The sequence below is a fragment of the Rossellomorea sp. QJM3NY_18 genome (genome assembly GCF_056173145.1).
In genome coordinates this window covers 2,969,473-3,084,815 of sequence record NZ_CM149659.1, presented here as the reverse complement: position 1 = coordinate 3,084,815, position 115,343 = coordinate 2,969,473, and the positions used below count along the sequence as shown (strand labels likewise).

Genomic DNA, 115,343 nt, shown 5'->3' with positions numbered 1-115,343 from the left:
CGACGGGAAAAGCTGGACAGATGAGACCCCGCAGGCGAAGCCGAGGAGGCTCATCGCCAGCCCCGCGGAAAGCGAGCAACCTGGAGCGGAACTCAACCAGCATATGCTCCGGGAGAATGTATGAATAAAACCTTCAAATCAAGTATGATTCCAAACCACAAAAATATACATACAATAAGCCTATTTGTCAGAATAATAAAACATTTAAAATCCGCAAAATACTTATTAACTAATTCTCCAAATATGTTATACTATTTTTAGCAAATAAACATATAAGTATAACATTAATATAGAGGGGAGCCGGATTTATGAAGGCGAAAATTGCAATCAATGGTTTTGGACGTATTGGAAGAATGGTTTTCAGAAAAGCAATATTAGAGGAAAACTTAGAGGTTGTAGCCATTAACGCAAGCTACCCGGCTGAAACATTAGCCCATTTAATAAAGTATGACACAAATCATGGTACATTCCAGGCAGATGTAGTGGTGGAAGATCATGCACTCATCGTCAACGGAAAACGTGTCCTACTATTAAGCAATCGTGATCCTAAAGCGTTACCTTGGAATGAACTGAACATCGATATCGTCATCGAAGCGACGGGGAAATTCAATTCAAAAGATAAAGCGAGCCTTCACTTGGAAGCGGGAGCGAAAAAAGTCATCCTGACGGCCCCTGGTAAAAATGAAGACGTTACCATTGTGATGGGCGTAAATGAAAGCGCATTAAATATAGAAGAACACAGCGTTATCTCGAATGCTTCCTGCACGACGAACTGTCTGGCTCCTGTAGCGAAAGTGCTGGATGAGCAGTTCGGAATTGAAAACGGTCTCATGACGACCGTGCATGCTTACACGAATGATCAGAAAAATATCGACAATCCACATAAAGATCTAAGAAGAGCAAGAGCATGCGGACAATCGATCATCCCGACGACAACGGGTGCTGCGAAAGCATTATCATTAGTACTTCCTCAATTAAACGGGAAGCTTCATGGCATGGCGCTGCGCGTACCGACTCCGAACGTTTCATTAGTGGATCTGGTCGTGGATGTGAAAAGGGACGTAACCGTTGAAGAAATCAACGAAGCATTCGTCACGGCATCCCTTGGTTCCCTGCAAGGAGTCCTGGAATATACGACAGAACCACTGGTCTCAATCGATTTTAATACGAACCCTCATTCTGCCATCATCGACGGCTTGTCCACCATGGTCATGGGCAACCGAAAAGTGAAAGTCCTTGCCTGGTACGACAACGAATGGGGCTACTCATGCCGCGTCGTCGACCTGGCCAAATTCGTCGCCAGCAAAATGAACGCCAAACAAAAAGTCAACGTTTGAAAGAACCAACATAAATCATAAAGCAAAACCCTAGAACGTACCCTTTTCAGGTGCGTTCTTTTCTTTTATTACTCTTTCTATATATGGGTAAACGAAAGTTCCCTAAAAGTGTATGGATTTAGTTGCTGGCGTGAAAAGTCTTTTTAGACAAATTGTTCTTTCAAAAAACTATGTGTTTAAACGTTTAACTAGTGTAGGATAACAGAGTGGATTGCAGCGGAAGGCACTTGACTCCTGTGGGAACTGCGGGACAGGTGAGACCCCGCAGGCGAAGCCGAGGAGGCTCACCGCCCGCCCCACGGAAAGCAAGTGCCTGGAGCGGAAAGGAACGGTCTTCGAACAAAACGAGATCTCTCTATTATGCTCTTTACTTAAAAAGGTGAAAACGATATTCCTTTTTCTATGGTTAAAAAACTTATAAATATTTATTGCAAAAGAGTTTTAAACAAAGTATACTATTTTTCGTGAACTTCTTATTAGCAAATGAATACTGATTTAACTACTTAAAGGGTTAGGACCTCTTCGGACTAACTTTCCCCCGTGGTAGTTAAGATTTTGCCAAAGGATACGTTCATTTTGACGAAAAAAATTATGTCAAAGGGGGAAATACGAAAATGGAAACAATGGGTCGTCATGTAATCTCAGAATTATGGGGTTGCGATTTTGAAAAATTAAACGATGTAGTAGGAATTGAGAAAACATTCGTAGATGCTGCGCTTAAGTCAGGTGCAGAAGTGCGTGAGGTAGCTTTTCATAAGTTTGCGCCTCAAGGTGTTAGTGGAGTAGTGATTATCTCAGAATCACACTTAACGATCCACAGTTTTCCTGAACATGGTTATGCCAGTATTGATGTATATACTTGCGGTGATTTAGATCCTAATATCGCAGCTGAATATATTGCAGATGCTCTTGGTGCTGACACACGCGAAACAATTGAATTGCCGCGTGGAATGGGTCCTGTACAAGTGAAGAAGTCCCAGGCTCAAGCCCTTTAATCGATAATAACTCAGAAGAGATGCGTGATTCATGCATCTCTTCTTTTTTTTCGCGCGTTCCGACGTGCACTTATGGGTTTTTCAATCGTGCCTTTTCGTGTAAAATAAGGGTAACTAAAGGGAGGAACTTGATATGAGTGGAATACGTACCCTGTTAAAGCGATTTCAATCGGAGTGTGAAACGTCCGATCAGCATGAAGATAAGGAACTGCAATCACGCTATTATAAATCCATGCATCAAGGTGCATTTAATGCAGTACTGGGGTTATTCTCATCGTCAGAATATGACGTGATCTCCCAGTCCAAGGACAGAGGGGAAATCACGGTCCGGAAAAACGGCACGCCTCAATTATTTATCGTTGCCACGGTCATTACCGTGCGGCCGCTTGAAACGGCAGTCGATTTCAAGGTCAGTGCGGATAAAGGGAAGATCTTTGGTACATATACCGTTTTAAAAGCGCAAATCAACCATTATTATCACCAGCTTGATAGCGAATTGAAAAAAGTGAAATAACGCTAAATCCTATAGAAGCTTGTGTAAGTGACAGCTTTTTTATATGATGAAGGTAATAGTATGTAATAACGGAGCTGATATTATGAAATGCCCGTCTTGCCAGCATAATGGTACACGAGTGGTGGACTCACGACCTGCTGATGAAGGACGTTCCATCAGGAGAAGAAGAGAATGTGAAGAATGTACGTTTCGCTTCACGACCTTTGAGAAGGTTGAAGAGCTTCCTTTAATTGTGGTGAAAAAAGAAGGGGTAAGAGAAGAGTTTAGTCGAGAAAAGATTTTGAGGGGACTGATCAAGGCTTGTGAGAAGCGGCCGGTACCTCTTGAGAGATTAGAAAAGATCTCAACAGATATTGAAAAAGACCTGCGGAATCAAGGGGCTTCTGAAGTAGAATCTGTGAAGATCGGTGAGATGGTCATGGATCACCTTGCGAAAGTTGATGAAGTGGCATATGTCCGTTTTGCATCCGTATATCGACAATTTAAGGATATTAATGTATTTATAGACGAATTAAAAGAATTAATAAAAAAAGAGTAGAAGAATGAGCTGAAGATGGAATTCTTTGGCTCTTTTCTCTTTATTTATTGAAAGGTAGAATCCAACTATGATGAAGAAGCATTGGAATGAAATACAGCCGATCGATCACTACACGGTAGGGACACATGGAATGCTTCAGGAATATGACCGGAAAATCATTACGTTTCTATACCAGCCTTTAATCGGTTCCATTTGCTACAGCCTCTATATGAGTTTATGGGGGGAAGTGGAGGAAAATCGGCTCTGGTCGACGGATTCGACCCATTATCATTTGATGAACGTCCTGTCCGTCAATCTTCAGGACGTCTACGAAGCAAGGATGAAGCTTGAAGGGATCGGATTGTTGAAGGTTTATGAAAAAAGGGATGATGAAGACCGCCGTTTTCTTTATGAACTGCAGCCCCCCCTCTCCCCTCAGGAATTCTTTCATGATGGTATGCTGAATGTGTATTTGTACCGTAAGATCGGCCGGACCCATTATTTGCGTTTGAAGAAATTTTTTACGGATGTGTCAGCTGATAAAAGTCAGTACACAGCCATTACCCGATCATTCCAAGATGTTTTCACGTCTGAACCGATTAATTTTCTCCACCATGATGCGAATGTGGATTCGGAAACCGGGTCAGGTGAACAATATATGAAATACGGTAAGAATGATGGACTTGCACTGGACGAAATCGATTTTGATTTTTCGCTGCTGCTAGCCGGGTTATCGGAATCCATGGTCCCGCGCAAAGCCTTTACGCCGAAAGTGAAGGAAACGGTATTGAAGCTGAGCTATCTGTATGGAATCGATCCTCTTCAAATGAAGAATATCGTCTTAAGCTCATTGGATGCGGATGATACGATCGATATCGAATTGCTGCGTAAAACGGCCCGTGACTGGTATGGTATGCAAACAGGTGATCAACTGCCTGATTTGACGACCAGAGTGGAAACGAAGAAGCCTGTAGAACGGGATAAACCACTTTCCCAGGAGGAAGAGCTCATCGACTACCTGGAAACGACCTCACCAAAGGACGTATTATCGGATATATCCAATGGCGGATCCCCCTCAAAAGCTGATCTGCAAGCTGTAGAGGAAGTCCTCATGTCGCAGAAGCTGCCGATTGGCGTCATGAATGTACTGATCCAATATGTGTTGTTAAAAACAGACATGAAGCTCACGAAGGGTTATATGGAGAAAATTGCATCACACTGGTCCAGGAAAAAAGTGACGTCGGCAAGTGAAGCGATAGATCTCGCGAAAAAGGAACACAAGCAGTATCTTGAGTGGGCTGAAGGCAAGAAGGATACCAAAACGAACAGGCGGAGAAAACCGATCCGTACCGAGAAGCTTCCGGAATGGTTCAAGGAAGACGAATCATCGGGAGAATCCGATACCACTGTGGAAGGATACGACTTCGAAGCAGAAAAGAAAAAACTCGAAGAAGAGCTTAAAAATTTTCGGAAGTAGGTGAACAAAACGATGGAGAGAATCAATAATACCTTAAAGAGGCTTGCGACTTCCGGGTCGTTTCAACAGCGATATGAACAAATGAAAAAAGAGATTTTAGAAAATAATGATGTAAAAGATTTTATCCGCAGGAATGAAGGACGGGTAACTGGTGAAATGGTCAATGAAAGCCTGATGAAGCTGTATGAGTACATCTCTCAAAGCAAGGAATGCAGGTACTGTCCTTCTTTGCAGGAATGCAAGAATATGATGGAAGGGTATGATCCTCATTTGGTGATCAGGGGGAATACGATCGACATCGATTATCATCGCTGCCCACGAAAAGTCATCCATGATGAAAGAACGAGTGCCCAGCGTCTGATCAAAAGTCTTTACGTACCAAAGGATATTTTACAGGCCTCCTTCCAGACCCTCGATCTTGATTCGAAGAGCCGTCTGGAAGCAGTGCGCCTTGCGAAGAATTTCGTGGAGACGTATACAGAAGGGACCAAAATGAAAGGTCTTTATTTTTACGGGAAGTTCGGAGTGGGCAAGTCCTATCTGTTAGGTGCCATGGCCAATGAACTCGCTGAGAAAAGAATCGGATCCCTTATCGTATACGTTCCCGAGTTTTTCAGGGAGATCAAACAATCACTCGGTGATAATACGGTGAATGAAAAGCTTGAGATGGTCAAGTCAGCACCGATCCTCATGCTTGATGACATCGGAGCGGAAACCATGTCGAGCTGGGGAAGGGATGAAATTCTTGGCACCATCCTCCAGTACCGGATGCTTGAAAACCTGCCGACATTCTTCACCTCCAACTTCAACTTCAACGAGCTGACCCACCATTTGACGTATAGCCAGCGCGGGGAAGAAGAGAAATTGAAGGCTGCGCGGATCATGGAGCGGATTAAGTATTTGTCTAAGCCTGTGTTGATCGACGGCAGGAATCGAAGAGAATAGTTTGAGGGAGAGGGAATCGCACGCGTGCGATTCCCTCTCTTTTTATGGAGAAGGTGGGTGTGTGTATGTGAGCATGAATTATTTACATATATTGTTAAAAGGCTGGATTATGTGGGGTTTTGGCTGGATTATTACAGGAAACGGCCGGATTATGTGCCATTTCGGCTGGATTTTCACGCTGAACGGCCGGATTATCGGTGAAATCGGCTGGATTTGTCCTAACCAACGGTCGCAACCAAGCCAATCCAAGCGAAATTGCGGCATCAAACGGTCGCAACCAAGCCAATCCATGCGAAAATGCGGCCCCAAACGACCGCAACCAACCCAACCCATGCAAAATTCCCCCGAAACCACAGCATCCCACGACTAGGTGGCCGAAACCGAAACCCTAACCCCTGCATCCAACTCAATCCTGGTTCGCGAAAAGAATTTCCCTCATCAACTTCTAATTTATACAAGCCCCCCATATATATAAATCAGGGAATTGGGTTTAAGGAGGCGAGAAAGTTTGATTGAATTTATTTTCAAGCAAAAAAATGATGCGGTTAAGCTTCAAGAATACCTTAATAAAGAGTTCATCCAATCATGGTTTCATGAAACGCTCTTTCAACATACAACTCACTATAATCTGACGATAGAGGTTTCCCCCTTCTTCAAGGAGCGGGAAAAGCTTTTCAACGGGGTTTCCAAATTCGTCATGAATGATAAATGCATGGACTGGTCCGAATCAGCCCTGAGAGAAAATTACCTGTATGAAGATAGTGATGAGATCAATCAAATATTAGAAATCGTATCAGAGATGAGGATGGGGGAGCGGCCTGAGCTGATGGAGCTGGTGGGTGAATGGGACGAGGCTGCATATGTACATGCGGGCCTTGAGCTGCTGATGGAAGGGAAGGCCCCCATATCATTCGACTCCTTCAGCAAGTTCAGACTGAAGAAGCTTCAGGAGAGGCTCTTGCTGATGCTGGATCTGGCCATAGACGAATATAAGATGGAGCAGGAATATCAGATGTTCGTGCATATGCTGAGGGAATATCTCTCATCAAGGGAACAGAAAATGCGCACGGTCCATCTTTATTCGACGGGCTATGGCTTTCGTTTCTTTGATGAAGACATGAAAGAAGTGACCCGGCAGGAGCTGACGAAAGCAATCGATAAACGGCTGCTCACCAATCACCCTTTGTACGTTGATTCATTCACGATTGCCCCGTTATTGTCCCTTGCCCCTGAGAAAATACTTGTCTATGGAAATAGTGATCATCAATTGATCAGGACACTTCAGAATATTTTTGAAGAACGGATCGATCTCCTGCCGCTGAGTTATTTCCCCGATACACTTCTTTATCCTTCGTGGGATATAGCGAATGAATAGACTTGCTTTTCAAAACATAACCGATTATAATACCTACATAATAAGTCAATAAATAAAGGTTATGATGAGGACAACAATATTTCTATTCATTCACAGAGAGGGAAGTCACAAGGCTGCAAGCTTCCTAATTCGGTAGTGATATTTACCACCTCGGAACTTCAATCATGAACGGGACCTTATTCGGTTCATAGTAATGATTGACGGCTAAATGTCGTTATTCGTTTTCAATGAAGTCATTGTCTTTAAACTAAGACAATGAGAAGTTGGGTGGAACCACGAGTTTACTTATTAACCTCGTCCCTTCAAACGTGAAGGGGCGGGGTTTTTTTATGTTTCATAAAGATATTTTAAGGAGTGAAATCACATGTCAGAAGTAGTGAAAATGCAGTTCCCGGATGGAAATGTCAAGGAGTTTCCTAAAGGAACGACGACAGAAGAGATTGCTGCGTCCATCAGTCCGGGACTGAAGAAGAAGGCGCTCGCTGGAAAAATAAATGGTGGAATGATTGACCTTCGTACAGGGATTCAGGAAGATGGGGCGATTGAAATTGTGACGGCTCCTTCAGCAGATGCCCTTGAAGTCCTTCGTCACAGTACTGCCCATTTAATGGCACAGGCCATCAAACGTTTATACCCTGAAACGAAGCTTGGGATCGGTCCGGTCATTGAAGGCGGTTTCTATTACGATATCGATTCAGAGCATACCTTCACTCCGGAAGATCTTCCTGAGATCGAGAAGGAAATGAAGAAGATCACAGGTGAAAATCTTGAAGTGGTCCGTAAAGAAGTAAGCCGCGATGAAGCGCAGAAAATGTATGAGAAAATCGGGGATGAGTACAAGCTTGAACTGCTTGAAGCCATTCCTGAAGGGGAACAGGTTTCCATTTACGAGCAAGGTGAATTCTTCGACCTTTGCCGTGGGGTCCACATCCCGTCAACAAATAAAATCAAGGAATTCAAGCTGTTAAGCATTGCCGGCGCATACTGGCGTGGAAACAGTGATAATAAAATGCTTCAACGGATTTACGGTACGGCTTTCTTCAAGAAGGAAGACCTTGCAGAGCACCTTCGTCTTTTAGAAGAAGCGAAAGAGCGTGATCACCGTAAAATCGGTAAAGAATTGAATTTATTCATGAACTCACAAAAAGTGGGACAAGGCTTGCCGATGTGGCTGCCTAAAGGTGCAACGATCCGCCGCATCATCGAGCGTTATATCGTCGATAAAGAAGAGCGTCTCGGTTACGACCACGTCTATACACCTATCATGGGGAGCGTGGAATTGTACAAAACAAGCGGTCACTGGGATCACTATCAGGAAAACATGTTCCCGGTCATGGAAATGGATAATGAAGATCTTGTTCTCCGCCCGATGAACTGTCCTCATCATATGATGATTTACAAAAACGGTATCCACAGCTACCGTGAGCTTCCGATCCGTATCGCCGAGCTTGGTACGATGCACCGTTATGAATTATCAGGTGCCCTGTCAGGACTTCAGCGTGTACGCGGGATGACTCTGAATGATGCCCATATCTTCGTGCGCCCGGATCAAATCAAGGAAGAATTCAAGCGCGTCGTACGCCTTGTTCAGGAAGTGTACAAAGACTTTGATCTGAATGATTATTCTTTCCGCCTTTCTTATCGTGATCCTGAAGATACGGAGAAGTACTTTGATGATGATGAGATGTGGAACCGTGCTCAAGGCATGATCAAGGAAGCGATGGATGAACTGGATGTCGAGTACTTCGAAGCAGAAGGGGAAGCGGCATTCTACGGCCCTAAACTGGATGTTCAAGTGAAAACGGCCCTTGGTAAGGAAGAAACGTTATCCACTGTTCAATTGGACTTCTTACTTCCAGAGCGTTTTGACTTAACATACGTAGGGGAAGACGGGAAGCAGCACCGTCCTGTCGTTATCCACCGCGGAGTCGTATCCACTATGGAACGCTTTGTGGCCTTCCTGATCGAGGAATATAAAGGAGCTTTCCCGACATGGCTTGCTCCAACGCAGGTTCAAGTGATCCCGGTTTCTCCGGATGTCCACTTCGACTACGCGAAAGAAGTGAAAGAAAAGCTTCAGGCTGAAGGGCTTCGTGTCGATATCGATGACCGTAATGAAAAAATCGGCTATAAGATCCGTGAAGCACAGATGAGCAAAGTCCCTTACATGCTTGTAGTGGGAGACAATGAAATCAAGGAAACGGCCGTCAACGTCCGTAAATACGGAGAGCAGAAATCCGAAACCATTTCCCTTGACGAATTCATCGCCCACATCACAAAAGAAGCGAATCGCTAATAGGGGAAGAGGGACGGACCTCCAAATGGTCATTATGGTTTACAATAATGTTTCCGTTGGAGGTCCGTCCCTCCCGCTTTAATTTCAAAAAAACTGTTGCACTCTCCTTAGATGTCTGATATTATGAAATACGTTGTGATATTAAATGATTATTTGACAGCGGTATTGTCATGTGATATATTATCTAAGGTGAATTGAATACAGTTTGGTACAAGTAGGAGCTACCCGCTTCTCACCTGAATAACGCGTTAAAGCTGTTACCAGGTATGTGATTGACTATTAAAGCCATTTATATATGCTTAATAATCAGGTGCGGGTGTTTCGACACTCGCATCTTTTTTTGTGTCCTGGACATGGAAAAGGGAAGCGGGTGCGTCGGCCAAAGCCGTGTATTCTTTTAATAAACCTTGGAGGTGGCTAATTATTAGCAAAGACATGATTTTAAACGAAACGATTCGTGCCCGTGAAGTACGTCTTATCGATCAAAACGGTGAGCAACTTGGGATTAAAACCAAGAATGAAGCTCTTGAAATCGCTGAACGTGTAAATCTTGATCTTGTTCTGGTTGCTCCAAATGCAAAACCACCCGTTGCTCGTATCATGGACTACGGTAAGTTTAAGTTTGAACAACAGAAGAAAGACAAAGAAGCACGTAAGAATCAGAAGATCATCAATCTTAAAGAGGTGCGTTTAAGCCCGACGATTGATGAGCATGATTTCAACACCAAGCTTCGTAACGCTCGTAAGTTCCTTGAAAAAGGAGACAAAGTAAAAGCGTCAATCCGATTTAAAGGTCGTGCGATTACGCACAAAGAAATTGGTCAACGCGTTCTGGATCGCTTCAGTGATGAGTGTAAAGATGTAGCAACCGTTGAATCAAAACCGAAAATGGATGGTCGCAGTATGTTCTTGGTGCTTGCACCAGTTAACGAAAAATAAGAGGACCCGAGGAGGAAAAGCATCATGCCAAAAATGAAAACTCACCGCGGCTCAGCTAAGCGTTTCAAGAAAACAGGTTCTGGTAAACTTAAACGTTCACACGCTTACACAAGCCACTTATTCGCAAACAAATCTACTAAAGCAAAGCGTAAGCTACGTAAAGCGGCTGTTGTCTCTAAAGGAGATTTCAAACGCATTCGTCATATGCTTGACAACCTAAAATAAGAAGTAATAGAAACAGGAGGGAATTATTATGCCACGCGTAAAAGGCGGAACAGTAACACGCAGACGTCGTAAAAAAGTTCTTAAATTAGCCAAAGGTTATTTCGGTTCAAAACATACTTTATATAAAGTAGCCAATCAACAAGTCATGAAATCATACATGTATGCTTATCGTGACCGTCGCCAAAAGAAACGTGATTTCCGTAAACTATGGATCACACGTATCAATGCGGCTGCACGTATGAACGGTCTTTCTTACAGCCGTTTAATGCACGGATTAAAGCTTGCTGGTATCGAAGTAAACCGCAAAATGCTTGCTGAGCTTGCGATTTCTGACGAAAAAGCATTCAACCAATTAGCTGACGCTGCTAAAGCTCAACTAAACAAATAAGTTACTACTGACTCAGTCAGTAGATAAAAAAGGACTGGCCCCTGGCCGGTCCTTTCTTCTATCATTCACATTAGAAAGCAGGTAGAAATCATGGATGCATTAACAGGGATCTTATATCTATATGTCGTCATCATCAATATCATCGGCTTTACGGTCATGGGGAGAGATAAACGGAAGGCTGAGCGGCATGAATACCGTATCAGCGAGCGGGTGCTGTGGCAGGTGGCCATTGTGGGAGGCAGTGTCGGGGCGTATATGGGTATGAAGGTGTTCAGGCATAAAACGAAGCACAAAGCGTTTGCCATCGGCTTCCCATTGCTTGTCATTATTCATTGTGTGTTGTTCATCTGGCTGAATGCGAATCTGTGACCTCAAGTTTTCATTCTTTAACCCGTCTCTATCACATACTATATAAAGAGGGTTTGTAGAAACAGCTTAGAATAGCAGAAGGAGGTCGCATAAGTCATGGACGAACGGTTGGTTGCTGCATTCGCCCTGATGGAAGCAAGTGGATATATGGCTCCTGTTCTGTTTATCTTATTTCACATCCTGAGGCAGTTTCTGTTCATTCCCGTCGCCCTTGTCTGTATGGCGGGAGGGGTTCTGTTCGGGAGTATCTTCGGCACTCTGTATTCGTTGATCGGATTAACGCTCTTATCTGTCACTTTTTATTTTGTCATTAAAAGTTTCAAATCGTTTTATGAAAAGCTCCTGAGGCTGAAAGAAAAGTGGTTCGGCCGGAATGCCACCCTCACCACGGGTCAGATTGCGGTTCTCAGGCTGATTCCCTTTGTCCATTACCAGCTCTTGAATCTTTGCCTGCTCGAGCGGAAGAAGGAGCTCAAGCCCTTCATACGTGCATCCGTCCTTTCCAACATTCCCCTGGCGTTTTTCTACACGGTATTCGGCCAATATATCAAGCAATTTTCCCCGCCCATTCTCGTCATGATCTTCATCGCGCTCATCGTCCTATTTTACCTCCTGAGGGAAAAAGTCAGAGTCATTCAATGGAGAGAATTTTTTCCGGGTAAATAAAAATGAAAAACGACCAGCTCTGCTAGTCGTTTTTTTGTTGGGATTTTTGAAGGAATTCGTGAATCGGACTTTTCCAGTCGAGTTTGGCATTCGGGTATCTTTCTTTGATTTCGTTCTGGAGGTATTCAAAATCCTCCCGGGTAAGCCCTTTTAATGAGGAAACATGTTTGGTCCATACGAATATGGAAACCACGTCGAATGACTTCTCAGTTGCACCAAGATATTTTTCTCCTTCAAATCGTACACCCTTGTACGTCATGTGAAAATTCTTCCGGACATTTTCCTGATCATCGAGAAAATAGAAACGTTTCTGCTCCTGGGCAAGCTCCAGTTTTCGCTTTGGGTTGATAATGTATTTCACGCTGCTGTATAAAAGATAAAGAATAAGGATGAAAAGCACTAACCGAATTAGCCAAAGCATAACCATTACCTCCATAGGCATATTTCTTCCACTACTATTTACGGTCAAAACAGAAAAAGGTTTCATATTATTATAAATTTGTTTAAAAATTTGTCATACTAAGAGGGTGTGCAAGAAATAAAGGCATCAAAGGAGAGATATCACATGAATATTGAAAAATTACTGGACATGCAGAAGAAACTTGATCAGCATATCGAAGAGGAACACGGTCTGGAACAAGAAGATCTGATCGACAAAAAAATCCTTGCCCTCCTGGTTGAGGTAGGGGAACTGGCCAATGAAACGAGAAACTTTAAGTTCTGGAGTACGAAACCTTCTTCATCAAAGGAAGTGATCCTTGAAGAGTTTGTGGACGGGGTCCATTTCATCCTGTCACTGGGAATCGAAATCGGCATTCAACAATTCGATATAGGGGAGACGAATTATACGAATGAAGATGTGACAAAGCAATTCATGGAAGTATTCAAATATGCCAACCACTTTGCGGTAGAGCGTTCAGTTGAACATTTCCAGGAATTATTCAGGCACTACGTGTACCTTGGCGAACTGCTCGGATTCACTCATGAAGAAGTGTTCGATGCGTATGTGAAGAAAAATGAAGTGAATTATGATCGTCAAAAGGAAGGATATTAATCCAAGAATCTTCATTACGATAATAAAGAAGATTCAGGAAATTTTGATGAATCACACAGGTTTTAGTATAATGAAAAGGTAAAACAATATTTAGGGGGTCGAAACAATGGCGAAATTAGATGAAACATTGACAATGCTCAAAGACTTAACCGATGCCAAAGGTGTACCGGGTAATGAGAGAGAAGTACGTGAAGTCATGAAAAAATACATAGAGCCATTTGCAGACGAAGTGACGACAGATAATCTGGGGAGCCTGATCGCGAAAAAGGTGGGCGATGAAAACGGTCCTAAGATCATGGTGGCGGGACATCTTGATGAAGTTGGATTCATGATCACCCAGATCGACAGCAAAGGATTCCTTCGCTTTCAAACTGTAGGAGGCTGGTGGTCTCAAGTTATGCTCGCACAGCGGGTGACGATCGTGACGAGCCAAGGGGAAGTGACAGGTGTGATCGGTTCCAAGCCGCCGCATATTCTGCCTCCGGAATCACGTAAAAAACCGGTCGATATTAAAGATATGTTCATTGATATCGGTGCGTCAAGCCGTGAAGAAGTACAGGAATGGGGTGTTAAACCGGGAGATATGGTGGTCCCTCATTTCGAATTCACGGTGATGAACAACGAGAAGATGCTCCTTGCGAAAGCATGGGATAACCGCATCGGCTGTGCGATTGCCATCGATGTACTAAGAAACCTGAAGGACGAAAGTCATCCGAACATCGTATATGGAGTCGGTACCGTACAGGAAGAGGTTGGTCTCCGTGGAGCGAGAACGGCTGCTGCCAAGATTCAGCCTGATATCGGCTTTGGTGTGGATGTTGGAATCGCCGGGGACACACCTGGTATTTCTGATAAGGAAGCTTCAAGTAAGATGGGTGAAGGTCCACAGATCATTTTATATGATGCGTCAATGGTTTCTCACAAGGGACTTCGCGATTTTGTGACGGATACAGCGGATGAGCATAACATTCCGTATCAATTCGATGCCATCGCAGGAGGTGGGACGGATTCAGGTGCGATCCATTTGACAGCCAATGGAGTTCCGGCCTTATCCATCACCATTGCCACACGCTATATCCACTCACATGCAGCGATGTTGCATCGTGATGATTACGAAAACGCCGTTAAATTGATTACAGAAGTGATCAAGAAGCTCGATAAAGATATGGTTGCGAAGATTACGTTTGATTGATTGGAGTGAAAGAGACCCTTCTGAATGAGGGTCTCTTTATATGTCTTTATTTGAATGTCATTTCTTTGGCAGAGGTCATATCGGCGTCAATCGTCTTTTTGATGATACGAATCGCGCTTTCATTATCCTCATCGGTTTCTGATGCCATGCAGTCCTGTGGTATCGATATATCATATTCCCTCATATAGGCATCATTGGCGGTGTAAAGCACGCAAATGTCACCTGCGATCCCTGTTAAGATCAGATGCTTCACATCAAGCTGATGAAGCAGGATATCAAGCTGTGTCCCGAAAAAACAGGAGTGCTTCGGCTTGATGATGAAATAATCGTCTGTATCGGGGTGGAGTTCTTCGATCACGTTTTTTCCTTTCCCTTTTTTGCACTCCTTTATGATGTCATTCATATTGTCCTGCCAAAGACCGTAGTTGTCATTCACATAAATGACCGGCATCCCGGCTTCCTTCGCTTTCTTCTTCAAATCCCGAATGTTTCCGACGATGTTCATGGTGTTTTCGTATAATTCCTCTCCACCTTGGAAATCAAACGTATTAATCATATCGATGATCAATAATGCACTTTTCTCTTGACTCATACATTCGTCTCCCCTTTCGTTTCCTTATGTAGGTTTTAATACCACTGATAGGGTTAGACTAAAACCACTCAGGTGAATATTAGTTCGGATTTTCCAATAAACAAGGGCAACCCCTATTCAGGATTGCCCATGCCTTTACTATTGCATCTGTTGCTGCTGCAATGATTCCTCTAATGTTTCAAGGACCATTTTCTGTTCCTGTGGATCTGCGTTTTGCCAGAAGACTTCAAGGAGTACACCGAGACCTGGAAGGGTTTTTTCTTCCCCTCCCTGGATGGCATCGACAATGGTGTCTCTCAATTCGTCCTGGTTGTTTCCAGATACGTTGTGTATGACCGCTTTTCGTAAGTTGAGATTCATCAAGCATTTCTCCTTTTTGCTAGGATGAGGAATTCATTGTTATCTTGTCTCAAATTGAATTTATTATGTATGAAAGTTAAGGTATAATGAGACCTTGAAATAGTAATCAAAAGGAGCGGATACGATTGAAGTATATTCAATCCTCGAAAAATCCTGTTGTGAAACAGTGGAAGAAATTATTGACGAAAAAAGAACGGGATCTCACCCTTACATATATTATTGAAGGATTCCACCTTGTGGAAGAAGCATTGATGCAGGAGGATACGGTCCTTGAGCTGATCCTGGTGGAAGGAATCGATATCCCCCAGAAATGGACGGTTGACTCGGTTCCCATCACCATGGTATCGGAAGAAGTAGGGAAAACCCTCGCTGATACCGAGACTTCTCAAGGGATTTTTGCGATTTGCAGGCAAAAGGAAGATGAGTATGACCCCGATAAGGCAGCCACATTCATGTTGATAGACGGTCTTCAGGACCCGGGCAATATCGGCACGATCATCCGCACAGCCGATGCAGCCGGAATCGACATGGTCGTGTTAGGTAAAGGGACGGTTGACCCTTATAATCCGAAAGTATTACGCTCGGCACAGGGAAGTCATTTTCATATTCCAATCGTCAGAAAAGAACTGCCTGAAACCATTTCAGCCCTGAAAGAGCGCAGCATCCCCGTTTACGGGACGGCGCTTGAAAATGGAGTGGAGTACACATCAATCAACCCGCAATCTTCTTATGCCTTAATCGTAGGGAATGAGGGGAAAGGCATGTCGAAAGACCTTTTAAAGGAAACCGACCAGAACCTCTACATCCCCATCTACGGTAAGAGTGAATCATTGAATGTGGCCATTGCGGCAGGCATTTTATTGTACTATTTTAAAAATGGGCAGTGAATTTCGTGAAAAGGTTTGAATTATGCCGTGAAATTCACTATAATAATGCACATATAACTTAAAAAACGTTGAAAGAGGAAAGTAACACATGACCTTCTTCAAGGGAGAGAATGCCCTGGACTGTAAGCATTCTTAAGAAAACATAGTGTGAACATTTCACCTCTCGAGTTGGCATCGGGACCATTCCACATGTGAATGTAAAGATGCTCCGGCATAAGCCGTTATCCGAATGAAGTGAGTATATCCACCTGTGGATATGCTTATAAGGGTGGTACCGCGATATAAACCTCGTCCCTTTTTGGGATGGGGTTTTTTTATTTGTTTAAAAACCAATCCAAAGGAACATTCGGACGATATACATTAAAGGAGGAATAAAAATGGAGGACAAATTACGATCCCTTCAACAAGAAGCCATCGAAAAAGTGAACGAAGCACAAGATTTGAAAGAACTGAACAACATCCGCGTTGCTTATTTAGGCAAAAAAGGACCTGTCACCGAAGCCTTAAAAGGAATGGGGAAACTTTCAGCAGAAGAGCGTCCTAAAATGGGGGCACTTGCCAATGAAGTACGTGGAGCGATCACAGAAACAATTGAAGCAAAGCAGGCTGTTCTTGAAAAAGAAGCGGTCGAAAAGAAACTTCAATCTGAAACGATCGACGTGACGTTACCCGGCCGTCCTGTAAAAAAAGGAAATCACCACCCCCTGACGATGATCGTGGAAGAAATCGAAGACCTCTTCATCGGTATGGGCTACACGGTTGCTGAAGGACCGGAAGTGGAGAAGGACTATTATAACTTCGAAGCCCTGAATCTCCCTAAAGGACACCCGGCACGTGATATGCAGGATTCTTTCTATATTACGGAAGAAACCCTTCTGCGTACCCACACATCACCGGTTCAGGCAAGAACGATGGAACTGGCCAAAGGAAAGGGACCCATCAAGATCATCTGTCCCGGGAAAGTGTACCGACGTGATACGGATGACGCGACACATTCACATCAATTCACCCAGATCGAGGGTCTTGTCATCGACGAAAACATCCGGATGAGTGATTTGAAAGGGACGCTGAATGTGTTTGCCAAGAAAATGTTCGGTGAAGACCGTGAAATCCGCTTGCGCCCGAGCTTCTTCCCATTCACAGAGCCCTCTGTCGAGATGGATATTTCATGTAAGATCTGTGGAGGAAAAGGCTGTCGTGTATGTAAAGGGACGGGCTGGATCGAAATCCTTGGAGCAGGGATGGTTCATCCGAATGTCCTTGAAATGGCTGGATTCGATTCGAAGAAATATACAGGTTTCGCCTTCGGTATGGGACCAGAGCGTATCGCCATGCTGAAATACGGCATCGATGATATCCGTCATTTCTACACAAACGATACTCGCTTTGTGACACAGTTCGGAACGCAAGAGTAAAGAAAAACGATAGGGAGGTACTAACACATGTTTGTTTCATATAAATGGTTAGAAAATTATGTCGACCTGTCAGGTGTCACACCTGAAGAGTTGGCAGAGAAGATTACAAGAAGCGGGATTGAAGTCGAAGGTGTCGAACGGATCGGCGAAGAAATCAAAAATGTGGTCGTCGGGCATGTCCTGCAGTGTGAGCCGCATCCCGATGCGGATAAATTAAATAAATGCCTTGTGGACACAGGGGAAGAAGAGACTGTCCAAATCATTTGTGGGGCACCGAACGTGGCAAAAGGCCAGAAAGTGGCTGTCGCGAAAGTAGGGGCGGTCCTTCCTGGTAACTTCAAAATCAAAAAAGCCAAACTTCGCGGCGAAGCCTCCCACGGGATGATCTGCTCCCTGCAAGAGCTTGGAGTCGAAGGAAAGCTCGTACCGAAAGAACATGCAGAAGGAATCTATGTATTCAGTAATGATGCCGAGGTAGGCAGAAATGCCGTTGAATTATTAAATCTGGATGATGCGATCCTCGAACTAGGATTGACACCCAATCGCTCGGATTGCTTAAGCATGCTGGGAGTGGCGTATGAAGTGGCAGCCATCCTGGACCGTGACGTAAAGCTTCCTTCAACCGGAGTGTCAGAAGGCAACGGAAAAGCATCGGATTATGTATCGGTAAAAGTGGAAGCGAAAGAAGATAACCCTCTTTACGGTGCTAAAATCATTAAAAATGTCAAAATCGGACCATCTCCACTTTGGATGCAGAATGCACTGATTTCAGCCGGGATCCGTCCACATAATAACGTAGTCGACATTACAAACTACGTGCTATTGGAATACGGTCAGCCTCTTCACGCTTTCGACTACGACCGCCTCGGTTCAAAGGAAATCCTTGTGCGCCGGGCAAACGACGGCGAAACATTCGTGACCCTAGATGATGCGGAGAGAACGTTGTCAAAGAGTCAGCTTGTGATTACGAACGGGACTGAACCCGTTGCCCTTGCCGGAGTGATGGGGGGAGCGAATTCAGAAGTCCAGAACGATACGACCACTGTCCTTCTTGAAGCAGCTTACTTCACCGGTGCCATTGTCAGAGGTGCATCGAAAGGCCACGGACTCAGAAGCGAAGCGAGCACCCGTTATGAAAAAGGCGTGGATCCGAATCGTGTCCTGAAAGCAGGAGAAAGAGCGGCTGGTCTGATGGCTGAATATGCCGGTGGAGAAGTTCTCGAAGGAACTGTTTTATTTAATGAATTGGATGTTGAACCGGTCAAGGTTGAAATCTCCCTTGAAAAAATCAATTCTTCACTTGGAACAGCCATTTCCGTTGAAACAGTGGAAGATATCTTCCGCCGACTTCAATTTGATGCAGAAGTAAATGGCGAAACGTTTGTCGTAACAGCTCCGACAAGAAGAGGGGATATCACCATCCCTGAAGATTTACTGGAAGAAGTGGCCCGCCTCTATGGGTATGACAATCTTCCAATGACACTTCCAGAAGGAGAGGCAACACCTGGTGGCCTTTCGAATCATCAGCTGAAGCGCCGTAGGGTCCGCCGTTATCTGGAAGGAGCGGGACTTCTGCAGGCGATCACGTATTCATTGACAAACGACAAGAAAGCAAGCCTTTATGCACTGGACGCAAGGGAGCCTGTCCGCTTATTGATGCCGATGAGTGAAGAACGCAGCAACCTTCGTTTAAGCATCATTCCACAGATTCTTGAAGTGGTTTCATATAACAAAGCCCGTCAAAATGATTCGCTTGCCTTTTATGAAGTAGGATCCGTATTCCTAACGGAAACAGGCGAAGAACTTCCCCGGGAAGAAGAGCATATTGCAGGAGCGCTTACTGGCCTGTGGCACCAGCACCCTTGGCAAGGCGAGAAAAAGCCTGTCGACTTCTATGTAGCCAAAGGGATCCTAGAGGGCATGTTCGAAGAAATCGGCGTATCAGAAGCCGTCTCATTCCGTCAGGCAACCGTAGATGGCATGCACCCAGGACGTACGGCCGAGATCCTGCTGGACAACGAAGTGATCGGTTTCGTCGGTGCGATCCATCCGGAAGCGGAAAAAGAATTGGATCTTAACGAAACGTATGTATTCGAACTGAAGGCATCACCTGTCTTCCATTATGAAAAGCCGGCATTGAGCTACACGCCGATCCCTCGCCATCCATCGATCACACGGGATATCGCCCTTGTAGTGAACAAGGATGTGAAAGCCGGGGACCTTGCATCCATCATCAAAGAAGCAGGAGGAAAACTTCTGAAAGAAGTGTCCGTCTTCGATCTGTATGAAGGCGAGCATATGGAAGCAGGCAAGAAATCACTTGCATTCTCCTTGAAATACTTCGATCCGGCGAAAACATTGACCGATGAAGAAGTTGTGAAAGTGCATGATGGAGTACTTGCAGCCGTAAAAGAAAAAGCAGGAGCCGAATTGAGAGGATAATTCGACTTGTGAAGAGAGGTGTCAGACATTGGTCTGGCATCTTTTTTTGTGGTGGGAGGGGGTGTGTTTGCTCGTTTGCCTGTTAAAATAACCCCAACATTCAACAGGTAAAATAACGGCAAAATTCACCTGCTGAAAAACCAAGAAAAATCAGCAGCTGATTCCCAACGAAAATTCACCTTCTGAACAAAAACCATCACACCACCCCAAAAAAACACAAACAAAAAACCCCACCGGCATAACCAGTGGGGCCTTCCTCATTTCCTCGCCAACCTCATCGCCTTCTCACTATTCGCGAAATGCCATTTCGTCATCGACTTCAATTCCTCGATCCCTTTTCGTTTGATAATCTTCGCGGCGGCCACATCCACGTGTTTTCCGGCGCCTTTCGGAATTTCCACCCCGGCTTTCGCACTCAGCTTGTCCATTTCTTTTAAGAATGCGTAGCGGGCAATGATCGATGCCGCTGCGACGGCCAGATGGATGCTTTCTCCTTTTGTACTGAAGTATACGCGTTCCCGCTGGATTTTCGTTTGGGCAGCGATGTGTTTGAAATATGTATTCTTTTCGACGAACTGATCGATCAAGATGCCCTCGGGTTGGTCAGGTGTCATCTTTTCCAGCAGGTTCAGTATGGCTTTGTTATGGAGGAGTGCTTTCATTTTCCCCTGGGTCATTCCTTTTGCCTGCATCTCATTGTATTTCGGGTTGTGCAGGATGAGCAGTGAATAGGGAATGGTGGAAATCAGATCCCTTGCAATACTGATGATCTGAGGGTCGGATAAGTTTTTGGAATCCTTGACCCCAAGCTCTTTCATGAGTGGGATCTGCTCTTTCTTTACGTAAGCGCTCACCACGGTGATCGGGCCGAAGAAGTCTCCTGTCCCTACTTCGTCAGAACCGATGACGGACCAATTCGCGAAATTTTCGGGGAGGTTGGCAGTCCCTTTGGAAGGGGATTTCGCCTTGGTTGGGGCGCTGCTTCCCCACTGGCTTGCTTCTCCTTCACCGTTTGCTCCCTGAAACATCACTTTACCGGATTTATAGGCGGTGATCGTGCATCCTGATGGCTTTGCCACAAAGACTGCCCCCGGCGGAAGTTTTTCAATCAATGCATGTTTGTAATGGCTTTTCATTTTTTCGATTGTATCTTTCGTTGTTTGTATGACGGTATTGGCCAAGTTTCTCTCTCCTTATGACAAATATCTTGAATTTAATAAAAAATGTGAGCGTATATGACAAATTCCTTCCATAATCAAAAGACTTCATGGTATGATTATGTGTAGGATTCTTATGAATGGGGGGCTTTCAGGTTGTCTGATGAACAAAAAAATCGCACCACGGTGGACATATATGGTCAACAATATACGATTGTTGGGACTGAATCAACAAGTCAAATCCGATACGTTTGTTCTAAAGTGGATGACAAAATGAGAGATATCAACTCCATGAATCCATCTCTCGACACAAGCAGGCTTGCGGTCTTGACAGCTGTTAATGCCGTGAATGATTATCTCAAACTTCAGGAAAAGTTTGAAGAGCTTGAACGGGAAATTAAACGATTAAAGGATTGAATAAAGATGTTGGACTTAGCTTTGTTGGTCATCCTGGTGATAGGGTTTTTAATAGGTTTAAAACGTGGATTCATACTGCAGGTCATCCACATTTTCGGATTTATCGTTTCTTTCATTGTAGCATACATATATTATGATCAGCTTGCACCGAAGCTGACTTTATGGATTCCTTATCCTGTATTGGACGAGCAATCCACGTTGAATATGATATTTGAATCCACCCATCTGGATCAGGCATATTACCGTGTAATCGCGTTTGCAATGATTTTCTTCGCAGTACGCATCATTCTTCAAATCATCGGATCGATGCTTGACTTTGTCGCCCATCTTCCACTATTGAAGCAGCTGAATGTTCTTGGCGGTGGGATACTCGGTTTTGTTGAATCCTATTTAATGATATTCATACTCTTGTATATTGCGGTATTATTGCCGATCGAGTCGGTTCAGACATTCATCAATAACTCATTCATTGCACAGGCGATGGTGAAACATACTCCTGTTTTCTCCGATATGGTGAAATCCTGGTGGATTGAATATGTAGCCTGAAAAAGGGCTGACTATAAGTATGCAACTCAAATTCGTTAGGGAAGCCATTAACGATTGGTTCATCTTATAAGTCAGTCTTTTTTCTTTTTCTGCCAGTTTTGCTACTATATAAATGGAGACGTTCTGGATTTCTGGATGAACGTGAATCTTGAAGGTTAATTCTATGATTGTAGGTGAATCCCTTGAATAAAAAAGATATTATAAAATTATTAGAAAACATTGCGATATATATGGAATTGAAAGGCGAGAATTCGTTTAAAACATCTGCCTACCGAAAAGCGGCAGCGGCACTTGAGAATGATGACAGGAGCCTGCAGGAAATCAGCGACTTCACGAAGCTCGCCGGGATCGGCAAAGGGACGGCCTCCGTTATTGAAGAGTACATAAATGAAGGAACATCTTCTGTACTGGAAGAGCTGAAGGAAGAAGTTCCGAAGGGGTTGATCCCTCTTTTGCAATTGCCGGGTCTTGGTGGGAAGAAAATCGCGAAGCTATACAGTGAGCTTGGGGTCGAGAGTATAGAGGACCTGGAAGAAGCGTGTAAAGAGAGCAGAGTACAGGCGCTTGCAGGCTTCGGGAAAAAGACAGAAGAAAAGATCCTTGCTTCCATTGAACAGGTCGGGAAGAGACCGGACCGACTTCCAATCGGCTTTATGATGGGTATAGCGGAAGAAATAGAAGGCTTTCTTTCTGAAATCGACAGTATTGGAACGTATTCGAGAGCCGGAAGCTTAAGAAGGATGAGAGAAACCATTAAAGATCTGGATTTCATCGTTTCGACAGAGCATCCCGACAAGGTGAAGGAAGGGCTTCTGAAGTTGCCGAATATCGTTGAAACGATTGCTGCCGGCGATACGAAGGTGTCATTGACCCTTGCGTACCATTGGGATGTGAGCATCGATTTTCGCATCGTGAAGCCTGAAGAATTCGCGACGGCCCTGCATCATTTCACGGGATCGAAGGATCATAACGTCCGTATGCGCCAGCTTGCTAAAGAACGCGGAGAGAAAATCAGTGAATATGGCGTCGAGAATAGTGAAACAGGGGAAGTGAAAACATTCGATTCTGAAGAAGCTTTTTATCATCACTTCGACCTTCCCTTGATCCCGCCTGAACTCCGCGAAGATGGAAAAGAAGTGGAGGAATTCAAGAGGGATTACCCGCTCCTTACCCTGAAAGACATAAAGGGCGACCTTCACATGCACTCCACCTGGTCCGACGGGGCCTATTCCATAGAAGAAATGGTGGAGGCTTGCCGTGCCAAGGGGTATCACTATATGGCCATCACAGACCATTCCCGGTATTTACGGGTGGCGAACGGCCTCACTCCCGAGCGGTTAGTGAAACAGATCGATGAAATAAAAGAACTGAATAAGAAGTATGATGATATAGAAATCCTTTCAGGGATCGAGATGGATATCCTTCCTGATGGTACCCTGGACTATGATGATGACCTTCTTGAGAGAGTGGATCTCGTCATTGCGTCCATTCATTCAAGCTTTTCACAGCCCCGTGAAAAAATCATGGAGAGACTGAAGACCGCATTGAAAAGTGCCCATGTGGATATCATCGCCCATCCTACAGGCAGGATCATCGGCAGGCGGGAAGGGTATGACGTTGATATGGATCTTCTTATCCAATTGGCGAAAGAAACCGGTACGGCTCTTGAACTGAATGCCAATCCGAATCGTCTGGATCTGTCTGCTGAAAACATCCGGAAAGCACAGGAGCAGGGTGTGAAAATCGTTATCAACACGGACGCTCACAGTATCGATCACCTGGAGTTTATGGAAGTGGGTGTCGGTACGGCACGTAAAGGATGGATCAAGAAAGATGCGGTCATCAATACATGGGATAAAGATGAGTTCATACAATACATTAAGCGAAACTGATAAAAGGTGGAATACATTCCGTGAATTCTAAAGTATTAAAAACGTTAGAGTTTGATAAAATCAAAGAATTATTAAAGCAATTTGCTGCGTCTGCCCTTGGTCATGCAAGGGTATCCTCCCTCATGCCGTCGGTCGATTATGAAGAGATCACTGCCCTTCATGAAGAGACGGATGAAGCCATGACGATTCTCAGGTTGAAAGGACATGCTCCACTTGGCGGGATTTTTGATATACGTCCTCACGTGAAGCGTGCCCAAATCGGCGGTATGCTTTCGCCGTCTGAATTCGTCCAGGTGGCAAGTACGATCCGGGCAAGCCGGAAGCTGACCCTTTTTGTAGAAGAGCTCTTGGAGGAAGAGGTGGAGATTCCCCTCTTACAAGGAAAGATGAGTACGGTCATCCCGCTACCCCATTTAGAGCAGGATATACGTAAAGTGGTGGATGACAACGGTGAAATATTGGACACAGCGAGTGAAACGCTCCGGACGATCCGTACGCAGCTGCGTGCCAACGAAGGGCGGATCCGGGAGAAGCTGGAGCGGATGATCCGTTCATCCAACGCTCAGAAGATGTTATCCGATGCGATCGTCACCATCCGGAATGATCGGTACGTCATCCCGGTCAAACAGGAGTACAGGGGGCAATATGGCGGGATCATCCATGATCAATCTTCTTCCGGGCAGACGTTATTCATCGAGCCTGAAGCGATTGTCCAGCTGAATAACCAGCTGCGTGAGCTCCGTTTAAAAGAGCAGACGGAAATAGAGAAGATTCTTCTGGAACTGTCTGAAAGTGTACAAGAATCGGGAGAAGAACTGCTTCTGATCGTCAACGTCCTGTCAGACGTGGATTTCATGTTTACGAAAGCAAAATTCGGACGATCCATCAAAGGGTCTAAACCGACGATCAATAATGAACGCCGGGTGAAGCTGAATAAAGCACGTCATCCCCTCTTGCCCATCGATGAGGCAGTAGCGAATGATATCGAACTAGGGAATGAATTTTCTTCCATCGTCATCACCGGTCCGAATACCGGGGGTAAAACTGTCACATTAAAAACACTGGGCTTAACAAGTTTGATGGCACAGGCCGGTCTTCCAATCCCGGCACTCGATGGTTCCGAGGTGGGTGTATTCCGGACGATTTACGCTGATATAGGGGATGAGCAATCGATTGAACAAAGTTTGAGTACCTTCTCTTCCCATATGGTGAACATAGTCGACATCTTGAAAAAAGTCGATCATGAGAGTCTGGTGCTGTTCGATGAGCTTGGTGCCGGTACAGATCCTCAGGAAGGGGCGGCATTGGCGATTTCCATCCTTGATGAAGTCCATGGAACTGGGGCGAGGGTCATAGCGACCACTCACTATCCCGAGTTGAAGGCGTATGGGTACAATCGTGAAGGAGTCGTGAATGCCAGTGTGGAATTTAATGTAGAGACATTAAGTCCTACGTATAAGCTATTGCTTGGGGTCCCGGGAAGAAGTAATGCCTTTGACATTTCCAAACGTCTTGGATTGTCAGATGGTGTCATCCAACGGGCGAAGTCCCATATCGGAACCGATAGCAAAGAAGTCGAGAATATGATCGCTTCACTTGAAGACAACAGACGTCAGGGTGAACGGGAGCTCGAGGAAGCCCATGAGCTTCTAAGACAGGCTGAGAAGATGCATAAAGACATGCAGAAGCAAATGATGGAGTATTACGAGAAGAAGGATATCCTTTACGAAAAGGCACAGCAAAAAGCCAGTGAGGTCGTTGAAAAAGCGAAGGCGGAAGCTGATCAGGTCATCAAGGATCTGCGGAAAATGCAGCATGAAAAGTCAGCCCAGATCAAAGAACATGAATTGATCCAGGCGAAAAAGCAGCTTGAAGATGCGACTCCTAAGCTGAAAACGGGTCAAAAGAAGAAAGCGACTGGATTTAAGCATGAATTGAAGGCCGGGGACGAAGTCAAAGTACTGAGCTTTGATCAAAAGGGTCATTTGATCGAGCGGGTATCGGCGAAGGAATGGCAGGTCCAGATGGGCATCATGAAGATGAAAGTGAAGGAAATGGATCTTGAATTCATTCAATCTCAACAAAAGGTCGAAACGAAACCCCTTGCTACGGTGAAAGGGAAAGACTTTCATGTCAGCCTCGAACTTGACTTGCGCGGAGAGCGTTTTGAAAATGCCTTATCGAGGGTTGAGAAGTACATTGATGACGCTCTGCTTGCAGGCTACCCACGCGTTTCCATCATCCACGGAAAAGGAACGGGAGCGCTGAGACAGGGAGTTCAGGAGTACTTGAAGAATCACCGGTCGGTCAAGAGCATCCGTTTCGGGGATGCAGGTGAAGGTGGAACGGGCGTAACGGTCGTTCAATTTAAATAACAAGGTAAAGGGAGCTTTACGATGGAGAACTTTTGGGAAAATGAATTTGTTCAAACGGCTGGGAATTACAGTGTGGTCATCCTTTGTCTGGTGTTGTTCTTAGCGATCTTTGAACTGGTGACGAAATATCGGAACTGGGAAGAAATCAAAAAAGGAAATATGGCCGTCGCCATGGCAACGGGAGGGAAAATATTCGGAATCGCGAATATTTTCCGGCATTCCATCAGTCATAACGATACCATCCTCACGACGATTGGATGGGGTGTGTTTGGCTTTTTCCTGCTGTTGATCGGGTATTTCATTTATGAATTCCTGACACCGAAATTCAGGATCGATGAGGAAATTGAAAATGATAACCGGGCGGTAGGCTTCATATCACTGGTCATTTCAGTCGGATTATCCTATGTCATAGGTGCCGGTATATCGTAAGGAGAGGGAATATGGAAACATTGGCGAAAGTTCTGCTCACCCTGTGCGGCGGCTTTATAGTCGTCGGCATCATCTATATGCTGTTCTTTACTTGATTCAGAGCACTAAGGGGAAAAACGCAATCCCAAAATAATAATATTGTACAAACAGACTGTCATATGGTTGAATAGGCAGTCTTTTTTCTTTTGAAAAAAGTTCTGTAAGATAGGTCAAGCTTCATAGATAGGAAGAAAGTATGGTCAGCGATTTTTTCAAATTGTAACTGAAGTCCCCTTATATTATAATAATGAATAGAATAAATTTTCTAACTATTCAGAAGGAGGGATTACAATGAACCAACCATGGCTTGCTGAATACCCGGCGGAAATACCAAAGGAGCTCAACCTTGTTGAAAAACCTTTGCAGTCCTATTTGACCGAAGCCGCTTCACTGTATGGAGATAAAGCAGCGATCCATTTCATGGGCAAAGAGATAGGATACAACGAACTATACGAATCGGCTCTCAAGTTCGCAGGCTACCTTAAAACACTGGGGATCAACAAAGGCGATCGGGTGGCGATCATGCTTCCCAATACCCCCCAATCCGTCATTGCCTATTACGGCATCCTTTATGCAGGCGGAGTGGTGGTGCAAACCAATCCATTATATATGGAAAGGGAAATCGAATATCAAATGAAAGACTCCGGAGCCAAGGTGATCCTTACATTGGACATTCTGTATCCAAGAGTATCGAAAGTGATGAAAAACACCGATCTTGAGCACATCATTGTAACCGCTATCAAAGACTATCTTCCATTCCCTAAGAATCTCATTTACCCATTCATCCAGAAGAAACAATATGGTATCGTCGTGAAGGTGGACCATAGAGGTCAGAATCATTTATTCACGGAAATCATGAAAACGGCGGTGGCTGAAGCGATATCCCAGGAAGGATTCGATTTTGAAAATGATCTGGCCCTGCTTCAATATACAGGCGGTACGACAGGTTTCCCTAAAGGCGTCATGCTGACCCATAAGAATCTGGTGGCCAATGCCTCCATGTGCGATGCCTGGCTGTATAAGTGTAAAAAAGGAGAAGAAAGAATGCTCGGGATCCTTCCATTCTTTCATGTGTATGGCATGACTGCCGTGCTGATTCTCTCCGTCATGCAGGGATATAAGATGATCCTGCTTCCAAAATTTGATGCAGAAACAACATTGAAGACGATACAGAAGCTGAAGCCCACCCTGTTTCCAGGAGCTCCGACGATCTATATCGGACTCTTGAATCACCCGGATTTAAAGAAATATGACTTATCATCCATCGATTCATGCCTCAGTGGAAGTGCGCCATTACCGGTTGAGGTGCAGCAGCAGTTCGAGGAAGTCACGGGTGGGAAGCTCGTCGAAGGATACGGATTGACCGAATCATCCCCCGTCACTCATTCCAATTTCCTTTGGGATAAAGCGAGGATAAAGGGAAGTATCGGTGTCCCATGGCCGGGTACGGACAGTGCCGTGTTTTCAATGGAAACGGGAGAACCCCTGCCTCCAAATGAGATGGGTGAGATCGTCGTCAAAGGTCCACAGGTGATGAAAGGATACTGGAACCGGCCTGAGGAAACGGAACAAACGTTAAAGGACGGATGGCTGTTGACGGGAGATATAGGGTATATGGATGAAAAGGGCTATTTTTACGTAGTGGATCGTAAGAAGGATATGATCATTGCCGGCGGCTTTAATATCTATCCCCGGGAAATTGAAGAAGTCCTGTACGAACATCCAGCGATTCAGGAAGTTGTCGCAGCAGGGGTTCCAGATCCGTATAGAGGGGAAACCGTCAAGGCATACGTTGTCTTGAAAGAAGGAGAGTCCCTGACTGAGGAGGAACTGAATGAATACTCCCGTAAATACCTGGCTGCCTATAAAGTGCCGAGGATTTATGAATTCAGGAAGGAACTGCCTAAAACAGCTGTAGGGAAAATCCTCAGAAGGGCCCTCGTGGATGAGGAGCGGAAAAAGATCGAGGATGAGCAGAAAACAAGTTAGATGATCACCCACTTGAGCTTTTTCTTTTTGATTGGAAGTGGGACAGGGATCCTTCTTGACAATCAATGAGAAACCTTTTATTATTGAAATATGAATGAATGGTCATTCATATTTTGTTAAGGCAGGTCAAAACTTATGAAACGAAATAAACCAAAATACATGCAAATAATCGATGCTGCTGTTATTGTGATAGCAGAAAATGGGTACCACCAGGCACAGGTGTCAAAGATTGCCAAACAGGCAGGTGTGGCTGACGGAACCATCTATCTTTATTTTAAAAACAAAGAAGATATCCTGATTTCGTTGTTTAAAGAAAAAATGGTTCTCTTTGTCGAAAAAATTGAAGAAGTTGTTGCAGGAAAACAGACAGTTTCAGAGAAATTATTAGTGATGATTGAAAATCATTGTAGGATACTGTCGGATGATCATCATCTCGCCATCGTCACACAATTGGAGCTTAGACAATCGAATAAAGATATCCGATTGAAAATCAATGATGTGTTAAAGGGCTATCTGGAATTAGTCGATAAGATCCTGATCAGCGGGATCGAAACAGGCGAGTTCTCAAGTGATCTTAATGTTCGCCTCGCCCGCCAGATGATCTTTGGTACTCTGGATGAAATGGCGACAACATGGGTGATGAACGATCAAAAATACGACTTAGTCGAACAAGTCCCTGCTATTCATAAGCTATTGCTTCATGGATGCGGAGGCAGGAACTAAACTAGTTTAGGGGGATTAGAGATGGAAAGTTTATCATGGGTCTTAGAGGGACAGGTTGCAACGGTCCTGATTCAAAGACCTCCCGCAAATGCACTCGCAAGTGGACTCATCAAGGAAATCGACGCGGTTCTTGATGAACTTGAAACCAATTCGGATGTCCGGGTGATCTTACTGAAAGGTGAAGGACGCTTCTTCTCGGCTGGTGCCGATATCAAGGAATTCACGACGATCGAAACTGGTGAGGAATTCTCCAAGCTTGCGAAAAAAGGTCAGGACGTCTTTGAACGGATGGAGAACTTCCCGAAACCGATCATTGCAGCCATTCATGGTGCCGCTTTAGGTGGCGGACTGGAACTCGCAATGGGCTGTCATATCCGATTGGTGAGTGAAAATGCCAAACTAGGCTTACCGGAACTTCAACTCGGGCTGGTTCCCGGATTTGCAGGATCCCAGCGCCTTCCGAAACTGGTTGGACGGGCGAAAGCGGCAGAAATGCTGTTGACGAGTGACCCGATCAGCGGAACAGAAGCGGTTCAGTGGGGTCTTGCCAATAAGGCGTACCCTGAGGACGAGCTTTTCGATAAGGCGAAAGAAATGGCCGATAAGATTGCGAAGAAGAGCCCGGGAGCCATGAAGGCTGCCATTGAACTATTAAGTTATACAAAAGATGACCGGTTCTATGAAGGTGTTATGAGAGAATCGGATCTGTTTGGTGAAATATTTGTGTCCGCGGATGCCAAAGAAGGTATTTCGGCGTTCGTTGAAAAGAGAGAACCACACTTTAAAGGCTAGAATACATTCTAGTAATATAGTAAACTCTAATTGAGGGGCAGTGTTGAATGTCAATGCTGCCCATTCAAAGGGGTTGAATTGTCGAAATCTTTTTAAGGGAAAGAATGTTTACATTATTAGGAGGGACTTACGAATGAACATCTATGTACTTTTGAAAAGAACGTTTGATACTGAGGAGAAAATTTCGATCCAAAACGGTCAAATTGCCGAAGACGGGGCTGAATTTATCATAAATCCTTACGATGAATATGCAGTCGAAGAAGCAATTCAAGTCCGTGATGCACATGGCGGCGAAGTGACAGTGGTGACTGTCGGCGGGGAAGAAAGCGAAAAGCAATTGAGAACCGCTTTAGCAATGGGTGCTGATAAAGCAGTCCTTATCAATACAGAGGATGATCTTGATCATGGAGATCAATTCACAACAGCCAAGATCCTTGCTCACTATTTAAAAGAGCAGGAAGTAGATTTGATCCTTGCAGGTAATGTAGCCATTGACGGTGGATCTGGACAAGTCGGCCCACGTGTGGCAGAACAGCTTGATATTCCTTATGTAACGACGATCACGAAACTGGAAATCGATGGTGAAACGGTAACGGTCACGCGTGACGTTGAAGGGGATTCAGAAGTCATCGAAACGTCCCTTCCACTCTTAGTGACAGCTCAACAAGGATTGAACGAACCTCGTTACCCATCCCTTCCTGGAATCATGAAGGCAAAGAAGAAGCCTTTGGATGAAGTGGAATTGGACGATATCGATTTAGACGAAGATGATGTAGAAGCGAAGACCAAGACAATTGAAATCTACCTTCCACCGAAGAAGGAAGCCGGTAAAGTATTAGAAGGCGAATTGGACGCTCAAGTATCAGAGCTTGTTTCCCTTCTTCGCAATGAAGCGAAAGTTATATAAGCGAGAATCACAGGAATAACTAACATTCAGGGGGTATTTTAACATGGCGAGAAAAGTATTAGTACTTGGAGAAGTTCGGGACGGATCATTACGTAATGTTTCCTTTGAAGCGATTGCAGCAGGTAAGACAGTATCTGAAGGCGGAGAAGTTGTCGGCGTTTTAATCGGCAAAAGTGTAAGCGCTTTAGGAAACGAAATGATCCAATATGGTGCCGATAAAGTAGTGGTAGTGGAAGATGATAAACTGGAACAGTACACCTCAGATGGCTATTCACAGGCGATTCTGTCAGTCATTGATGAAGAGAAGCCTGAAGGAATCATTTTCGGCCATACAGCACTTGGAAAAGACCTGTCTCCTAAAGTGGCAAGCAAACTCAGCACAGGATTGATTTCGGATGCAACGGATCTTGAGGAAGCAGGCGGTAACCTCGTCTTTACAAGACCGATTTATTCAGGAAAAGCATTTGAAAAGAAAATCGTGACTGACGGTGTAATCTTTGCGACGATCCGTCCAAATAACATCGAGCCTTTGGCGAAGGATGAGTCACGTACAGGAGAAGTTACCTCCCTTTCTGTCGATATTAAAGACTTACGTACGATCATTAAAGAAGTCGTTCGCAAAGCAAGCGAAGGGGTGGATCTTTCTGAAGCGAAAGTCATCATCGCCGGCGGACGCGGAGTGAAGAGTGAAGATGGATTCAATCCTCTTCAGGAACTTGCTGACGTGCTTGGTGGAGCTGTCGGAGCTTCCCGTGGTGCGTGTGACGCTGACTACTGCGACTACTCATTACAAATTGGTCAAACAGGTAAAGTCGTAACGCCTGATTTGTATATTGCATGTGGTATTTCAGGAGCTATCCAGCATTTAGCGGGTATGTCCAACTCCAAGGTCATCGTTGCGATCAATAAAGATCCTGAAGCGAATATCTTTAACGTAGCGGATTACGGAATCGTTGGAGACCTGTTTGAAGTGGTACCGATGTTAACGGAAGAATTCAAGAAATTAAAAGTATCTTCTTCTTAATCCGTTTAATCCGTCCATACGTTTATAGGAACGATTAAGGGGTATGAGAATAATATGAATACAAATAAGGACGTAGCTGAATCACGGGCTGCGCCTTATTTTTTCTCCCCCGAGTATATTCCATATTCAAACGGGAATATTACCTACGAGCAGAAAGATAGCATCCATAAAAAAACGGTGATATACTTACGTTACATTCAAAGATTTTAGGAGGCGCATATATATGGCTATTACACATGCAACTGATCAATCATTCACAACTGATACAAACTCTGGACTGGTACTTGCAGATTTCTGGGCTCCTTGGTGTGGACCTTGTAAAATGATCGCTCCCGTACTGGAAGAGCTTGATAGCGAAATGGGCGACAAAGTGAAAATCGTCAAAGTCGACGTTGATGAAAACCAGGAAACAGCAGGTAAATACGGGGTTATGAGTATCCCGACTTTAGTTGTCCTTAAAGACGGCGAAGTTGTAGACAAAGTAATCGGTTTCCAACCTAAGGAAGCACTTGCTGAATTATTAAACAAACACGCATAAGAAATGTCGATGGAAGACCGGGGCTGAAGTTCAGCTCCGGTTTTTTTGTTGTTTTGCCGCAACAAATCATAAAAGTGACAACCCTCCAATACACTGCAACGAACTCCCTAAAGTGTTCCCCGCCAATAAATTTTCAAAAACTCGTTGACTATGAGAATCGTTCTCGATATAATTTAAATGGAATTGAAAATCATTATCAATTAAACAGTCGGAGGTTTATACATATGAGAAAGAGAGATTTAACGAAGATTTTTGCAGCATTCTTATTAACAGGTTCCGTTTTGGCGGGTTGTGGAACAGATGAGAAGAGCAGTGAGGACAAAACGTCTGCTTCAAATGATTCAAAACAGGTTGAAAAAGAAGATGAAGCTGAACAAGCGGACATTGATTTCTCTGCCTCATTTGAAGAAGCAAAGGCTGAACTTTCAAAAGCGAAAGAAGACAAAGAAGTCGATTATGATAAAGTGACGTCCATTTATAAGGATGACTTACAGGAGCTTGTGCAAAAACGTGATCAGGAAACTGAAGGTAAAGTGGATGAACATATTTCCACAGCTCTTGAAGCAGGTAAGGATGGTTCCCTCGATCAAGTGGTGGTAGCACAGATTTTTGATAAATTAATGCAAAAAGTTTTCTATACATCGATGAAGCATGAATTTACGGAGGTAGCGGAAAACTGGGGAAATAAAGAAGAAGTGAATGAAGAAATAGCAGAAGCGAAAGAGTTCTATGACATTCTTGAGCCAACTGTTCAAAAGCGTGACCAAGCTTATGATACGAAAATGATTGATGCGATAAATGGTGGATTCAGTGAAATGGAGAAGGCGGTCGAAGAGGATGATGAGCTCGGCTTCCAACTGGGCAAACAAGTTGTGGATAAGACGCTCATGAAGACATTTTATCTTGCAGCAGGAGCCCTTCCGAACGGATATGCGATGAAAGCCTCTGAAGAAGCGAAGGAAAATGCTGAAGCTGCAAAAGCGGAGCAGGCAGAAGGCTGGGCATTCTATCAATCTCTTGATAGTTATCTATCAGGGAATGCTCCTGAAGAAGCAGAAATGATTAACAAACAATTCGATCTGCAAACCGATGTGACATCCATCGACCCTGAAGCAGTGAACCATGCATTTGTTCGCGGTTTCTCTAAAATCGCCATACACGAATATGAGGAAAGTGGAGAGAACTGGGGCGAAGATAAAGCGGCAATCACAGCCTTGGAAGGTGCACTGTTCATTGACCTTATCTCATCAGATCTAAAGAGTCTCATGGGAGAAGAAGAATATGAATCTCTATCAAGCGATGCTCAAAGCTACTTAGAAGCTGTTAAGTCACAGGATAAAGAGAAAGCAGAAACGCTCAGAACGGACATTCAGAACGTATTGAATGATGTGGTGGCGAAAGCGAATAAATAGTTTATTGGGTTGACCCTGAATAGTGTGTAAAGTCCATCCTTCAAGTTCTGCTTGGGGGATGGCGCTTTTTTGCACATTGGGGTCAACCCTTTTTCACTTTCTCCCTTAGGTGAGGTACAATATAGAAATGATTAAATCGTAATGTACGAGGTGTAAGGAATTGAAGATTATTGTTACAGGCGGTGCCGGGTTCATCGGATCCCATCTATCCAGAAAGCTCATTGAAGAGAAACACGAGCTGTTGATCATAGACAGCTTTCATCCCTATTATTCACCTGAAAGAAAAAAGAGGCAGTTGTCCTTTGTGAGGGAAATGGGTTCATTCCGCTTCGTCCAAAAAGATTTACTACTAGATGAACAGGAATTACAAGAAGTATTTCATGATTTTAAAGCCGATTGCGTCGTCCACCTGGCGGCGATTCCAGGCGTTTCCCATTCCTTGCGTGTGCCGAATGAATATGTCGATTACGACATCAAGGCGACCATCAACACGCTGCGGATGGCGGGGGAGAGCGGAATCCGTAAATTTGTCTTCGCTTCTTCTTCCTCCGTCTATGGAAATACCGATCACAAGCCATCTAAAGAAGATGACGCAACGGGTGAGGTAGTGTCTCCATATGCCGCTGCAAAGTACAGTGCCGAATCGTTCTGTAAAGCCTATGCGTCCATTTATGGAATGGACTTGACGATCCTTCGTTTCTTTACGGTTTATGGGCCATGGGGCAGACCCGACATGGCTATTTATTCGTTTATCAAAAAGCTGATGAATGGTCAGGAAATCCCGATATATGGACTGGAAAATAAGAGGGATTATACGTACATAGATGATATCGTGGATGGTACATATAAGGCGGTCAGAAGTGAAGCGTCGGGAACATTTAACCTCGGCAATGGTTCGCCGGTTTCTATGGAGGACCTGATAAGTGAACTGAGAACACACTTCCCTTCACTTCAGCTCAAAGTCACGGATAGAAGAGTAGGGGATGTGACATCTACCTACGCAGATAGTATGAAGGCAAAAGAGGTCCTCGGCTATTCTCCTTCCGTCTCCTTTGCAGAAGGAATAAAAAGAACGGTTCAATGGATGAAAGAACATGAACAAAACGTATTATAATTTCGCAAAAAATGCTGTTAGATTCGTATTATTGGGTCTGTTTTTCATCCTGGTCACCTTCTATTTTGACAAAGAGTTTATGATGGAAGCCATCGGGCAGATGGTTGAACACCCTTTTATCCTATTCAGTGTTCTGGGAATCTATTTTTTATCTTTTTTACTGAAGGGGATGGCGTGGAAAATCTACCTGAATGAACATGTGCGATTATCAAGCTGTTTAATCGGATTGTTTTACAGTTTGTTGTTCAATCATGTGTTTCCGTTGAAGGTAGGAGACGGGCTGCGGGTCATGGTGATGAATCAGCGTGAAAAGCAAATCAGTGTTGCACGCTCGTTTCATTCTGTATTTGTCTTGAGAGTGATGGACATTTTATTTCTCATGATTCTGGCAGGAATCGGGCTGCTCTTTATTCCGCTGCCACTAAAACTGCCGGGTTTATACTCGATTGGATTGGTCGTGGGTTCTGTATTGATAGGGGTACTTCTACTAAGGTACGTCGCTTCCGACTTTCTCTGCATGCAGTTCAGTATGCTGAAAGCTGCCTTATCAGGTGGCAGGGGGCTCCTGGTCATCACCCTCGTATTCATGAGCTGGATATTGGAAGGGGCCATTCTTTATGGAGTTTCCATAATCATGCTTGAACCCCTATCTATGGGTAAGGCGGTTTGGGTCAATAGTGTGACGATCATCGGCCAGTTATTTCAATTTGCCCCTGGAGGAATTGGTACGTATGAATCGGTCATGAGCTATACATTGCTTACTGCCGGTATCCCACTTGGCATTGGTCTTTCCATGGCGATCGTGAGTCATGGGTTAAAGTTTATATTCTCCTTTATAGCAGGAGGAATCGTAATTGCTGTATGCCCCGTTTCCATCAAAAATGTGAAACGGTGGAGCAGGATGAAAGGATGAATGAAATTGAAGAGCGCATCAAAATTTGAAAAAACGGCGGCCAGATGCTGGAACCTGCTGAATGAAGGGAAACCATTCACCCCTATTTTCGTCATAGGGACCATGACACTCTTTCATTTACAAGGGTTGCTGCAAGGGGAATGGTTTCCATTCCTCATAAGCTTGCTGTTTACCCTACCCCTATTTATTTTGTATTTCTATTATGATTTTCCGTTGTTCCTGAGAAACTATTTATGGATTCCGATCATCGGCTATCTGTTATTCTTTGAATCACCCAATTTAGCTCTGTGGGGCTTCGGGATTGGTCTTTATTTCTTTTTTACCGTCTTTTTCTGGGGAACATTTTATTACCATCTCCGGATCGGGACGGATTGGCTGAATTTCACCCGTTTTTGGAAACTGGTGTTGAAGAACAGTGACTCAACGAGCGGAAATGCCCAGGAACAGCTTCCGAAATTCCTGCTGCTGCTAGCGGTGTGGGATGGAATGATGACGAATCTAGCCACAGGGGAACTGCTTCCGGCCACTCATTATTTCGTATTCTGCGGTGCAGTATTCGCTTTAGCGTTCATTCTTCACCATTTCCTTTTTGACTGGAAGCCGAAGCAGTATGACTCCTTTACAACCGGTGAGGCGATTGACGAGGAGCTGATGAATGAAAAAGTGGTTGTCATCGTGATCGACGGGATGAGGAAAGAACGCTTCTATGAAGCGAATACGCCATATCTTGATTCATTGATGGAACAGGGGACCGAGTATTTGAATATGGAAACCGTCTATCCTGCAAGAACGGTTGTCTGCTTTTCGTCCATGTTCACAGGCACTTATCCGAAGGAACACGGCATGAAATCCAATATGGTCTGGAAGCTTGGGATCAAGGTGGAAAGCATCTTTGATTCTCTACGGAAAGTAGGGAAAAAAGGGAAGATGCTGGGGATTGCCCATCTGGTGGATTCCTTCGGCAAAGATGTTGAGACGGTCACTGCCGTGATGCATAAAGACAAAGCAGATCGAAATATTATCAATAAAGCGAAAGTCATCATGGAAGAACAGGACCCTGATCTATTCATTGTCCAATTGATCGGTACAGATCAAATCGGGCACAGCAGGGGCGTCCTATATGATGAATACATCGAAAAGATTGAAGAGGCGGATCGCCTGATACAAGAATACGTCAAGTGGCTCGAAACGGAAGGGAAGATGGAGAACACGACCCTTATGATATGTGCGGATCACGGACAGGCAGATGGAATCGGCGGACATGGTCATCTGGATGAAGGGGAAAGATACGTCCCATTCTTTATGGTCGGCCCGGGGATCAAACAGGGAGAGAAAGTCCAGGAGAAAAGAAGTCTTGTTTCCATGGCCCCTACCATCGCCCATTTATTAGGGGCGCCATTTCCGAGTCACAGCAGGGGACCTGTCCTCAACGAGGCGTTAAAGGAGCGTTGGAAGCAACATGAATAAACAGAAAGTCATTGTGTTTATGCCGGCCCATAATGAAGAAGAGTCGATCGGGGATGTCATTAAGCGGGTGCCCCGCTCCTTCCACCCTTCCGTAGATGTGGAAGTATTGGTCATCAATGACGGGTCAACGGATCGAACGGTTGAAGTGGCTAAAAGGTCTGGTGCCGATCACATCATAACATTTGAGAATAATCGGGGCCTGGGTGCCGCGGTGAGAGAAGGACTGCGTGCATCCTTTGACCTCCATGCTCACATCGGGGTCATGATTGATGCGGATGGAGAGTACCCGCCAGAACAAATACCCGAACTATTGCAGCCGATTTTTAAAGGGGAAGCAGATTATACCATGGGGTCTAGATTCTTGGGTACCATCAATGGGATGAAGCTTCACCGCCGGTTGGGCAACTATTGTTTTACCCTTCTTCAATGCGTCCTTCTCAGAAAGTGGATCTACGATGGGCAGTCCGGTATGAGGGCGTTCTCGAGACAGGCCATGGAACATGCTGAAATCATACATGATTACAATTATGCTCAAGTGTTAACCTTGAACCTTATCCGTAAAGGATTTCGGGTGAAGGAAATCCCGATTTTATATTATGTGAGAACGACGGGCCGGTCCTTCATTAAGTTCAAAGCCTATATGTCTTCTGTTCTTCCCGCCATTATACAAGAGATGAAAAAACCGGTGGAGAAGGTATATGTGGAAGAGCAGGCCCATTACATCCCTTCAGATGAAGGAACGAACCATTTTGCAAAATAACAACATAAAACCTCATCTTTAACAAAAAATAAGTACTCCGGCTCCTATGCTTGAGTACTTATTTTTTATTGACAATACGAATGATAATCATTATCATTGAAAATAGGAGGGAATCATACATGAAAAAATCGTTCATAACCACCGTACTACTGTTTTTATTAGGAAGTATCTTGCTGTCTTCACAGGCATCCGCCTATTCATACGGCGACCCGAGTGAGGAGAAGATAGCAGAAGCGTATAAAGAAATCATGATCAAGCTTGATGAAGACCCTCCGAATTATTCAGAGTCCAAAAAGATTTATGAAACGGTTCGAGAAGAAGTGGATCAGCATATGGGTGAAGAACCTTCGAAGATCATCCTTCAGAACCTTGATAACAAAGAAAAGAAAGAGGCAATTGAAAACCTGGATGAACTCCTTGTCCTCAATATTGCCAGAAGACTTGAAAGCATTGATAAAAACTTCTCGGAATATGATACGAGTAAGCGATTACTCGCAAAAGGATTTGCTACATATAAAACGTTATCCCCGAAAGTAGAAGGGGAAAACCCTGAATTGGATCAAAAGATCAGGACTGAATTCGATCAAGCGCTCTCATCCCTCGGGAACCCGGGGTTGTTCGGAGTCGGAACAAAGGAATCCGATCAGGACGCGTTTAAAGAAAGTAAAACATTCATAGTGGATTCGCTGCAAAAAGAATTCGACATTAAAAGTCTTGAAGTCGGACATTTTTCTGAAAGTGCCACTGAGGAATCAAGCGGGAAACAGGAGTGGACGGATATTTCCAACCTGAAGAACTGGTTACCCATCATCATTATCGTGGGGGTTCTTGCTGCAGCGATTGTGTATGCCGTCAGAAAACGTAAATAAGGTCACTATAGAAATAGTCTTTAAGCAAGTAAGGGGGAACTAATGTGGAATTACAAGCTTTACTGATCACCTTTCGTGAAGTTCTGGAAGCGTTACTGATCATCGGGATCATCACTACCTATCTGAAGAAAACGAATCATGGCCGGTTTACAAAGTTTGTCTGGCTGGGTGCAGGATTAGCGATAATAGCCAGTGTAGGCGTAGCGATGCTTTTTCAGGTCGTCTTTACGGGATTTGCCGCCATGGGAAGCGAGATGTACCTGAAGATCGGCATCATGCTGGTCTCCTCCGTCCTTCTTACCCAGATGGTCTTTTGGATGGCGAAGCACAGCCGTGATCTTAAAGGAAACATGGAAGGGAAAATGAAGCATTTTATTTCGACAGGTAATATTGTCGGGATGGTGATCCACTCGTTCCTCGTTGTGCTCCGCGAAGGTGTGGAGACCGTATTCTTTTTCGCCGCCATCACAGGTGGGGATATCGGAGCGGCCATGCAGGGCTGGGGAGCGATTACGGGAGTCGTCATCGGTTGTGTCGTAGCTTACTTCTTCTTTAAAGGCACAATGAGAATTTCATTGAAGAGCTTCTTTAAAGTGACCGGTGCATTCATTATCCTCATATCTGCAGGACTTCTTGTACAGGCGATTTCCATGATGCAGGATATAGGGTTGATCGGCAGTGTGATTCCACATCTTTACGACCTGACCTGGATACTGCCTGAGCATCCGATCGATTACGCCCATTACTTGCGTGATACGGGAACTGCCCCGTTGTTATCCGGTGATGTAGGCATTTTCCTTAAAGCGTTGTTCGGATATTCTTCCATGCCGTCCATCGAAGAAGTGATTTCGTATATCGGCTATTTCGTAGCGATTTACTTCCTGACTGCACCGAAGCGGGAGTCGGTGAAAGCAAAGGAAGAGGTCAAAGGCGGAGTGAAGGATTTGAGTCCACAAGCTAAATAAATTGTATCAGTGCCAAACCTCATTACCCTTAATGATTGAACACCCTTTTCGAAAGGTGTACACTCTTTAAAGGAATGTATGTTTGGTGCTTTTTTTAATGGTTGAGAGTCTAACAAAGTATGAGGGTGAAGTCGTTGAGAGTGAAGAGTGGGGAGTTTATGAGTTGGCCGAATGTGGCAGGGGCATTTGCTGTGATGGCTATTTTTGTTCTTCAGGTGATGTGGATCCCATCCTACGCGGCTACTTGGGATATGGTGGATTTTGCACTGGGTGTCCTGCATTTTGATATGTATCAGATGCAGCCCCATTTCCCAGGATATCCTTATTTCATCTTGGGAGGCAAGGTCCTTCATCTGATGGTGGGAGATCCCGTCCAAGCCCTGACCCTATTTAATATCATCCTATATGGAAGTGCGATCATCCCTCTTTTTCTGTTGATGAAACGAATCGTGCGACCGGCTTATGCAGGGATGGCAGCGGCGATCGTTTATACGAGCAGCTTCACAGTCCTGATGGTGAATCAGCCGATGTCCGAGGGAGCGGCAGTCGGGGTGATGTGGTGGTACATATGGAGTTTGGTTTTCGCCAATGAGAGAACTCATAACGGATTTCTCATCCTTCCCCTGTTCCTATTCAGCCTGCTTCTTGGAATCAGATTATCCTATCTGGTCTTTGGAATCGGGATCCTGATGGTCCTGTACAGAAAGTGGAAGGAAGGCATGGTAACATTCCTGGATACCTTCGTTTACCTCCTCATTGCAATCCTGTTCCAGCTCCTCTGGGTAGCGGGCATCAGCATGTCAGAAGGGGGATATGAAAGCTTCCTCCGATTGGCCCTCTCCTTCACGAACGGACATTTTCAAGAATGGGGGGAACGATCGGTGCCTCAGATCTAAGCCTCTTGGACAGAATCGTGAAACTGATCTTTGTCAACACGATTTGGGTTGGGGGTGTAGGTGAATCCCTGCTCCTTCTCATTCTAATGGTGGTCGGTTTGGCTGCAGTAAGGAAGGATTCACACGGGAATCGTTATATGACAAGCCTGATGCTGATGCTAATGGGAAGTTATTTTCTTTGGGCCCTTTTTGCCCAGAATGTGATGAAGCCCCGTCATGCTTTGCCTTTGATCGGGATCGCTTTGTTCCTTGGAGCGGGAAAGCTGCTTTCACAACGACTTTCCCGGGCAGGTTTCAAACTTGTCCTCTCATTCCTTCTGCTTCAGGTTTACCATACAAGTACGTTATTATATAAACATGCATCGGACGTTCCGGCTGTCTATCAAATGGCCGATTATTTAGAGAGTGAAGGGAAAGGAAAGCCTCTCGTCGTATATACATGGGAAGAGTCCAGGGTACTCGAGTATCTTGACGTCCCTTTTATTCATAAGAAAGTACAAACGTACGAAGTGTTTACCACTGACGCAGGGTATTACCCTGAACGAGATATTTATCTGACAGATAAAGTAGTCGAAGGGTTTAAAAAACAGGGGATCCAGGTGGATGGATTCGTTAAAGTCGAGAAGCATTTCCATTCCAGTGAGCTCATCGATCCCATCTATCACGACCTGACATTATATAAATGGGAGAAACAGAGGGAGGAGGAAGAAGGATGAATCAGAATATCACGAATAAATTAGCGCTGCTTCCCGACCAACCGGGCTGTTATTTAATGAAAGACAGGCAGGGTACGATCATCTATGTGGGAAAGGCCAAAGTATTGAAAAACCGGGTGCGTTCCTATTTCACCGGCTCCCATGATGCGAAAACCCAGCGGCTGGTAGGGGAGATCGAGGATTTCGAGTACATCATGACGTCATCTGACCTGGAAGCCCTTGTCCTCGAAATGAATTTGATCAAAAAGTATGACCCTAAATACAATGTCATGTTGAAGGATGATAAAAGCTATCCGTTCATTAAGTTAACGAATGAACGCCACCCGAGACTCATTACCACAAGAAAGGTCCAACGGGGAAAGGGAAAGTATTTCGGTCCCTATCCTAATGTCGGGGCGGCAAATGAAACGAAAAAACTTCTCGACCGCTTGTATCCTTTACGGAAATGTTCGAATCTTCCCGACCGTGCCTGCCTTTACTATCATATCGGCCAATGCCTTGCTCCCTGTATTAAAGAAGTGAGCAAAGACACATACCGTGACATGACAGATGAAATAACCCGATTCTTGAACGGCGGATACAAGGAAATCAAGAACCAGCTGACGGTGAAAATGAATGAAGCCTCGGAAAATCTGGAATTTGAAAGAGCGAAGGAATTCCGCGATCAGATTCTTCATATCGAAGCGACCATGGAAAAGCAGAAAATGACGATGACCGATTTCACGGATCGTGATGTGTTCGGATATTTCGTTGATAAGGGCTGGATGTGTGTTCAGGTATTCTTCGTCCGGCAAGGTAAGCTCATTGAGCGGGATGTGTCATTATTCCCTCTCTATAATGAACCTGAGGATGAGTTTCTCACGTTTTTAGGTCAGTTCTACTCCAAATCCAACCACTTTAAGCCGAAAGAGATCTTTCTGCCTGAAGCGATTGATATCGATCTCGCGGAAAAACTTCTGGAGGTAAAAATGACCCGGCCGAAACGTGGAAAGAAGAAAGAGCTTGTGAAGCTTGCAGAGAAAAATGCCAAACAGGCACTTGGAGAAAAATTCGCACTGATCGAGAGAGATGAAGAGCGGACGATTAAAGCCATTGAGCGCTTGGGGGATCATATGGGCATTTATACGCCTTTCCGGATTGAAGCCTTTGATAACTCAAATATTCAAGGAAGTGATCCTGTTTCGGCGATGATCGTCTTCTTGGACGGGAAACCTGCCAAGAACGAATACCGCAAGTACAAGATTAAAACCGTCAAGGGGCCAGATGATTATGATTCCATGAGGGAGGTTGTCCGGAGGAGATATACGAGAGTGTTGAAAGACGGACTTCCTTTACCGGATCTCATCATCATCGATGGAGGAAAAGGTCAGATCGAAGCGGCAAGGGATGTGATTGAGAATGAATTGGGTCTCGACATCCCGATCGGTGGCCTTGCGAAAGACGACAAGCATCAGACGTCGGAATTGCTGTACGGAAACCCGTTACAGATCGTCCCCCTCGAAAAGCGCAGCCAGGAATTTTATCTCCTGCAGCGGATCCAGGATGAAGTTCACCGGTTCGCCATCACCTTCCACCGTCAACTTCGAGGAAAGAGCGCATTCCAGTCGACCCTTGACGACATCGACGGTATCGGTCCAAAACGGAAAAAACAGCTTCTTAAACACTTTGGTTCAATGAAAAAGATGAAAGAAGCGACAGTGGAGGAATTTACAGAAATCGGAATTCCAGAAGCCGTGGCAAAGATATTGGTGGAGAAGTTGAAGTAAGTAATGATTGAAAGCCATTATCTTTTACTTTTAATAGAAAGATTGGTCGATTTATTTATTACTTCAGCAGTAATTAGTGAATAAGCAGAGTTGATTGGAGCGCAAGGTGCTCGACTCCTGCGGGAAACGCGTGGAAGTTGAGACCCCACAGGGCTTTAGCCCGAGGAGGCTCAACCCACGCCCCGCGGAAAGCGAGCAGCTGGAGCGCAAATCAACCACAGTATGCTCATTCAAAACTTCCAACGAAAACACAATAAAATGAAATATTGACTCAATTAATCATTGAATCAATATTTCCCCTATGCTATACTTAACAAAAATTTATAACATTATCACTTTTTAAGTGGTGATAGAGGTGCGAACTTCAAAAGTACAGGTAAAGAGGGGTATGAGCCCCGCCGACATGCCTGGAAAGGGGAGAATCGCCGAAGTGGTTATAGTCTCATGCTATATCCGCTGGTCCTGCGTTTAAGAAATGCAGGATTGTCAAGATGATTCAATCTTGGAGAGCTATCTCACAATGCCGATGAACCTATTTGTATGTTCTGCTGTATGTTCATAAAGCAATGAGATATTATTCTCATTGCTTTTTTTATTATCAGCGCAGGATTTTGTTATAAAGATCCTGTCCTATGAACGTTTAGGATGATTGTGATTGTACTCTTCATCATGAAAAAGAGCGGCGACGCTCAGAAAGAGGGAGAAGTCGTGAGTATTATTATTCAAAAATTCGGTGGGACTTCAGTAGGGTCTGTGGAAAGAATTCAAAATGTTGCGTCTAGGATCATTGAAGAAAAAGAAAGAGGGAATGATGTGGTCGTCGTCGTATCTGCCATGGGAAAAACGACGGATACACTTGTTGGTCTTGCAAGGGAGATCACGTCCCAACCGAGCAAAAGAGAAATGGATATGCTGCTTTCAACCGGGGAACAGGTGACCATTTCACTCCTTACGATGGCCCTTATCCAATCGGGACATGATGCCATTTCATTCACGGGCTGGCAGGCTGGCATCGAAACGGAATCTGTCCACAGCAATGCAAGGATTACAAATATTCATACCGATAAAATGGCGACTCACCTTCAGAAAGGAAGAGTGATCATCGTGGCGGGATTCCAGGGCATGACAAATTCGGGTGAAATCACAACACTTGGCAGGGGCGGGTCGGATACAACGGCCGTTGCGATTGCAGCTGCCCTGAAAGCGGAGCGCTGTGACATCTATACAGACGTAGACGGGGTTTACACGACAGACCCCCGCTATATAAAAGGAGCAAGGAAGTTACCGTCGATTTCCTATGATGAAATGCTCGAACTTGCAAACCTCGGGGCGGGGGTCCTGCATCCAAGGGCTGTGGAGTTTGCCAAGAATTATCAAATTCCTTTAGAAGTCAGATCCAGCATTGAACGAGTGGAAGGAACGTATATTGAGGAGGAAGCAAGCATGGAACAGAACTTAATCGTACGAGGGGTAGCCTTTGAGAATGAAATTACACGCGTCACTGTATTTGGACTGAGAAATGCTTTAACAGGACTATCATCTGTGTTCACAACGTTGGCCGAAAATCATTTGAACGTAGATATCATCATTCAGACCCAGACGGATCAGAAAACGACCAATCTATCTTTCTCCATCAAGGAGCACGATCTCGATGAAACCCTCGCTGTTCTGGAACGAAATAAAGAGCAGTTGAATTTCACACACGTCGAGCATGAGAGTGGGCTTGCGAAAGTTTCCATCGTCGGTTCGGGGATGATTTCAAACCCGGGTGTGGCCGCGGAAATGTTTGAAGTACTGGCTCAAAATGACATTGTGGTGAAAATGGTCAGCACTTCTGAAATTAAAGTGTCGACAGTAGTGGATGGCGAGAATATGCAAAAGGCGGCAGGTGTCTTACATACGGCCTTTCATCTGGATGCCGTGAAGATGGAAGAAGTCACGCTGTAAGATCATTATGAAAAAGGGTTGTCCTGAATGTTCAGGGCAACCCTTTACTAGGAGATTGACTACTCAATCCGGTCTTTGTCGTCCCATCTTACAACCACTTTGACCGATTGACTCCGTTTATGTAATTCGTCAGCAGCTTCTGCCACACATTTTCTTAGAAGCTGAATTTGTTCGGCAATAAAGCCCGTTTCCAGTTTGAAGTTCACATCCGTTTTCAGTGACAGACGCCGTTCGATTACAGGTCCATTCAATTCAAATGTCATCTCATTTCTTTTTTGTTCCAGAAGTGTAAGGGTGCCCCATCCTGCTTCCTCGAAAAAGGAAGAAATTTCTTCCGTTGACTGAAGGGGGAATTTCCTCGAGAGCTGCTTTCCTCCCCAGTACAGGATATCGGGTGTGTGCTTTCCTAATATGTCTGGAATCAAGATGTCGCGTAACATTTCATATCCGAAGATTGGAACGGACGGCTGATGTACTTCTTCTTTTTTCTGTTCCAAGTAAATCCCCTCTTTCTATAAAACTATTATATACATGAAAGAGGTAATTATCATCCCATACCTTGAAAAAATGACCTTGGGATATTTTGGTGCTATAATATTTATTGTTTATTTATTAGAATTTTCGAACATTTAATCAGGCAAAACCTCATGTTTTTCGTTGTTGATATATTGAAAATATTTTTGCGGTATTGTCGAATTTATGTATACGTTTTCTTGACGCTTCCACTCCTTGGGAGTAAAATGAACATGTCACATTATTGTTACAATATAAAATATGTATCGTTGTCTAATCATTAGTGAAAGGTATTAGAAAACGAATTCATATTTTATCATTAAGGGGGGTAAATCATGGCTGGAAATCGAGAATTTAATTATCGCAGGCTTCATTCATTGCTAGGTGTTATTCCAGTTGGATTATTTTTAACACAACATTTAGTCGTGAACCATTTTGCCACTGGTGGGGAAGAATCATTTAACCAGGCGGCACATTTTATGGAAAGTCTTCCTTTCCGTTATTTCCTTGAAATCTTTATCATCTTCCTTCCATTGTATTTCCATGCAATTTACGGAATTTACATTGCATTCACTTCCAAGAATAATGCAAGCAGGTTTGGTTATTTCCGTAACTGGATGTTTTTACTTCAACGCGTATCTGGAGTGATCACATTTATTTTCGTAACATGGCATATTTGGGAAACAAGGGTCGCTGCAGCGTTCGGCGCTGAAGTGAATTTCCAGATGATGGAAAATATTTTATCCAATCCGTTGATGTTAGGATTTTACGTGCTAGGTGTTCTTTCAACGATTTTCCACTTTGCAAATGGATTATGGTCATTCTGCGTTAGCTGGGGACTTACGGTTACACCTCGTTCTCAATTAATTGCTACATATGTTACGATCGGGATTTTTGTTGCGTTATCGATTGTCGGTATGCGTGCAATCTTTGCCTTCGTATAAGCAGAAAAAATATACGAGTCTGATAGATAGGTAAGTGCTCTTAGAAGTATGGTAGGAAAAGGAGTGAGTCACGATGAGTAAAGGCAAAATCATTATTGTCGGTGGCGGTTTAGCCGGCTTGATGGCCACAATTAAAGCAGCAGAAAAAGGAACGCAAGTCGATTTATTCTCACTGGTACCCGTTAAGCGTTCTCACTCTGTTTGCGCGCAAGGCGGTATTAATGGAGCCGTTAACACAAAGGGAGAAGGGGATTCTCCTTGGGTGCATTTTGATGATACCATTTATGGTGGGGATTTCTTAGCGAATCAACCGCCTGTTAAGGCAATGACGGAAGCAGCACCCGGGATCATTCATTTGCTGGATCGTATGGGTGTCATGTTTAATCGTACACCGGAAGGATTACTGGATTTCCGTCGATTCGGTGGCACGCAGCATCATAGAACTGCTTTCGCCGGTGCAACGACTGGTCAGCAATTATTATATGCATTGGACGAGCAGGTTCGCCGTCATGAAGTGGCCGGGTTAGTAAGCAAGTTCGAAGGTTGGGAATTCCTTGGAGTCGTCATTGATGACGATGGAGTCGCAAGAGGGATCGTTGCCCAGAACCTTCAAACGATGGAGATCAAATCATTTGCAGCAGATGCCGTAATCATGGCTTCCGGTGGACCGGGGATCATCTTCGGTAAGTCTACAAACTCTGTCATCAATACGGGTTCAGCTGCATCAATCGTCTATCAACAAGGTGCGTATTATGCAAATGGTGAGTTCATTCAAATTCACCCGACAGCCATTCCTGGTGACGATAAACTTCGTCTTATGAGTGAATCGGCGCGTGGTGAAGGTGGACGTGTATGGACATACAAAGACGGTAAGCCATGGTACTTCCTTGAAGAGAAGTATCCTGCATATGGTAACCTTGTACCCCGTGATATCGCAACACGTGAAATCTTTGATGTGTGCGTAAACCAAAAGCTTGGTATCAATGGCGAGAACATGGTTTACCTCGATCTGTCTCATAAAGATTCAAAAGAGCTTGATATCAAGCTTGGCGGAATCATTGAAATCTATGAAAAGTTCATGGGCGATGATCCACGTAAAGTCCCAATGAAAATCTTCCCTGCCGTTCACTATTCAATGGGTGGACTATGGGTCGATTATGATCAAATGACGAATATCCCTGGTTTATTCGCAGCAGGTGAATGTGATTATTCTCAGCACGGTGGTAACCGCTTAGGGGCTAACTCATTACTATCCGCTATCTATGGCGGTATGGTTGCAGGTCCTAATGCGATTAAGTATATTGAAGGACTTGAGAAAACAGTAGAATCTGTCCCATCTTCATTATTCGACCGCTATGTGAAACAGGAAGAAGAAAAATGGAACAACATCATGTCTCTGAACGGCACTGAGAATGCTTATGTCATCCATAAAGAGCTTGGGGAATGGATGACGGATAACGTAACGGTCGTACGTCATAATGACAAGCTTCAACAAACGGATGAAAAGATCCAGGAATTGATGGAACGTTACCAAAATATCAACATCAATGACACGGCTAAATGGAGCAACCAAGGGGCGACATTCACACGTCAATTGTGGAACATGCTGCAACTTGCCCGCGTCATCACAATCGGTGCATTAAATCGTAACGAAAGCCGCGGAGCCCATTACAAACCTGACTTCCCGGACCGTAATGATGAGGAATTCCTGAAAACGACGATGGCAAAATACAATGCCGCGACGAACACTCCTGAATTCCATTATGAAGATGTAGATACATCACTGATTGCACCGCGTAAGCGTGACTATTCTAAGAATAAAGGGGGAAGTAAATGATGAGTGAAAATAAAAAAGTCCGTTTTATCATAACTCGTCAAGAAAGCCCGGAAACAGCCCCTTTCCAAGAAGAGTTCGAACTTGATTACAGACCGAATATGAACGTCATTTCCGCCTTGATGGAAATCCGTCGTAATCCGGTCAATGCAAAAGGGGAACACACAACTCCGATTAACTGGGACATGAACTGTCTGGAAGAAGTGTGTGGAGCTTGTTCAATGGTCATCAACGGTAAACCGAGACAGTCTTGTACGGCTTTGGTCGACCAACTCGAACAGCCGATCCGTCTTGAGCCTATGCGCACATTCCCTGTTGTCCGTGACCTGCAGGTAGACCGCAGCCGCATGTTTGACAGCTTGAAGAAAGTGAAAGCATGGATTCCGATTGATGGGACGTATGATCTTGGTCCTGGACCGCGTATGCCTGAGAAGAAGCGTCAGTGGGCATATGAATTATCGAAATGCATGACTTGTGGTGTATGTCTGGAAGCCTGTCCGAACGTAAACAGTAAGTCAGACTTCATCGGACCAGCACCATTATCTCAAGTGCGCTTGTTCAATGCGCATCCAACAGGTGCCATGAACCAGGATGAACGCCTTGAGTCAATCATGGGCGACGGTGGACTTGCCAACTGTGGGAACTCACAAAACTGTGTTCAATCCTGTCCAAAAGGAATTCCTTTGACGACTTCGATTGCGGCACTAAACCGTGAAACCACGTTCCAAATGTTCAAAAACTTCTTCGGAAGCGACCATATGGTTGATTAGTACTTTCTAATGAAAAGCACTTTCCTTCGGGGGAGTGCTTTTTTGTTATGGCTCATAAAATGAAGTCAATTGTCGCATAGTAGACTACAAATGAGCATATGGAGTGATGAGTGTGAAGCGAATCGGATTGATATTCGTCATCTTGTTATCCAATCTATCCCCTGTTGACCTGGATGAGGTGAAAGCAAAGGAAGAGGAAGATGGGGGATCTTTCCGTCTGACGATCCTGCATACGAATGATGTTCACTCTCATTTGGAAAATGTTCCGTATTTGCATACAGCAATTAAAGAAGAGCGTAAAAAGGATAGGGAAGCCCTTTTGCTGGATGCGGGGGATGTGTTTTCGGGTACGTTGTTTTTTAATGAATATCTTGGACAGGCAGATGCTGCATTCATGAATGAAATTGGCTATGACGCCATGACGCTGGGAAATCATGAATTCGATAAGGGAAGTGAGGTGCTGGCGAACTTTATTAAGAAATTATCCTTTCCCGTGGTGAGCAGCAATGCGGATGTCCGTCTTGATCCTAATCTTGCTCCTTTAATGAAAAGTAATATTCCGGAACAGTCAGAAGGTGGAAAGATTTACCCTTTTATCATTCAAACTGTCAAGGGAGTGAAGATTGGCGTCATCGGACTCACAACCGAAAATACGGCTTTCCTTTCTGCTCCAGATAAGAAGATAGTCTTTCTTGATGCCGAAAAGAAAGTGCGTGAAGAGATGACAAAACTTCAGGCAAGGGGCGTGAATCACATCATCCTGCTGTCTCATCTGGGAGTTCGACAAGACAAAGTGTTGGCTCAAAAGGTGAAAGGAATCGATATCATTGTCGGCGGCCATTCTCATACACGATTAGAACCCCAGCTTGTGTACAATTTGAAATCGGAACCGACTCTGATTGTACAGGCGGATGAGTATGGAAAGTCACTTGGTAAATTAACGGTTGTATTTTCCGAAAAAGGGGTGCTGACCGGGTGGAATGGTGAGCTGCTGGATGTGTTGGCCAAAGATCAAATAGGGAATGACGTTTATCCTCCTGATCATTGGGCAGAAAAGAGATTGGCACAATTGCGGAAGCCCATTGAAAAGGTAGTAAAGACCATGGATGTTGGTGTAACGAACATTCTATTAAATGGTAATCGTCAGGACGTTCGGACCAAAGAGACCAATCTAGGCAACCTCATTACAGATGCCATGCTGGAAAAAGCGAATCAATATGCCCCGACCCAAATCGCATTTCAAAATGGTGGTGGAATCAGAAATTCTATCGGTACGGGGAACATTACCTTGGGAGATGTGTTGGAGGTGCTGCCATTTGGGAATACCCTTGTCACATTGAACCTGACGGGTGAGGAGATCCTTCTCGCCTTGGAACACAGTGTAGCGAACCTGGACGGGGAGACAGGTCAATTTCTTCAAGTATCGGGCATGACATTTCGCTTTGATCCCTCAAAGCCCATTGGCAATAGAATAACGGAAGTGAAAATACAAGGGGCTCCTCTTGACCATTCCAAGAGGTACGGGGTCGCAGTCAATGCATTCCTTGCAGATGGAGGGGATGGTTTCACGGTATTGAGACAAGCGAAGGAAAACGGCAGGATATCCGAGTTGCACCTCAATCTGTATGAGGTGATGAGTGAGTATCTGACCAGGCATTCCCCTGTTTCCCCGCAAGTGGAGGGAAGAATCGTGGAACGAAAAGAATAGGTAGGAAAGAGCCGGTTTTTCTTGCCGGCTCCATTTTATGCATATAGGTTTCTTATTTTTCAGAAAAGGGGTATAATAAAAATGAATGATCATTCATTTTTTATTTCCATTTTCGTTTACTAAAGGAGGAGCCAATTTGAAACATTTTACATACATTGAAGATATAGAAACATGGCAACAAGAATTTTCATTTTCTATCCATATTAAGGTCCGGTTTTCTGAGACTGATATGTTTGGACACATGAATAACACCGTTCCATTCACGTATTTTGAAGAAGCCAGGATCGAATATTTAAAGCACATTGGATTTATGCAAAACTGGGTTAAACCCGAGCATGATACGATCCCTGTCGTTGCAGATTTACAATGTGATTTTGTAAAACAAGTATTCTTCGACGAGACGTTGAAGGTATATGTGAAGGCAGATCGTGTTGGTCGCTCTTCAGTAGATTTACATTACATGGGTCTGAATGAAGAAGAACAGGTTTGCTTTACTGGTAGAGGAACCATGGTGCAAATATCAAAGGAAACTGGAAAAGGTGTCCCTTGGACGGGAGAAATGAAGGCGAAGCTCCACAGCGAAAAGGTGGTCTCGAGCCCGGTTTAGGTTGTGAAAGAAACCGCTGCCTATTTTTTCATCTAACTTCCTTCTCTATGTCACTCTAAACCCTACCTTCACATATGATATTCTGACGACCAACAATACCCATCCCCGCGGTTTAAAGCTGGCGAAGGCAAGGAGGGTTACCATAATTGAAGGACAATGATTTTACACACAAACCGTTGCTCACCAAAAGAGAAAAAGAAGTATTCGAACTGTTGGTTCAAGACAAAACAACTAAAGAAATTGCTAGTGATCTATTTATTAGCGAGAAAACAGTTCGAAATCATATTTCCAACGCCATGCAAAAGCTTGGAGTGAAGGGGCGATCTCAAGCTGTTGTAGAGCTTCTTCGCATGGGGGAACTCAAGCTTTAAATGTAAGGGACTGATTCTGATGCCGAACAATTAACAGGTTTCTAAACATGATACCTATTAATGTTTGAATGAGGGTCAGTCTCTTTTAGTTCTGTTCCCTTTTGAGAACTTGTCTTGAATTTTTCCACGAAAAAGGCGAAAATGCTAGTAAGGGGAATACGTGCTTAACCAATTATGGATATACGGAGCTAAAACTAAAGCGTTCCGAGTTATCAAAAGGAGTAAATGTCCGGTTTCTGAATGTAAAAGGAGAGAAATAATGACGAATTCTAAAGAGCAATCCACTGAAGATATACAAGTTGTGGCAGATATTGAGAAAGACCTGCGATACATATCATCAATCATTAAGCAAAAAGGAAGAGAGATATTAAGTCAGTACACCATCACGCCTCCACAGTTCATCGCGCTGCAATGGCTATTCGAATATGGGGATATGACAATTGGAGATCTTTCAAATAAGATGTACCTTGCTTGCAGTACTACGACGGATCTTGTTGATAGAATGGAAAAAAACCAGTTAGTGGAGCGGGTCAAGGATGAGAATGACCGTCGCGTCGTGCGCATTCATATGTTAAAAGAGGGCGAAAGAATTATTGAAGAAGTAATCAAGAAAAGGCAGAATTATTTACAGAGTGCCTTAACGGATTTCTCTGACCAGGAAGTGCTATTATTAAAAGATCTTTTAGCAAAACTTCATCAAGAAATTAAACCAGAATGAGGGAATAATGTGATTCAACCAATCGGCATCATTGATTCTGGGGTAGGGGGGCTCACCGTCGCAAGAGAAGTGATGCGTCAGCTGCCGAAAGAGACCATCTATTATTTAGGTGATACAGCCCGTTGCCCCTACGGACCCAGATCAGCACAAGAAGTAAAAGCTTTCACGTGGGAAATGACTCAATATCTCATGCAATATGATATCAAAATGCTGATCATTGCCTGTAATACAGCCACTGCGGTTGTGCTGGATGAAATTCAGACACACTTGGACATCCCGGTGATAGGGGTCATTCATCCTGGGGCCCGTGCTGCGATCAAGCATACTCATAATAGGAAGATCGGTGTCCTTGGAACCGTGGGGACGATTAATAGCGGCGCCTATGTGGAGGCCCTTCACTCCCTACACGGTAGTCTGGACGTCACGTCACTCGCCTGTCCGAAGTTTGTTCCGTTAGTGGAAAGTGGAGAGTACGACAGTTCCATGGCGGCTGATATTGTAGGGGAGACGCTTCATCCCCTTAAAGAGTCCGGGATTGATACGTTGATCCTGGGGTGTACCCATTATCCATTGCTGCAGCCGAAGATACAGGCTTATGTGGGCCCTGAGATCAGTGTCATAAGTTCCGGGGACGAAACCGCCCGGGAAGTCAGTACGATCCTTGATTATTACAACCTCCTGTACAGGGGAGTCTTTCAGCCGGAACACCGCTTTTTCAACACAGGATCTTCGGCGATTTTTTCACGGATCGCCTCCGATTGGCTGACAGTGGGGGAAGTAAAAGCAGAAACCATCCGTTTACAAGAGTAGGATCTTGTGGTCGGGTGGTTTTTTTATATTGTTGTCCTTATTATGAAAAGTTTCGGTCTATTTTTTGGGCGGGGCTCGTATATATGTTAGTACAAACTGTCTTTTAGGAGGTTTCCCAATGGCAAAAAAAGCGAAGGTGTCAATTGCTGTAACGGTTTTAGCTTCTTCTGTATATCTTTCCGGTTGTGGATTACTCAGTTTCGGTGATGACAAGGAGAAGATCGATCCTCCTCAAGACTTATCCTACTTAAAAGAAGGGGAGAAAGTCGATACTGCTAAGAATGAGGATTCAGAGAAAAAGGTGAGCAAAGAAAAAGCGGGTGCAGAAACCGTCATGACGGAATTGTATTTAATCGATAAAAACGGCTATGTCGTTTCCCAGTCCATCCCCCTACCCAATCAGGAAAGCGTGGCCAAACAGGCCGTGGAATACCTTGTGAAGAATGGTCCGGTAGAAAACATCCTGCCTAACGGATTCAGGGCTGTATTGCCGGCAGATACACAAGTGACGGTCGATATTAAAGACGGAAAGGCGATAGCGGATTTTTCTCCGGAATTCAATAATTATCAGCCTGAAGATGAACAGAAAATCCTGCAGTCCGTTACTTGGACATTGACCCAGTTTGATTCGGTTGAAAAAGTCGAGCTTCGAGTGAACGGGTATCCTCTGACGGAGATGCCGGTGAATGGTACGCCGATCGACGAAAATGGACTAACGAGAAAAGTCGGAATCAATGTGGATACTTCAGGTGTTGTAGATCCGACCAGCACGAAACCGCTTACGGTGTATTATGTGTCGCAATCCGATGATAAAACCTATTATGTTCCTGTGACGAAACGCGTCAGTACCAAATCAGTGGATGAAGTCAAGGCAGTGGTGAATGAGCTGATCGAAGGACCGGGTTATTCTTCTTCCCTGGCAAGTGACTTTACGGGGGCGAAGCTGTTGGATGATCCGAAGCTAGAGGATGGAACCGTGACACTGAACTTCAATGAAGCGGTGTATGGAAGCCTTGAAGAAAAAATGGTTTCTGAGCATATGCTGAATTCCCTCGTCCTTTCCTTAACAGAGCAAAAGGGCATCAAAGGGGTCTCAGTACTCGTAAATGGTGAAGCGACCACCGTATCTAAAGACGGGGAAACGGTGACTGAACCGGTGACAAGACCAGAAAATGTGAATGCAATTAGTTTTTAAATCACGATTTTTTGATATACTATGAATAGAATCACCTGAAAAGAGGTTGGCAGATTGCCACCTCTTCTATTTTTGAACAGGCCATTTTTTACATAAGACACGAATAAACAGGAGGGAATTATATGAGAACAGACGGCAGAGAAAAGGATCAATTGCGTCATATTGAAATCGAGACAGGTTACGTCAAACATCCGGAAGGTTCAGTATTGATAACGGTTGGTGAAACGAAGGTCATTTGCAATGCGAGTATCGAAGAGCGGGTGCCGCCATTTATGAGAAACAGTGGAAAAGGGTGGATCACAGCCGAATATTCCATGCTGCCAAGAGCGACGGAAACGAGAAATATCCGTGAATCGTCCAAAGGGAAAATTTCCGGCAGAACGATGGAAATTCAACGTTTGATTGGACGTGCCCTGAGAGCGGTCGTTGACTTGGATGCTTTGGGAGAGCGCACGATCTGGATCGATTGTGATGTCATTCAAGCTGATGGCGGGACAAGAACGGCTTCCATCACAGGGGCATTCGTTGCCATGGCCATCGCCCTTGCAAAGCTTCAGGATAGTAAAAAGATTTCTTCATTCCCACTCAAGAGCTTTCTTGCAGCGACAAGTGTCGGGATTGTAGAAGAACACGGAGCGGTCCTTGATTTGAACTATATTGAAGACAGCAGCGCATTGGTGGATATGAACATCATCATGACGGGTGAGGGTGAATTTGTGGAGCTTCAGGGAACTGGTGAAGAAGCTACATTTACAATGGATCAATTACATCAATTATTGAAGCTTGGACAAGGTGGGATTCACGAATTATTCCAAATCCAGCAGCAATCATTAGGCGATATCGTAAAGAGATTTCAATAAAGGGATGAGAGAACCGATGACAAAACGAGTGATCATAGCCACAAAGAACAGGGGAAAAGCAAAAGAATTCCAACATATGTTTGCACCTTACGGGTATGAGGTACAAACATTACTAGACCTTCCTCATATTGAGGATGTGGAAGAAACAGGCGTAACCTTTGAAGAGAATGCGATTCTAAAAGCGGAAACCGTAGCCAGGGAATTAGGGGAACTTGTGATTGCCGATGATTCCGGACTCTCCATCGATGCCCTTGAAGGTCGTCCAGGCGTGTATTCCGCGCGCTATGCCGGGGAAGAGAAAAGCGACGAAGCGAATATGGCGAAAGTATTAGAGGAGCTTGAGTCAGTGGAAGAATCCGACCGAACGGCCCGTTTTTACTGTGTGCTTGCCATTGCCGGCCCTGACATAGAAACGAAAACGGTGACAGGAAGTTGTGAAGGGATGATCCTGCGTGATAAGAGGGGGACGAACGGGTTTGGCTACGATCCGATCTTCTTCGTGCCTTCCCTTGGAAAGACCATGGCCGAATTGACACAAGATGAAAAGAGTCAGATCAGTCATCGCGGCCATGCACTAAAAAAGCTCGGAAATATGATTTCAGACTTAGTTTAAAGGGTGAATCTGAATGAAATTATTAGTTGTAAGTGACAGTCATGGATCCAAAGATGAATTGTTGAATCTATCAGAGAAGTACAAGTCCAGTGTCGACGCTATGATCCACTGTGGTGACTCGGAGTTGAGTGCAGATGATCCTGCATTGTCATCTTATCTGATTGTCCGGGGGAACTGTGACAAGGATGCACGATTGCCTGACGACTTGGTAGAGAAGGTAGACGGGCAAACCATCATGGTGACTCATGGGCATCACTATGGAATCAAGATGTCATTGATGAAACTCCGCTACAGAGCGGAAGAGATCGGGGCGCAGTTTGTGTTCTTTGGTCATTCACACACCCTGGCGGCAGAATTGATTAACGGCACATTATTCCTGAACCCTGGAAGCATCCTGCTGCCACGGGGGAGAAGTGAACGTACTTACGCATTGGTAGATACTAAAGATCAAGAAATAAACGTCACATTCCTGACCCACGATCATGTAGTGATGGATGAATTGACGCAAACATTTAACTTGTAAAATACAGTGTGGGAACCCATGTAGTACGGGTTCCCATATTGATTTTAGGTAGTAAAAACAAAGGTGAAAAATAAAATGAAACTTTTTTTGAAAACCTGTTGACTTATTTATGCTATGTGAATATAATAAATATTGTCCTTGAAAAACAAATAACGAAAAAAACACGTCCCAGTAGCTCAGCTGGATAGAGCAACGCCCTTCTAAGGCGTCGGTCGGGAGTTCGAATCTCTCCTGGGACGCCATAATCATTACATACGAACCTTGATACCGGGGTTTTGACTAACAAGGGGTACTGACACAGTAAACTGTGAGGTATCTCTTTTTTTATCCGATACATGGTGCAATGCTTTTTGAGTCAAATTGCTATTTTTAATGTGTCCCAGTAGCTCAGCAGGATAGAGCAACAGTTTCCTAAACTGTAGGTCGGGAGTTCGAATCTCTTCTGGGACGCCATAAACTCTACATACGCTAAGCTTACCCCAATGAGGTAGGCTTTTTTTGTTATCCAAATGATATCGTGCTAAACTAATACAAACTAAACAGTATAGGCGGGTACGTTTTATGAATAAGGGAAACCAAGAAGGAAAAGGAAAGATCGTACAGTTTCCAGGATTGAAGGACCGGCTGCTGGAAAAAGGGGTGCAGGCTTTGGAAAAAGGGGAAGTCCACGAATCTTCCCAACTCCTCGCACAAGCCTATGAACTCGAACCGGATAATCCGGATATCAATACGGCACTCGTATTATCGCTCTATGAAAGCAAACAATACGATCAGGCCGGATCCATATGTAAAGAGATGCTCCTCGAAGGAATCGGTGACTATTTCGAGGTCGTTGATATGTACTTAATGATTCTTATACAGCTTCACAAGCACAGTGAAGTAATCGATACAATCAATGCCCTTTTTGATGAAAGGGAAGTACCCTTTGAAAAGGAAGAGCACTTCAGGAAGCTTCTCCATTTCAGTGAAAAGGTAGTGAATGGGAAAGCGGCTGTTCCTCATAATGAAGAGCAGACGGAAGAACAACCGTCCATCTTGTCAGGAAAAAGCCTCGAGGAACAGACGCTTATCGTGGCAGAGCTCGTTCATCGTAATATTCACCCGTTTATCGATGAACTGCAAGGGGTTTTACAGGATCCCGATGCCCATCCATTTTTACAAACGATGATTTTAAATGTTTTAAAAGAGCATGGAATGGATAAAGAAGTAGTTGTGGTGAAGTTAGGAATGGAAGAGCAGGTTTCTCCTGCAGCGTTGGAAGACGTTTTCGAGTCGGATTTCTTCATCGGGGCAACACATGCCCTGGATGATCTTCTGGCACAAACGAATCCTACTCTATTTCAGCATGCACAGGAATTACTGAAACGTCATGCCTTTCTTCTCTATCCTTTTACACTTAAGGAAGAACCGGAAGAAATCGCTGCAGTATATGCCTACTACACCGCAGGGATGTTTGCCGATGCGATCCTTGAAGAAGAGTTAAAAGAACGGGTTGAAACGATTCAAGCCAGAGGGATTCTATCAAGACTTGCGGAACTAGAGGAAATTTCCTCTCCGAATATTTAAACCCCCTCTGTTGAAAGACAGTGGCTGTATGTTATAATGTAATGGTTGTAATGTAAAAGTTTTTCATATATTTACGATGATAGTGCTAGATTCACACGGGACTATCTACTACTATGCGTAAAAAAATAAGATCAACTATAGATTTGTTGGAGGGAACAGTATGTCTGCAAAATGGGAAAAGCAAGAAGGAAATCAAGGAGTACTTACAATTGAAGTAGAAGCTGCAAAAGTAAACGAAGGTTTGGACGCAGCATTCAAAAAAGTTGTGAAACAAGTGAACGTACCAGGATTCCGTAAAGGGAAAATGCCTCGCGGAATGTTCGAAAAACGTTTTGGTGTAGAATCACTTTACCAAGATGCATTGGATTTCATCTTACCTGAAGCATATGCGAAAGCAATCGAAGAAACAGGAATCGATCCGATCGACCGTCCTGAAATCGATGTCGAGCAAATGGAAAAAGGAAAAGACCTGATCTTCACTGCTAAAGTACAAGTGAAACCAGAAGTGAAACTTGGCGACTACAAAGGTCTTGAAGTAGAAAAAATGGAAACAGAAGTAACAGCTGAAGACGTTGAAACAGAACTTACTTCACTTCAAGAGAAACAAGCTGAGCTTGCTGTTAAAGAAGATGGAAAAGCTGAAGAAGGCGACACAGTGACAATGGATTTCGAAGGATTCGTTGACGGTGAAGCATTCGAAGGCGGTCAGGCTGAGAACTACTCACTTGAATTAGGTTCTGGTCAATTCATCCCAGGCTTCGAAGAGCAATTAGTTGGGGTTGCATCAGGAGAAGAGAAAGAAGTTGAAGTAAACTTCCCTGAGGAATACCACGCAGCTGAACTTGCTGGCAAGCCTGCTACATTCAAAGTGAAAGTACACGAAATCAAAGCGAAAGAACTTCCGGCACTTGATGATGAGTTCGCAAAAGACGCTGACGAAGAAGTTGAAACGCTTGCTGAACTAAAAGAAAAAATCGAAAAACGCCTTCAAGAGTCTAAAAAGAACGAAGCTGAAACAGCGGTTCGTGAAACTCTTGTAAATAAAGCTTCTGATAATGCTGAAGTTGAAATTCCAGACGTAATGGTGAAAGCTGAAGTAGACCGTATGATGCAGGAATTCGAACAACGTCTGCAAATGCAAGGTATGAACCTTGATCTTTACTTCCAATTCTCTGGTCAAACAGAAGAAGATCTTCGCGGTCAAATGACAGAAGACGCTGGCAAACGCGTTCGCACAAACCTGACACTTGAAGCAATCGCGGCAGCGGAAAATCTTGAAGTAACCGACGAAGAAGCAGAAGAAGAAGTAAACAAGATGGCTGAACAATACAATATGACTGCTGACAACATCAAACAAGCACTAGGCGGCCTTGACACACTTAAAGCTGACCTTAAAGTTCGTAAAGCAGTAGAATTCCTTGTTGAAAACAGCAAAACTGTAGCATAATAAAAATAGAAACAAGGCGCGAATCATTCGTGCCTTGTTTTGTACAATGAACGGTCTTTATTACACCTTATTTTGGCTCATCCGTGTGAAACGAACGTTTCACACGCTTTTCAGCAGAGCTGAAAAGTTGTCACCGAAACAAAAAGCGAATGAGCAAACGAGTTTGCTCCAGGCGTTTTTTGTTTCGGTGGCAAAATGAGCCAAAATACTATACTCTATTGACTAAGAAACTTTCTCCATCAATTAAGAATAAGAACCACTATTTTTGGAAAAAGCTTATGAAACGGGGTTACTTTTCAGCATGAACATACATAATAAGATTCCTTACATCACCTGACTTCAATTGGACAAAATAAACTTAAGCAATGTAAAAGATTTGCTAAAATGCACGATACATAATAAGATGATTCTTAAGAATCGTATCCATTTCTTTACGAACATATAATATGATAAAATGCAGTACATAACTTTAGGTAATAGGGATGTAAGGAATCGTTCGTTTGATGAAACAGAGCACGATTTTATGAAGTTTTAACGAAGGGGTGAAAATCATTGTTTAAATTTAATGATGAAAAAGGGCAATTAAAATGTTCTTTTTGCGGAAAAACACAAGATCAAGTTCGTAAACTAGTGGCTGGACCAGGTGTGTATATTTGTGATGAGTGCATCGAGCTTTGCACAGAAATCGTAGAAGAAGAGCTGGGTACAGAAGAAGAAGTAGAATTTAAAGACGTACCGAAACCTCGTGAAATCCGGGAAATCCTGGACGAATACGTCATCGGACAGGACCAGGCGAAGAAATCACTCGCAGTAGCTGTCTACAATCACTACAAGCGTATCAACTCCAGCAGTAAAGTCGATGACGTTGAATTGTCTAAGAGTAATATTGCCATGATTGGACCAACTGGTAGCGGGAAAACCCTCCTTGCCCAAACGCTGGCTCGTATTCTTAACGTTCCTTTCGCCATCGCGGACGCGACTTCTTTAACAGAAGCCGGTTACGTTGGGGAAGATGTAGAGAATATCTTACTTAAACTGATCCAGGCAGCTGACTACGATGTAGAAAAAGCTGAAAAGGGAATCATCTACATCGATGAAATCGATAAAGTGGCAAGAAAATCCGAAAATCCATCCATCACGAGAGACGTTTCAGGTGAAGGGGTTCAACAAGCCCTCTTGAAAATTCTTGAAGGTACGGTAGCAAGTGTTCCACCACAAGGCGGACGCAAGCATCCTCACCAGGAGTTCATTCAGATCGATACGTCCAATGTCCTATTCATTTGCGGTGGAGCATTCGACGGTATTGAACAAATCATCAAACGCCGTTTAGGTCAAAAGATAATCGGATTCGGTTCTGATCCTAAAAACGCTGAAGTGAAAGAAGATAAGTCGCTACTTTCTAAAGTTCTTCCTGAAGACTTATTGAAGTTCGGATTAATTCCGGAGTTCATCGGTCGTCTACCGGTCATTTCAAGCCTTGAGCCTCTTGATGAAGAAGCACTGGTTGAAATCCTGACTAAACCTAAAAACGCATTGGTAAAACAATACCAAAAAATGCTTGAATTGGATGAGGTCGAGCTTGAGTTCACAGAAGATGCCCTGCTTGAAATCTCTAAAAAAGCGATTGAGCGTAAAACAGGTGCACGTGGACTGCGATCCATCATCGAAACAATGATGCTCGATGTGATGTTCGATCTTCCTTCCCGTGATGATATTAAGAAATGTATCATTACGAAAGAGACGATCCTTGATGATGCGGCTCCTCATTTAATGCTTGAGGATGGCACCATGATCGATCCAAACGAAGAAAAGACATCAGCTTAATAGCTCAAAAAAAAGCCAAGAATGATCATTCATTCTTGGCTTTTTTTACGGCTGAACATATAGAGGAGATGGGACAATTGGAAAATAAGAAAACCAAGGTGGCCATTAGCTGGAGTGGGGGGAAAGACGGGTGTCTGGCTTTGTATCGTACGTTAAAAAATGAACATGAAGTAGTGTGCCTTGTATCCATGGTTTCTGAAAAACATGAACGGAATCATGCCCATGGTCTGCGGTTGGAAATCGTGAAACAGCAGGCAAAAGCATTGGGAATTCCTCTCGTATTGGTGAATTCGGGTGATGATTATGAACATGCCCTCATTCAGGCATTAACGGAATTAAAGCAGGATAAAGGGGTAGAAGAAATAGTCTTCGGGAGCTTATATGCTGAAGACGACAGAAAATGGAATGAAGAAGTGACATTGAGAGCGGGGTTGAAACCCTCATTCCCCGTATGGGTATCGGAGGGTGAAAGTAGTCAATTGTTGAAAGAATTCATCACCCTTGGATTCTCCGCAGTCATATGCAGGGCTTCCGACAAAATATTTGACCACTCATGGGCAGGGAGGATGCTCGATCAGGAATTTTATAAGGATATCCACCATATGAAAAGCTGCTGCGTCATGGGAGAAGCAGGTGAATACCACACCTTCGTCCTGGACGGTCCCATCTTCTCTAAAAAAGTACATATAGTGCAATCAGGAGTCGTCTTGAACTCCGGACTATGGTCTTTGGATATAGAGGATTGTCGATTAGTAGAGAAGAAAGATGGAATTGAGCTTATTAATCGACTCTAGGGATACTTGAGATTTACATAGAAGTGTAAGGACAAATAGGAAAATGAAAAAATTTTAAATACACTTAATTTGAAGACCGGGTGTTGATTGTAGCGGAAGGTGCTCGACTCCTGCGGGAAACAACGAAAAGCGGAGGCGGCTTGCTCAGCCCCGACAAGCATAAGATGAATGGGCCGGGAAGGCGTTTTTTGCCTTCTTGGACCATTTAGCTTATGACCTCGAGGGGCTAGCCGCCGGAGCTGGACAAAGTCAGACACCACTTGCAGCCGGGAAAGCGAGCACCTGCAGCGGAAATCAACCAGCACACGCTAGGTAACGGATTAAAAGGACTATCCATTTTTTTATCCCTTTTTAAACCAGCCACTCACCGAAATTTTTTGTTTATTCCCATAAGGTCAAGGAGATACTAACCGATAACAACTTGTATCTACTTGGAGGGAGACGAATGAGCTTTACGAGCATCGCTTTATTCATCCAATTATTCTTCGGAATCATCATTGGATTGTACTTCTGGAACCTGTTAAAAAATCAGCGAACGCAAAAAGTTTCCATTGACCGTGAATCAAAAAAAGAGATGGAAGAACTCAGAAAGATGAGATCCATTTCATTAACCGAGCCCCTTGCTGAAAAAGTAAGACCCTCAAGCTTTGAAGATATTGTCGGCCAGGAAGATGGAATTAAAGCATTAAAAGCAGCGATATGCAGTCCGAATCCCCAACATGTCATCATTTATGGACCGCCCGGTGTCGGGAAAACGGCAGCAGCCCGTTTGGTCCTCGAGGAAGCTAAGAAAAATATGATATCTCCATTTAGATCTTCTGCTGTTTTTGTTGAACTGGATGCCACAACGGCACGATTCGATGAACGGGGAATTGCCGATCCTCTGATTGGTTCCGTTCATGACCCCATTTATCAAGGGGCAGGAGCCATGGGACAGGCCGGGATCCCACAGCCAAAACAAGGGGCTGTGACGAATGCCCATGGAGGGGTATTGTTCATTGATGAAATCGGGGAATTGCACCCCATTCAATTGAATAAGCTATTAAAAGTGTTAGAAGATCGCAGAGTGTTCCTTGAAAGCGCGTACTACAATGAAGAAAATCATCAAATTCCCACCCATATCCATGATATTTTCAAAAATGGCCTACCGGCAGATTTCCGCTTGATCGGTGCCACAACCCGTACACCGAATGAACTTCCTCCGGCGATCCGCTCCAGGTGCATGGAAGTTTTTTTTAGGGAGCTTGAACATGATGAAGTGAAAAAAGTAGCGGCAGGAGCTGTTGAGAAAGTAGAAATGACGCTCAGTGACAAAGGGCTTGAAACCCTTGCATCTTATGCACGTAACGGACGTGAAGCAGTCAATATGGTTCAGATTGCTGCCGGTGTCGCCATCACAGAAAATAGAAAAGAAATTTATGATCATGAACTCGAGTGGATCATTCAATCCAGTCAGCTGTCCCCGCGCTATCAGAAAAAAATCAATGAAGAAGCAGCGATTGGTCTGGTCAATGGGTTAGCCGTGACAGGACCCAATACCGGCTCTCTCCTTGAAATTGAAGTGAACGTGATTCCAGCTGCCGATAAGGGTACTATCAATGTGACGGGAATCGTGGAAGAAGAAAGCATCGGTGATCGGAGTAAATCCATCAGAAGAAAAAGTATGGCGAAAGGCTCGATCGAAAATGTGATCACCGTCCTTCGTTCCATGGGAGTACCTGCCGATCAGTATGATATACATGTGAACTTTCCGGGCGGAGTGCCGGTCGACGGACCTTCTGCGGGAATTGCCATGGCTCTTGGGATCTACTCGGCCATTTACCGGATACCAATCAAGCATACGATTGCTGTTACAGGGGAGATCAGTATTCATGGATTCGTAAAACCTGTCGGCGGCGTGTATCCTAAAGTCAAGGGTGCAAAACTCGCCGGGGCGACCATGGCCATCATTCCTTACGACAACCAACAGGCAATGTTGAGAGAGATTGAGGGAATTGAAGTGGTTCCGGTCAAACAACTTAAGGAAGTGCTTGACCTTGCCTTGATGAAGGACCAAGTTCCCCAGAGCGTTCCTGAACAAAATAAGAAAAGTGTATAGACTATTGACCGATTCGGGTCTATCCGAATCGGTTTGTTTTTGAATAGGGTGGGAAAGGGAATAAGCGAGACCCCTTTCGAATAAAGTTGTAAATACCTATTTGATAGACACTACCTAGTAAATAAGTTAGAATTGTACAAAGACTCATGAGCAAAATTCGGAGGTGTTATATGTGGCAAAGCAAAATAATTTAACGGTTCCCCTCCTTCCATTGAGAGGCTTGCTTGTGTATCCAACAATGGTCTTGCATTTAGATGTTGGACGTGAGCGCTCCGTTCAGGCTTTAGAAAAAGCCATGATGGATGATCATTTAATTTTCTTAACGACTCAAAGAGATATGAATATAGATGAGCCAACACAGGAAGATTTCTACGAGATGGGAACCCTGACGAAAGTCAAGCAGATGCTCAAACTGCCTAACGGGACCATCAGGGTGCTGGTCGAGGGAATGAACCGTGCGTCGATTACTTCATTCACCGGGCAAAAGGATTTCTATGAAGTAACGGTGAAGGAATTCCATGATTCTGCAGATAAGGAATCGGAAACAGACGCCTTGATGAGGACGTTATTGAACTATTTCGAACAATACATAAAGCTATCAAAAAAAGTTTCAGCCGAAACGTATTCAACCGTTTCGGATATTGAAGAACCGGGAAGGCTCGCGGATATCGTGGCATCCCATCTCCCCCTCAAAATGAAGGAAAAGCAAAATGTCCTGGAAACACTCGATATTAAGAAGCGGCTTCAAATGGTAATCGAAACGATCAACAATGAAAAAGAAGTGCTGAGCTTAGAGAAAAAAATCGGGCAGCGTGTTAAACGATCAATGGAAAGAACCCAAAAAGAGTATTATCTTCGTGAGCAAATGAAAGCCATTCAAAAAGAGTTGGGTGACAAAGAAGGTAAAACGGGTGAAATTGAAGATTTAACCGCAAAGATCGAACAGGCCAATATGCCGGAAGAGGTGGAACTTACGGCATTAAAGGAACTCGCCCGTTATGAGAAAGTGCCTTCAAGCTCTGCTGAAAGCTCTGTGATCCGAAATTACATCGAGTGGCTCGTTTCTTTACCATGGTCCACCGAAACGGAAGATCAATTGGACATCAAGCGTTCTGAACAGATTTTAAACCGGGATCATTATGGTCTGGAAAAAGTTAAGGAAAGAGTGCTCGAATATCTTGCCGTTCAGCAATTGACCCAATCTCTGAAAGGACCGATCCTGTGTCTCGCAGGACCTCCAGGAGTCGGGAAAACAAGCTTGGCCCGTTCCGTTGCTGAATCACTGGGGCGGAATTTTGTCCGCATTTCCCTTGGAGGCGTTCGTGATGAATCCGAAATCAGGGGTCATAGACGTACGTATGTAGGAGCCATGCCCGGAAGGATCATTCGCGGGATGAAAAAGGCAGGTACGATCAACCCTGTGTTCCTTCTCGATGAAATCGATAAAATGTCCAGTGATTTCAGGGGGGATCCTTCTTCTGCGATGCTTGAGGTACTGGATCCTGAACAAAATTCAAACTTCAGTGATCACTATATTGAAGAGACATACGACTTATCAAAAGTCATGTTCATCGCAACGGCAAATGACCTTTCAACCATTCCGGGACCACTCCGGGACAGGATGGAAATCATTACGATAGCGGGTTACACTGAACTTGAAAAGTTAAACATCGCGAAGCATCATTTACTGGAAAAGCAGATCAAAGATCACGGTTTATCCAAATCGAAGCTTCAAGTGAGAGATGAAGCAATCGTTGATATCGTCCGCTATTATACCAGGGAAGCCGGTGTAAGGAGCCTGGAGCGCCAGCTGGCCGCTCTCTGCAGAAAGACGGCGAAGATCATCGTTTCGGGGGATAAGAAGCGAGTTGTGATCACTTCAAGCAATATAGAAGAGTTCCTTGGGAAGAGAAAATTCCGTTACGGCCAGGCAGAAATTGAAAATCAGATCGGTGTATCAACTGGTCTTGCCTATACGACGGTGGGCGGAGATACCCTTCAAATTGAAGTATCCCTTGCACCGGGTAAAGGGAAGCTTGTCCTGACTGGGAAACTGGGAGATGTCATGAAGGAGTCTGCTCAGACAGCCTTCAGTTATGTCCGTTCGAAGGCAGGGGAGCTTGGGATTGATGAGAATTTCCACGAGAAATATGATATACACATCCACGTTCCCGAAGGAGCAGTCCCGAAAGACGGGCCTTCAGCCGGGATTACGATCACGACGGCACTCGTATCAGCCCTGACAGGGAAATACGTGAACCGTGAAGTCGGGATGACAGGTGAAATGACCCTGAGAGGAAGAGTCCTTCCGATCGGGGGAGTGAAAGAAAAAACATTAAGCGCACATCGTGCCGGGATTAAAACGATTATCCTTCCGAAAGATAATGAAAAGGATATAGATGATATTCCTGAAAGTGTAAGGGGAGAATTAACGTTCATCCTTGTATCCCACATCGATGAAGTCTTAGAGAAAGCATTAGTAGGTGAAAAGTAGTGAAAGTAAATCAAGTTGAGTTAGTCATCAGTGCGGTCAGGCTAGAACAATATCCTGGCGATATCCTTCCTGAGTTTGCCTTAGCGGGGCGCTCAAACGTAGGAAAATCCTCATTCATCAATAAAATGATCGGCAGGAAGAGCATGGCGAGGATTTCATCCAAGCCTGGTAAAACCCAGACGCTGAACTTTTATAAAATAGAAGAAACCCTCTATTATGTAGATGTGCCCGGTTACGGTTTTGCCAAAGTATCCAAAACAGAGCGGGAAGCATGGGGGAAGATGATTGAAACCTATATCACTTCCCGTGAGCAGCTAAGGGCGGTCATCCTGATCGTGGACCTGCGCCATGCCCCGACTAAAGATGATGTGATGATGTATGATTTCCTCAAGCATCACGGGCTCCCTTGTATTGTCATTGCCACCAAAGCGGACAAGATCCCGAAAGGCAAATGGCAGAAGCACCTGAAAGTCACAAGAGAGACCCTCAATATGGACAGTGAAGACGACCTTATCATGTTCTCTTCCGAAACAGGCCTTGGAAAAGACAAAGCCTGGGACGCCATCAAGTCATACTATAAATAATCTCAGAAAGAACCGATTTCCATATGTGGAGATCGGTTCTTTTTTTGCTATAGCTGAAAAGTAGTAATAAAGAAGGTCTACCGAAGTCCGTATAAGGTTTTTTGGCCTATAGGGTCAAAGCATATGAAAGGAAATGAAAGGATAGGGACGCATATGTATCTGTAATCAAGCTGAATCATCTTCATCCACCAAAATGGATAATTATAAGCTGTGGAAGCTAAATTTGAATTTTGAGAATTTTCTCTTTTGTTGATAAAATTATGAAAGATTAAAAATATTACAAGCTACATAAGGGGGACTCTAGACAGTGAAGAATTGGAAAAGCCTAATCTTGTTAGTACTTGCTGCACTTCTTCTATCCGCATGCGGAGACAAAGCTACAACAAAGAGTGGTGCGAAGTTAGTGGAGAAAGGCAAATTGGTTTATGCAGCTTCAGGTGAATTCAAGCCATTCAGTGTGACGAATAATGATGGAACCATGTCAGGTTTCGATATTGATGTGGCAGAAGCAGTTGCAAAGGAAATGGGTCTTGAACCCGAGCAGAAGAAATTTAAATTTGCAGGGATTGTAGAAGGGGTTAAATCCGGACGTTTCGACGTGGCGGTTGCCAGTCATACAATCACGGAGGACCGTTTGAAAGAAGTAGACTTCTCAACTCCTTATTATTATTCAGGTCCCCAGATTTTCGTCCGCAAAGACAGCGATGTTGAAACCCTGGATGATTTGAAGGACAAGGAAATTGCCGTATCCAAAGGGTCCACTTATTCAGATACTGCCAAAGAAGTAACCGATAAAATTCAGGCGTATGATAGTGACGTTGTCGCACTCGAAGCGTTAAACAAAGGAAAACATGATGCCGTCATTACAGACTTCATCACAGGTAAAGAAGCGATTGCTGCGGGCCTCGACATCGAAGCGCGTGAACTGATCGGACGCAGTGAACAGGCGATTGCCGTCAGTAAAGATAATGAAAAACTATTGAAAGAAGTCAATAAAGCTCTAGAAGCATTAAGAGAAGACGGTACATTAAAGAAAATCAGTGAAAAATATTTCAAAACAGACATTACATCAGATCCTGAGAAAGAGTAAGAGCAGCATGACACAGAGCGAATGTGCTTCTATGCGCATTCGCTTTTTGTCTTAATGGGAAATAAATAGAACGGAGGGAAGTCCATGCACTTTTTAGAAACCTTTGCCGGTACATATGATGTTTTTCTTAAAGGGATGTTGCTGACATTCCAATTAACCTTTGTATCTGTCCTGATTGCGATTGTAATCGGTTTGTTTTTCGCTTTCCTTAAGATATCAGGGATCAAACCTTTGTCCCTCATTGCGGATTTATACATTTTCGTTGTAAGGGGTACACCATTAATCGTTCAAATCTTCATTTTCTATTTCGGGTTGACTTCATTGAATATTTCAGGCTTCTGGTCGGTCGTCATGGGTCTTGCATTCCATAATGGAGCGTATATCGCAGAAATCTTCCGGGGGGCCATTCAATCCATCGACAAAGGGCAAATGGAAGCGGGACGTTCCCTTGGAATGTCACTTGGCCTGTCCATGAGAAGGATCATCCTTCCTCAGGCATTCAGGCGTGCCTTGCCGCCCCTTGGAAATCAATTCATCATTGCATTGAAGGATTCATCCCTTGCTTCCTTCATAGGGATGTTTGAATTGTTCAGCGTGGCGACGACACTCGGTTCGAATAACTTTGATTATATGACGTATCTGCTCGTTGTAGCGATCTATTACCTCGTTCTGGTATTACTATTCTCAACGATCGTCAATGTAATTGAAAAACGAATGTCTATCAGTGATTAAGAATGAAGTGGGAGGGATGAGTGTGAGTCAGGAAATGATTAAAGTAGAAAAATTAAATAAATCCTTTGGTGATTTGCATGTATTGAAGGATATTGATATCAACGTAAGGGAAAGTGACGTGGTTTGCCTCATTGGAGCCAGTGGATCAGGGAAGAGTACATTGCTTCGCTGCTTAAACTTCCTCGAACTGAAAGATAACGGGAAGGTTGTTATCGAAGGGGATGAAGTCAACCAGGATACCCATGATTTGAATAAAATCCGTCAGAAGGTAGGGATGGTCTTCCAACATTTCTATCTCTTCCCCCACAAAACCGTACTGGAAAATGTAATGGAGGCACCAGTGTATGTAAAGGGTGTCTCTAAAGCGGAAGCAAGGAAGGATGCCAAAGCGCTGTTAAAGAAAGTCGGCCTGGGGGATAAAGAAGATGTCTATCCGTCCAAGCTTTCAGGAGGACAGAAGCAGCGTGTTGCCATCGCGAGGGCCCTTGCTATGAAACCGGATATCATGCTGTTCGATGAGCCCACTTCGGCACTGGATCCGGAATTGGTCGGTGAGGTACTCGCTACCATGAAGGAGCTTGCTTTAGAAGGAATGACGATGGTCGTCGTGACCCATGAAATGGGATTTGCCCGTGAAGTGGCCGATTGGGTCGTCTATATGCATGATGGCCGTATCGTTGAAGTGGGGCCTCCACAGGAATTGTTCCATTCTCCAAAAGAGCAGAGGACGAAAGAATTCTTGGACTCGGTTCTCTAATAAACGTGAAAAAGCCCGGATGCCATTCCGGGCTTTTTCTTGGCTATTTTTTTCTTAAAAATAATAAATAGACACCGATCCCGATAATGACGATGGGCCAGAATTCCCAGGCGCTTCCCACGCTTCCTTCAATGAAACCGAACCATCGCACCACTTTATCAGAGAATAGAAGAATGATAGAGAGTGTCAAAAAGAGCACTCCTTGAAATAAGCCTGCACGTGTCTTCTGATATCTTAGAAGAAATCCGAGAGCAATGATGAGAATGAAAGTTCCCATATGATCCGGCCAAACGTCAAGCTTATTGACCACATGGAAATGCAAGCCGAATCCAACCAGGATTGTACCGGGGAGGATGGCTTCATAATCCCTTCCTCCATATCCCTGACCGAGAAAAGCCAGTCCGACAATGATAAGCAAGGTGGGCCAGGTGAAAAATTCCTGAAACAATACAATGTTTGCCTGCTGTAAATAAAAGTAAGCGCCAAAGCCAATTAAGATGATTCCGGGGAATATCCGCTGCTGTTTCATACTTTTCCTCCTGAAAATTAGTAAAATGACGGTTTTAATTCCTATTATTTAAGGGAAAATGGCACATAATATGAAAAATAAATCCCTATGTCCCGTTGAATAGTGAGAAACCTTTCCATTACTTGATTCTTTAGGCTTGTTTTGGTACTCTACATGAGTAGGGAAATGTCGAAATTTAAAAGATTTACGAAGAATTGAAAATGCTTTCATGTTTATTTCTTTCTTCTTTATAAATGTACTGATGAAATGAATGTTTAGCAAGTCCCGGAAGAAGCATTAGGTTCTACCCCTTAAATGTAGCACAGGTTTCAATTTCTGTTCACATTTCAGGGCCTGAGGACTTATTTGGACATGTTATAATAACAGTAATGATTTTACTTGGGGGTGTAGTGCATAGCATGTATACAATAGTCGTTGGTTTAAATTATAAAACGGCCCCTGTAGAGATTCGTGAGCGTTTATCTTTCAACGAAACTGATCTTCCTTCAGCAATGAAAGCATTAAAGGAAAAGAAAAGCATCCTTGAAAATGTGATTGTTTCTACATGTAATAGAACGGAAGTTTATGCGGTAGTGGATCAGCTTCATACAGGTCGTTATTATATTAAAGATTTTTTATCTCAATGGTTTGATATAGATAAAGAGGAGTTCACGCCTTATCTGTTCATTTATGAACAAGAAGGAGCGGTCGAACACCTGTTTAAGGTTGCCTGTGGATTGAACTCTATGGTACTCGGGGAAACCCAGATCCTTGGTCAAATCCGTTCAAGCTTCCTGAATGCACAGGAATCGGGAGCGACGGGTACCGTATTTAATCACCTGTTCAAGCAGGCGGTCACTGTTGCCAAGAAGGGTCACTCGGAAACAGAGATTGGTTCCAATGCGGTATCAGTCAGCTATGCGGCTGTTGAATTAGCTAAAAAGGTATTCGGCAGCCTGGAAGGTAAGCATGTCCTCATACTTGGGGCCGGGAAAATGGGGGAACTTGCCATCAAGAATCTCCATGGCAGCGGAGCCACCAAGGTGACCGTGATCAACCGCACATATGAGAAAGCCCAAAGCCTTGCAGAGCGTTTCAGCGGGAATGCGAAAACGATGCAGGAGCTTCAATGCGCCCTTGTAGAAGCCGATATCATGATCAGTTCTACGGGAGCAAAGGATTTTGTCATCACGAAAGAAATGATGTCCCATGTGGAAAGCATGAGGAAGGGCCGTCCCCTATTCATGGTGGACATTGCGGTACCGAGGGATTTAGATCCGGCAATCGGGCAGATCGAGAGTGTATTCCTTTATGATATCGATGATTTGGAAGGCATCGTCCAGGCGAATCTGGCGGAACGCAAAAAAGCGGCTGAACAAATCGAAATCATGATTGAAGCAGAAATTATTGCGTTTAAAGAATGGTTGAGCATGCTCGGTGTGGTACCTGTCATTTCCGCTCTCAGACAGAAAGCACTTGCCATACAGGCAGATACGATGGAAAGTATCGAACGGAAAATGCCTGACCTCTCAGACAGGGAACGCAAAGTATTGAATAAACACACGAAGAGTATCATTAATCAGCTATTAAAAGATCCGATCCTCCAGGCGAAGGAATTTGCCGGTCTTCCGGATGCAGAAGATAAATTGAATCTATTCATCAATATTTTTAACATTGAACAACAAGTGTTAGAGCAGAAACAAGTGAAAGCAGCCAACGAAAAGACTGAGAGCGATCATAGCTTTACACCACAACCCTCTTTTCAAGCGTAAGTGAGGTTAATGTCGATGTTTGAACAAACGATGACCAGGCTGCACGAACTTATGATTGTTCTGTATGCTATTAGTATTCTCTTCTATTTTATAGATTTCTTAAACAAAAACCGGAAGGCGAATCTGTTTGCCTTCTGGTTACTTGCGATTGTTTGGGTCCTTCAAACAATCTTTTTATTTCTATACATGATGAATACAGGCAGGTTTCCGGTCCTCACCATCTTTGAGGGACTTTATTTTTATGCCTGGGTACTCATCACCCTGTCCCTTATCATCAACCGATTGCTAAGGGTGGACTTCACTGTCTTTTTTACAAATGTTCTCGGATTCATCATCATGGCGATCCATACTTTCGCACCAGTACAGGTGGAGTCCCAGGCGATGGCAGAGCAGATGGTATCGGAGTTATTACTGATTCACATTACGATGGCGATCCTATCATACGGGGCCTTCAGTCTTTCCTTTGTGTTTTCCCTTCTCTATCTTCTCCAGTTTAAATTATTGAAGGAGAAAAAATGGGGGCAGAGGTTATGGAGGATCAGTGATTTGTCCAAGCTTGAGAAGATATCCTATATCTCTAATTCCATCGGGGTAGCGATGCTTCTGTTGAGCCTGATTTTAGGGCTGCAGTGGGCATATATCAAGCTTCCTGAGTTTCTATGGTATGATCCAAAGATAATAGGATCATTCATTCTATTAATTTTATATAGCAGTTATTTATACCTTCGCATTAAAAAGAATGTCTTTGGTAAATCATTAGCATTTCTTAATGTGGCAGCCTTCTTGATTATATTAATCAACTTTTTCTTAGCTAGTCGGTTGTCTTCATTTCATTTCTGGTATTCATAAGTTTTCAGGAGGTCATTATGAGAAAAATCATTGTTGGTTCAAGACGAAGTAAATTAGCCCTTACCCAAACCAATTGGGTGATCGATCAGTTGAAGGCCCTCGACCCTTCTTACGATTTCGAAGTGAAGGAGATTGTGACGAAAGGGGATCAGATCCTGGATGTCACCTTATCCAAAGTGGGCGGTAAAGGCTTGTTTGTAAAAGAAATCGAGCAGGCGATGCTGGATAAAGAAATCGACATGGCCGTTCACAGTATGAAAGATATGCCGGCGGTTTTGCCAGAAGGACTGACCATCGGAAGCATCCCGGTTCGTGAGGATCACCGTGACGCATTTATCAGTAAGAATCATGTTGCCCTCAAAGATCTCCCTGGCGGAGCGATCGTCGGAACGAGCAGTCTCAGGAGAGGGGCTCAGATCCTGTCTGTGAGACCCGATCTTGAAATCAAATGGATCCGCGGCAACATCGATACACGCCTTTCTAAACTGCAAAATGAAGATTACGATGCCATCATCCTGGCAGCGGCGGGACTATCACGCATGGGATGGACGTCGGATGTCGTAACGGAATTCCTTGATCCGGACCTTTGCTTGCCGGCAGTCGGTCAAGGGGCCCTTTCGATCGAGTGCAGAAATGATGACGACGAAGTCCTCGAATTGCTTGAGAAGTTCGCGTGTGAGGAAACGACGAGTACCGTGACGGCTGAACGGGCTTTCCTGCATAAAATGGAAGGTGGCTGTCAGGTGCCGATTGCAGGATTTGCCGAGTTGAAAGACAATGGAGATATTGCATTGACCGGACTTGTCGCTTCCCCTGACGGACATACGATCTACAAAGAATACATGACGGGTCAGGATCCGAAAGAAGTTGGAGAAAAAGTGGCTGAAAGTTTAACAAATCAAGGTGCAAAAGCCTTGATTGATCAGGTGAAAGAGGAGTTGGATCAATAATGAAGGGTAAGAGGCCTTTAGAACAAGTAAAGGTTTTGATTACTCGTGGCAATGAGGGATCCAGTGAAACCGGTTCTCTCATTGAAAACGAGGGAGGGGTACCCATCTTGGTACCGCTCCTTCATTTTCATCCACATATAGATCCATTTGAAGCATCGCTTCACACTACCCTACATACATACGAATGGATCATTTTTACCAGTAAAAATGGGGTGAAGTTCTTCCTGGAAGCAATAAAAAGACAGGGGATCCCTTTACCCTCTTATACGGGGAAATTCGCTGCCGTCGGGACCAAGACAGAGCAGTATTGTTATAAATACGGAATACCGATTTCATTTGTTCCGGAAAATTTCACCGGAGATGACTTCGCCGAGGAATTCATTTCTAAAGTGAAGACTGACGGTCAGGTGCTGATTCCAAAAGGAAACCTGGCAAGGAATGTGATTGCAACGGAATTAACCTCAGCAGGAGTCACCTGTCAGGAATGGATTGTCTATGAAACGGTCCTTCCAGAGGAAAGCATCGTGCAGTTGAAAACCATCATTGAAAAAGAACAAGTGGATATCATTACATTCACGAGTTCATCGACGGTCCATCACTTTATGAAGGTCATCCGTCACTACTCCCTGCATGATCACATCAAGGACATTCCCATTGCGTGCATCGGTCCGATCACAAAAAACACCGCAGAACAATACGGATTGCATGTAAAAATCTGTCCAAGCGTTTATACTGTAAATGAAATGGTGAATGAGATGAAAGAGTTTATCTCTGCCTGTTAGCAATCAAACATTAGGAGGCTTTTACTATGAAAGACCTGCAATTCAATCGTCACCGCCGCTTGCGTCAATCGGAAACGATGCGTGCACTCGTGCGGGAAACCCATCTGAGAAAAGAAGATTTAATTTACCCGTTATTTGTCGTGGAAGGGGAAAACATTAAGAATGTCGTTCCATCCATGCCGGGTGTTTATCATATTTCACTCGATAATTTACAAGCTGAAATGGATGAAGTGGTTTCACTCGGGATCAAGTCCATCATTCTTTTCGGTGTTCCTGCTGAAAAAGACGAGTTGGGTAAACAGGCGTATCATGACCATGGAATCGTCCAGGAGGCAACACGTTTTGTAAAGGAACGTTACCCGGATCTTGTTGTCATAGCCGATACGTGCCTCTGTCAATATACCAGTCACGGTCACTGTGGGATTGTCAAAGACGGGAAGGTCCTGAATGATGAAACCCTTGATCTGTTGGCCAAAACAGCGGTCAGCCAGGCTGAAGCGGGTGCAGACATCATCGCTCCGTCCAATATGATGGATGGATTCGTAGCAGCAATCCGTCACGGCCTGGACGAAGCAGGCTATCATGATGTGCCGATCATGTCATACGCTGTGAAATATTCATCAAGCTTCTATGGTCCTTTCCGTGACGCGGCTCACTCAACACCTCAATTCGGAGATCGCAGAACGTATCAAATGGACCCGGCGAATCGCATGGAAGCCCTGAGAGAAGCGCAGTCTGATATGGAAGAAGGTGCCGACTTCCTTATCGTGAAACCGGCCCTTTCGTATCTGGATATCATGCGTGAAGTGAAAGACCGTTTCAATGCACCGGTTGTGGCTTATAACGTAAGTGGGGAATACAGCATGGTGAAAGCAGCGGCTCAAAACGGCTGGGTAAACGAACAGGAAATCGTCATGGAGAAACTGACCAGCATGAAACGTGCCGGGGCAGACCTTATCATTACGTATTTTGCAAAAGACGTAGCAAACTGGTTATCCTAATTGGTGGAGAATTCCTGTCAGGATGACTGAACGATCACTAAAGGAGGAACCGATATTGCGTTCATATGAGAAATCGAAACAAGCATTCAAGGAAGCAGTAAACCTGATGCCCGGCGGAGTGAACAGTCCCGTCCGTGCATTCAAATCCGTCAAAATGGATCCGATTTTCATGGAAAGGGGAAAAGGATCGAAAATATATGATATCGATGGGAATGAGTACATCGACTATGTCCTTTCCTGGGGTCCGCTCATTCTCGGTCACAGCAATGACCGGGTCGTGGAATCCATTAAAAAAGTGGCCGAAAACGGGACGAGCTTCGGTGCTCCCACAGAAATTGAAAATAAATTGGCTCAACTGGTGATTGACCGGGTGCCAAGCATCGAGATCGTCCGTATGGTGTCTTCGGGTACGGAAGCGACGATGAGTGCCCTGCGGTTGGCCCGTGGATACACTGGCCGCAATAAGATCATCAAATTCGAAGGCTGTTACCACGGTCATGGAGACTCTTTATTAATTAAAGCGGGCTCCGGTGTCGCGACCCTCGGTTTACCGGACAGTCCCGGTGTTCCTGAAGGGGTTGCAAAGAATACGATCACGGTGCCTTACAATGATCTGGAGAGCATCCGCTATGCCTTCGAACAATACGGTGATGACATTGCCGGTGTGATCGTCGAGCCTGTTGCCGGAAATATGGGGGTTGTGCCTCCACAGCCCGGCTTCCTGGAAGGCCTGCGTGAGGTAACAGAAAACCACGGCGCTCTTCTAATCTTCGATGAAGTCATGACAGGCTTCCGTGTCGGCTATGGCTGTGCACAAGGCTTCTACAATGTGACTCCTGACTTAACCTGCTTAGGGAAAGTCATCGGCGGGGGACTTCCTGTCGGGGCATACGGCGGAAAAGCCGAAATCATGGAAAGGATCGCGCCAAGCGGACCGATCTATCAAGCCGGTACCCTTTCAGGGAATCCGTTAGCCATGACGGCTGGATACGAAACGCTTAGCCAGCTCACTCCAGAAACGTATACCGAGTTTGCACGCAAAGCAGATTTACTGGAGGAAGGCTTAAAGAAAGCCGCGGAAAAATACAATATTCCTCACAGAATCAACCGTGCAGGCTCCATGATCGGGATCTTCTTTACAAATGAAGAAGTATCGAACTACGAAGGTGCCAAGTCATCCGATCTTGAGATGTTTGCCGACTACTACCGTGAAATGGCCCATGAAGGGGTATTCCTGCCACCTTCTCAGTTTGAAGGACTTTTCTTATCGACAGCCCACACGGATGACGATATCGAAAAGACGCTGCAGGCAGCGGAAAGAGCGTTTGAAAAAATCAGTAAGAAGTAATGGGGAAGCCGATCCTTTTGGGGTCGGCTCTTTTTTATGGATTTTCGTTTTCCTATCATATTCCTCCTTTCCGTTTCATAAAGTGATAATGGCATTGTTTACTATTTCTTTGTTTGGAACTTGAAAGGAGGAATTTTCTTTGTCACAAGAACAACAATCGTGTTTACGATTTTCTTTGGAAGAATCAATTTGGTTCAAAAAAGGACAGGAAGTTGAAGAATTGCTATCTATCTCCTTAGATCCTCATATAACGATACAAGAACAAGAGCAGTACGTACTTATCAGGGGAAGCCTCGATTTGACGGGAGAATATTTACCGACATCATTTAGAGAAGAGGAAGACGATGAGTTCGAAGCAAGTGGGAAGTTCGTGCAGACAGTGGAAAAGAGAGAGAAGGGTGAATATGAATTTGTCCACCGATTCCCGGTGGATGTCACGATCCCTAAAAACCGGATCGCGAATTTAGGCGATATTGATGTGTACGTTGAGTCCTTTGACTACATCGTACCTGAAAATGCCTGTTTAAAGCTGAACGCAGACCTGACCATCACCGGCATCTACGGTGAACAGCAGGCTCACACCCCTCTTGAAGCGGAGTATGAGAGAGAAGAAGAATTCGAGCCCCTTTATCGTTCCAGTGCCGTAGCTGAAACAGAAGATGTGGAAACAGAAGAAGAGGAAGAAAGAGAAGAAGTGTACGAATACGAAAACTATGATGAGGAAGAAATCACGGGTTATGTAGAAGAAGAACAGGAAGATGAGGACCCGGATGACGAGTATCAGCCGTTTAATCTGGAAGGAAGGACTCCACCGGCAGAACAGGAAGATGAAATTCCTGTCCAGATCCAATACGATACACAGCCGGCTCCTTCCTATGAGGAAGTCGACTACCGGAAAGAAAATGTATTCCAGCTTCCCCAGCATGAGCTGAGTGAGTCGTCTGAGGAGCAACATGCTGAACCGAAGGCCGCATATACGCCGCCTCCAGCACCTAAGTACAAGGAGCAGGAGATGGAAGAAGAAGAGTCTTCTTCCTCATCAGCCGTAGAAGCGGAGATGGAAGAGGAAGAACAGGAAGAAAAGAAAAAGACGAAGGGCAAAAAGAAGTATGAATCCATTTCACTAACGGATTTCTTTGCCCGGAAAGAAGAGGAAAGGGGAGCGACTCTTCGGGTATGCATCGTCCAGGAGGGAGAAAACCTGGACTATATTGCTGAAAAATATGATTTGACCATTCCACAGCTATTAAGGGTGAATCAACTCGAAGCGAATCAGGACGTTTATGCGGGGCAGGTTCTTTATATCCCGAACAGTGAGTTCGTTTTCAAGGGATAAAGGAAAATAGCAAGGTCACTCCCATCAGAGGACCAAAAAGAAGAGTCAATGTATGATAGAAGAAACGACGGGGCTGACACCAAATTCTTTGGAGTTGGTCCGTTTTTTTTTAGAAAAGTAATCTTAGAAGGTGAGAGAAAATGGCGCAAACGCTGGAGGGATTGAAGCCTGTCTTGCAACCTTATGGGGTCGAACCTCATTTTGTTGAAAGCTACGGAAGGATTTCGAAGGTATTTTCAAATAAAGGCACTCTGGCCGTTAAACAGCTTCCAGCCCAAAATGGAGTGGACTTCGTCAGGAATGTACAAATGCTGTTTCAGCGAGGATATAATCGGATCGTACCGATTTATCCCACCTTGGATGGCCGTTATGCTGTATGGAATCAGGGGGATTTATATTATGTCATGCCCTGGCTGATGAACCAGGAGAGAGAAGATCAATTTGAAAAGCACCAAAAGATGTTCAGGGAATTGGCGAGGCTCCACACTCTTTCCTCCCACGAGGTGAAGATTGATAAGGAAGAGAGAGAATCCCATTATGAGCAGCTGACTTCGAGATGGGATAAAGAGCAGGCATTCCTGGATGAATACGTGGAAGCATGTGAAAAGACCACCTACATGTCCCCTTTTCAATTTCATTATTGCATGTATTACAAGGACGCTTCACAAGCGTTGAAGTTTTCCCGTAAAATGCTGGATGAATGGTACGAGGACACGAAGGAGCTGGAAAAGGTAAGGACCGTGATTACCCATGGAAAGGTTTCGACGGAGCACTTTTTATTCGATGAAAGGGGATTGGGGTATTTTCATAACTTTGAGAACTCAAAGATGGCTTCCCCGTTTCATGATCTCCTCCCATTCTTGTCGAGAACGTTGAAGACCTATCCTAAATACTATGAGGAATGTATTGAATGGCTCACCACCTACTTTCAGCATTTTACCGTCCGGAATGAAGAGCGTCTCCTGTTCATGAGCTACCTGGCTTATCCGAGCTCCGTCATTGCCGTTGTGGAAAAATACTTTCATACCCCGAAGGATAAGCGGAATGAACGGAAATCATTAAAGAAACTGCAACGTCACTATTGGTTACTGAAAAACACCGAATATGTGGTCATGCGCCTGGACGAGATGGAGAAACAGAAGAAGGAGCAGGCCGAGCAGGCTGAATAAAAAAAGGACTGACGAATCCACCTTTCGTCAGTTCCTTAAATCCAGTCGAAGTAAATGGCGAGGCCGATACCGATAAACAGGGTTAACAGAAGGACATCAAAAGTGGTTGGTAAGAGAATCGTGCGGATGCCTTGAAAGATGGTAAAAGGTATGATGAATTGCTTACATATTAATCGGGCATTCCCCATCCATTTCTGTAAGGTGTACTGGTTGATTTTTTTCATCATCATCCACTCACTTTCCTGGGTATATTCACTACTTTATCTTATGAATCGGGGATGGAATGGTGCCTATGTATGGGCGAAATGAATATTTTTCAATGAAAATGCCAATAATGATTGACGAAAGTTTATCTTATCCTATACTATAATGAGTAACTAAATAATCATGAAAAGCAATGAACAGGAAGAGTACATTGATCCTTACTTTCAGAGAGGAAAATCGTTTGCTGAGAGATTTTCTACGTTAAGACAATGGAAGGTCGCCTGAAGAGCTGTTTCTATGAATGTCAGTAGTAGAAGCCGGTTAAAAGCCGTTATAATCGTCAAGAGTTCAGGAGGCCTATTTCTCCTGAGAAAAAAGGTGGTACCGCGAATGGAATCCTTCGTCCTTTTCACAGGACGGGGGATTTTTTTATTTTTTTTAGAACGATATAGGAGGAAATCACATGGAAACTCAAGATCAACAATTATCAATGCCGACAAAATATGATCCGAATGCCATTGAACAGGGCCGGTACAAATGGTGGCTTGAAGGGAAATTCTTCGAAGCGACAAACGATAAGGAGAAGGAACCGTACACCATCGTCATCCCGCCTCCGAACGTAACGGGGAAACTTCATCTTGGTCATGCCTGGGATACAGCGCTGCAGGACATCCTGACAAGAATGAAACGCATGCAGGGGTACGATGTACTTTGGCTGCCCGGTATGGACCATGCCGGAATCGCCACACAGGCGAAAGTGGATGAAAAACTTCGCAGCCAGGGTATTTCACGCTATGACCTCGGTCGTGAGAAATTCGTGGAGGAAACGTGGAAATGGAAAGAAGAATATGCCGAGCACATCCGCCAGCAATGGGCGAAAGTCGGACTGGGACTGGATTACAGCCGCGAACGCTTCACACTTGATGAAGGCCTGTCCGATGCGGTTCAAAAGGTATTCATCGACCTTTACAATAAAGGGTTGATCTACCGCGGGGAATATATCATCAACTGGGATCCTGCGACCAAGACGGCACTATCTGATATCGAAGTAATTCATAAAGATGTCCAGGGTGCATTTTATCACATGAGATACCCATTGGCAGACGGAAGCGGTCACATTGAAATCGCGACAACCCGTCCTGAAACGATGCTTGGGGACACGGCGGTTGCTGTACATCCGGAAGACGACCGTTACAAGCACCTCATCGGCAAAAAAGTTACTCTTCCAATCGTAGGACGGGAAATCCCGATCGTCGGTGACGATTATGTGGACATGGAATTCGGTTCCGGCGCGGTGAAAATCACACCTGCCCATGACCCGAATGACTTTGAAATCGGGAACCGTCATAATCTTGAACGCATCCTTGTGATGAATGAAGATGGTACGATGAATGATATGGCTGATATATATAACGGCATGGACCGTTTTGACTGCCGTAAGCAGATTGTGAAGGACCTTCAGGACGCCGGTGTATTGTTCAAGATTGAAGAGCATATGCATTCGGTGGGGCATTCGGAGCGAAGCGGGGCAGTGGTTGAACCTTATCTTTCAACTCAATGGTTCGTTAAGATGGATCCATTAGCTGAAGAAGCGGTGAAACTTCAAGAAGGTGAAAATAAGATTAACTTTGTACCTGACCGATTTGAAACATCTTACTTACGCTGGATGGAAAACACCCGTGACTGGTGCATTTCACGTCAATTATGGTGGGGGCACAGAATCCCGGCATGGTACCACAATGAAACGGGAGAATTATATGTAGGGAAAGACGCGCCAAAAGACATTGAAAACTGGACACAAGAAGAAGATGTGTTGGACACTTGGTTCAGCTCAGCACTATGGCCTTTCTCAACGATGGGCTGGCCGGATCTGAATGCAGAAGACTTTAAGCGTTACTACCCAACCAATACTCTTGTTACAGGGTATGACATCATCGGATTCTGGGTATCCCGAATGATATTCCAAGGATTAGAGTTTACTGGTGAAAGACCATTTAAAGATGTTCTTATTCATGGGTTAGTGCGTGATGCCGATGGCCGTAAGATGAGTAAATCATTAGGAAACGGTGTAGACCCGATGGATGTCATCGAAAAATACGGTTCCGATTCCCTTCGTTACTTCCTGACAACTGGAAGCTCACCGGGACAGGATCTGCGCTTCTCATTTGAAAAGGTTGAGTCGGTTTGGAATTTTGCGAACAAGATCTGGAACGCATCCCGTTTTGCACTGATGAACATGGATGGCATGACATACGACGAAATCGATTTATCAGGTGAAAAGTCCGTAGCCGATAAATGGATCCTCACCCGATTAAATGAAACGATTGAAACGGTGACACGACTGGCAGATCGTTATGAATTCGGTGAAGTGGGACGCTTATTATACAACTTCATCTGGGATGATTTCTGTGACTGGTACATTGAAATGGCTAAACTGCCTCTATACGGTGAAGACGAAGCTGCGAAGAAGACGACCCGTTCAATTCTGGCTTATGTTCTCGACAACACCATGAGACTGCTGCACCCATTTATGCCGTTTATTACCGAGGAAATATGGCAGAACTTGCCGCATCAAGGCGAATCGATCACTGTAGCGGCTTGGCCGACGGTTGACGATAAGCTGACAGACAAAGCGGCTGCAGAAGAGATGAAGCTCCTGGTTGATATCATCCGTGCCGTACGGAATGTTCGTGCAGAAGTAAATACACCGATGAGCAAGCAGATCAACTTGATGCTGAAAGCAAAAGACGCACATACCCTGACGATTATCGAAAAGAATCAATCGTATATCGAGAAATTCTGTAACCCTGAAAAGCTTGAGATGGGTACGGATCTCGAAGCACCGGAAAAAGCGATGACGGCAGTCGTGACAGGCGTTGATCTGTACCTTCCATTAGAAGGGCTGATCAATATCGAAGAAGAAATCGCACGTCTTCAAAAAGAACTGGATAAATGGACGAAGGAAGTATCCCGTGTCCAAGGCAAGCTTAACAATGAAAAGTTTGTAAGCAAAGCACCTCAGAAAGTAGTGGACGAGGAAAAAGAGAAAGAGAAAGATTATTTAGAGAAACAAGCGACTGTAAAAGCGAGAATCGAAGAGCTTAAATCGGTTTAATATGACTGAATAAATAGAAGGTAAGGAAGAGGGCTTTAGAATCGGGTCTGATAGATAGGGGGGATCCCTCCTCAATCAGGCCTGATTGGGGCCCTTTTTCTCATGAAGCCTATGTGGGAGTGAAAAAATTGATGAATTATGAACAAGCCGTCGCATGGATCCACTCAAGACTCAGACTTGGGATCAAGCCGGGGTTGATGAGAATGAATTATCTGTTGGAGGAACTCGGGAACCCTCATCAAAAGCTGAAAACTGTCCATATTGGCGGTACGAATGGAAAAGGGTCCACCGTTACCTATTTGAGGAATGTGTTACAGGAATCAGGATATACAGTCGGAACGTTTACCTCTCCATACTTTGAACGTTTCAATGAACGGATCAGCATGAATGGGGATCCTGTCAGCGATGAGGATTTGACGCGTCTTGTCGAGAAGGTTAAGCCCATCGCGGAAAAGATGGAACAATCGGATTGGGGTACTCCCTCTGAATTTGAAGTCATTACGGCCATGAGCTTTTATTATTTTGCCGAATTGGAACCTGTCGACCTGGTGCTCTATGAGGTTGGACTCGGGGGAAGACTGGATTCGACGAATGTCATCATCCCCATGGTTTCCGTGATTACGAGCATCGGAATGGACCATATGCAGTTTCTTGGAAATAGATTGGAAGATATCGCATTTGAGAAAGCGGGAATCATTAAACACAATGTACCTGTCATTTCAGGGGTCCAACAGCCTGAAGCAAGGAACGTTATCAAAGAAAAAGCCCTTGAAAGGGAAAGTGATGTATTTCAACTTGGGCAGGATTTTACTGCCGAGCGTCTCGCCTTATTGGAAAAGGGGGAAAGATTCGAGTATAGGTCTCCCCTGCAATATGACATGTTCGAACTTTCCATGATTGGAGCCCATCAAATCAATAATGCAGCCCTCGCCATCAAAGTCGTCGAGCTCCTTGTGAAAAACCAGGAGATGAAAATAGAACCGGAGCACATCAAGAGAGGATTAAAGAAGGCATCATGGCCGGGAAGAATGGAGGCATTATCCGATACACATGAGATATACATTGATGGTGCCCATAATCCAGAAGGAGTGGATGCCCTCGTAAAGACGATCAAGGAACGCTTCCTTCATAAAAAAGTGACCGTCCTTTTCTCGGCACTTCACGATAAAGAGTTAAGGCCGATGATCTCTCAATTGGAAGAAGCAGTGGATGACATCGGGTTTACGAGCTTTGATTTTCCGAGGGTAGCATCGGTTGAAGAACTTTACGAAGCTTCTTCACACTCAAATAAGGTAAAAGTCCATGATTGGAAAACATTTCTTGAAGAGAAAATCTCAGTCATGCAAGAAGATGATGTCCTGCTCATAACCGGCTCCTTATACTTTTTATCTGAAGTAAAACCATATTTACTTCCTTTATTGGAAAATTACAGAAAAAAGTAAGTGACTTAATTCGGATGCTCTGATAAAATATTCTTAAACTTGTGACTATTTAACTAGTATAGTATGATCAGACTATATTAAATTAATGGAAAACCTATGGGGGATAGATATGACGTTACCATTGAAGAAAAAGCTATACATATTGCTGGCATGGTTTGCGGTTGTACCGGCTGGTTTGTATTTTACATATCAATACTATCCCCCTGAAAATATTGCGGGTAATGAGCTTGAGTTTATTACATTAGTGGCATTTGCGACTTTTATCCCTCTCATGCCCATCGTGATCAACGGTGCGACCATCTTCTTCATCCAGTGGGTGACACTCGTCGGTTTCATCAAGTATGGTCTATTTATTGAGATTGTACTTATGCAGTTCTCGATCATCCCCTTACTCATAAGGCTCCGGGTGACGAAGAACGACTGGCACAGGATCCCATTAAATTCGTTGATGTTCTTTTTGGTTTCATGCATCAGTGGTTTAATCTATTTTATGGTGGGAGGGGAAATCGCCGAAAGGGAACTCGGTCAGCTGATCTTACCGATCCTTTGTTACCAGATCGTTTCCATTATGATCAATCAGGTCCTCCTCCTCCTCTATCATCATTATGTGGCTAACAATGACGTGCGTTTTTACAGTAAGGACTTTGTGTGGGATTTCACCGCCAATATGATCATGTTCCCTCTTTCACTCTCACTCTATTATTTGACATTTGAACTGGGGGCGTTTGCCTCGTTGCTGATTGGAGTCCCGTTCGTCAGTCTCTCCATCATCTTAAAGCTCTATAATTCATCCGAGAATATCAATGAATACCTTCAAAAAGCAGGGGAAATCGGGCATCAACTAACAGAGAGCCTAAAGGTCAAAGAAGTCCTGGATATTTTCATCGAGAAGATCATCGAGACGCTGCCCGTCGAATATGCGTATATACTCGACTGCCATGAAGAGGGGTTGGTGCTGCTTAGACGGTTTGAAAATGGAGAAATGAAATCGAATAATCTTCGTCCCCTCAAGAAAAACCAGGGGATCAGCGGAGTGGTCTGGGAAACGGGGAAGTCCGTCCTGTATACTTCCCGGTCGGAATGGACCGACATCGCCGAAGGCTATATGCCGGAGGATGTGGAAAGCGTATTATGTGTGCCCATCGTCAGAAGCCAGAAGGTGAGAGGGATCCTTCTTCTCGCTTCCTCTAGAAAGAAAGCGTATGAGAAATTCCAATTGATGATCGTCGATATCCTATGCTCCTATTTCGGGATTGCCATTGCCAATGCAAGGCACCATGAACGAACGAAACAGAACAGTGAACGATGCGCTCTTACAGGTCTCTACAATTACCGCTACTTCGAGGATCTGCTTTCCATGGAATATAGCCATCTCGAGGCAGGGAAGAGAAAGAATCTGTCCCTCATCATGCTGGATCTTGACCACTTCAAAGTGATCAATGATAACTACGGTCATCAGAGCGGTAACGAAATCCTCATACAACTGGCCGAACGCCTCCGTGCATTGATTTCCACTAAAGGAACCGTGGCAAGATACGGCGGAGAGGAATTTGTGATCCTCCTTCCCGACACGGAACGGGAAGAGGCACTCCGCATCGCAGAATACGTCAGGGGCACGATTGCCAATCAGCCATTCACGCTCCATGACAGCCTGGACGAATCCAACAAACAGATGATGGTCAGGGTCACGGCGAGCATCGGCTTATCGACCGCACCCGAAGACGCAGACGATACCATGGCCCTCATTCGTCATGCCGACCGCGCCCTGTATACGGGAGCGAAGCAGGCAGGGAGGAACCGGGTAGCGCAGTATGTGAAATAAGGAAAAGGATGTCTAAAGTAATCGTGGACATCCTTTTTTCAATGAATATACTATCATGTGAGTATTAAGTCCTATTAAAATAGTTTCGAGATTGATATAATAAATGTATTATAGGATAGCCAAAATGAGGGATATTATGAGAATACAACCAAAAATTCCATTACTATTCATCCTGTTTCTTACACTACTAATGAATTCGTCCATAACATATGCTAAAGGGAATGCTGATTTAAATGTGGATTTTAATGTAACACCGTCTCAAAGTGTGATCGTGAAACCGGCAGAAGGGAATGCAAAAGCGTCATTAGACTTCAATATTATTCCGGCAGGAGAAGTGAAGGAGGCAAAGCGTCCCCCTATTGATGTCGTCTTTATCTTTGATAAATCAGGCTCGATGAATAGCACGAAGGATAAAATGCAAAATGCAAAAGACGGACTGACCAGTGCCGTTCAATTCTTTGAAAAAAACAAGCAGGAGAATGACCGCTTTTCTCTCATTACCTTTTCATCCGAGATTGAAACAATCCTTCCCCTAAGCAATGACCTCGATGCTATTAAAACATCTATGTTCCATACAACGGCTTATGGTGGCACAAATTACACAGATCCTTTGCGTGCTGCAAAACACATGCTGAGAGATTCCAAAAATGAAAAGTATATTGTCTTCCTGACTGACGGACAGCCCATGATTGCAACGGCCGTTGAAAAAGTAAAAAGAGAAGAATGTACAAGACCATTTTGGTTTATTTGTGGTGAAACAGATATTGTCGAGAGTGATCAACAAGTGATATATGACTTTCAAAACAGATATTATTATAATAGATGGCTTCATAAAATATATTCCCCGGATAGTAGTAAGTTGAGATCATTATACATTCCTTCCGCATTTTCGATGGATGGAACTTCTTTTCAATCGGGTTGGTACAATCCAGGAGATTTGGAAACAAACAGTCAACAAATGCAGGCTCTGATTAAACAAAAAGGCCTTGAAGTTTCCAAAGAATTATACAACTCCAACATCACCATGCACACGCTCGGATACGGGGAAGGCAACCTTGATGACCGATACCTTCAAATACTGGCCGAGCAAACTTCCGGCAGCTTCATTAAAGCAGGTGAGGGAAGTGTCTTGGGTGCATTTGAAAAGCTGGCGAATAAGATAAACTCCGTTAAATTGGAAGGGGAAGCAGTCGTACCTCTGCCTGCAAACACAGTAGTTGACCGTAATCAATATAAAGTGGTCAATAATTCGGTATATTTACCGTTTTCTACCGTGTATGAAGTGGGCCAGGGAGCACCATCACCCATTACCCTATCATTACCGGTTGAATTTACGACAAAGGGTTCATACACATTTAATCATTTAAAAATACAATACAAAACAGCAGAAGAAACTTCATGGAGATATACCGAAAATAAATCGGTGACGATCCAGGTGAAGGATGATGCACCTGCATCCGTTACAGGAAAGCTTGAACTGAATAAGATCAATCAAGAATTGTTCAATTTAATTATTGAGCAAGGAAAAGATACCAACTCATTTACGGGTAAGTATCAGCTGGAATTCGGTGGCCTGGTAAATCCAAATGCCAAGGGGAACTTAAGTGATATCACCATCTACCAGCCGTTACCTGAAGGGGTGGAAGTGGAAGCTGGCAATAACCTTACAGTAGAAAATATGAATGGCCAACGAACCGCTGTCTTGAGATTGACTCAAAGGGTGAATTTTGAGAACGGGAAATTTTCTCAACCCGCGCTTTCCGCCAATATGAAAATAAAGGCTATATGGGCCATCAATAATGTAAAGATGCCTCAGCCGAAGGTTTCTTACGTTGATTCGAGATATGGTACAGCAGTGGTCAGTAATTTGAACCCAGATCAAAGTGAATTAAGTGCAAAAGTAAGAACTCGGAAGTATCATAATCAAAAAGAATATGCTTATGACGGTTTTGCTAACGGAACATTAAAAAAGGTATTGATCTCAGGCGAGGGGGAAACGACTGTCTCTGTTCTAGAGCCGGGCGTGAGTAGCGGTCTCCCGAATAAAGCCGTAAAGGAATTAGTGGCTGATTCAACTCAATTAACGATCACATATAAAGATGGATCCACATCTGTATTATCATTTATCCCTGCTCTGACGGTAAAGGATGCCGTTACCAAAAAAGTATTGGATGACGGGTCTTCGATATCGAATCAGGCAGAATTTTATCTATCTACCGGAGTTTCCGGAAATGATGTGAAGTATCAATATCGAATTTTGAATGAGGATGAACCGATAGAAGAATGGAAAGACATCAACCTTCAGGAAATGAAAACTCTCGACATGTTCGGGAAGAATGAAGTCCAGGTGAAAGCAAGCGGAGGATTTGCTGTCGATGATTATATTATTAGGAAAACCGTCTGGATCGAAGGGGACGATTTAATACGTGTTCCTTCCCTAATCGAATTATATGTCGGTGAAACGAAGTCATTCGCTATCGATATATTTCCTTTTGGGAAACCAAATAATAATTATAATGTCCAGGTGACTGAAGGAAATGATGGGGTCATCAACTCTGAATATACTCAAGTCCGTTCTATCAAGGAAAATAGAATGACAGGTTTATCCCCTGGTGAGGATACCGTTGTAGTAGAAACGAAAAATGGGAAGTTCAAAAAGAATATCCGTGTAATTGTGAAGTCTAAGTTCGTAGATCTTGAAAGTATGGATTTCACCAAATCGAAATACACACTGCTCCTAGAGGGGAATGATTTCGACATTTACTCAAACTTGATCTTTAATCCTCATGATGCCACCAATAAAAATATTAAGACTGTCACCGATACAGGGAATGGGATAGTAGAGATAACGAGGGAAAATGACGTATGGAAAATAACCCCGAAGAGTAAAGGTGTGACAACCATCACTGTAACATCCGATGAAGACCCGGATATTAAAGCCATGGCCATTTTTGAGGTGGTTTCAGAAGAAGGTGGAAATCCGGGTACAGATAATGGAAGCATTGATGGCAGGTGGTAAAATGAAAAGCGAAGCTATGAGCAATCATAGCTTCGCTTTTTTACTCCACAATTATTTCATCACTAATGAGGGAGAGGGCGTCCACCTTGGGAAGATCATCTAATTTGGAGAGCAGTACATCTTTATTATAATGAACGATGAACCGGGATAATTTCTTTTCCTGGTTAGAAAAAAGATCCCTTTGTATCGTATCCATGCTGTCAACATTCCCACGGACGGCGTTTACAGTCAGGTTTCCCTTCGAAAAGACGCCACCGTTCACATAAAAGAGGGAGCCGACGCCATATAATGTTGCGTCACTATCGGTGTATAAGAAAGCCTGAAGTGGTTTAATATTTTCTGATGCATCAGGCAGAAGGTCAGCCTCTCTCTTCTCTTCTTCATCCGTGTAATATTGGAATTCATTCATCCTTGTGACCAATAGTTCTCCTTTTGAAAGTAAAATCAATTGACCCCGTTGATTGGAATTACCGGGACTATTTTTACCGGTGATATTCAAATTCGAAATACTTGTCTTTCCTTTTGCGTAAATGACAGAATCAAATTTAATTTCATCGTTCTCGTCATCCGGATCATTGGCGTCACCCTGTATCGTTAGGTTACGTCCGGAGTAGATGTTCCCTTCAATAGAAGATGTAGAGTTTTGGGACTGGAATAAAACATCATCAAAACTGACTATGTTTTCTTTCAAAATTACTGGTGCATTGGCTTCGATCGATACCTTGCCGGCTGCAACAATATTTCGGATTGACATCTCCCCTGTTGCGTTCGAAATGGTTACATTTCCGGTAGAGATGATATTCCCAATATCCATTGTGGAATTTGCAAGGATGTTTACATCTCCTTGGACAATCAGATCCACGCCGGGATGTCGTAACCCTTTTACTGTGATACTTTGATCCGCTTTTACAGTCCCCTGTACATTTTCACTCAATATACCATTTACCAGAGGGGAGAAGAGAGGACTATTGGATAGATAGTTGGCAGTAATCGTATTCCTTATATTAGCCTTAGTCAACGCCTGATCAAGTGAAATCCCAAGAGCGTCCAATACTTTCCCAACCTCCTCCTCATATGTTTGATCAAAGGAGATGTCGGTAAATTGACTGTCCTGCAATATGTCCGGTATTGGGAGGTGCGGGTAAAACTGCCGGGTGTCCACCAGGGATTTCATATGGTCATAATTCACTTTGTTATAGCTGGTATACAAATCTCCGATGATGGATGGAAATGGTGCGCTCACTTTCTTATCATCTAGATTGGACAATTGATAGTTTGCATCTTCACTGATGCCGAGTGAATGAGCATATACATTTCCGACCAGATGGGGTGAACCGTTCAACTGCAGCTGTTCCCGGGAACCTAACGTATATTTCAGGAAGCTTGGAATTGGAGAAAGGATGATTCTCTTCCGGACGATTTTCTCAACTTTTCCTTCTTCGGAATCAGGATTTTTCGTATGGACGATAATCTCATATACCCTTGTAAGGTTCGTATCTATGAAATCCAATCCGAACGTGTGATATTGAAGGATATTGGCTCTCCCGCAATGAGCCCCAAGTAAATTCAAAGCTTGATTCCCGCTGACATCCACGATCGTAATGCATTTGATGGTATCAGAAGATTGATAGGATGGAATGATCTCTGTTTGAATGAAGTCCTTCACTTTCGTGTTAATATTTACTGGGGTTAATTGAGTGATCTCCAATTGCTTAGTAGGTTGTAATTGAAATACAAGCTTGGCAGAGATCTCTTCAACCGCTTTTAAGCCTTCATATGTAATATCGATATCTGTTTCCCTGACTTCTGTTCGTTTGGCTCCTCCTATCGTTGAACTCATGATGGCCATGCCGATCGTCACCATGACAAGGGAAGTGATCAAAACAGTCAGCAACGCATTTCCTCTTTGATTGGTTAACAAGCGATTCCCTCCCTCCTAGAATCCGAAGCGGCTCTCTAATTGAAGTGTTTTATTGAATTTTGGATGCCTCACCTTATATGTCATTTGAATCATCGCATCCGTGCACGGGTTGGACGTACAACTCGTCGTAATCGTGGATCCTGAAAAGTCGGATGAAGTAGCAAGTATCTCACCGTTAAAGCTCCATTGCTCTTTCCCGTAAATGTTTACCAGTTCCAACGTCTGTTCATCATGTAAAACGTCTTCATTTTTCACCTCATAGAAGGACTTTCCCGAGTAGGAAGACACATTTTTTTCAGTGTTATTCACGAATTTAATACAACCTGAGTGATCAGGGCTGCATTCTTCAATGCTGTCTAAGGGATACGAATATAAATGTTTCATCACCATAGAGGATACATAATCCGCATCTTCCCGAAGTTGAGCATCAATCGATACTTTTTCATAGACTTTATATCCAGTGATCAAGGCGCCATAAGTAACGGGCAAAAGAATGGCCGATATAGTAAGAGTGACCAATAACTCAATTAAGGTTATCCCTTTATTATCGAATATCTTCACTTTTAATTTTTCCATCGACCGACGTGCTATGTTCTCTATCATTCATATTCCACCTCACTTTGACTGTAATGGGAATATAGTAATCCATTTCTTCAGGAGTCGATACTTTCTCGGAAAAAATGGTAGCTTCATATTCTAACCCATTAATCTTAATATTTTTCTTTCCGGGACAGTTATTATTTATTTCGGATTCGGTAGATGAACTGGAGAACAGCTTATACTTCTCTTCACAAATGAGTAATGTGAGGTAATCAGCTTCTGAAGATTTGTCCCCGGTGTTCACATCATGAAAATAGCTTCTGACCTCGAGGAAGTTCTGTTTCTCCACGAACATGAGGACATTCCTGGCTACATTGACTCCTACCGTCTTTTTTTGATTAGCATTGGTATATGTACTGGATTGAAGAAAAAAGTTCATAAAGCTTAGTAAGACGATTCCCAGTATGGTAATGGAAACCAATAGCTCTATTAACGTGAAGCCTCTATTATTTTTTAATATTTTTATCTGTTTCAACCCAACACCTGCTTTCAATCTACCTAACTTTATTATACAATATCTAGTAGTCGAAACTTGTAAAAAATAGTCTAATTTATAAGAAATATATCATAGGAAGGAGCTGAATGTAAGTTGATTTACCTATTTTCATTAATGGCACTTATTCTGCTATTACCTATTTTATATTTCATTCCAATGGGGTTCTCCAATAAAGGGAAACTATTGATTGCCGGCGTATCATTTGGTCTGACGCTTTTGGGATTAGTCGCAACAACCCTATACCCGATGTGGGTAATTAGTCTGATGTTGCTGGCTTTGCTGACGATCCTTTCCTATATGATGGAACAGCGTTTTGGCAGGCAATTGTTAGTGGCAGCAGGACCTGATCCGGATGTGAATGAGGAGCAATGGCATGAGATGCATGAACATAAGGAATTTAAGGTTGATTTACATAATGACGAAGATGTGTCGAATGAAGTTTCTACAGTGAAAGATGAAGAAGAAATCGTTTCGGTTGAAGAACTCTTGGAAGAAATTGTATCAAAGGCTCCTAAAGAAGAGGAGACGGCGCACGGTGAAGAAGCAACCGCAACCTTGGAAGACATTAAGCCTTTACAGGAACATGATGAGATATTGCCTGGACATGTTGATACAGAAATAGCATCCCTACAGATTCAGGAAGATGAGAGTGAGTGGTTTATCGAAAATGCAAACGAATTGAATGAAGTACCGGATGTTAATGAAGAAGACATAGGGTTGTTTGAGGGCGATTTGAGTGAAATCGAAAGTATGATCAATGACTCGGATGAAACAGCAGTAGAGGAAACGGAAGAAACAGAGATATACATGGAAGAATTAGCTGAAATAATCGATGAGAGTAATGAAACAGTTGCTGAAGAATTAGCGGAACCTGTCATTGCAGGGGGAGAGGCTAACCTTGTGGGTTCAATAGATGAGGAAGAAGAGTCAATGAAGAGTCAGCCAGTAATAGAGGAAGTCTCTATGGATGAACTTCCAAAGCGCACCAGAATCATGAGAGAAGTAATGAAGACCATGATTGAACAGATCACACTTTCCCGGAGTCTGTTAACCACTGACCAGATGGAAAATATGATAAAGCATTATTTACATCCAAGTCTACACGATCAAGATTACTATACATTTGCAAGAATATTAATGGATCATTACATTTCAACGGAGCAATATGAGGATTTGGATATGTTTATTAAAGGGATCGAAGAGAGATTCAGGGAGTACCCTTATATCTCATTGGACTTAGATCAGACAAAGGAATATGCGTGGGAAATGACAAGAAACTAAATTGATGGAATAGGTGAGATGACATGAAGAAAAGTTCAGAAATGAAAGCTTTACCGATTATCAGTATTTACGATGGAAGTGAAATAGGGAGAGTCAAATCCCTTGTTATTAATCCGGAGAAAGGCTCAGTCGACTTCTTGACCATTGAACATGAAGATTGGCAGGTGAGTGTGAAAGCGATCCCTTTTAAAAAGGTAGTCGGGATCGGGGAATATGCTGTGACCGTCGAAAACGAGAATGCGGTCATTGACTTGAATGAAATTCCTATCGCAAATCAGCTGGTGAACAAGAAGATTAAGATAAATGATACCCGTGTCATGACCCGTAAAGGACAGATGATCGGTAATATCCAGGAATTTTATGTGGATGATGAAACAGGGGCCATTGTTTCATTGGAGTTACAGTCGAAGGACAATATTTATTTCCTTGCAACAGAACATGTACTCACTTTCGGGAAAGATATCCTCATCGTAAATGAAGATGCTGTTGAATACTTTAAAGATTCATTCGATCAACTGAGCGATCCTGAACCTGTGTTTGAAGAAGGGGTCGAAGCCTTACCTCAACAGCATGCTCTGGAAACAATCAAATCGAAACAGACTGAATTATTGGCTGGTAAAAGGGTGACGGAAGATATTTATAACTTAGAAGGGGATCTGTTGATTGCCAAAGGTTCCTCTTTATCGGAATCAGACATTAAAGCCGCTCAAGAAGCGGGACCTTCTGTATTTGTTGACTTAACGATGAATATTAAGTAGGAATTAGCAGGAAGGAGCGCCTGATGTGAAAAAAGGTCTGCCTGTAAAATTAATGACCGTTTTGTTCTTATCCACGTTTTTTCTGTATGGGTTTTCTCATTTAGGCGTTTATGCTTATGAATCGTTCTTTGTTCAGTCACTCAGTCTATCGAAACATGCAACTGTTGCATCTGTTAATCTCGGTGGAGCAAACAAAGAAGAAGCCGTGAAGATACTGGAAGGGAAAATAGTTAAGTGGAAAGGGAATCAAAACATCATACTTGAATTCAACGGGGAGAGTGCAAGGGTCGATTCAGCACTCTTTCAATTCCACTCGAAAGAAAGTATAGAAAAACTCGATGAAAATGAAAATACAAGTTTAATGGTTACCTTGGATGAGCAAGCGTTGGATTCATTCCTATTAGATCATTTCCCTGACTACAGCTCTGATGACATAAACCTGTCTTCTTTAAAGGAGTATGTCCTTTCATTAGCGGGAAATCTCAACAAAGGTGAGACCATTGACGTATATGATTATGTCGATAGTAATGCATCGACACAGATTTTATTTGAAGCTGTATCCAATGAATTAAAAGTTACACCGACGATCAAGAGCTTCATAGAAAACTTTCCCTCCATTCTCATTGCACCCAATTCTCAGTTTTCTTTTTCTGACTTCCTGGAAACGGAAGGTTTTGTCGTTGAATCACAGGCTGACTTAAGTCCGGTTGCATCATTACTATATCAAATCACTTTGCATTCCAATTTTTCCATCATAGAACGAAATATCAGTAAAGAGCTTCCGGATTATGTGACCCTGGGCTTTGAAGCGAAATTCAATCCGATGAATAACCAGGACTTTGTCATCACGAATCCGAATTCAACGGAGTATGAGATTAAGCTTGCCATTCAAAATAATAGAATCAAGGCTAAGCTTCAGGGAATTCCCTTTCCAAACTCTTATAATGTCCGATTGTCTGAAAAGGAAACATTCTCTCCCCGTGTGATTAAACAATTTAGTCCCTTCGTTGAAAAAGGAAGCGTCGATGTTCAACAACAAGGGAAAGACGGGGTCTTGATTCGGGTCTACAAACAAAAACTGAGCACTTCAGGAGAAATCCTTTCAGAAGAATTGATCAATGAAGATTTTTATGCACCTCAGAATAAAGTTGCGATATATCCGTTGCAGGAAGAAAAGGAAGCACCTAGTGAAACATTTGACAATGTTTCGAATGGAACGGATGAGATAGACGGTGAAGTACCAACGCAGGGTGAATTGAATGAGGAAGAAAAGGAAGCCCCCTCCTCGCAGAATGAAGAAGATAAGAAGAATACTTCTACTGAGCAGGAAAGTGAGGACTCTTCTGAACAAGATTCTTCAAAAACATCATCTGACGATAAATCTCCACAAAAGAAAAAAGATTTTAAATAAGGCAAAAAAAGCGGGTGATATGGTGACCACCATTAGAAAAAGGCTCGGAGACCTGCTGGTAGATGCAGGAATCATATCCGAATCACAGTTGCAAGATACCCTGAAAGATAAGGCTAAGGGGCAGAAGTTAGGGGATGCACTCCTTCAAAGAGGATATATTACGGAACAGCAATTGATTGAAGTGTTGGAATTTCAACTGGGGATCCCGCATGTCAGCTTATATCGGTATCCCTTTGAAACGAACTTATTCCACCTGATCCCTAAAGAATCTGCGAAAAGGAACTTAATGATTCCACTAAAAAAAGAAGGGGATAAGCTTTTTGTCGCGATGAGTGACCCTTTGGATTTTTATGCTATAGAGGATCTCCGTCTGGCTACGGGCTTTCAGATTGAAACAGCGATTGCGACGAAGGATGATATCCTGAAGGTCATCAATAAATTCTACGACCTGGAAGATGGATTTGAAGATCTCTTTCAAGAAAATCGGAATCAAAATAACGTGGAAGAAGATACGGTGGTGGATTCCGATTCACCCATCGTTCGCTTAGTGAACGGGATCCTTTCGAATGCCGTTACCCAGAAAGCCAGTGACATACATATTGACCCGCAGGAAACGAAAGTGGCCATCCGTTACAGGGTGGACGGTATCTTAAGAACCGAAAGAAATCTTCCGAAGCATATGCAAAGCATGTTGATTGCACGCCTTAAAATCATGGCAAACCTCGACATAACCGAATTCAGAGTGCCTCAGGACGGTCGGATCAAGGTGAACATCGACTTTCATCCGATCGATCTGCGAGTATCGACATTACCAACGGTGTATGGTGAAAAGATTGTCCTTAGGATCCTGGATTTAGGTTCCAGTCTGAATGACTTGGCAAAACTGGGGTTCAACAAGGTGAATCAGCAGAGGTTCATGAAAATGATCCAGCAGCCGACAGGGATTGTCCTTATAACAGGACCAACGGGTTCAGGGAAGTCTTCTACTCTGTATGCAGCTTTGAATCACCTAAATAGTGAAGAAGTGAATATCATTACAATCGAAGATCCCGTTGAGTACCAGCTGGAAGGGATCAACCAGATCGGTGTGAACCAGAATGTCGGATTGACCTTTGCTAGGGGACTCCGGGCCATTTTACGTCAGGATCCCAACATCATTATGGTCGGGGAAATTCGTGACAGGGAGACGGTTGAAGTGTCCATCCGGGCTTCCTTGACCGGACACCTCGTCCTTAGTACCATCCATACCAATGACTCGATCAGTACAGTGACGAGACTACTGGATATGGGGGTCGAGCCGTTTTTAGTTGCCTCTTCATTGAGCGGAGTCGTGGCTCAACGCTTGATCAGGAAGGTGTGCCGTGACTGTAAGCAGGAAATGCCGGCTACGAAGCGGGAAGTAGAAATATTCGCCAAAAGAGGAATGAAGATTGAAACAATTACGAGGGGGAGAGGCTGCTCCTCTTGTAATATGACTGGATACAAAGGGCGGATCGCCATTCATGAAGTCCTTGTCATGAATGATGAAATGAAGAAGGTCATCCTGAACAATGAACCTTTTTCGAAGCTCAGGGAGCATGCTGTCCGAAATAAAACCATCTTCCTCGTCGATGACGGTTTACTGAAAGTAAAACAGGGATTGACCACGACCGAAGAAGTATTACGAGTAGCAATATCAGAGTAGGTGAATGAATTGAAAGAAAAAGTTGATTATCTTCTCAAGTCCGCTTACGAGCTGGGAGCGTCGGATATCCACCTTACCGTGGGTTCACCCCCTATCTTTCGCATTCATGGGGATTTGAAAAGATTCGGTAAAGAGAACCTGTTGCCCGATCATACAGAATTAATGGCAAAAGCCATCATAACAGAGACGATGTATCCTTCCTTTGAAGAAGTGGGAGAGCTGGACTTTTCCTATGGAATACCCGGTGTATCACGGTTCAGGGTGAATGCATTCAAACAACGATCATGTGTATCTTTGGCTATACGCGTCATCCCGACTTCCATCCCAACAATGGAAGAATTGTTTCTTCCACATGCATTGAAGAGCATTGCAGAAAAACCACAGGGACTGTTCCTCGTAACAGGACCAACGGGAAGCGGCAAGTCGACGACACTTGCATCCATCGTAGATTATATGAACCGGAAAATGAGGAAGCATATCATCACACTGGAAGACCCAATCGAGTACCTGCACAAACACGGTGCATCCATCATTGATCAGCGGGAAGTAGGGTTTGATACAAGATCATTTTCAAAAGGGCTGAGAAGTGCTCTGAGACAGGATCCGGATATCATTCTTGTGGGTGAAATGAGGGACCTGGAGACCATCCATACAGCCATCACGGCAGCGGAAACCGGTCACCTGGTACTTGCCACCCTTCATACTTCGAGTGCGCCTGCCACCATCGAGAGGATTGTAGACGTCTTCCCTCCTGAGCAGCAATCGCAAATTCGCGTTCAGTTGGCATCGGTCCTTGTCGGGATCCTTTCCCAAAGGCTGTTTGCCACAGTGGATAAAAAGGGGAGAAGGGCAGCAACAGAGCTCCTGATGAATAATGCGGCGATCGCCAATTTGATCCGTTCTGAAAAAGTCCATCAGATTCAAAATGTCATGCAGACGTCTAAAAATTCAGGCATGCACATCATGAGCGACAGTGTGATGAAACTGTATGAAAGTGGCATCATATCAAAGGAAATGGCGTTTCCTTATAGTAGAGAGGAGATTCCTCAATAGATGGGACGGTATAAGTACACAGGCAGGGACCAAAAAGGGAAGAAATCAGGAATCATCACGGCATCAACAAAGAAGGATGCGCTCCTTCAACTGAAGAAGCAGGAAGTAAGGGTCATAGACATCCTGGAGATGCCGGAAACGCTTATGACGAAAGACATTACGATAGGAAATCCTGTGAAATTACAGCATCTTGTCATTTTTCTGAGACAGTTTGCCACCCTTCTTCAAGCTGGCGTCACGGTCGTCGATGCCACACATATTTTGTCCGAGCAGACAGAGAGCAAGGCACTCGGCAAAGCCTTAAAGGAAATCGAGGATGAACTCAGAGACGGGAATCCTTTGTCTGAAGCCTTTTCCCGGCATAAGAAAATCTTTGAGCCTCTCCTGATCAATATGATGAAGGCAGGGGAAGCGTCAGGGAGCCTGGATGAGACCCTGGAAGGACTCGCCACCCATTATGAAAAGCAGCATATCACCAGACAGAAAATCATTTCTGCCCTAGCATATCCGATGGTTGTAGGGGTCATCGCCATTGGGGTAGTCATCTTCTTATTGGCGGCCGTTGTGCCGACATTCGTGAATATGCTGAACGATTTCGGTGGCGAACTTCCTGCCATCACCCAGTTTGTCATCTCATCAAGTGAATTTATGCAAAAGTTCTGGTACATCATCATTTTGTTCTTTGTATTCATTGCGATCACCTTGGCCATGTTAAGAAAAGACAAACGCTCGAAATATTATCTCGACTACGCCATCCTCAGGTTGCCGATTTTCGGAAAGATGCTGCAGAAAGCGGTCCTTGCGAGAATGACGAGAACGTTAAGTTCCTTGTTTTCTAGCTCCGTCCCCATCTTGCAGGCATTGGCCATCGTGGAAAAAGTGGTGGAGAACGAAGTGGTGGCCAGGGTGATCGGCGAATCACGGAGATCATTGGAGAAAGGGACATCCCTGACGGACCCCATGAAGCGGCATTGGGCTTTCCCTCCACTGGTGACGCAGATGATCGCCATAGGGGAAGAGACGGGTTCCCTGGACTCGATGCTCGCAAAGGTTGCCGACTTCTATGAAAAGGAAGTGGAAAGCGCCACGGACCGTCTGAAGTCATTGATCGAGCCCCTCATGATCGTCATGCTGGCAGGTTTAGTCGGGACCATTGTGACATCCATTCTTGTCCCGATGTTCGAAATCTTCAACAGTGTTCAGAACTATTAGAAAATACCTATAATTATACAAAAAATATGATTTTTTTGTCGATTGATTGTTGTATACTAGTACTAGATTACTAGTTTTTGCAAAAAGAACATTAAACAGGAGGAATTACCATGTTAAAGAAAATCAGTCAAAGATTGAAAAATGAGCGCGGGTTGACACTTATCGAATTACTTGCAGTTGTTGTTATTTTAGGGATCATCGCTGCGATTGCAATTCCTAGTATTGGTGGGTTGATTAATAACTCTCGTATTGATGCTCATATTGCGAATGCAGAGCAAATGGTTAGTGCAGCAAGATTGGCAGTTACAGCTGATGAAGCTGAAGATGGAGACACAATTAGTATGGCAGAACTTATCGAAAATGGTTATCTTGAAGAAGTAGACAATCCATCTGATAATGATGGTTATGATCAAGATGCAAGCTTAGTAACTATTAGTCGAGATGATAGTGGAAATTATACCTATACAGTTACTTTAGCGGATTCTGGTGGAAATGCTCACTTTACAGGTTTAGATCCTAGCGAAATAACTAGAGACGATGTAACACTATAATAAAAATGGTAATAATTTTTATCTACGGTCTCCTCCTAGGCTCCTTCTACAACGTAGTCGGCCTCCGGATTCCGCTCAAAAAATCAATCGTCAAACCGAGTTCAGCCTGCCCGTACTGCCGGCACACGCTGACGACCAGGGAACTGATCCCGGTAGTCTCTTATATCATTCAAGGTGGAAAATGCGCTCAGTGTAAAGGGCGCATTTCTCCTCTTTATCCTTTAATGGAATTAACCACCGGACTATTATTCCTACTTTCTTATACGATATTAGGCATGCAGCCGGAGCTGATTGTCGCTCTGACACTTGTTTCCCTGTTCATGATCATCACGGTCAGTGACCTGAAATATATGGTCATCCCTGATAAAGTGCTGTTGTTTTTTTCGGGACTGTTTATCATCGAACGCATCTTAATCCCGTTAAATCCCTGGTGGGACAGCATAGCGGGCGCACTCACAGGCTTTTGTCTGCTCCTCCTGATTGCCATCATCAGCAAGGGCGGGATGGGAGGCGGCGATATCAAACTGTTTGCTGTCATCGGCTTTGTCGTGGGAGTCAAGGTGATGTTGTTTTCCTTTTTCCTCGCTACGCTTTTTGGGGCGGTGGCCGGTATTAGCGGCCTGATTCTCGGTGTTTTCAAAAAAGGACAGCCCATCGCGTTCGGCCCGTATATCGTACTGGGAACACTCGCAGCATACTTCTATCATCAGCCAATCCTGGATTGGTATTTTTCTTTATATAGCTAAAAGGGGTCATTCATGATGTTATCTCGTCTCTTCAATAAGAATAAAAATAAAATCAATATCGTCATCAGTGATCAATGGATTCGGTTTGTCGAATTGAAATCTGTTTCTCCATTATATATTCAACAATTTGGAGAGAAGCGGATAGCAGACGGGATGATCTCCGATGGAAAAATCATCGAAAAAGAAGCGTTTCAAGCCTTTTTGGATGAGTGTGTCCTGGACTGGAATCTAAAAAAGCGGGAAGTTCAATTTATCGTTCCGAATACTCAGATGATCATAAGAAAGATGGCGATTTCTTCTGATATTGCGGAAGATGAGGTAAAGAGTCACTTGTTCCTTGAAATCGGGACGAGTATCCATCTCCCATTTGAGAATCCGGTTTTTGATGTAGTGGTGGTTGGAAATAAAGGGGACAAGAAAGAAATCATACTTGTGGCAGCACCGGAAGACATTGTCATGGAATACCAACAGATGCTGACTGACGCCCACCTGAAACCTGTTGTAGCGGATATTAGTCCACTTGCCTTCTACCGCTACATCCATGCATTGGATCTGACCCATAGTGAAAACCATGAAATGCTCCTCTATTTTAATCCGTCCAATGTGACCGTATCCATCTTTCATGATCATCAGCCCGTCTTTTTCAGGCCGATCAGTTTAGGGGAGGAACGGGAAGTAAAGGATGAGCGGAGTGATTACGATGAGTTTCATTCTCTTCAATTCGAAGACGTGATGAAAGAAATAAACAAAGTGATCAGCTTTTATCGATACACACTGACAAACGATGAAGCAATGATCAATAAGGTATACGTAGCCGGTGACCACCCCATGGTGGGGGACATCCACACCCTTTTGGCGGAGCGGTTTGAGATTGACATCATCAAGGTACCTTCTATAGCACGGGATGCCTACACCAATGAAAAACTATCGAGTGAGTTCCTGCTTTCCATTGGTTTAGGATTAAAAGAGGTGATATAGTGCTCGTCGATATCAATTTATTACCTCAAAATGAAAAACGGAGCCGTCAGTGGCTGTATGTGGTGATCGGTGTTCTGGCTGTCGGGATCACTGCTCTTATCATACTATTTATCCTTGCCGGGAATATCGGAAAAGACGTGGATGCCCTGACGGCGAAACTTCAAGAAACTAAACAGCAGAGGGCTGAAAAAGAACAGAGCATCTCTGACTTTGAATCCTCTGATGCGTGGGTTCAATTGGAGGAGGCAGTAAGCTGGGTGGAAAGCTACCCTATTGATACTGTACCGATTCTGGATCACCTGGTGGAACTGCTTCCGGAACGTGGGTTCTTAAAGGAGTTCACTTATGCTGAAGATGGGAGTATCCAACTCTCGATTCAATTCGATACAAGCAGTGAAGCAGCCTATTATCTAACTCATTTGAAAGATTCCAAGTACATTCAGGATGCTAAGCTATCATCCCTTGCCACTGAAGCCGTCATGGAGAATGAACAAGAAGCTGTCAATACCGAACCCGTCCTGCCAAGGTACATCGGCCAATATGAAGTCATTTTAAATAGAGATAGCATCAAACAAAGCGAAGCAGAATCCGATGAGCAGGGGGGCGATTCGGAATGAATGTTCAATTCGATAAAAAAGAATGGTTTCTGATTGGAACATCCACCCTTTTAGTATTGTTTCTTATCTTTGGTGGTGTCTGGTTTTTCTACTTACCGGTGAAGAATCAAAAAGAAAGTGTACAAAGTGAAATTCAAACGGAAACTCAATTGATAAAAGCGCTGGACTCCAAAATTGGCTCGATCAAACAGGATTCATTTGAAAACTCCAGTTCCCTTCAACAAAAAGTTCCGGTGAAACCACTGACGCAACAGCTGCTTATAGACCTTCAGAAGGCGGAAATCGTCTCTGACAGCTTTATTACAAGCATCGAGTTTACAGAAGGAGCGGTGGCGCTTCCTGTAACCGCTGAAACAACTGGGACGACCATTGAAGAATCAGCTGAAACCAATGCCGGTGAACCGTCAAACAGTCCCGACACACCAGCAGATGCCCTTCCACAAGGCCTGCAAAAGTTGACGGCCACCATGTCTGTTGAAGCCAAGAGTTATTTTGAAATAGAAAAGTTCATCAAGAAACTGGAAGAACTGCACCGCATCGTAGAGGTTGAACAGATTTCTTTCAGCGGACCACCGGAGATGCAGCAATATCAAGATGAGTTTGAGAACATCCAATTAAATATTGTGGTATCCGCATTTTATTTACCTGGTTTAGTAGAACTTGAGAAGGAATTGCCGAAGCTCGATGCTCCTCTTCCATCAAACAAAAAGAATCCTTTTCAGCAGTTCCCAGAACAAAAGTCAGAAGTACAAGATACTAATGTAAGGTCTGATGAATGATGACTGAAAATGAAAGAGGATACACCCTTGTCGAATTACTGGCCGTGATTGTCATACTGGGAATCATCGCCGTCATCGCCATCCTGGCGGTAAATACGATCATCGAAAAGTCGAAACAGCAGGCATTTGTTGCGAATGCCCTTGCCATGAAAAGCTCTGCTGAGTATTATGCAAAAGACGCCATGCTTCAGGAACGGCAAATCAATAAGGTAACCTATAAAGAATTGGTAGAAGCCAACCTGATCGAACCGATCCTCGATCCCCACTCCAAAACAGTCCTGACACCTGATGATGACTCATATGTTCTGGCAGATGGTGAAATTGTGCTATCTATTTGTTTAATGGGGGACGAGTACAATCTTTGTACAAATGATAGTGGAGAGCGGGAAGAAATTCCGTTTTCTACTCTCTCGATTCAATCCCTGAAGAAAAACTAAAAAATTTGACGAAAACCTCTTAGGACAAGACGACAAAAGTCTTGTTCTTTTTTTTATGGGATGTGATAGCATGGAAAAAAATAGATGAAGGAGGGTGGAGATGATGGGCGATCGTGGGAAAAACGACAAAAAGATTTCTATTAAAATCAATGGGGAAAAAACGAAGTTCGATGAAGATCTTCTTGTGTACGATTGGAAGTTGGGGGAATCGGAAACAGCTGCCGGGGAAGAGGCGAAGGATGACGGGTTCGATTGGATCCTTCCCGATGAAAAAGCCGAGCCTCCACAGGAATATAAAAAGATCCATTATGTGTCTGGAAGTAAGAAAAAGAAAAAATCGTTTATTAACCCGTTTCAGGATTCGGTCAACCTGGTCATGTCCTTGATCGGGGCGATCGTTGTGGGGGCGGTCCTTGGTTTCGGGACCCTTAAGGTGATCACGACGACGGATGGACCGGCTAAACCTGCGACTTTGTTGCAGGATAACACCTCAACAGGGAAAACGGAAGATCAGCAGGCGGTTTCTGCCGTCGAATTAAAGGATTTTTCTACCTCTATCCTACAGGGTGGTGTGTTTTCGACAGAGGAAGCGATGAAGGCCATGAAGGATAGTTTAGGGGCAAAAGGTCTTCCTGCTGCATCTGTGGAAAAAGACGGCCAGTTCTTTTTATTGCTCGGAGTTTCTGGAGACTTGGAAACGGCCAAAAGCCTTGGCGGGAAACTTAAGGATCAAGGGGTGGACGTCTACGCAAAGGATTTTGTGATGGGATCCAAAGGGGTCAATGCCTCAAAAGAAGAGAAAACATTCCTTGAAAAAGGAAATGCCCTCTATACTGCAATCGCACAGGTTAGCAGCAGTGGAATGATCGGGGGGACTGCGGATGAGGCAACGATCAAAACGATTCAATCCGGAGTGAAGGAATTGGAAGGAATCAAGGTCGGTCAGGATTCCATCGCCTCCATGAAGAAATCATTGATGGATGCAGGGAATCTCGCAGCTGCGATGAAATCCCCGGAAGATGCACAAAAAGTTCAAAAGGATTTATTATCTTATCTTCAACTTTATAGCGGGTTATAATTTCGACTGAATTAGACTATTTTCTAGGAAATAATGGTTTGTGAGCTGCCTTGTAACGCGGGATTCTCCCTTTCTCGCGCTACGGGGCAGCTCTATTTTCACTTGTTTACTATGGTGGGATTTGGTAGTATAAGTTTGTATCTCCCAATTACCCTGAAAGGAATGGTATGGTGTGTCCAACCTCATACTCGCTTCACAATCTCCCCGACGAAAAGAACTTCTCGAACAAATCCAACTCTCTTTTTCCATTATGGACTCAAGTGTGGATGAAACCTTTTCTTCTGATTTAATGCCCCATGAAGTCGTCACGTATCTCGCAAGGAAAAAAGCAATGGTAATATCGAATCAACACCCCACTCACTATGTGGTCGGTTCAGACACAGTCGTGACCAAGGATGGGAAGATCCTAGGAAAGCCGGGATCCAAGGATGAAGCGAAAGAAATGCTGGAGATGCTTTCCGGGTCTTCTCACGCGGTTTACACAGGTGTTGCGATCCTCCATGGTGAGGAGGAGAAACTCTTTTATGAAAAAACAGATGTTACGTTTTGGGAGTTAACCTCTAAAGAGATCGATGACTATATCGCAACAGAAGAACCTTTTGATAAAGCCGGGTCATATGGGATCCAGGGAATCGGCGCGAAATTCGTCAAGGAAATCAAGGGCGATTATTTCTCAGTCGTCGGCCTCCCGATTTCCAGGGTGAATCGTGTTTTACTCGAAATGGGCTATCTTCAACCAGAATGACTCCAACACGTAAGAATAGGAGGAACAAATGGTAAAAACGATGCCCCATCAGGAAGAAAACCGTCTGATGATCAGGGATTTCCCCCAGGATGAGAGACCGAGGGAAAGAATGATCCAAAGCGGAGCAGCCAGCCTGTCCAATCAGGAGCTGCTCGCCATTTTACTGCGGACAGGAACAAAATCCGAGTCCGTTCTTCAATTATCCAACAGGCTCTTAAATCAATTTGATGGATTGAATCTATTAAAGGATGCGTCCCTGGAAGAAATCACGAAAACGAAAGGGATCGGACTTGCCAAGGCGGTCCAGATCATGGCTGCCGTGGAATTCGGCCGGCGCATCAGCAACCTCGCATTTGATGACAGATACTCGATCCGTTCCCCTGAAGACGGGGCCAACTACGTCATGAATGATATGAGATTTTTGGCCCAGGAGCATTTTGTCTGCTTATACCTCAACACAAAGAATCAAGTTCTCCACAAGCAAACCATCTTTATCGGAAGCCTCAACGCCTCCATAGTACACCCAAGGGAAGTCTTTAAAGAAGCCTTTCGCCGCTCCGCCGCATCCATCATTTGCATCCACAACCATCCTTCGGGAGATCCGACTCCGAGCAGGGAAGACATAGAAGTGACAAAAAGATTGGTGGAATGCGGTCGGATCATTGGTATTGATATACTCGATCATCTTATAATAGGGGAGAAGAAGTTTATCAGTTTAAAGGAAAAAGGGTATTTATGACACTATGATTTTTTTCCTGGTTACGATATAATAAAGCTTATGATTTTTACAAACAATATCGTGATTCAATATAACGCGGGCTTACTGAAATAAGAGAGTCATTCTACAAGGGAATGAGTCTTTTCGTTATGCATGAACGAAGCATTATTGTGACGAAAATTAAGAGGTAGAGAGTGATTGGACAACTCTCCTATGAAAACACATAAACCTTTATAAAAACCAGCCAATTTGTATCAGAAAGGGAGATACCATTCATGTTTGGAACGAAAGATTTAGGGATTGATTTAGGAACTGCTAACACATTGGTGTACGTGAAAGGCAAGGGGATTGTCCTTCGCGAACCATCTGTTGTGGCACTTCAAACAGAAAATAAGCATATCGTTGCTGTGGGTAATGACGCAAAGAACATGATCGGCCGTACACCGGGGAATGTCGTGGCGCTCCGCCCGATGAAAGATGGAGTGATCGCTGATTATGAAACAACCGCCACAATGATGAAGTACTACATTAAGCAGGCGACACGAAATAAGGGGGCTTTTTCACGGAAGCCTTATGTCATGGTTTGTGTACCTTCAGGCATTACAGGAGTGGAAGAAAGAGCGGTCATCGATGCGACAAGACAAGCAGGGGCGCGGGACGCTTACACGATTGAAGAGCCTTTTGCAGCAGCGATCGGAGCAAATCTACCAGTATGGGAACCGACAGGAAGCATGGTCGTGGATATCGGTGGAGGAACGACGGAAGTGGCGATCATCTCTTTAGGGGGAATCGTGACAAGTCAGTCGATCCGCGTTGCCGGGGATGAAATGGATGATGCGATCATCAATTATATCCGTAAGACATACAACCTGATGATCGGGGACCGTACAGCTGAAACCATCAAGATGGAAGTTGGCTCTGCAGGGGACTCTGAAGGCATCGAAGCGATGGAGATCCGCGGGCGCGACCTTCTGACAGGACTGCCGAAAACGATTGAAGTAACGGCTGTGGAAATTGCATCCGCCCTTCATGATACCGTATACACGATTGTGGATGCCGTTAAGAGTACGCTGGAGAAGACTCCACCTGAACTTGCAGCAGACATCATGGACAGAGGGATCGTGCTGACCGGGGGAGGAGCGCTCCTTCGTAATCTTGATAAAGTGATCAGCGATGAAACGAAGATGCCGGTGCTCATTGCGGAAGAACCACTGGATTGCGTGGCAATCGGGACAGGGAAAGCCCTTGACCACATTCACTTATTCAAAACACGGGGAAAATAATAATTGATTGTAATGGGGGACGTTTCCTTAAGGATGCTAGGGCAGCCTTAAGGCCGGCCCCATCTTTTTTCGAAGAACCATGAATATTTTGACGAATGATATCAAAAATAAACGATTTTTGATATAGTATTTACTAGAATGAGAAAAGGTTGAGGTGTACATCATGCCACAATTCTTCCTGAATAAACGTTTGATCATTCTGCTCGTCAGTGTCATTGTCCTGGTGGGATTAATCGGATTTTCTTTGCGGGACCGGGATAGCATCAGCTGGCCTGAGCAGTTTGTGAAAGACATGGTAGGATTCGGACAGTCATTGGTTTCAAAACCTGTCAATTATGTAGCCGGAGTTGTTGATAACGTTCAAGATCTTCAAAATACATATACAGAAAACGAAAAACTGAAAACGCGTTTGGATGAGCTGATCAAGCTTGAAACAAAAGTGAAAGACCTGAAACAGGATAATGATGAATTACGGGGGGTCCTGGATAAGAAGGAAAACCTTCGCGCTTATAAAACGGTTCAGGCAACCGTCATTGCAAGAAATCCGGATCAATGGCAGGAGCTCATCACGATCGATAAAGGTGAAGTGAACGGGATCCAATCGGATATGGCCGTCATCTCTTCAGCCGGATTGATCGGAAAGATTAAGAGTGTTAATGAATTTTCATCTACAGTCGAATTAATTTCGACCAATAATACAAAAAACCGGATTTCCACTGTCATCCAAAGTAAAGACGAGGATATAAACGGATGGATTGAAGGGTACGACAGTAAGAAAGAAGAAATCTTAGTGAAACGGATTTCCAACGATATGAAGGTCGAAAAAGGGTCAAAAGTGATTACCTCAGGACTCGGTGGCGTATTCCCTAAAGGATTGGTCATCGGTGAAGTGAAGGAAGTCAAGCCGGATCAGTATGGATTGACGCAGACCGCATATGTGAAGCCTGCTGCTGATTTCTATCATTTAGAGCATGTCATGGTCATCGATCGTGAAATTCAAGGTGTGACGGAAAAAGACGCGGTTGAGGAGGAAGAGCAATGATCAGCAGGCTCCTCCTTCCGTTCATGACCGTGCTTTTCTTCTACAGTGAGAGTCTATTTGTCCATCTTTTTCCCAGTGAAGGGTGGTTCGATCAGAAAATAGTCGTTCCGCATTTCCTGATTATTGTGCTGTTTTTTATTTGTGCGTTTTATCAATACCGGACCGCACTCCTTTATGGGTTCATCTTTGGCTTCCTATTTGATATTTATTACACTGAAATCAATGGGATTTATCTGGTGTTATTCCCATTTGTCATTTTTCTGTCACATCAGATGATGAAGGTGTTGCATAATAACCTCTTTGTTTTAGGGATCATAACCCTTGTGAATATTTCTGTTTTAGAGTTTTTGGTTTACGAGATCAACTATATTATCAAGAGGACAGATTTTACGTTCATGCAGTTTGTGGACTGGCGTTTATGGCCGACATTGGTCCTGAATGCCCTGTTTTATATCATTCTTGCATTTCCATTTAGAAACTACCTTCTGAAGAAACGGAAAGAGTGGTTGGATGAATAAATTCAATTAGTAATTTTTTCATATAAAGAGGAAATGACACTGCTTATGTCGAATTTATAGACGACTGAGGTGAATAATTGCGACATGAATAAGAAGCCAAATGTGATGATTAAGGGAACAAAAGAAGGACTGACTCTTCATCTCAACGATCAATGCTCGTTTCAGGAATTAAAAAAGGAACTGGACGATAAGCTTTCTGCCCAATACAGGGAAACAGAAGGAACCCCTCTCTTGACGGTCAATATTCAAACAGGCAATCGTTACCTGGCAGAGGATCAAGTGGAAGAGTTGAAGGATATTGTAAGACAAAAACGCAATTTAGTTGTAAACGAAGTATGGAGTAATGTCATAACGAAAAATGATGCAGAGAAACTCATAGATGAACGAAATATCGAAACCCTCACAGGGGTCATCCGTTCGGGACAGGTCATTGAAGTGTCCGGCGATATCCTCGTAGTGGGAGATGTCAATCCCGGGGGGAAGATTCTCGCCGGGGGGAATATTTACATATTAGGTTCATTAAAAGGGATTGCCCATGCCGGCTGCAATGGAAACGACGAGTCGGTCATCGTGGCTTCGAAAATGGTCCCATCCCAGCTCCGGATCGCGGATTCCCTGAACCGTGCCCCTGATCGGGTGGAGGAAGAGGATGACCGCGAAATGGAATGTGCGTATGTGGATGATAGTGGCCAGATCGTTGTCGATCGATTACAGGTTTTGAAGCATCTTAGACCAAATATTACTAGTTTTAAAGGAGGAAGCTAATGTGGGTGAAGCGATAGTTGTTACTTCAGGTAAAGGTGGAGTGGGAAAGACGACTACTTCTGCCAATGTTGGTACAGCATTAGCTCTACAAGGCAAAAAGGTTTGTCTGATTGATACGGATATCGGCCTCAGGAACCTGGACGTGGTAATGGGCCTTGAAAACCGGATCATCTATGATTTAGTGGACGTTGTGGAGGGCAGATGTAAAATCCATCAGGCCCTTGTGAAAGACAAGCGATTCGAAGATAAACTATTCTTACTGCCGGCTGCTCAGACGAGTGATAAATCCGCTGTCAATCCTGAACAGATGAAAAAGCTGGTACTGGACTTAAAGCAAGACTATGATTATATCATTATTGATTGCCCTGCAGGAATTGAGCAAGGATATAAGAACGCCGTTGCAGGCGCGGATCGCGCGATTGTCGTGACCACTCCGGAAATTTCGGCTGTACGGGATGCGGACCGGATCATCGGTCTTCTGGAGAAGGAGAACATCGAACCTCCGAAATTGGTGATCAATCGTATACGTAATCATATGATGAAAAACGGTGAAACGCTGGATGTGGATGAAATCACCTCCCATCTTTCCATCGATCTTCTTGGAATCGTCGCCGATGATGACAATGTAATCAGATCATCGAATAAAGGTGAGCCGATCGCACTTGATTCGACAAGTAAAGCGTCGATTTCTTACCGGAATATTGCGAGGCGGATCTTAGGTGAATCGGTCCCACTGCAATCCCTGGAAGAAGAAAGAACAGGCGTCTTTATGAAAATTAAAAAGTTATTTGGTGTAAAAGCCTAATGATATCCCCGGTCCCGGCAGGTCGCATGATGCGTCCTGCCGGGACTTTTTTACGTTCTCGATGAATATTCTCAAGGGACAAGTCATACATTGTAGCAAAACATGTGTAATGGAATCTTGGTATGGATCTGACACCCGTTTGCCCATCAGCAGGAATGGACCAAGCCAATCACTGGTTATGAAACAATACCTTATAAAAAGGAATGATGTACATGGGGAATCGAGCGGATGAAATACGGAAGCGGATAGCCAAACGAAAAAAAATGGGAGGGGCAGGCTCTGGCGGGGATCCATCGTACTTTCTGCCGACGGATGAGGAACGCTATGGAATGGAGACCCAGACAAGCTTTGAAGGCGGTCCTCCCCCGGAAGGAGTCCATCCTCTTTTTAAGAAAGAAACCTTTATGCTGAAAATTCTTGGGGCAGGGATCATGGTATTGGTGACGGCAATCATGTTCAAAAGCCCAACTCCCTCATTCAATGATGCAAGGTCCGTTGTCATGAAGATGATGGATACGGAGTTCCAATTCGCCGCCATTTCCACCTGGTATGAAGATCAATTCGGGAAACCACTTGCCCTATTGCCTGCAAGTAATTCCGGCAAAGAATCCGCATCTGAACAAAGCGCTGAATATGCAAGGCCAGCTTCAGGGAAGATCGTAGAAAACTTCAAGACCAATGGGCAGGGGATCATGCTGCAGACGGTCCTTGATGAGGATGTAACGGCCATGAAAGGAGGTTTGGTTCTATTTGCAGGGAAAAAGGAGGAGCTGGGGAATACGGTGGTCATTCAACATGCAGACAAATCAGAATCGTGGTACGGCAATTTGGAATCGATTGATGTGAAGCAGTATGAATCAATCAAGAAGGGCTCTCTTGTAGGAAAGGTTTCATCCAGCAGTCAAAACGAAGCAACGGGTGAGTTTTATTTCGCCATTAAAATGGGTGATGAATTCATCGACCCGATCCAGGTGATGTCATTTGACTAAGTTCATTTCACTCCTGAAGAAGTTTTATGTCCATCCCTTGCTGTGGCTTGTGATCGGGATTGCCATAATGACGGCTCACTTCTTTGAACTGATCCTGCTCCTCGTCATCATCACCATCCATGAACTGGGCCATGGAATCATGGCTCAATCCTTTTCGTGGAGGGTGAAGAAGATTGCCCTGCTACCCTTTGGGGGTGTCGCGGAGATGGATGAGCACGGGAACCGTTCCTTAATGGAAGAGTTCTGGGTGGTGGCGGCAGGCCCCCTGCAGCACGTCTGGCTTATTGCATTTGGTTATGGACTCTTGGAGTTTGGAGTAATCAGTCAGGACACCTTTTCGCTTTTCTTTCAGCTGAATATGATGGTGTTGCTGTTTAACCTTCTGCCCATCTGGCCATTGGACGGGGGGAAGTTGGTCTCCCTGCTCCTTGCGACGAAGTTTAATTATTTGAGAGCGTATGAATACACGCTCCTCTTTTCGTTTGGATTATTATTGCTGTTCCATCTGGTTGTACTCATAACCGCTCCTTTTCACCTGAATTTGTGGATCGTCCTGTCCTTCCTGTACTTCTCCCTATGGGTCGACTGGAAGCAGAGGAGATACGCGTTCATGAAGTTTTTATTGGAAAGGTATTACGGGAAGAGTCATCAATTTGTGCAACTGCGGCCGTTGCCGATTGAAAGTGATGAATCCATCATGACGGTGGTCGAACGGTTTCAACGGGGCGTGAAACATCCTCTTGTTGTATTTGAAAAGGGGGTTGAAGTGGGGAAACTCGATGAGAATGAACTGCTCCACGCCTTCTTTGCGGAAAAGATGACATCAGCCAAGACGAAGGATCTTCTCTACCTTTATTGACGAATGGAGACGAACTGTATAAAGTAAGGGCATACTGGTAAAAGGGTTGGAATCAACCCTTTTTTCTTATGAGGTTTTCCGTGGAAAAGGGGTTTAGGTATGGAAGAAATGATTGTACACAGTAAGGGCAGGGAAAAACGGTGGGTCCACCGTTTACATAATGAAATTATCGGTCTATATACATATCCGCCTGGAGAAGAAAGCTTAACGGGCAATATTTACTTGGGGCGGGTCGTCAAGGTCCAAAAGGGACTGGGTGCGGCGTTTATCGATTTTGGGCAGGGAAAGAATGGGTACCTCCATGAAAAGGACTTTCCGCAAAATGTGAAAGCGTATCATGAGGGGAGCGATCCAACCCCGATCGGGAATCTTGTCCATGAAGGGGAAAAAATCATCGTTCAGGTCTTAAAGGATGAGATGGGGACGAAGGGTGCCAGATTGACCGCGGTCATTGAGCTGAAGGGTGAACATCTGGTGTACATGCCAAAGGGGTACTATGTGGCGGTATCCAAAAAAGTGGATGATGAAAACCGCAGGGTGTTGAGGCGGTTAGCCTATGAGTGGAAACAAGTGGGAGAAGGCATTGTGATGCGCACCAACGCCTCCGGGATGGAAGAGGCAGTATTACAAGAAGAGGTCATCTCACTGCGGACGCGCTATGACAGTCTGGAGAGGGTGTCGATGAGGGCAAAGTGTCCGTCCCTCCTATCCAGGCAGGATACCTTCTATGAGGATCTCAACGAGTATCTGAAAAAAGGAGAGGGCGGGAAGATCGTCTTTGATGAGTATGACAGCCTTCTTCAGGTTGAGGAAATGAGCGGAGCGGGAATCAAAGAAAAATGGACTTTTGAACTTTATCAAGGTCACGAAAATATTTTTAAACATTATGACGTTTACTCGGCATGGGAGAATGCCCTGAAAAAAATAGTGTGGCTTCCGAACGGAGCCACTCTTATCATCGAATCAACGGAAGCCATGACGGTAGTGGATGTCAATTCCGGAAAATTCACCGGGAAAGACAACTTAGAGCAAACCATACTTGAGACGAATAAACTCGCGGCAGCAGAAATGGCGAAACAGCTTACGATCCGTAATTTAAGCGGGATGATCCTGATCGATTTCATCGATATGAAAAAGGATAGCCACCGCCAGGAAGTGATCGATGCTCTTTCAGAATCTCTCATTTCAGATCGGCAGCGCACAACGATTGTAGGGTTCACTAAACTCGGGATCCTGGAATTGACGAGAAAGAGGACCCGGCAGCCCCTTGCCGGGTCCCTGACCCGTCCGTGCTCGGTATGTCATGGTACGGGGAGGGAAATGAATCCGGAGACGATGGCCTTCAATCTCGAACGGGAACTGTGGGAATGTGAAGGGATGGACGGCTCACGAATTGAAGTGGAAGCGACCCGGGAAGTGGCGGATAGTTTTGCCGGGAAACAGGGCATCCATATCGAGAGACTCCAGAAAGTATTGAATAAAAAGATCATGATTCAGGAAATCACCCACGATCATCCTTATTTCAGGATAACAAAGATACTATGAATTTCTTGAATGTTATTGACAGTTTATCGATTTATGTGATAGGATTCTAATGTTATTGATTGTAGCACCCGTGCTACAACCGCTCATTACAGGTACAAAAGCTTGGAGCAATCCAACACCTGTCATTGGCGAGTCTGAGTTTATAAGGAGGTGCGATTATGTACGCAATTATCGAAACAGGTGGTAAGCAAATCCGTGTAGAAGCTGGTCAAGCTATCTACATCGAAAAGCTTAACGGAGAACAAGGCGATACGGTAACTTTTGACAAAGTTCTATTCGTTGGTGGTGACGATGTGAAAGTAGGAAGTCCTTTAGTGGATGGAGCTACTGTAACAGCGAAAGTTGAAAAACAAGGCCGCGCGAAAAAGCTTGTAGTATTCAAATACAAAGCGAAAAAGAACTACCGTCGTAAGCAAGGTCACCGTCAACCTTACACTAAAGTTGTCATTGACGAAATCAACGCGTAAGGCGTGGTTACATGATTAACGTTTACGTAGAGCGTTCCTCCAGGAAAAGAATCCGTTCTTTCTCCATGGATGGACATGCTGATTTTGCCGAAAATGGGCAAGACATTGTCTGTGCAGGTGCTTCTGCTGTTTCCTTCGGCAGCATTAATGCCATTATGGCGTTAACCGGTGTAGAGCCGTCCATCGAGCAATCCTCTG

The 115,343-nt window shown here is 44.1% G+C and carries 109 protein-coding genes, 2 tRNA genes, 1 riboswitch and 5 other annotated features (1 of these 117 running past the window's edge); of the genes, 101 read left to right on the top strand and 10 right to left on the bottom strand.

The window, feature by feature from the left end:
• The first annotated feature begins 308 nt into the window (after window positions 1-308).
• From AC0VXY_RS15925 to AC0VXY_RS15865, 13 genes are all read left to right on the top strand, one after another.
• Window positions 309-1,337, top strand: coding sequence for a glyceraldehyde-3-phosphate dehydrogenase (locus tag AC0VXY_RS15925; RefSeq protein WP_475525809.1), 1,029 nt, complete (start codon window positions 309-311; stop codon window positions 1,335-1,337).
• Between the two features lie 614 nt (window positions 1,338-1,951).
• On the top strand, window positions 1,952-2,332 hold the full coding sequence (gene speD / locus AC0VXY_RS15920; protein WP_034756998.1) for an adenosylmethionine decarboxylase: 381 nt from the start codon (window positions 1,952-1,954) through the stop codon (window positions 2,330-2,332).
• Window positions 2,333-2,465: 133 nt separating this feature from the next.
• Window positions 2,466-2,846 carry a cytosolic protein gene (locus AC0VXY_RS15915; protein ID WP_435989920.1) on the top strand — a complete coding sequence of 127 codons (381 nt, stop codon included), beginning with the start codon at window positions 2,466-2,468 and terminating at the stop codon, window positions 2,844-2,846.
• A gap of 82 nt (window positions 2,847-2,928) precedes the next feature.
• A complete protein-coding gene (gene nrdR / locus AC0VXY_RS15910) occupies window positions 2,929-3,384 on the top strand; it encodes a transcriptional regulator NrdR (RefSeq protein ID WP_034757001.1) in 456 nt (151 codons plus the stop codon).
• A gap of 67 nt (window positions 3,385-3,451) precedes the next feature.
• A complete protein-coding gene (locus AC0VXY_RS15905; RefSeq protein ID WP_475525808.1) occupies window positions 3,452-4,840 on the top strand; it encodes a replication initiation and membrane attachment family protein in 1,389 nt (462 codons plus the stop codon).
• A 12-nt stretch (window positions 4,841-4,852) separates the two neighbouring features.
• Complete coding sequence (gene dnaI / locus AC0VXY_RS15900) at window positions 4,853-5,785, top strand: primosomal protein DnaI (protein ID WP_475527879.1); 933 nt, start codon at window positions 4,853-4,855, stop codon at window positions 5,783-5,785.
• 508 nt (window positions 5,786-6,293) lie between these two features.
• Window positions 6,294-7,160 carry a putative sporulation protein YtxC gene (locus tag AC0VXY_RS15895; protein ID WP_435989923.1) on the top strand — a complete coding sequence of 289 codons (867 nt, stop codon included), beginning with the start codon at window positions 6,294-6,296 and terminating at the stop codon, window positions 7,158-7,160.
• A 52-nt stretch (window positions 7,161-7,212) separates the two neighbouring features.
• Window positions 7,213-7,465: a binding site (T-box leader), on the top strand.
• A gap of 59 nt (window positions 7,466-7,524) precedes the next feature.
• Window positions 7,525-9,456 carry a threonine--tRNA ligase gene (thrS, locus tag AC0VXY_RS15890; RefSeq protein ID WP_475525807.1) on the top strand — a complete coding sequence of 644 codons (1,932 nt, stop codon included), beginning with the start codon at window positions 7,525-7,527 and terminating at the stop codon, window positions 9,454-9,456.
• Window positions 9,457-9,662: 206 nt separating this feature from the next.
• Window positions 9,663-9,802 (top strand) — a sequence feature (ribosomal protein L20 leader region).
• Between the two features lie 89 nt (window positions 9,803-9,891).
• Entirely contained in the window at window positions 9,892-10,395 is a 504-nt protein-coding gene (infC, locus tag AC0VXY_RS15885) for a translation initiation factor IF-3 (protein ID WP_060671022.1), read from the top strand.
• A 24-nt stretch (window positions 10,396-10,419) separates the two neighbouring features.
• Complete coding sequence (rpmI, locus tag AC0VXY_RS15880; protein ID WP_032087387.1) at window positions 10,420-10,620, top strand: 50S ribosomal protein L35; 201 nt, start codon at window positions 10,420-10,422, stop codon at window positions 10,618-10,620.
• 28 nt (window positions 10,621-10,648) lie between these two features.
• The gene (gene rplT, locus AC0VXY_RS15875) at window positions 10,649-11,008 is read left to right on the top strand and encodes a 50S ribosomal protein L20 (protein ID WP_034757014.1); all 360 of its coding nucleotides are present in this window, start codon (window positions 10,649-10,651) and stop codon (window positions 11,006-11,008) included.
• 90 nt (window positions 11,009-11,098) lie between these two features.
• Window positions 11,099-11,377, top strand: a complete 279-nt coding sequence (locus tag AC0VXY_RS15870; protein ID WP_435989925.1) for a DUF1294 domain-containing protein — start codon at window positions 11,099-11,101, stop codon at window positions 11,375-11,377.
• Window positions 11,378-11,473: 96 nt separating this feature from the next.
• Window positions 11,474-12,043: a TVP38/TMEM64 family protein gene (locus AC0VXY_RS15865; RefSeq protein ID WP_475525806.1), complete on the top strand. Its 570-nt coding sequence runs from the start codon at window positions 11,474-11,476 to the stop codon at window positions 12,041-12,043.
• Between the two features lie 22 nt (window positions 12,044-12,065).
• On the opposite strand, the gene AC0VXY_RS15860 is transcribed toward AC0VXY_RS15865, so the two are convergent.
• Entirely contained in the window at window positions 12,066-12,464 is a 399-nt protein-coding gene (locus tag AC0VXY_RS15860) for a sigma-w pathway protein ysdB (protein ID WP_475525805.1), read from the bottom strand.
• 144 nt (window positions 12,465-12,608) lie between these two features.
• Between AC0VXY_RS15860 and AC0VXY_RS15855 the strand changes: the two genes are divergently transcribed.
• On the top strand, window positions 12,609-13,097 hold the full coding sequence (locus tag AC0VXY_RS15855; protein ID WP_475525804.1) for a dUTP diphosphatase: 489 nt from the start codon (window positions 12,609-12,611) through the stop codon (window positions 13,095-13,097).
• A 106-nt stretch (window positions 13,098-13,203) separates the two neighbouring features.
• A complete protein-coding gene (locus tag AC0VXY_RS15850; RefSeq protein ID WP_435989928.1) occupies window positions 13,204-14,289 on the top strand; it encodes a M42 family metallopeptidase in 1,086 nt (361 codons plus the stop codon).
• 46 nt (window positions 14,290-14,335) lie between these two features.
• On the opposite strand, the gene AC0VXY_RS15845 is transcribed toward AC0VXY_RS15850, so the two are convergent.
• Entirely contained in the window at window positions 14,336-14,881 is a 546-nt protein-coding gene (locus AC0VXY_RS15845) for a cysteine hydrolase family protein (RefSeq protein ID WP_475525803.1), read from the bottom strand.
• 138 nt (window positions 14,882-15,019) lie between these two features.
• The gene (gene sspI, locus AC0VXY_RS15840; RefSeq protein ID WP_475525802.1) at window positions 15,020-15,241 is read right to left on the bottom strand and encodes a small acid-soluble spore protein SspI; all 222 of its coding nucleotides are present in this window, start codon (window positions 15,239-15,241) and stop codon (window positions 15,020-15,022) included.
• Between the two features lie 125 nt (window positions 15,242-15,366).
• Between sspI and AC0VXY_RS15835 the strand changes: the two genes are divergently transcribed.
• From AC0VXY_RS15835 to pheT, 3 genes are all read left to right on the top strand, one after another.
• The gene (locus tag AC0VXY_RS15835) at window positions 15,367-16,128 is read left to right on the top strand and encodes a TrmH family RNA methyltransferase (RefSeq protein WP_475525801.1); all 762 of its coding nucleotides are present in this window, start codon (window positions 15,367-15,369) and stop codon (window positions 16,126-16,128) included.
• 59 nt (window positions 16,129-16,187) lie between these two features.
• Window positions 16,188-16,427 (top strand) — a binding site (T-box leader).
• A 78-nt stretch (window positions 16,428-16,505) separates the two neighbouring features.
• On the top strand, window positions 16,506-17,543 hold the full coding sequence (pheS, locus tag AC0VXY_RS15830; protein WP_034757039.1) for a phenylalanine--tRNA ligase subunit alpha: 1,038 nt from the start codon (window positions 16,506-16,508) through the stop codon (window positions 17,541-17,543).
• 27 nt (window positions 17,544-17,570) lie between these two features.
• Complete coding sequence (gene pheT, locus AC0VXY_RS15825) at window positions 17,571-19,985, top strand: phenylalanine--tRNA ligase subunit beta (RefSeq protein ID WP_475525800.1); 2,415 nt, start codon at window positions 17,571-17,573, stop codon at window positions 19,983-19,985.
• Window positions 19,986-20,242: 257 nt separating this feature from the next.
• Here the strand turns inward: pheT and rnhC are convergent, their stop codons facing one another.
• Entirely contained in the window at window positions 20,243-21,166 is a 924-nt protein-coding gene (rnhC, locus tag AC0VXY_RS15820; RefSeq protein ID WP_475525799.1) for a ribonuclease HIII, read from the bottom strand.
• A 132-nt stretch (window positions 21,167-21,298) separates the two neighbouring features.
• Between rnhC and zapA the strand changes: the two genes are divergently transcribed.
• The 22 genes from zapA to AC0VXY_RS15710 all read left to right on the top strand — a co-directional run bounded on the left by zapA (window position 21,299) and on the right by AC0VXY_RS15710 (window position 45,638).
• Window positions 21,299-21,559 carry a cell division protein ZapA gene (zapA, locus tag AC0VXY_RS15815; RefSeq protein ID WP_435989935.1) on the top strand — a complete coding sequence of 87 codons (261 nt, stop codon included), beginning with the start codon at window positions 21,299-21,301 and terminating at the stop codon, window positions 21,557-21,559.
• Between the two features lie 6 nt (window positions 21,560-21,565).
• On the top strand, window positions 21,566-22,105 hold the full coding sequence (locus AC0VXY_RS15810) for a CvpA family protein (protein ID WP_034757049.1): 540 nt from the start codon (window positions 21,566-21,568) through the stop codon (window positions 22,103-22,105).
• A 182-nt stretch (window positions 22,106-22,287) separates the two neighbouring features.
• Window positions 22,288-23,997 carry a DNA polymerase/3'-5' exonuclease PolX gene (gene polX, locus AC0VXY_RS15805; protein WP_475525798.1) on the top strand — a complete coding sequence of 570 codons (1,710 nt, stop codon included), beginning with the start codon at window positions 22,288-22,290 and terminating at the stop codon, window positions 23,995-23,997.
• A gap of 20 nt (window positions 23,998-24,017) precedes the next feature.
• Window positions 24,018-26,372 (top strand): endonuclease MutS2, encoded by a 2,355-nt coding sequence (locus AC0VXY_RS15800; protein WP_475525797.1) that lies wholly within the window; start codon window positions 24,018-24,020, stop codon window positions 26,370-26,372.
• Window positions 26,373-26,393: 21 nt separating this feature from the next.
• A complete protein-coding gene (locus AC0VXY_RS15795; protein ID WP_098439680.1) occupies window positions 26,394-26,801 on the top strand; it encodes a DUF350 domain-containing protein in 408 nt (135 codons plus the stop codon).
• A gap of 330 nt (window positions 26,802-27,131) precedes the next feature.
• A complete protein-coding gene (locus AC0VXY_RS15790; protein WP_435989938.1) occupies window positions 27,132-28,829 on the top strand; it encodes an AMP-binding protein in 1,698 nt (565 codons plus the stop codon).
• Between the two features lie 135 nt (window positions 28,830-28,964).
• On the top strand, window positions 28,965-29,552 hold the full coding sequence (locus AC0VXY_RS15785) for a TetR/AcrR family transcriptional regulator (protein ID WP_475525796.1): 588 nt from the start codon (window positions 28,965-28,967) through the stop codon (window positions 29,550-29,552).
• 21 nt (window positions 29,553-29,573) lie between these two features.
• Window positions 29,574-30,344, top strand: a complete 771-nt coding sequence (locus AC0VXY_RS15780; RefSeq protein WP_435989940.1) for an enoyl-CoA hydratase — start codon at window positions 29,574-29,576, stop codon at window positions 30,342-30,344.
• Between the two features lie 133 nt (window positions 30,345-30,477).
• Window positions 30,478-31,251, top strand: coding sequence for an electron transfer flavoprotein subunit beta/FixA family protein (locus tag AC0VXY_RS15775; RefSeq protein ID WP_034757067.1), 774 nt, complete (start codon window positions 30,478-30,480; stop codon window positions 31,249-31,251).
• A gap of 43 nt (window positions 31,252-31,294) precedes the next feature.
• Entirely contained in the window at window positions 31,295-32,275 is a 981-nt protein-coding gene (locus AC0VXY_RS15770) for an electron transfer flavoprotein subunit alpha/FixB family protein (protein WP_475525795.1), read from the top strand.
• Between the two features lie 223 nt (window positions 32,276-32,498).
• A complete protein-coding gene (trxA, locus tag AC0VXY_RS15765) occupies window positions 32,499-32,813 on the top strand; it encodes a thioredoxin (RefSeq protein ID WP_435989942.1) in 315 nt (104 codons plus the stop codon).
• 224 nt (window positions 32,814-33,037) lie between these two features.
• Entirely contained in the window at window positions 33,038-34,225 is a 1,188-nt protein-coding gene (locus AC0VXY_RS15760) for a hypothetical protein (protein WP_435989943.1), read from the top strand.
• A 160-nt stretch (window positions 34,226-34,385) separates the two neighbouring features.
• Window positions 34,386-35,339 (top strand): NAD-dependent epimerase/dehydratase family protein, encoded by a 954-nt coding sequence (locus AC0VXY_RS15755; RefSeq protein WP_475525794.1) that lies wholly within the window; start codon window positions 34,386-34,388, stop codon window positions 35,337-35,339.
• Window positions 35,320-36,252 (top strand): lysylphosphatidylglycerol synthase transmembrane domain-containing protein, encoded by a 933-nt coding sequence (locus AC0VXY_RS15750; RefSeq protein WP_475525793.1) that lies wholly within the window; start codon window positions 35,320-35,322, stop codon window positions 36,250-36,252. Before AC0VXY_RS15755 ends, AC0VXY_RS15750 begins: the two co-directional genes overlap by 20 nt.
• Before the next feature lie 6 nt (window positions 36,253-36,258).
• On the top strand, window positions 36,259-37,719 hold the full coding sequence (locus tag AC0VXY_RS15745) for an alkaline phosphatase family protein (RefSeq protein WP_475527878.1): 1,461 nt from the start codon (window positions 36,259-36,261) through the stop codon (window positions 37,717-37,719).
• Complete coding sequence (locus AC0VXY_RS15740) at window positions 37,712-38,479, top strand: glycosyltransferase family 2 protein (RefSeq protein ID WP_435989946.1); 768 nt, start codon at window positions 37,712-37,714, stop codon at window positions 38,477-38,479. The genes AC0VXY_RS15745 and AC0VXY_RS15740 overlap by 8 nt, the downstream gene beginning before the upstream one ends.
• A 119-nt stretch (window positions 38,480-38,598) precedes the next feature.
• Window positions 38,599-39,348, top strand: a complete 750-nt coding sequence (locus AC0VXY_RS15735; RefSeq protein ID WP_475525792.1) for a hypothetical protein — start codon at window positions 38,599-38,601, stop codon at window positions 39,346-39,348.
• A 44-nt stretch (window positions 39,349-39,392) separates the two neighbouring features.
• Window positions 39,393-40,313 carry an FTR1 family iron permease gene (locus tag AC0VXY_RS15730; protein WP_475525791.1) on the top strand — a complete coding sequence of 307 codons (921 nt, stop codon included), beginning with the start codon at window positions 39,393-39,395 and terminating at the stop codon, window positions 40,311-40,313.
• A 134-nt stretch (window positions 40,314-40,447) separates the two neighbouring features.
• Complete coding sequence (locus AC0VXY_RS15725) at window positions 40,448-41,209, top strand: hypothetical protein (RefSeq protein WP_475525790.1); 762 nt, start codon at window positions 40,448-40,450, stop codon at window positions 41,207-41,209.
• A gap of 5 nt (window positions 41,210-41,214) precedes the next feature.
• The gene (locus tag AC0VXY_RS15720) at window positions 41,215-41,925 is read left to right on the top strand and encodes a hypothetical protein (protein ID WP_475525789.1); all 711 of its coding nucleotides are present in this window, start codon (window positions 41,215-41,217) and stop codon (window positions 41,923-41,925) included.
• Window positions 41,922-43,691 carry an excinuclease ABC subunit UvrC gene (uvrC, locus tag AC0VXY_RS15715; RefSeq protein ID WP_435989950.1) on the top strand — a complete coding sequence of 590 codons (1,770 nt, stop codon included), beginning with the start codon at window positions 41,922-41,924 and terminating at the stop codon, window positions 43,689-43,691. Before AC0VXY_RS15720 ends, uvrC begins: the two co-directional genes overlap by 4 nt.
• Before the next feature lie 342 nt (window positions 43,692-44,033).
• Window positions 44,034-44,212, top strand: a riboswitch (Lysine riboswitch).
• 187 nt (window positions 44,213-44,399) lie between these two features.
• Complete coding sequence (locus AC0VXY_RS15710; RefSeq protein WP_475527877.1) at window positions 44,400-45,638, top strand: aspartate kinase; 1,239 nt, start codon at window positions 44,400-44,402, stop codon at window positions 45,636-45,638.
• A gap of 59 nt (window positions 45,639-45,697) precedes the next feature.
• Here the strand turns inward: AC0VXY_RS15710 and AC0VXY_RS15705 are convergent, their stop codons facing one another.
• Window positions 45,698-46,135 (bottom strand): YslB family protein, encoded by a 438-nt coding sequence (locus tag AC0VXY_RS15705; RefSeq protein ID WP_435989952.1) that lies wholly within the window; start codon window positions 46,133-46,135, stop codon window positions 45,698-45,700.
• 351 nt (window positions 46,136-46,486) lie between these two features.
• Here AC0VXY_RS15705 and AC0VXY_RS15700 point away from each other — a divergent pair, with 351 nt between their 5' ends.
• The 24 genes from AC0VXY_RS15700 to AC0VXY_RS15585 all read left to right on the top strand — a co-directional run bounded on the left by AC0VXY_RS15700 (window position 46,487) and on the right by AC0VXY_RS15585 (window position 70,490).
• Window positions 46,487-47,095: a succinate dehydrogenase cytochrome b558 subunit gene (locus AC0VXY_RS15700; RefSeq protein ID WP_098439694.1), complete on the top strand. Its 609-nt coding sequence runs from the start codon at window positions 46,487-46,489 to the stop codon at window positions 47,093-47,095.
• Between the two features lie 73 nt (window positions 47,096-47,168).
• Window positions 47,169-48,932, top strand: a complete 1,764-nt coding sequence (sdhA, locus tag AC0VXY_RS15695) for a succinate dehydrogenase flavoprotein subunit (RefSeq protein WP_435989953.1) — start codon at window positions 47,169-47,171, stop codon at window positions 48,930-48,932.
• Window positions 48,932-49,699 (top strand): succinate dehydrogenase iron-sulfur subunit, encoded by a 768-nt coding sequence (gene sdhB, locus AC0VXY_RS15690; RefSeq protein WP_060671328.1) that lies wholly within the window; start codon window positions 48,932-48,934, stop codon window positions 49,697-49,699. The genes sdhA and sdhB overlap by 1 nt, the downstream gene beginning before the upstream one ends.
• A gap of 106 nt (window positions 49,700-49,805) precedes the next feature.
• Window positions 49,806-51,407: a bifunctional metallophosphatase/5'-nucleotidase gene (locus AC0VXY_RS15685; protein WP_475525788.1), complete on the top strand. Its 1,602-nt coding sequence runs from the start codon at window positions 49,806-49,808 to the stop codon at window positions 51,405-51,407.
• 136 nt (window positions 51,408-51,543) lie between these two features.
• Entirely contained in the window at window positions 51,544-52,014 is a 471-nt protein-coding gene (locus AC0VXY_RS15680; RefSeq protein WP_435989955.1) for an acyl-CoA thioesterase, read from the top strand.
• Window positions 52,015-52,160: 146 nt separating this feature from the next.
• A complete protein-coding gene (locus AC0VXY_RS15675) occupies window positions 52,161-52,385 on the top strand; it encodes a helix-turn-helix domain-containing protein (RefSeq protein ID WP_032087424.1) in 225 nt (74 codons plus the stop codon).
• A 259-nt stretch (window positions 52,386-52,644) separates the two neighbouring features.
• Window positions 52,645-53,103 (top strand): MarR family winged helix-turn-helix transcriptional regulator, encoded by a 459-nt coding sequence (locus AC0VXY_RS15670; RefSeq protein WP_475525787.1) that lies wholly within the window; start codon window positions 52,645-52,647, stop codon window positions 53,101-53,103.
• 9 nt (window positions 53,104-53,112) lie between these two features.
• On the top strand, window positions 53,113-53,913 hold the full coding sequence (racE, locus tag AC0VXY_RS15665) for a glutamate racemase (protein WP_435989957.1): 801 nt from the start codon (window positions 53,113-53,115) through the stop codon (window positions 53,911-53,913).
• Window positions 53,914-54,031: 118 nt separating this feature from the next.
• Entirely contained in the window at window positions 54,032-55,108 is a 1,077-nt protein-coding gene (locus AC0VXY_RS15660; RefSeq protein ID WP_435989958.1) for a GerMN domain-containing protein, read from the top strand.
• Between the two features lie 122 nt (window positions 55,109-55,230).
• Complete coding sequence (gene rph, locus AC0VXY_RS15655) at window positions 55,231-55,968, top strand: ribonuclease PH (protein WP_435989959.1); 738 nt, start codon at window positions 55,231-55,233, stop codon at window positions 55,966-55,968.
• Window positions 55,969-55,984: 16 nt separating this feature from the next.
• Window positions 55,985-56,581 (top strand): XTP/dITP diphosphatase, encoded by a 597-nt coding sequence (locus AC0VXY_RS15650; protein ID WP_475525786.1) that lies wholly within the window; start codon window positions 55,985-55,987, stop codon window positions 56,579-56,581.
• 13 nt (window positions 56,582-56,594) lie between these two features.
• Window positions 56,595-57,104: a metallophosphoesterase gene (locus tag AC0VXY_RS15645; RefSeq protein WP_475525785.1), complete on the top strand. Its 510-nt coding sequence runs from the start codon at window positions 56,595-56,597 to the stop codon at window positions 57,102-57,104.
• A gap of 165 nt (window positions 57,105-57,269) precedes the next feature.
• Window positions 57,270-57,346 (top strand) — tRNA-Arg (locus AC0VXY_RS15640).
• Window positions 57,347-57,480: 134 nt separating this feature from the next.
• Window positions 57,481-57,557, top strand: a tRNA-Arg gene (locus AC0VXY_RS15635).
• Window positions 57,558-57,665: 108 nt separating this feature from the next.
• Entirely contained in the window at window positions 57,666-58,670 is a 1,005-nt protein-coding gene (locus AC0VXY_RS15630; RefSeq protein ID WP_475525784.1) for a tetratricopeptide repeat protein, read from the top strand.
• Between the two features lie 160 nt (window positions 58,671-58,830).
• Window positions 58,831-60,117, top strand: coding sequence for a trigger factor (tig, locus tag AC0VXY_RS15625; protein WP_475525783.1), 1,287 nt, complete (start codon window positions 58,831-58,833; stop codon window positions 60,115-60,117).
• A 552-nt stretch (window positions 60,118-60,669) separates the two neighbouring features.
• Window positions 60,670-61,941, top strand: coding sequence for an ATP-dependent protease ATP-binding subunit ClpX (gene clpX / locus AC0VXY_RS15620; RefSeq protein WP_435989964.1), 1,272 nt, complete (start codon window positions 60,670-60,672; stop codon window positions 61,939-61,941).
• Between the two features lie 77 nt (window positions 61,942-62,018).
• Window positions 62,019-62,735, top strand: coding sequence for a Dph6-related ATP pyrophosphatase (locus AC0VXY_RS15615; protein ID WP_475525782.1), 717 nt, complete (start codon window positions 62,019-62,021; stop codon window positions 62,733-62,735).
• A gap of 445 nt (window positions 62,736-63,180) precedes the next feature.
• Window positions 63,181-64,833 carry an ATP-dependent protease LonB gene (gene lonB, locus AC0VXY_RS15610; protein WP_475525781.1) on the top strand — a complete coding sequence of 551 codons (1,653 nt, stop codon included), beginning with the start codon at window positions 63,181-63,183 and terminating at the stop codon, window positions 64,831-64,833.
• A 172-nt stretch (window positions 64,834-65,005) separates the two neighbouring features.
• Complete coding sequence (gene lon / locus AC0VXY_RS15605; protein WP_475525780.1) at window positions 65,006-67,327, top strand: endopeptidase La; 2,322 nt, start codon at window positions 65,006-65,008, stop codon at window positions 67,325-67,327.
• A complete protein-coding gene (yihA, locus tag AC0VXY_RS15600; RefSeq protein WP_475525779.1) occupies window positions 67,327-67,911 on the top strand; it encodes a ribosome biogenesis GTP-binding protein YihA/YsxC in 585 nt (194 codons plus the stop codon). Before lon ends, yihA begins: the two co-directional genes overlap by 1 nt.
• A gap of 307 nt (window positions 67,912-68,218) precedes the next feature.
• Entirely contained in the window at window positions 68,219-69,001 is a 783-nt protein-coding gene (locus tag AC0VXY_RS15595; protein ID WP_475525778.1) for a transporter substrate-binding domain-containing protein, read from the top strand.
• 84 nt (window positions 69,002-69,085) lie between these two features.
• Window positions 69,086-69,733, top strand: a complete 648-nt coding sequence (locus AC0VXY_RS15590) for an amino acid ABC transporter permease (RefSeq protein WP_034757145.1) — start codon at window positions 69,086-69,088, stop codon at window positions 69,731-69,733.
• Between the two features lie 34 nt (window positions 69,734-69,767).
• On the top strand, window positions 69,768-70,490 hold the full coding sequence (locus tag AC0VXY_RS15585) for an amino acid ABC transporter ATP-binding protein (RefSeq protein WP_475527876.1): 723 nt from the start codon (window positions 69,768-69,770) through the stop codon (window positions 70,488-70,490).
• 43 nt (window positions 70,491-70,533) lie between these two features.
• Here the strand turns inward: AC0VXY_RS15585 and AC0VXY_RS15580 are convergent, their stop codons facing one another.
• On the bottom strand, window positions 70,534-71,019 hold the full coding sequence (locus tag AC0VXY_RS15580) for a LiaI-LiaF-like domain-containing protein (protein WP_475525777.1): 486 nt from the start codon (window positions 71,017-71,019) through the stop codon (window positions 70,534-70,536).
• A 398-nt stretch (window positions 71,020-71,417) separates the two neighbouring features.
• Between AC0VXY_RS15580 and hemA the strand changes: the two genes are divergently transcribed.
• The 8 genes from hemA to ysxE all read left to right on the top strand — a co-directional run bounded on the left by hemA (window position 71,418) and on the right by ysxE (window position 80,205).
• The gene (gene hemA / locus AC0VXY_RS15575) at window positions 71,418-72,770 is read left to right on the top strand and encodes a glutamyl-tRNA reductase (RefSeq protein ID WP_435989971.1); all 1,353 of its coding nucleotides are present in this window, start codon (window positions 71,418-71,420) and stop codon (window positions 72,768-72,770) included.
• A gap of 15 nt (window positions 72,771-72,785) precedes the next feature.
• Window positions 72,786-73,619 (top strand): cytochrome c biogenesis protein, encoded by an 834-nt coding sequence (gene ccsA / locus AC0VXY_RS15570; RefSeq protein WP_060670925.1) that lies wholly within the window; start codon window positions 72,786-72,788, stop codon window positions 73,617-73,619.
• A 17-nt stretch (window positions 73,620-73,636) separates the two neighbouring features.
• Window positions 73,637-74,569, top strand: coding sequence for a hydroxymethylbilane synthase (hemC, locus tag AC0VXY_RS15565; RefSeq protein ID WP_475525776.1), 933 nt, complete (start codon window positions 73,637-73,639; stop codon window positions 74,567-74,569).
• The gene (locus AC0VXY_RS15560) at window positions 74,569-75,351 is read left to right on the top strand and encodes a uroporphyrinogen-III synthase (RefSeq protein ID WP_475525775.1); all 783 of its coding nucleotides are present in this window, start codon (window positions 74,569-74,571) and stop codon (window positions 75,349-75,351) included. Before hemC ends, AC0VXY_RS15560 begins: the two co-directional genes overlap by 1 nt.
• Window positions 75,352-75,377: 26 nt before the next feature.
• Window positions 75,378-76,352, top strand: a complete 975-nt coding sequence (gene hemB, locus AC0VXY_RS15555; protein ID WP_034757163.1) for a porphobilinogen synthase — start codon at window positions 75,378-75,380, stop codon at window positions 76,350-76,352.
• A gap of 55 nt (window positions 76,353-76,407) precedes the next feature.
• A complete protein-coding gene (hemL, locus tag AC0VXY_RS15550) occupies window positions 76,408-77,700 on the top strand; it encodes a glutamate-1-semialdehyde 2,1-aminomutase (RefSeq protein ID WP_406686681.1) in 1,293 nt (430 codons plus the stop codon).
• Between the two features lie 139 nt (window positions 77,701-77,839).
• Window positions 77,840-79,036, top strand: coding sequence for a stage VI sporulation protein D (spoVID, locus tag AC0VXY_RS15545; protein WP_475525774.1), 1,197 nt, complete (start codon window positions 77,840-77,842; stop codon window positions 79,034-79,036).
• 140 nt (window positions 79,037-79,176) lie between these two features.
• Window positions 79,177-80,205 carry a spore coat protein YsxE gene (ysxE, locus tag AC0VXY_RS15540; protein ID WP_435989977.1) on the top strand — a complete coding sequence of 343 codons (1,029 nt, stop codon included), beginning with the start codon at window positions 79,177-79,179 and terminating at the stop codon, window positions 80,203-80,205.
• 35 nt (window positions 80,206-80,240) lie between these two features.
• Here ysxE and AC0VXY_RS15535 read toward each other — a convergent pair whose 3' ends face one another.
• Window positions 80,241-80,429, bottom strand: a complete 189-nt coding sequence (locus AC0VXY_RS15535) for a hypothetical protein (RefSeq protein ID WP_034760497.1) — start codon at window positions 80,427-80,429, stop codon at window positions 80,241-80,243.
• Between the two features lie 164 nt (window positions 80,430-80,593).
• Window positions 80,594-80,820, top strand: a binding site (T-box leader).
• Window positions 80,821-80,872: 52 nt separating this feature from the next.
• Here AC0VXY_RS15535 and AC0VXY_RS15530 point away from each other — a divergent pair.
• The 4 genes from AC0VXY_RS15530 to AC0VXY_RS15515 all read left to right on the top strand — a co-directional run bounded on the left by AC0VXY_RS15530 (window position 80,873) and on the right by AC0VXY_RS15515 (window position 89,807).
• Window positions 80,873-83,524, top strand: coding sequence for a valine--tRNA ligase (locus AC0VXY_RS15530; protein ID WP_475525773.1), 2,652 nt, complete (start codon window positions 80,873-80,875; stop codon window positions 83,522-83,524).
• A 131-nt stretch (window positions 83,525-83,655) separates the two neighbouring features.
• Complete coding sequence (locus tag AC0VXY_RS15525; protein WP_475525772.1) at window positions 83,656-84,966, top strand: bifunctional folylpolyglutamate synthase/dihydrofolate synthase; 1,311 nt, start codon at window positions 83,656-83,658, stop codon at window positions 84,964-84,966.
• A gap of 109 nt (window positions 84,967-85,075) precedes the next feature.
• Entirely contained in the window at window positions 85,076-86,788 is a 1,713-nt protein-coding gene (locus tag AC0VXY_RS15520; protein ID WP_475525771.1) for a sensor domain-containing diguanylate cyclase, read from the top strand.
• Between the two features lie 136 nt (window positions 86,789-86,924).
• On the top strand, window positions 86,925-89,807 hold the full coding sequence (locus AC0VXY_RS15515) for a vWA domain-containing protein (RefSeq protein ID WP_475525770.1): 2,883 nt from the start codon (window positions 86,925-86,927) through the stop codon (window positions 89,805-89,807).
• Between the two features lie 40 nt (window positions 89,808-89,847).
• On the opposite strand, the gene AC0VXY_RS15510 is transcribed toward AC0VXY_RS15515, so the two are convergent.
• The 3 genes from AC0VXY_RS15510 to AC0VXY_RS15500 are packed head-to-tail and all read right to left on the bottom strand — an operon-like array spanning window position 89,848 to window position 92,803.
• Window positions 89,848-91,728, bottom strand: a complete 1,881-nt coding sequence (locus tag AC0VXY_RS15510; RefSeq protein ID WP_435989982.1) for a polymer-forming cytoskeletal protein — start codon at window positions 91,726-91,728, stop codon at window positions 89,848-89,850.
• A 15-nt stretch (window positions 91,729-91,743) separates the two neighbouring features.
• Window positions 91,744-92,304 (bottom strand): PilW family protein, encoded by a 561-nt coding sequence (locus tag AC0VXY_RS15505; RefSeq protein WP_475525768.1) that lies wholly within the window; start codon window positions 92,302-92,304, stop codon window positions 91,744-91,746.
• Complete coding sequence (locus tag AC0VXY_RS15500) at window positions 92,273-92,803, bottom strand: type IV pilus modification PilV family protein (protein WP_475525767.1); 531 nt, start codon at window positions 92,801-92,803, stop codon at window positions 92,273-92,275. Before AC0VXY_RS15500 ends, AC0VXY_RS15505 begins: the two co-directional genes overlap by 32 nt.
• A gap of 135 nt (window positions 92,804-92,938) precedes the next feature.
• Between AC0VXY_RS15500 and AC0VXY_RS15495 the strand changes: the two genes are divergently transcribed.
• The 25 genes from AC0VXY_RS15495 to AC0VXY_RS15375 form a co-directional block, all read left to right on the top strand.
• Window positions 92,939-94,105, top strand: coding sequence for a hypothetical protein (locus AC0VXY_RS15495; RefSeq protein ID WP_475525766.1), 1,167 nt, complete (start codon window positions 92,939-92,941; stop codon window positions 94,103-94,105).
• A gap of 23 nt (window positions 94,106-94,128) precedes the next feature.
• Window positions 94,129-94,863, top strand: a complete 735-nt coding sequence (locus AC0VXY_RS15490; protein WP_475525765.1) for a PRC-barrel domain-containing protein — start codon at window positions 94,129-94,131, stop codon at window positions 94,861-94,863.
• Window positions 94,864-94,888: 25 nt separating this feature from the next.
• Entirely contained in the window at window positions 94,889-96,274 is a 1,386-nt protein-coding gene (locus AC0VXY_RS15485; RefSeq protein WP_475525764.1) for a VanW family protein, read from the top strand.
• Window positions 96,275-96,293: 19 nt separating this feature from the next.
• On the top strand, window positions 96,294-97,958 hold the full coding sequence (locus tag AC0VXY_RS15480) for a GspE/PulE family protein (protein ID WP_475525763.1): 1,665 nt from the start codon (window positions 96,294-96,296) through the stop codon (window positions 97,956-97,958).
• 9 nt (window positions 97,959-97,967) lie between these two features.
• Window positions 97,968-99,011: a type IV pilus twitching motility protein PilT gene (locus AC0VXY_RS15475; protein WP_475525762.1), complete on the top strand. Its 1,044-nt coding sequence runs from the start codon at window positions 97,968-97,970 to the stop codon at window positions 99,009-99,011.
• Window positions 99,012-100,223 carry a type II secretion system F family protein gene (locus AC0VXY_RS15470; RefSeq protein ID WP_475525761.1) on the top strand — a complete coding sequence of 404 codons (1,212 nt, stop codon included), beginning with the start codon at window positions 99,012-99,014 and terminating at the stop codon, window positions 100,221-100,223.
• Between the two features lie 110 nt (window positions 100,224-100,333).
• The gene (locus AC0VXY_RS15465) at window positions 100,334-100,774 is read left to right on the top strand and encodes a prepilin-type N-terminal cleavage/methylation domain-containing protein (RefSeq protein ID WP_475525760.1); all 441 of its coding nucleotides are present in this window, start codon (window positions 100,334-100,336) and stop codon (window positions 100,772-100,774) included.
• A gap of 5 nt (window positions 100,775-100,779) precedes the next feature.
• Window positions 100,780-101,520 (top strand): prepilin peptidase, encoded by a 741-nt coding sequence (locus AC0VXY_RS15460; RefSeq protein ID WP_475525759.1) that lies wholly within the window; start codon window positions 100,780-100,782, stop codon window positions 101,518-101,520.
• 12 nt (window positions 101,521-101,532) lie between these two features.
• The gene (gene pilM, locus AC0VXY_RS15455) at window positions 101,533-102,498 is read left to right on the top strand and encodes a type IV pilus biogenesis protein PilM (protein ID WP_475525758.1); all 966 of its coding nucleotides are present in this window, start codon (window positions 101,533-101,535) and stop codon (window positions 102,496-102,498) included.
• A complete protein-coding gene (locus AC0VXY_RS15450) occupies window positions 102,498-103,115 on the top strand; it encodes a PilN domain-containing protein (protein WP_475525757.1) in 618 nt (205 codons plus the stop codon). Before pilM ends, AC0VXY_RS15450 begins: the two co-directional genes overlap by 1 nt.
• Window positions 103,112-103,894, top strand: a complete 783-nt coding sequence (locus tag AC0VXY_RS15445) for a hypothetical protein (RefSeq protein WP_475525756.1) — start codon at window positions 103,112-103,114, stop codon at window positions 103,892-103,894. The genes AC0VXY_RS15450 and AC0VXY_RS15445 overlap by 4 nt, the downstream gene beginning before the upstream one ends.
• Window positions 103,891-104,331 carry a type II secretion system protein gene (locus tag AC0VXY_RS15440; RefSeq protein ID WP_475525755.1) on the top strand — a complete coding sequence of 147 codons (441 nt, stop codon included), beginning with the start codon at window positions 103,891-103,893 and terminating at the stop codon, window positions 104,329-104,331. Before AC0VXY_RS15445 ends, AC0VXY_RS15440 begins: the two co-directional genes overlap by 4 nt.
• 100 nt (window positions 104,332-104,431) lie before the next feature.
• The gene (locus tag AC0VXY_RS15435) at window positions 104,432-105,409 is read left to right on the top strand and encodes a hypothetical protein (protein ID WP_475525754.1); all 978 of its coding nucleotides are present in this window, start codon (window positions 104,432-104,434) and stop codon (window positions 105,407-105,409) included.
• A 172-nt stretch (window positions 105,410-105,581) separates the two neighbouring features.
• Window positions 105,582-106,154: a Maf family protein gene (locus AC0VXY_RS15430; protein WP_475525753.1), complete on the top strand. Its 573-nt coding sequence runs from the start codon at window positions 105,582-105,584 to the stop codon at window positions 106,152-106,154.
• Between the two features lie 28 nt (window positions 106,155-106,182).
• Complete coding sequence (radC, locus tag AC0VXY_RS15425; protein ID WP_435989999.1) at window positions 106,183-106,893, top strand: RadC family protein; 711 nt, start codon at window positions 106,183-106,185, stop codon at window positions 106,891-106,893.
• 254 nt (window positions 106,894-107,147) lie between these two features.
• Window positions 107,148-108,155 (top strand): rod shape-determining protein, encoded by a 1,008-nt coding sequence (locus tag AC0VXY_RS15420; protein ID WP_475525752.1) that lies wholly within the window; start codon window positions 107,148-107,150, stop codon window positions 108,153-108,155.
• A 163-nt stretch (window positions 108,156-108,318) separates the two neighbouring features.
• Window positions 108,319-109,197 (top strand): rod shape-determining protein MreC, encoded by an 879-nt coding sequence (gene mreC / locus AC0VXY_RS15415; RefSeq protein ID WP_435990001.1) that lies wholly within the window; start codon window positions 108,319-108,321, stop codon window positions 109,195-109,197.
• On the top strand, window positions 109,194-109,715 hold the full coding sequence (mreD, locus tag AC0VXY_RS15410; RefSeq protein WP_435990002.1) for a rod shape-determining protein MreD: 522 nt from the start codon (window positions 109,194-109,196) through the stop codon (window positions 109,713-109,715). Before mreC ends, mreD begins: the two co-directional genes overlap by 4 nt.
• 84 nt (window positions 109,716-109,799) lie before the next feature.
• Window positions 109,800-110,480: a septum site-determining protein MinC gene (gene minC / locus AC0VXY_RS15405; protein WP_475525751.1), complete on the top strand. Its 681-nt coding sequence runs from the start codon at window positions 109,800-109,802 to the stop codon at window positions 110,478-110,480.
• 1 nt (window position 110,481) lies between these two features.
• Window positions 110,482-111,285 carry a septum site-determining protein MinD gene (gene minD / locus AC0VXY_RS15400; RefSeq protein ID WP_435990004.1) on the top strand — a complete coding sequence of 268 codons (804 nt, stop codon included), beginning with the start codon at window positions 110,482-110,484 and terminating at the stop codon, window positions 111,283-111,285.
• Window positions 111,286-111,497: 212 nt separating this feature from the next.
• On the top strand, window positions 111,498-112,274 hold the full coding sequence (locus tag AC0VXY_RS15395) for a peptidoglycan DD-metalloendopeptidase family protein (RefSeq protein WP_435990005.1): 777 nt from the start codon (window positions 111,498-111,500) through the stop codon (window positions 112,272-112,274).
• On the top strand, window positions 112,267-113,133 hold the full coding sequence (locus AC0VXY_RS15390; protein ID WP_435990006.1) for a M50 family metallopeptidase: 867 nt from the start codon (window positions 112,267-112,269) through the stop codon (window positions 113,131-113,133). The genes AC0VXY_RS15395 and AC0VXY_RS15390 overlap by 8 nt, the downstream gene beginning before the upstream one ends.
• Before the next feature lie 99 nt (window positions 113,134-113,232).
• Window positions 113,233-114,678: an Rne/Rng family ribonuclease gene (locus AC0VXY_RS15385; RefSeq protein WP_475525750.1), complete on the top strand. Its 1,446-nt coding sequence runs from the start codon at window positions 113,233-113,235 to the stop codon at window positions 114,676-114,678.
• Window positions 114,679-114,745: 67 nt separating this feature from the next.
• Window positions 114,746-114,824: a sequence feature (ribosomal protein L21 leader region), on the top strand.
• Window positions 114,825-114,836: 12 nt separating this feature from the next.
• Entirely contained in the window at window positions 114,837-115,145 is a 309-nt protein-coding gene (gene rplU / locus AC0VXY_RS15380; RefSeq protein WP_060670849.1) for a 50S ribosomal protein L21, read from the top strand.
• 11 nt (window positions 115,146-115,156) lie between these two features.
• Window positions 115,157-115,343 carry the 5' portion of a ribosomal-processing cysteine protease Prp gene (locus tag AC0VXY_RS15375; protein WP_435990008.1) on the top strand. 149 nt of this gene lie beyond the right edge of the window, so the window shows 187 of its 336 coding nt (coding positions 1-187); its start codon is at window positions 115,157-115,159; the stop codon falls past the right edge of the window.

Bases quoted from the DNA above. Each gene is read 5' to 3' on its own strand.
- AC0VXY_RS15925 (WP_475525809.1), top strand. From the start codon at position 309: ATGAAGGCGAAAATTGCAATCAATGGTTTTGGACGTATTGGAAGAATG.
- speD (WP_034756998.1), top strand. From the start codon at position 1,952: ATGGAAACAATGGGTCGTCATGTAATCTCAGAATTATGGGGTTGCGAT.
- AC0VXY_RS15915 (WP_435989920.1), top strand. From the start codon at position 2,466: ATGAGTGGAATACGTACCCTGTTAAAGCGATTTCAATCGGAGTGTGAA.
- nrdR (WP_034757001.1), top strand. From the start codon at position 2,929: ATGAAATGCCCGTCTTGCCAGCATAATGGTACACGAGTGGTGGACTCA.
- AC0VXY_RS15905 (WP_475525808.1), top strand. From the start codon at position 3,452: ATGATGAAGAAGCATTGGAATGAAATACAGCCGATCGATCACTACACG.
- dnaI (WP_475527879.1), top strand. From the start codon at position 4,853: ATGGAGAGAATCAATAATACCTTAAAGAGGCTTGCGACTTCCGGGTCG.
- thrS (WP_475525807.1), top strand. From the start codon at position 7,525: ATGTCAGAAGTAGTGAAAATGCAGTTCCCGGATGGAAATGTCAAGGAG.
- infC (WP_060671022.1), top strand. From the start codon at position 9,892: ATGATTTTAAACGAAACGATTCGTGCCCGTGAAGTACGTCTTATCGAT.
- rpmI (WP_032087387.1), top strand. From the start codon at position 10,420: ATGCCAAAAATGAAAACTCACCGCGGCTCAGCTAAGCGTTTCAAGAAA.
- rplT (WP_034757014.1), top strand. From the start codon at position 10,649: ATGCCACGCGTAAAAGGCGGAACAGTAACACGCAGACGTCGTAAAAAA.
- AC0VXY_RS15870 (WP_435989925.1), top strand. From the start codon at position 11,099: ATGGATGCATTAACAGGGATCTTATATCTATATGTCGTCATCATCAAT.
- AC0VXY_RS15865 (WP_475525806.1), top strand. From the start codon at position 11,474: ATGGACGAACGGTTGGTTGCTGCATTCGCCCTGATGGAAGCAAGTGGA.
- AC0VXY_RS15860 (WP_475525805.1), bottom strand. From the start codon at position 12,464: ATGCTTTGGCTAATTCGGTTAGTGCTTTTCATCCTTATTCTTTATCTT.
- AC0VXY_RS15855 (WP_475525804.1), top strand. From the start codon at position 12,609: ATGAATATTGAAAAATTACTGGACATGCAGAAGAAACTTGATCAGCAT.
- AC0VXY_RS15850 (WP_435989928.1), top strand. From the start codon at position 13,204: ATGGCGAAATTAGATGAAACATTGACAATGCTCAAAGACTTAACCGAT.
- AC0VXY_RS15845 (WP_475525803.1), bottom strand. From the start codon at position 14,881: ATGAGTCAAGAGAAAAGTGCATTATTGATCATCGATATGATTAATACG.
- sspI (WP_475525802.1), bottom strand. From the start codon at position 15,241: ATGAATCTCAACTTACGAAAAGCGGTCATACACAACGTATCTGGAAAC.
- pheS (WP_034757039.1), top strand. From the start codon at position 16,506: ATGGAGGACAAATTACGATCCCTTCAACAAGAAGCCATCGAAAAAGTG.
- pheT (WP_475525800.1), top strand. From the start codon at position 17,571: ATGTTTGTTTCATATAAATGGTTAGAAAATTATGTCGACCTGTCAGGT.
- AC0VXY_RS15810 (WP_034757049.1), top strand. From the start codon at position 21,566: ATGTTGGACTTAGCTTTGTTGGTCATCCTGGTGATAGGGTTTTTAATA.
- AC0VXY_RS15795 (WP_098439680.1), top strand. From the start codon at position 26,394: ATGGAGAACTTTTGGGAAAATGAATTTGTTCAAACGGCTGGGAATTAC.
- AC0VXY_RS15790 (WP_435989938.1), top strand. From the start codon at position 27,132: ATGAACCAACCATGGCTTGCTGAATACCCGGCGGAAATACCAAAGGAG.
- AC0VXY_RS15785 (WP_475525796.1), top strand. From the start codon at position 28,965: ATGAAACGAAATAAACCAAAATACATGCAAATAATCGATGCTGCTGTT.
- AC0VXY_RS15780 (WP_435989940.1), top strand. From the start codon at position 29,574: ATGGAAAGTTTATCATGGGTCTTAGAGGGACAGGTTGCAACGGTCCTG.
- AC0VXY_RS15775 (WP_034757067.1), top strand. From the start codon at position 30,478: ATGAACATCTATGTACTTTTGAAAAGAACGTTTGATACTGAGGAGAAA.
- AC0VXY_RS15770 (WP_475525795.1), top strand. From the start codon at position 31,295: ATGGCGAGAAAAGTATTAGTACTTGGAGAAGTTCGGGACGGATCATTA.
- trxA (WP_435989942.1), top strand. From the start codon at position 32,499: ATGGCTATTACACATGCAACTGATCAATCATTCACAACTGATACAAAC.
- AC0VXY_RS15760 (WP_435989943.1), top strand. From the start codon at position 33,038: ATGAGAAAGAGAGATTTAACGAAGATTTTTGCAGCATTCTTATTAACA.
- AC0VXY_RS15750 (WP_475525793.1), top strand. From the start codon at position 35,320: ATGAACAAAACGTATTATAATTTCGCAAAAAATGCTGTTAGATTCGTA.
- AC0VXY_RS15740 (WP_435989946.1), top strand. From the start codon at position 37,712: ATGAATAAACAGAAAGTCATTGTGTTTATGCCGGCCCATAATGAAGAA.
- AC0VXY_RS15735 (WP_475525792.1), top strand. From the start codon at position 38,599: ATGAAAAAATCGTTCATAACCACCGTACTACTGTTTTTATTAGGAAGT.
- uvrC (WP_435989950.1), top strand. From the start codon at position 41,922: ATGAATCAGAATATCACGAATAAATTAGCGCTGCTTCCCGACCAACCG.
- AC0VXY_RS15700 (WP_098439694.1), top strand. From the start codon at position 46,487: ATGGCTGGAAATCGAGAATTTAATTATCGCAGGCTTCATTCATTGCTA.
- sdhA (WP_435989953.1), top strand. From the start codon at position 47,169: ATGAGTAAAGGCAAAATCATTATTGTCGGTGGCGGTTTAGCCGGCTTG.
- sdhB (WP_060671328.1), top strand. From the start codon at position 48,932: ATGAGTGAAAATAAAAAAGTCCGTTTTATCATAACTCGTCAAGAAAGC.
- AC0VXY_RS15685 (WP_475525788.1), top strand. From the start codon at position 49,806: ATGAGTGTGAAGCGAATCGGATTGATATTCGTCATCTTGTTATCCAAT.
- AC0VXY_RS15670 (WP_475525787.1), top strand. From the start codon at position 52,645: ATGACGAATTCTAAAGAGCAATCCACTGAAGATATACAAGTTGTGGCA.
- AC0VXY_RS15660 (WP_435989958.1), top strand. From the start codon at position 54,032: ATGGCAAAAAAAGCGAAGGTGTCAATTGCTGTAACGGTTTTAGCTTCT.
- rph (WP_435989959.1), top strand. From the start codon at position 55,231: ATGAGAACAGACGGCAGAGAAAAGGATCAATTGCGTCATATTGAAATC.
- AC0VXY_RS15650 (WP_475525786.1), top strand. From the start codon at position 55,985: ATGACAAAACGAGTGATCATAGCCACAAAGAACAGGGGAAAAGCAAAA.
- AC0VXY_RS15645 (WP_475525785.1), top strand. From the start codon at position 56,595: ATGAAATTATTAGTTGTAAGTGACAGTCATGGATCCAAAGATGAATTG.
- AC0VXY_RS15630 (WP_475525784.1), top strand. From the start codon at position 57,666: ATGAATAAGGGAAACCAAGAAGGAAAAGGAAAGATCGTACAGTTTCCA.
- tig (WP_475525783.1), top strand. From the start codon at position 58,831: ATGTCTGCAAAATGGGAAAAGCAAGAAGGAAATCAAGGAGTACTTACA.
- lonB (WP_475525781.1), top strand. From the start codon at position 63,181: ATGAGCTTTACGAGCATCGCTTTATTCATCCAATTATTCTTCGGAATC.
- AC0VXY_RS15590 (WP_034757145.1), top strand. From the start codon at position 69,086: ATGCACTTTTTAGAAACCTTTGCCGGTACATATGATGTTTTTCTTAAA.
- AC0VXY_RS15585 (WP_475527876.1), top strand. From the start codon at position 69,768: ATGATTAAAGTAGAAAAATTAAATAAATCCTTTGGTGATTTGCATGTA.
- AC0VXY_RS15580 (WP_475525777.1), bottom strand. From the start codon at position 71,019: ATGAAACAGCAGCGGATATTCCCCGGAATCATCTTAATTGGCTTTGGC.
- hemA (WP_435989971.1), top strand. From the start codon at position 71,418: ATGTATACAATAGTCGTTGGTTTAAATTATAAAACGGCCCCTGTAGAG.
- ccsA (WP_060670925.1), top strand. From the start codon at position 72,786: ATGTTTGAACAAACGATGACCAGGCTGCACGAACTTATGATTGTTCTG.
- hemC (WP_475525776.1), top strand. From the start codon at position 73,637: ATGAGAAAAATCATTGTTGGTTCAAGACGAAGTAAATTAGCCCTTACC.
- AC0VXY_RS15560 (WP_475525775.1), top strand. From the start codon at position 74,569: ATGAAGGGTAAGAGGCCTTTAGAACAAGTAAAGGTTTTGATTACTCGT.
- hemB (WP_034757163.1), top strand. From the start codon at position 75,378: ATGAAAGACCTGCAATTCAATCGTCACCGCCGCTTGCGTCAATCGGAA.
- ysxE (WP_435989977.1), top strand. From the start codon at position 79,177: ATGGCGCAAACGCTGGAGGGATTGAAGCCTGTCTTGCAACCTTATGGG.
- AC0VXY_RS15535 (WP_034760497.1), bottom strand. From the start codon at position 80,429: ATGAAAAAAATCAACCAGTACACCTTACAGAAATGGATGGGGAATGCC.
- AC0VXY_RS15530 (WP_475525773.1), top strand. From the start codon at position 80,873: ATGGAAACTCAAGATCAACAATTATCAATGCCGACAAAATATGATCCG.
- AC0VXY_RS15525 (WP_475525772.1), top strand. From the start codon at position 83,656: ATGAATTATGAACAAGCCGTCGCATGGATCCACTCAAGACTCAGACTT.
- AC0VXY_RS15520 (WP_475525771.1), top strand. From the start codon at position 85,076: ATGACGTTACCATTGAAGAAAAAGCTATACATATTGCTGGCATGGTTT.
- AC0VXY_RS15515 (WP_475525770.1), top strand. From the start codon at position 86,925: ATGAGAATACAACCAAAAATTCCATTACTATTCATCCTGTTTCTTACA.
- AC0VXY_RS15505 (WP_475525768.1), bottom strand. From the start codon at position 92,304: ATGGAAAAATTAAAAGTGAAGATATTCGATAATAAAGGGATAACCTTA.
- AC0VXY_RS15495 (WP_475525766.1), top strand. From the start codon at position 92,939: ATGGCACTTATTCTGCTATTACCTATTTTATATTTCATTCCAATGGGG.
- AC0VXY_RS15490 (WP_475525765.1), top strand. From the start codon at position 94,129: ATGAAGAAAAGTTCAGAAATGAAAGCTTTACCGATTATCAGTATTTAC.
- AC0VXY_RS15480 (WP_475525763.1), top strand. From the start codon at position 96,294: ATGGTGACCACCATTAGAAAAAGGCTCGGAGACCTGCTGGTAGATGCA.
- AC0VXY_RS15470 (WP_475525761.1), top strand. From the start codon at position 99,012: ATGGGACGGTATAAGTACACAGGCAGGGACCAAAAAGGGAAGAAATCA.
- AC0VXY_RS15465 (WP_475525760.1), top strand. From the start codon at position 100,334: ATGTTAAAGAAAATCAGTCAAAGATTGAAAAATGAGCGCGGGTTGACA.
- AC0VXY_RS15460 (WP_475525759.1), top strand. From the start codon at position 100,780: ATGGTAATAATTTTTATCTACGGTCTCCTCCTAGGCTCCTTCTACAAC.
- pilM (WP_475525758.1), top strand. From the start codon at position 101,533: ATGATGTTATCTCGTCTCTTCAATAAGAATAAAAATAAAATCAATATC.
- AC0VXY_RS15445 (WP_475525756.1), top strand. From the start codon at position 103,112: ATGAATGTTCAATTCGATAAAAAAGAATGGTTTCTGATTGGAACATCC.
- AC0VXY_RS15440 (WP_475525755.1), top strand. From the start codon at position 103,891: ATGATGACTGAAAATGAAAGAGGATACACCCTTGTCGAATTACTGGCC.
- AC0VXY_RS15435 (WP_475525754.1), top strand. From the start codon at position 104,432: ATGATGGGCGATCGTGGGAAAAACGACAAAAAGATTTCTATTAAAATC.
- radC (WP_435989999.1), top strand. From the start codon at position 106,183: ATGGTAAAAACGATGCCCCATCAGGAAGAAAACCGTCTGATGATCAGG.
- AC0VXY_RS15420 (WP_475525752.1), top strand. From the start codon at position 107,148: ATGTTTGGAACGAAAGATTTAGGGATTGATTTAGGAACTGCTAACACA.
- mreC (WP_435990001.1), top strand. From the start codon at position 108,319: ATGCCACAATTCTTCCTGAATAAACGTTTGATCATTCTGCTCGTCAGT.
- mreD (WP_435990002.1), top strand. From the start codon at position 109,194: ATGATCAGCAGGCTCCTCCTTCCGTTCATGACCGTGCTTTTCTTCTAC.
- minC (WP_475525751.1), top strand. From the start codon at position 109,800: ATGAATAAGAAGCCAAATGTGATGATTAAGGGAACAAAAGAAGGACTG.
- AC0VXY_RS15395 (WP_435990005.1), top strand. From the start codon at position 111,498: ATGGGGAATCGAGCGGATGAAATACGGAAGCGGATAGCCAAACGAAAA.
- AC0VXY_RS15385 (WP_475525750.1), top strand. From the start codon at position 113,233: ATGGAAGAAATGATTGTACACAGTAAGGGCAGGGAAAAACGGTGGGTC.
- rplU (WP_060670849.1), top strand. From the start codon at position 114,837: ATGTACGCAATTATCGAAACAGGTGGTAAGCAAATCCGTGTAGAAGCT.